The 115078-nt window shown below is 44.2% G+C and carries 118 protein-coding genes, 1 tRNA gene and 2 CRISPR repeat arrays (1 of these 121 only partly in view); of the genes, 99 read left to right on the top strand and 20 right to left on the bottom strand.

The features are described 5' to 3' along the window. Positions 1-268: 268 nt before the first annotated feature. The 6 genes from NFR88_RS04805 (at position 269) to NFR88_RS04780 (ending at position 4299) form a co-directional block, all read left to right on the top strand. Entirely contained in the window at positions 269-1618 is a 1350-nt protein-coding gene (locus tag NFR88_RS04805) for a plasmid recombination protein (RefSeq protein WP_251613890.1), read from the top strand. A gap of 30 nt (positions 1619-1648) precedes the next feature. Then, the gene (locus NFR88_RS04800) at positions 1649-1954 is read left to right on the top strand and encodes a hypothetical protein (protein ID WP_300939772.1); all 306 of its coding nucleotides are present in this window, start codon (positions 1649-1651) and stop codon (positions 1952-1954) included. Between the two features lie 102 nt (positions 1955-2056). Continuing rightward, complete coding sequence (locus NFR88_RS04795) at positions 2057-2662, top strand: class I SAM-dependent methyltransferase (RefSeq protein WP_251613883.1); 606 nt, start codon at positions 2057-2059, stop codon at positions 2660-2662. 319 nt (positions 2663-2981) lie between these two features. Continuing rightward, the gene (locus NFR88_RS04790; RefSeq protein ID WP_251613880.1) at positions 2982-3398 is read left to right on the top strand and encodes a YjdF family protein; all 417 of its coding nucleotides are present in this window, start codon (positions 2982-2984) and stop codon (positions 3396-3398) included. 286 nt (positions 3399-3684) lie between these two features. Beyond that, positions 3685-3954, top strand: a complete 270-nt coding sequence (locus tag NFR88_RS04785) for a hypothetical protein (protein ID WP_251613877.1) — start codon at positions 3685-3687, stop codon at positions 3952-3954. Positions 3955-4020: 66 nt separating this feature from the next. Next, positions 4021-4299 (top strand): hypothetical protein, encoded by a 279-nt coding sequence (locus NFR88_RS04780; RefSeq protein ID WP_251613874.1) that lies wholly within the window; start codon positions 4021-4023, stop codon positions 4297-4299. Between the two features lie 363 nt (positions 4300-4662). Here the strand turns inward: NFR88_RS04780 and NFR88_RS04775 are convergent, their stop codons facing one another. Beyond that, positions 4663-5148: a hypothetical protein gene (locus tag NFR88_RS04775; RefSeq protein ID WP_465250574.1), complete on the bottom strand. Its 486-nt coding sequence runs from the start codon at positions 5146-5148 to the stop codon at positions 4663-4665. Between the two features lie 337 nt (positions 5149-5485). Here NFR88_RS04775 and NFR88_RS04765 point away from each other — a divergent pair, with 337 nt between their 5' ends. From NFR88_RS04765 to NFR88_RS04750, 4 genes are read left to right on the top strand one after another with little or no spacing between them, the layout of a single operon-like run. Next, complete coding sequence (locus NFR88_RS04765; RefSeq protein WP_161907792.1) at positions 5486-5899, top strand: DUF3788 domain-containing protein; 414 nt, start codon at positions 5486-5488, stop codon at positions 5897-5899. A 49-nt stretch (positions 5900-5948) separates the two neighbouring features. Continuing rightward, positions 5949-6488 carry a DUF1697 domain-containing protein gene (locus NFR88_RS04760; protein ID WP_161907791.1) on the top strand — a complete coding sequence of 180 codons (540 nt, stop codon included), beginning with the start codon at positions 5949-5951 and terminating at the stop codon, positions 6486-6488. Positions 6489-6524: 36 nt separating this feature from the next. Then, complete coding sequence (locus NFR88_RS04755; protein ID WP_251613868.1) at positions 6525-6974, top strand: SufBD protein; 450 nt, start codon at positions 6525-6527, stop codon at positions 6972-6974. A gap of 39 nt (positions 6975-7013) precedes the next feature. Then, positions 7014-7211: a hypothetical protein gene (locus tag NFR88_RS04750; protein ID WP_251613865.1), complete on the top strand. Its 198-nt coding sequence runs from the start codon at positions 7014-7016 to the stop codon at positions 7209-7211. Here NFR88_RS04750 and NFR88_RS04745 read toward each other — a convergent pair. Together NFR88_RS04745 and NFR88_RS04740 are read right to left on the bottom strand one after the other, a co-directional pair. After that, the gene (locus NFR88_RS04745; RefSeq protein ID WP_251613863.1) at positions 7208-7693 is read right to left on the bottom strand and encodes a hypothetical protein; all 486 of its coding nucleotides are present in this window, start codon (positions 7691-7693) and stop codon (positions 7208-7210) included. The two genes, NFR88_RS04750 and NFR88_RS04745, sit on opposite strands and share 4 nt — an antisense overlap. Before the next feature lie 156 nt (positions 7694-7849). Then, positions 7850-8359, bottom strand: coding sequence for a TipAS antibiotic-recognition domain-containing protein (locus tag NFR88_RS04740; RefSeq protein ID WP_251613860.1), 510 nt, complete (start codon positions 8357-8359; stop codon positions 7850-7852). A gap of 389 nt (positions 8360-8748) precedes the next feature. Here NFR88_RS04740 and NFR88_RS04735 point away from each other — a divergent pair, with 389 nt between their 5' ends. From NFR88_RS04735 to NFR88_RS04660, 16 genes are all read left to right on the top strand, one after another. Then, positions 8749-12765 (top strand): Ig-like domain-containing protein, encoded by a 4017-nt coding sequence (locus NFR88_RS04735; RefSeq protein ID WP_251613857.1) that lies wholly within the window; start codon positions 8749-8751, stop codon positions 12763-12765. Between the two features lie 195 nt (positions 12766-12960). Then, positions 12961-13098, top strand: a complete 138-nt coding sequence (locus NFR88_RS04730) for a DUF3788 family protein (RefSeq protein WP_251613853.1) — start codon at positions 12961-12963, stop codon at positions 13096-13098. A 269-nt stretch (positions 13099-13367) separates the two neighbouring features. Then, positions 13368-13583: a hypothetical protein gene (locus NFR88_RS04725; protein ID WP_251613850.1), complete on the top strand. Its 216-nt coding sequence runs from the start codon at positions 13368-13370 to the stop codon at positions 13581-13583. A 77-nt stretch (positions 13584-13660) separates the two neighbouring features. Further along, entirely contained in the window at positions 13661-14167 is a 507-nt protein-coding gene (locus NFR88_RS04720) for a prolyl-tRNA synthetase associated domain-containing protein (RefSeq protein ID WP_251613847.1), read from the top strand. Between the two features lie 14 nt (positions 14168-14181). After that, on the top strand, positions 14182-14376 hold the full coding sequence (locus NFR88_RS04715; protein WP_251613844.1) for a GNAT family protein: 195 nt from the start codon (positions 14182-14184) through the stop codon (positions 14374-14376). A 118-nt stretch (positions 14377-14494) separates the two neighbouring features. Beyond that, on the top strand, positions 14495-15589 hold the full coding sequence (locus NFR88_RS04710) for a hypothetical protein (RefSeq protein ID WP_251613841.1): 1095 nt from the start codon (positions 14495-14497) through the stop codon (positions 15587-15589). A gap of 103 nt (positions 15590-15692) precedes the next feature. After that, positions 15693-16175 carry a gamma carbonic anhydrase family protein gene (locus tag NFR88_RS04705; protein ID WP_160202832.1) on the top strand — a complete coding sequence of 161 codons (483 nt, stop codon included), beginning with the start codon at positions 15693-15695 and terminating at the stop codon, positions 16173-16175. Between the two features lie 214 nt (positions 16176-16389). Continuing rightward, positions 16390-16806, top strand: a complete 417-nt coding sequence (locus NFR88_RS04700) for a YjdF family protein (protein ID WP_161907784.1) — start codon at positions 16390-16392, stop codon at positions 16804-16806. A 65-nt stretch (positions 16807-16871) separates the two neighbouring features. Continuing rightward, the gene (locus NFR88_RS04695) at positions 16872-17381 is read left to right on the top strand and encodes a DUF6933 domain-containing protein (protein WP_160202830.1); all 510 of its coding nucleotides are present in this window, start codon (positions 16872-16874) and stop codon (positions 17379-17381) included. Between the two features lie 144 nt (positions 17382-17525). Continuing rightward, positions 17526-18416, top strand: coding sequence for a GNAT family N-acetyltransferase (locus tag NFR88_RS15140; RefSeq protein WP_307726230.1), 891 nt, complete (start codon positions 17526-17528; stop codon positions 18414-18416). Positions 18417-18517: 101 nt separating this feature from the next. Beyond that, positions 18518-19441 carry a helix-turn-helix transcriptional regulator gene (locus NFR88_RS04685; RefSeq protein WP_160202828.1) on the top strand — a complete coding sequence of 308 codons (924 nt, stop codon included), beginning with the start codon at positions 18518-18520 and terminating at the stop codon, positions 19439-19441. Then, complete coding sequence (locus tag NFR88_RS04680) at positions 19419-20171, top strand: GNAT family N-acetyltransferase (RefSeq protein ID WP_160202827.1); 753 nt, start codon at positions 19419-19421, stop codon at positions 20169-20171. The genes NFR88_RS04685 and NFR88_RS04680 overlap by 23 nt, the downstream gene beginning before the upstream one ends. A 28-nt stretch (positions 20172-20199) precedes the next feature. Further along, positions 20200-20526, top strand: a complete 327-nt coding sequence (locus NFR88_RS04675) for a TfoX/Sxy family protein (protein WP_160202826.1) — start codon at positions 20200-20202, stop codon at positions 20524-20526. 2 nt (positions 20527-20528) lie between these two features. After that, the gene (locus NFR88_RS04670; RefSeq protein WP_160202825.1) at positions 20529-21185 is read left to right on the top strand and encodes a GyrI-like domain-containing protein; all 657 of its coding nucleotides are present in this window, start codon (positions 20529-20531) and stop codon (positions 21183-21185) included. A gap of 27 nt (positions 21186-21212) precedes the next feature. Continuing rightward, positions 21213-21452 carry a DUF6485 family protein gene (locus NFR88_RS04665; RefSeq protein ID WP_160202824.1) on the top strand — a complete coding sequence of 80 codons (240 nt, stop codon included), beginning with the start codon at positions 21213-21215 and terminating at the stop codon, positions 21450-21452. A gap of 85 nt (positions 21453-21537) precedes the next feature. Beyond that, positions 21538-22623 carry a YkvI family membrane protein gene (locus NFR88_RS04660; RefSeq protein ID WP_251613839.1) on the top strand — a complete coding sequence of 362 codons (1086 nt, stop codon included), beginning with the start codon at positions 21538-21540 and terminating at the stop codon, positions 22621-22623. Positions 22624-22732: 109 nt separating this feature from the next. On the opposite strand, the gene NFR88_RS04655 is transcribed toward NFR88_RS04660, so the two are convergent. Next, the gene (locus tag NFR88_RS04655; protein ID WP_160202822.1) at positions 22733-23380 is read right to left on the bottom strand and encodes a GntR family transcriptional regulator; all 648 of its coding nucleotides are present in this window, start codon (positions 23378-23380) and stop codon (positions 22733-22735) included. A 435-nt stretch (positions 23381-23815) separates the two neighbouring features. Between NFR88_RS04655 and iorA the strand changes: the two genes are divergently transcribed. Together iorA and NFR88_RS04645 are read left to right on the top strand one after the other, a co-directional pair. After that, complete coding sequence (gene iorA, locus NFR88_RS04650; protein ID WP_160202821.1) at positions 23816-25594, top strand: indolepyruvate ferredoxin oxidoreductase subunit alpha; 1779 nt, start codon at positions 23816-23818, stop codon at positions 25592-25594. A gap of 1 nt (position 25595) precedes the next feature. Further along, positions 25596-26174 (top strand): indolepyruvate oxidoreductase subunit beta, encoded by a 579-nt coding sequence (locus NFR88_RS04645; protein WP_160202820.1) that lies wholly within the window; start codon positions 25596-25598, stop codon positions 26172-26174. Between the two features lie 754 nt (positions 26175-26928). Here the strand turns inward: NFR88_RS04645 and NFR88_RS04640 are convergent. Beyond that, entirely contained in the window at positions 26929-28212 is a 1284-nt protein-coding gene (locus NFR88_RS04640; RefSeq protein ID WP_251613836.1) for a Na+/H+ antiporter NhaC family protein, read from the bottom strand. 108 nt (positions 28213-28320) lie between these two features. Next, the gene (locus NFR88_RS04635; protein ID WP_160202818.1) at positions 28321-29103 is read right to left on the bottom strand and encodes a PHP-associated domain-containing protein; all 783 of its coding nucleotides are present in this window, start codon (positions 29101-29103) and stop codon (positions 28321-28323) included. 183 nt (positions 29104-29286) lie between these two features. Between NFR88_RS04635 and NFR88_RS04630 the strand changes: the two genes are divergently transcribed. Further along, entirely contained in the window at positions 29287-29844 is a 558-nt protein-coding gene (locus tag NFR88_RS04630) for a biotin transporter BioY (RefSeq protein ID WP_251613833.1), read from the top strand. Positions 29845-29859: 15 nt separating this feature from the next. Here the strand turns inward: NFR88_RS04630 and NFR88_RS04625 are convergent, their stop codons facing one another. Beyond that, entirely contained in the window at positions 29860-30729 is an 870-nt protein-coding gene (locus NFR88_RS04625) for a LysR family transcriptional regulator (protein ID WP_160202816.1), read from the bottom strand. Between the two features lie 194 nt (positions 30730-30923). Here NFR88_RS04625 and NFR88_RS04620 point away from each other — a divergent pair, with 194 nt between their 5' ends. The 9 genes from NFR88_RS04620 to NFR88_RS04580 all read left to right on the top strand — a co-directional run bounded on the left by NFR88_RS04620 (position 30924) and on the right by NFR88_RS04580 (position 40174). Continuing rightward, positions 30924-32096, top strand: coding sequence for a CD0519/CD1768 family membrane protein (locus tag NFR88_RS04620; RefSeq protein WP_251613907.1), 1173 nt, complete (start codon positions 30924-30926; stop codon positions 32094-32096). Positions 32097-32283: 187 nt separating this feature from the next. Further along, entirely contained in the window at positions 32284-34080 is a 1797-nt protein-coding gene (locus NFR88_RS04615; RefSeq protein ID WP_251613830.1) for an ABC-F family ATP-binding cassette domain-containing protein, read from the top strand. Between the two features lie 19 nt (positions 34081-34099). Beyond that, on the top strand, positions 34100-34318 hold the full coding sequence (locus NFR88_RS04610) for a YdbC family protein (RefSeq protein ID WP_160202814.1): 219 nt from the start codon (positions 34100-34102) through the stop codon (positions 34316-34318). 10 nt (positions 34319-34328) lie between these two features. Next, a complete protein-coding gene (locus NFR88_RS04605) occupies positions 34329-34910 on the top strand; it encodes an NAD(P)H-dependent oxidoreductase (protein ID WP_160202813.1) in 582 nt (193 codons plus the stop codon). A gap of 566 nt (positions 34911-35476) precedes the next feature. Beyond that, entirely contained in the window at positions 35477-36064 is a 588-nt protein-coding gene (locus NFR88_RS04600) for a 2-oxoacid:acceptor oxidoreductase family protein (RefSeq protein WP_160202812.1), read from the top strand. Positions 36065-36087: 23 nt separating this feature from the next. Beyond that, positions 36088-36390: a 4Fe-4S binding protein gene (locus tag NFR88_RS04595; protein ID WP_160202811.1), complete on the top strand. Its 303-nt coding sequence runs from the start codon at positions 36088-36090 to the stop codon at positions 36388-36390. After that, positions 36391-37578, top strand: coding sequence for a pyruvate ferredoxin oxidoreductase (locus tag NFR88_RS04590; protein WP_160202810.1), 1188 nt, complete (start codon positions 36391-36393; stop codon positions 37576-37578). A 2-nt stretch (positions 37579-37580) separates the two neighbouring features. Next, positions 37581-38513, top strand: a complete 933-nt coding sequence (locus NFR88_RS04585) for a thiamine pyrophosphate-dependent enzyme (protein WP_160202809.1) — start codon at positions 37581-37583, stop codon at positions 38511-38513. A 359-nt stretch (positions 38514-38872) separates the two neighbouring features. Further along, positions 38873-40174, top strand: coding sequence for an MFS transporter (locus NFR88_RS04580; protein WP_251613827.1), 1302 nt, complete (start codon positions 38873-38875; stop codon positions 40172-40174). A 64-nt stretch (positions 40175-40238) separates the two neighbouring features. On the opposite strand, the gene NFR88_RS04575 is transcribed toward NFR88_RS04580, so the two are convergent. Both NFR88_RS04575 and NFR88_RS04570 read right to left on the bottom strand, forming a co-directional pair. Next, positions 40239-40712, bottom strand: coding sequence for a hypothetical protein (locus tag NFR88_RS04575; protein WP_251613824.1), 474 nt, complete (start codon positions 40710-40712; stop codon positions 40239-40241). Then, on the bottom strand, positions 40709-41161 hold the full coding sequence (locus NFR88_RS04570) for a DUF3990 domain-containing protein (RefSeq protein ID WP_251613821.1): 453 nt from the start codon (positions 41159-41161) through the stop codon (positions 40709-40711). Before NFR88_RS04570 ends, NFR88_RS04575 begins: the two co-directional genes overlap by 4 nt. A 247-nt stretch (positions 41162-41408) precedes the next feature. Between NFR88_RS04570 and cas3 the strand changes: the two genes are divergently transcribed. The 20 genes from cas3 (at position 41409) to NFR88_RS04470 (ending at position 63365) form a co-directional block, all read left to right on the top strand. Beyond that, positions 41409-43868: a CRISPR-associated helicase Cas3' gene (cas3, locus tag NFR88_RS04565; protein WP_251613818.1), complete on the top strand. Its 2460-nt coding sequence runs from the start codon at positions 41409-41411 to the stop codon at positions 43866-43868. Between the two features lie 16 nt (positions 43869-43884). After that, positions 43885-44634 (top strand): type I-C CRISPR-associated protein Cas5c, encoded by a 750-nt coding sequence (gene cas5c / locus NFR88_RS04560; protein WP_160202804.1) that lies wholly within the window; start codon positions 43885-43887, stop codon positions 44632-44634. Beyond that, positions 44618-46507 (top strand): type I-C CRISPR-associated protein Cas8c/Csd1, encoded by a 1890-nt coding sequence (gene cas8c / locus NFR88_RS04555; protein ID WP_251613905.1) that lies wholly within the window; start codon positions 44618-44620, stop codon positions 46505-46507. Before cas5c ends, cas8c begins: the two co-directional genes overlap by 17 nt. Continuing rightward, entirely contained in the window at positions 46504-47352 is an 849-nt protein-coding gene (gene cas7c, locus NFR88_RS04550) for a type I-C CRISPR-associated protein Cas7/Csd2 (RefSeq protein ID WP_160202802.1), read from the top strand. The genes cas8c and cas7c overlap by 4 nt, the downstream gene beginning before the upstream one ends. Before the next feature lies 1 nt (position 47353). Beyond that, complete coding sequence (gene cas4 / locus NFR88_RS04545) at positions 47354-48031, top strand: CRISPR-associated protein Cas4 (protein ID WP_465250573.1); 678 nt, start codon at positions 47354-47356, stop codon at positions 48029-48031. After that, entirely contained in the window at positions 48031-49062 is a 1032-nt protein-coding gene (gene cas1c, locus NFR88_RS04540) for a type I-C CRISPR-associated endonuclease Cas1c (protein ID WP_251613816.1), read from the top strand. The genes cas4 and cas1c overlap by 1 nt, the downstream gene beginning before the upstream one ends. 10 nt (positions 49063-49072) lie before the next feature. Further along, complete coding sequence (gene cas2, locus NFR88_RS04535) at positions 49073-49363, top strand: CRISPR-associated endonuclease Cas2 (RefSeq protein WP_251613813.1); 291 nt, start codon at positions 49073-49075, stop codon at positions 49361-49363. A 164-nt stretch (positions 49364-49527) separates the two neighbouring features. Then, a CRISPR array of direct repeats spans positions 49528-50100; the repeat unit is 33 nt; unit sequence GTCGCACCCCGTGAGGGGTGCGTGGATTGAAAT. A gap of 254 nt (positions 50101-50354) precedes the next feature. Further along, on the top strand, positions 50355-51335 hold the full coding sequence (locus NFR88_RS04530; protein ID WP_160202798.1) for a D-isomer specific 2-hydroxyacid dehydrogenase family protein: 981 nt from the start codon (positions 50355-50357) through the stop codon (positions 51333-51335). 218 nt (positions 51336-51553) lie between these two features. Further along, positions 51554-52181: a CRISPR direct-repeat array (repeat unit 32 nt; unit sequence GTCGCGCCTCTTGCAGGCGCGTGGATTGAAAT). Positions 52182-52408: 227 nt separating this feature from the next. Continuing rightward, positions 52409-53659 carry a D-alanyl-D-alanine carboxypeptidase family protein gene (locus NFR88_RS04525; RefSeq protein ID WP_251613810.1) on the top strand — a complete coding sequence of 417 codons (1251 nt, stop codon included), beginning with the start codon at positions 52409-52411 and terminating at the stop codon, positions 53657-53659. A gap of 28 nt (positions 53660-53687) precedes the next feature. Further along, entirely contained in the window at positions 53688-53945 is a 258-nt protein-coding gene (locus NFR88_RS04520; RefSeq protein ID WP_160201486.1) for a putative Se/S carrier protein, read from the top strand. Between the two features lie 134 nt (positions 53946-54079). Beyond that, positions 54080-54985 carry a DNA/RNA non-specific endonuclease gene (locus NFR88_RS04515; protein ID WP_160201487.1) on the top strand — a complete coding sequence of 302 codons (906 nt, stop codon included), beginning with the start codon at positions 54080-54082 and terminating at the stop codon, positions 54983-54985. A 148-nt stretch (positions 54986-55133) separates the two neighbouring features. After that, the gene (rsxC, locus tag NFR88_RS04510) at positions 55134-56456 is read left to right on the top strand and encodes an electron transport complex subunit RsxC (RefSeq protein WP_160201488.1); all 1323 of its coding nucleotides are present in this window, start codon (positions 55134-55136) and stop codon (positions 56454-56456) included. 16 nt (positions 56457-56472) lie between these two features. Beyond that, complete coding sequence (locus tag NFR88_RS04505; protein ID WP_160201489.1) at positions 56473-57417, top strand: RnfABCDGE type electron transport complex subunit D; 945 nt, start codon at positions 56473-56475, stop codon at positions 57415-57417. Beyond that, the gene (locus tag NFR88_RS04500; RefSeq protein ID WP_160201490.1) at positions 57414-58505 is read left to right on the top strand and encodes an RnfABCDGE type electron transport complex subunit G; all 1092 of its coding nucleotides are present in this window, start codon (positions 57414-57416) and stop codon (positions 58503-58505) included. The genes NFR88_RS04505 and NFR88_RS04500 overlap by 4 nt, the downstream gene beginning before the upstream one ends. A 5-nt stretch (positions 58506-58510) precedes the next feature. Continuing rightward, positions 58511-59191 (top strand): electron transport complex subunit RsxE, encoded by a 681-nt coding sequence (rsxE, locus tag NFR88_RS04495; RefSeq protein ID WP_160201491.1) that lies wholly within the window; start codon positions 58511-58513, stop codon positions 59189-59191. Next, on the top strand, positions 59184-59762 hold the full coding sequence (locus tag NFR88_RS04490; RefSeq protein ID WP_160201492.1) for an electron transport complex protein RnfA: 579 nt from the start codon (positions 59184-59186) through the stop codon (positions 59760-59762). Before rsxE ends, NFR88_RS04490 begins: the two co-directional genes overlap by 8 nt. A 14-nt stretch (positions 59763-59776) precedes the next feature. Beyond that, positions 59777-60577, top strand: coding sequence for an RnfABCDGE type electron transport complex subunit B (locus tag NFR88_RS04485; RefSeq protein WP_160201493.1), 801 nt, complete (start codon positions 59777-59779; stop codon positions 60575-60577). 110 nt (positions 60578-60687) lie between these two features. Next, complete coding sequence (locus NFR88_RS04480) at positions 60688-61662, top strand: hypothetical protein (RefSeq protein ID WP_251613807.1); 975 nt, start codon at positions 60688-60690, stop codon at positions 61660-61662. Positions 61663-61720: 58 nt separating this feature from the next. After that, positions 61721-62767 carry an FAD:protein FMN transferase gene (locus NFR88_RS04475; RefSeq protein ID WP_160201495.1) on the top strand — a complete coding sequence of 349 codons (1047 nt, stop codon included), beginning with the start codon at positions 61721-61723 and terminating at the stop codon, positions 62765-62767. A 10-nt stretch (positions 62768-62777) separates the two neighbouring features. Further along, positions 62778-63365 carry an FMN-binding protein gene (locus tag NFR88_RS04470; protein WP_251613804.1) on the top strand — a complete coding sequence of 196 codons (588 nt, stop codon included), beginning with the start codon at positions 62778-62780 and terminating at the stop codon, positions 63363-63365. A 56-nt stretch (positions 63366-63421) separates the two neighbouring features. Here the strand turns inward: NFR88_RS04470 and NFR88_RS04465 are convergent, their stop codons facing one another. Continuing rightward, complete coding sequence (locus NFR88_RS04465) at positions 63422-64099, bottom strand: GntR family transcriptional regulator (protein WP_160201497.1); 678 nt, start codon at positions 64097-64099, stop codon at positions 63422-63424. Positions 64100-64412: 313 nt separating this feature from the next. Here NFR88_RS04465 and NFR88_RS04460 point away from each other — a divergent pair, with 313 nt between their 5' ends. Further along, positions 64413-65096 carry a PhzF family phenazine biosynthesis protein gene (locus tag NFR88_RS04460; protein WP_371874433.1) on the top strand — a complete coding sequence of 228 codons (684 nt, stop codon included), beginning with the start codon at positions 64413-64415 and terminating at the stop codon, positions 65094-65096. Between the two features lie 54 nt (positions 65097-65150). Here NFR88_RS04460 and NFR88_RS04455 read toward each other — a convergent pair whose 3' ends face one another. Continuing rightward, on the bottom strand, positions 65151-65813 hold the full coding sequence (locus NFR88_RS04455) for a GntR family transcriptional regulator (protein ID WP_251613801.1): 663 nt from the start codon (positions 65811-65813) through the stop codon (positions 65151-65153). 234 nt (positions 65814-66047) lie between these two features. Here NFR88_RS04455 and NFR88_RS04450 point away from each other — a divergent pair, with 234 nt between their 5' ends. The 8 genes from NFR88_RS04450 to NFR88_RS04415 all read left to right on the top strand — a co-directional run bounded on the left by NFR88_RS04450 (position 66048) and on the right by NFR88_RS04415 (position 74985). Next, positions 66048-66953, top strand: a complete 906-nt coding sequence (locus tag NFR88_RS04450) for a glycyl-radical enzyme activating protein (RefSeq protein ID WP_161907697.1) — start codon at positions 66048-66050, stop codon at positions 66951-66953. A 4-nt stretch (positions 66954-66957) separates the two neighbouring features. Then, positions 66958-69333, top strand: coding sequence for a trans-4-hydroxy-L-proline dehydratase (hypD, locus tag NFR88_RS04445; protein ID WP_251613798.1), 2376 nt, complete (start codon positions 66958-66960; stop codon positions 69331-69333). 11 nt (positions 69334-69344) lie between these two features. Then, complete coding sequence (locus tag NFR88_RS04440) at positions 69345-70727, top strand: zinc-binding metallopeptidase family protein (RefSeq protein WP_251613795.1); 1383 nt, start codon at positions 69345-69347, stop codon at positions 70725-70727. Between the two features lie 15 nt (positions 70728-70742). Then, positions 70743-71534 (top strand): pyrroline-5-carboxylate reductase, encoded by a 792-nt coding sequence (proC, locus tag NFR88_RS04435; protein WP_251613791.1) that lies wholly within the window; start codon positions 70743-70745, stop codon positions 71532-71534. A 19-nt stretch (positions 71535-71553) separates the two neighbouring features. Further along, a complete protein-coding gene (locus NFR88_RS04430; protein WP_251613789.1) occupies positions 71554-72153 on the top strand; it encodes a TetR/AcrR family transcriptional regulator in 600 nt (199 codons plus the stop codon). After that, positions 72150-72707: a peptidylprolyl isomerase gene (locus tag NFR88_RS04425; protein ID WP_160201503.1), complete on the top strand. Its 558-nt coding sequence runs from the start codon at positions 72150-72152 to the stop codon at positions 72705-72707. Before NFR88_RS04430 ends, NFR88_RS04425 begins: the two co-directional genes overlap by 4 nt. Before the next feature lie 20 nt (positions 72708-72727). Then, positions 72728-73456, top strand: coding sequence for a MerR family transcriptional regulator (locus NFR88_RS04420; protein ID WP_251613786.1), 729 nt, complete (start codon positions 72728-72730; stop codon positions 73454-73456). Positions 73457-73884: 428 nt separating this feature from the next. Beyond that, entirely contained in the window at positions 73885-74985 is a 1101-nt protein-coding gene (locus tag NFR88_RS04415; protein WP_251613783.1) for a helix-turn-helix domain-containing protein, read from the top strand. Here the strand turns inward: NFR88_RS04415 and NFR88_RS04410 are convergent. Beyond that, positions 74977-75810 (bottom strand): MerR family transcriptional regulator, encoded by an 834-nt coding sequence (locus NFR88_RS04410; protein WP_251613780.1) that lies wholly within the window; start codon positions 75808-75810, stop codon positions 74977-74979. The genes NFR88_RS04415 and NFR88_RS04410 overlap by 9 nt on opposite strands. Positions 75811-75901: 91 nt before the next feature. On the opposite strand from NFR88_RS04410, the gene NFR88_RS04405 reads away from it, so the two are divergent. Then, positions 75902-77251 (top strand): MATE family efflux transporter, encoded by a 1350-nt coding sequence (locus NFR88_RS04405; RefSeq protein ID WP_251613777.1) that lies wholly within the window; start codon positions 75902-75904, stop codon positions 77249-77251. 124 nt (positions 77252-77375) lie between these two features. On the opposite strand, the gene NFR88_RS04400 is transcribed toward NFR88_RS04405, so the two are convergent. The 6 genes from NFR88_RS04400 to NFR88_RS04375 all read right to left on the bottom strand — a co-directional run bounded on the left by NFR88_RS04400 (position 77376) and on the right by NFR88_RS04375 (position 85139). After that, entirely contained in the window at positions 77376-79109 is a 1734-nt protein-coding gene (locus NFR88_RS04400) for an aminopeptidase P family N-terminal domain-containing protein (protein ID WP_251613774.1), read from the bottom strand. A 15-nt stretch (positions 79110-79124) separates the two neighbouring features. Continuing rightward, positions 79125-80234 carry an aminopeptidase gene (locus NFR88_RS04395; protein WP_160201509.1) on the bottom strand — a complete coding sequence of 370 codons (1110 nt, stop codon included), beginning with the start codon at positions 80232-80234 and terminating at the stop codon, positions 79125-79127. Between the two features lie 100 nt (positions 80235-80334). Further along, positions 80335-81837, bottom strand: a complete 1503-nt coding sequence (locus tag NFR88_RS04390) for an ABC transporter substrate-binding protein (RefSeq protein WP_251613771.1) — start codon at positions 81835-81837, stop codon at positions 80335-80337. Between the two features lie 49 nt (positions 81838-81886). Further along, on the bottom strand, positions 81887-82897 hold the full coding sequence (locus NFR88_RS04385) for a M42 family metallopeptidase (RefSeq protein ID WP_251613768.1): 1011 nt from the start codon (positions 82895-82897) through the stop codon (positions 81887-81889). Next, the gene (locus NFR88_RS04380) at positions 82897-83193 is read right to left on the bottom strand and encodes a 4Fe-4S dicluster domain-containing protein (protein ID WP_160201512.1); all 297 of its coding nucleotides are present in this window, start codon (positions 83191-83193) and stop codon (positions 82897-82899) included. Before NFR88_RS04380 ends, NFR88_RS04385 begins: the two co-directional genes overlap by 1 nt. Further along, a complete protein-coding gene (locus tag NFR88_RS04375; RefSeq protein ID WP_251613765.1) occupies positions 83190-85139 on the bottom strand; it encodes an FAD-dependent oxidoreductase in 1950 nt (649 codons plus the stop codon). The genes NFR88_RS04380 and NFR88_RS04375 overlap by 4 nt, the downstream gene beginning before the upstream one ends. Positions 85140-85320: 181 nt before the next feature. On the opposite strand from NFR88_RS04375, the gene NFR88_RS04370 reads away from it, so the two are divergent. From NFR88_RS04370 to NFR88_RS04340, 7 genes are all read left to right on the top strand, one after another. Next, a complete protein-coding gene (locus NFR88_RS04370; protein ID WP_160201514.1) occupies positions 85321-86253 on the top strand; it encodes an ABC transporter permease in 933 nt (310 codons plus the stop codon). A gap of 18 nt (positions 86254-86271) precedes the next feature. Further along, the gene (locus NFR88_RS04365; protein WP_160201515.1) at positions 86272-87138 is read left to right on the top strand and encodes an ABC transporter permease; all 867 of its coding nucleotides are present in this window, start codon (positions 86272-86274) and stop codon (positions 87136-87138) included. 12 nt (positions 87139-87150) lie between these two features. After that, complete coding sequence (locus NFR88_RS04360) at positions 87151-88137, top strand: ABC transporter ATP-binding protein (RefSeq protein ID WP_251613762.1); 987 nt, start codon at positions 87151-87153, stop codon at positions 88135-88137. 2 nt (positions 88138-88139) lie between these two features. Further along, positions 88140-89093: an oligopeptide/dipeptide ABC transporter ATP-binding protein gene (locus NFR88_RS04355; RefSeq protein ID WP_160201517.1), complete on the top strand. Its 954-nt coding sequence runs from the start codon at positions 88140-88142 to the stop codon at positions 89091-89093. Positions 89094-89440: 347 nt separating this feature from the next. Then, complete coding sequence (locus NFR88_RS04350) at positions 89441-90940, top strand: carboxypeptidase M32 (protein ID WP_251613759.1); 1500 nt, start codon at positions 89441-89443, stop codon at positions 90938-90940. A 483-nt stretch (positions 90941-91423) separates the two neighbouring features. Continuing rightward, positions 91424-91747: a PadR family transcriptional regulator gene (locus NFR88_RS04345; protein ID WP_160201519.1), complete on the top strand. Its 324-nt coding sequence runs from the start codon at positions 91424-91426 to the stop codon at positions 91745-91747. Positions 91748-91751: 4 nt separating this feature from the next. Further along, positions 91752-93077 carry a DUF2812 domain-containing protein gene (locus tag NFR88_RS04340; RefSeq protein ID WP_251613757.1) on the top strand — a complete coding sequence of 442 codons (1326 nt, stop codon included), beginning with the start codon at positions 91752-91754 and terminating at the stop codon, positions 93075-93077. 71 nt (positions 93078-93148) lie between these two features. Here NFR88_RS04340 and NFR88_RS04335 read toward each other — a convergent pair whose 3' ends face one another. Then, a complete protein-coding gene (locus tag NFR88_RS04335; protein ID WP_161907678.1) occupies positions 93149-94258 on the bottom strand; it encodes an aminopeptidase in 1110 nt (369 codons plus the stop codon). Positions 94259-94369: 111 nt separating this feature from the next. Between NFR88_RS04335 and NFR88_RS04330 the strand changes: the two genes are divergently transcribed. The 4 genes from NFR88_RS04330 (at position 94370) to NFR88_RS04315 (ending at position 97144) form a co-directional block, all read left to right on the top strand. Continuing rightward, positions 94370-95359, top strand: a complete 990-nt coding sequence (locus tag NFR88_RS04330) for a diacylglycerol/lipid kinase family protein (RefSeq protein WP_251613754.1) — start codon at positions 94370-94372, stop codon at positions 95357-95359. A gap of 375 nt (positions 95360-95734) precedes the next feature. Further along, positions 95735-95822 (top strand) — tRNA-Ser (locus tag NFR88_RS04325). A 55-nt stretch (positions 95823-95877) separates the two neighbouring features. Next, positions 95878-96507, top strand: a complete 630-nt coding sequence (locus NFR88_RS04320) for a DUF3990 domain-containing protein (protein ID WP_285813814.1) — start codon at positions 95878-95880, stop codon at positions 96505-96507. After that, entirely contained in the window at positions 96488-97144 is a 657-nt protein-coding gene (locus NFR88_RS04315; protein ID WP_251613750.1) for a helix-turn-helix domain-containing protein, read from the top strand. Before NFR88_RS04320 ends, NFR88_RS04315 begins: the two co-directional genes overlap by 20 nt. A 215-nt stretch (positions 97145-97359) precedes the next feature. On the opposite strand, the gene NFR88_RS04310 is transcribed toward NFR88_RS04315, so the two are convergent. Beyond that, positions 97360-98079, bottom strand: coding sequence for a GntR family transcriptional regulator (locus NFR88_RS04310; protein WP_160201524.1), 720 nt, complete (start codon positions 98077-98079; stop codon positions 97360-97362). 209 nt (positions 98080-98288) lie between these two features. Between NFR88_RS04310 and NFR88_RS04305 the strand changes: the two genes are divergently transcribed. The 20 genes from NFR88_RS04305 to NFR88_RS04210 form a co-directional block, all read left to right on the top strand. Further along, positions 98289-99521 carry a 2,5-dihydroxypyridine 5,6-dioxygenase NicX family protein gene (locus tag NFR88_RS04305; protein ID WP_160201525.1) on the top strand — a complete coding sequence of 411 codons (1233 nt, stop codon included), beginning with the start codon at positions 98289-98291 and terminating at the stop codon, positions 99519-99521. 29 nt (positions 99522-99550) lie between these two features. Next, positions 99551-100387, top strand: coding sequence for an SGNH/GDSL hydrolase family protein (locus tag NFR88_RS04300; RefSeq protein WP_160201526.1), 837 nt, complete (start codon positions 99551-99553; stop codon positions 100385-100387). 13 nt (positions 100388-100400) lie between these two features. Next, complete coding sequence (locus NFR88_RS04295) at positions 100401-101258, top strand: SGNH/GDSL hydrolase family protein (RefSeq protein ID WP_160201527.1); 858 nt, start codon at positions 100401-100403, stop codon at positions 101256-101258. A gap of 15 nt (positions 101259-101273) precedes the next feature. Continuing rightward, positions 101274-102305, top strand: a complete 1032-nt coding sequence (locus NFR88_RS04290; protein WP_251613747.1) for a TRAP transporter substrate-binding protein — start codon at positions 101274-101276, stop codon at positions 102303-102305. Positions 102306-102329: 24 nt separating this feature from the next. Then, complete coding sequence (locus NFR88_RS04285) at positions 102330-102827, top strand: TRAP transporter small permease (RefSeq protein WP_251613744.1); 498 nt, start codon at positions 102330-102332, stop codon at positions 102825-102827. A 2-nt stretch (positions 102828-102829) separates the two neighbouring features. After that, complete coding sequence (locus NFR88_RS04280; RefSeq protein ID WP_251613741.1) at positions 102830-104092, top strand: TRAP transporter large permease; 1263 nt, start codon at positions 102830-102832, stop codon at positions 104090-104092. Positions 104093-104327: 235 nt separating this feature from the next. Next, positions 104328-104846, top strand: a complete 519-nt coding sequence (gene citX, locus NFR88_RS04275; protein ID WP_251613738.1) for a citrate lyase holo-[acyl-carrier protein] synthase — start codon at positions 104328-104330, stop codon at positions 104844-104846. Between the two features lie 425 nt (positions 104847-105271). Further along, a complete protein-coding gene (locus NFR88_RS04270; protein WP_251613735.1) occupies positions 105272-106270 on the top strand; it encodes a transglutaminase-like domain-containing protein in 999 nt (332 codons plus the stop codon). 97 nt (positions 106271-106367) lie between these two features. Then, positions 106368-107402, top strand: a complete 1035-nt coding sequence (locus tag NFR88_RS04265) for a type II secretion system F family protein (protein ID WP_251613732.1) — start codon at positions 106368-106370, stop codon at positions 107400-107402. A 15-nt stretch (positions 107403-107417) separates the two neighbouring features. Next, entirely contained in the window at positions 107418-107741 is a 324-nt protein-coding gene (locus tag NFR88_RS04260; protein ID WP_160201533.1) for a hypothetical protein, read from the top strand. Next, complete coding sequence (locus NFR88_RS04255; protein WP_251613729.1) at positions 107738-108229, top strand: DUF4860 domain-containing protein; 492 nt, start codon at positions 107738-107740, stop codon at positions 108227-108229. The genes NFR88_RS04260 and NFR88_RS04255 overlap by 4 nt, the downstream gene beginning before the upstream one ends. Continuing rightward, the gene (locus tag NFR88_RS04250) at positions 108226-108654 is read left to right on the top strand and encodes a hypothetical protein (protein ID WP_251613726.1); all 429 of its coding nucleotides are present in this window, start codon (positions 108226-108228) and stop codon (positions 108652-108654) included. Before NFR88_RS04255 ends, NFR88_RS04250 begins: the two co-directional genes overlap by 4 nt. After that, positions 108654-109085: a hypothetical protein gene (locus NFR88_RS04245; protein ID WP_251613723.1), complete on the top strand. Its 432-nt coding sequence runs from the start codon at positions 108654-108656 to the stop codon at positions 109083-109085. Before NFR88_RS04250 ends, NFR88_RS04245 begins: the two co-directional genes overlap by 1 nt. A gap of 10 nt (positions 109086-109095) precedes the next feature. Further along, positions 109096-110160 carry a type IV pilus twitching motility protein PilT gene (locus NFR88_RS04240; protein ID WP_463602641.1) on the top strand — a complete coding sequence of 355 codons (1065 nt, stop codon included), beginning with the start codon at positions 109096-109098 and terminating at the stop codon, positions 110158-110160. Positions 110161-110326: 166 nt separating this feature from the next. Then, positions 110327-111688 (top strand): FAD-dependent oxidoreductase, encoded by a 1362-nt coding sequence (locus NFR88_RS04235; protein WP_251613720.1) that lies wholly within the window; start codon positions 110327-110329, stop codon positions 111686-111688. 395 nt (positions 111689-112083) lie between these two features. Beyond that, positions 112084-112443, top strand: coding sequence for a CidA/LrgA family protein (locus tag NFR88_RS04230; RefSeq protein ID WP_160201539.1), 360 nt, complete (start codon positions 112084-112086; stop codon positions 112441-112443). Beyond that, the gene (locus NFR88_RS04225) at positions 112436-113128 is read left to right on the top strand and encodes an LrgB family protein (protein ID WP_161907672.1); all 693 of its coding nucleotides are present in this window, start codon (positions 112436-112438) and stop codon (positions 113126-113128) included. Before NFR88_RS04230 ends, NFR88_RS04225 begins: the two co-directional genes overlap by 8 nt. Before the next feature lie 11 nt (positions 113129-113139). After that, entirely contained in the window at positions 113140-113451 is a 312-nt protein-coding gene (locus NFR88_RS04220; protein ID WP_251613717.1) for a hypothetical protein, read from the top strand. An 81-nt stretch (positions 113452-113532) separates the two neighbouring features. Then, positions 113533-114603 carry a CobW family GTP-binding protein gene (locus tag NFR88_RS04215; RefSeq protein WP_160201542.1) on the top strand — a complete coding sequence of 357 codons (1071 nt, stop codon included), beginning with the start codon at positions 113533-113535 and terminating at the stop codon, positions 114601-114603. Positions 114604-114617: 14 nt separating this feature from the next. Next, positions 114618-115078, top strand: partial view of a TIGR03943 family putative permease subunit gene (locus NFR88_RS04210; protein ID WP_161907670.1) — the 5' end (the start) only. It continues 481 nt past the right edge of the window; the window shows 461 of its 942 coding nt (coding positions 1-461); it begins with the start codon at positions 114618-114620; its stop codon lies beyond the right edge, outside the window.

Below are 115078 nucleotides of genomic sequence, written 5' to 3'. Positions count from 1 at the left end.
TATAGACATTGCAGTGTTGCGCTGTTGGGAGAAAGCAGGAAAGCGGCAGCAACAAGGCGGCGAAAAGCCGCCCCGTCCGTTAGGACGGTATGCTGTCCAACGGACAGCTAGCCCCCGGCAGGGCGCAAAGGCGCTTTTGATAGAGCGTAGCCTGTCGAAAGTGCTTTTGCGTTACTTTCGCAGAAAGTAACAAAGGCTATGCGCCGTTTCTGGCGCTCATTACCCAATAGGGAGAAAGGAAAAATTATTGAAGCGGACTATCAGCGTTATGACAGGGAAAGGCTCTGTCAACCATAACAGCAGAAAATTCCACGCAAAGAACACTGACCCGGAGCGGAGTTGTCTGAATGTGGAATACTGCAATGAAAATATCAAAGACGTATACCACGAATTATTTGCTGAAGCACTCGCCCGGTACAATGAGAAGCAGACAAGAAATGACCGCATAATTGATGATTATTATGAGAAAATCTGTTCCGGCAAACAGGAGAAGCCATTCCATGAGATTATTTTGCAGATAGGAAACAAGGACGATATGGGGGCAAAGACAGAGGACGGACAGCTTGCGGCGAAAATACTTGATAAATATATGCAGGACTTTCAGCAGCGCAATCCTACATTAAGGGTATTTTCAGCGCATCTTCACATGGACGAAGCTACGCCGCATCTGCATATAGATTTTATACCCTATAAGACTGGAAGCAAGAGAGGGCTTGAAACAAGAGTGTCATTAAAAAAGGCACTTGCGGAGCTTGGTTTTAAAGGTGGCACAAGGAGCGAAACAGAACGTAACCAGTGGGTAGCGGCAGAGAAAGAACGGCTTGTGGAGATTATGCTACAGCATGATATTGAATGGGAGAAAAAGGGAACGCATGAGAAGCATTTATCGGTTTTGGATTTTGAGAAGCAGGAACGGCAGAAAGAGGTTGCGGAATTGGAGCGGACAATCTCCGGCAGTAAAGAGGAATTATCCGATATTCTTCATCAGCAGATAGCAGCAGGACGGGAAACGGAGCAGATACGGAAAGAGGGCGAAGCAATCTGGCAGGAAGTATCGGAACTTACCACAACAAATCATCTGCTGAAAGAGCAGACGGAAGAACTAACAGAGGATAAAGAAAAGTTGCAATCTGAAAATGAAAAATTGGAAAAACAGCAGAAAAAGTTACAGCAGGAACTTAACAAAATGGTACAGTCAAAAGAAGTCATGGAGCGCAATATACACACCTATGATGAAGATGTGAAATGGCAGTTAGCAGAGCCGGGGGCATTGATAAGCGCAAAGAATTATCGGGATAAAAAAGCACTTTCGCTTGTGGAGAAATTGAAAGAAGTGGTAAAAAATCTGACTATCAAATGCGTACAGCTTACGGAACAAGGCAAGAAGCTGACCGCCAAAGTGGACGGGCAACAAAAGCAGATTAGCCGCTTGACGGATAAGGTTATGGAGCAGAACGATACCATAGAGCGATTGCAGGAAAAAGCGTCTGACTTGGGGTGTTTGGAACGTCATTTAGGCAGGGAACAGGTGCAGTCGATAGTAGAACATTCAAAGGCATTAGAACAGGCGGAGAGGGCAAATAAACGCCCGAAACGTCCCTTTGAAATGAGCCGATAGGAAAGTGAGGATTGATAGGATATGACGGATATGGAGAAGAAAGTTATGATACGGCTGTGTGCTAAAATCGTGGCAGATACAGACCTTTACGAAACGGATAAGGAAGTACAAAATTTGATAGACTGGGTATGTCTTTCGGAGCAGATAAAGGAAAACAATAATACAATCCGCAATCTGACCGGGGAGTATAAGAAGATAGAGCCGGATTGTCGGGAGGGAGTGCGGGCGCAGTTGGAACGCATGAAAGAACTGTGCAAAGAGCGGAATAATCTTTATGAGAAACAGAACGACTTGAAAGGTCAGAAACAGAAGATTGAGAAGTCGTTGGAGCGATAAGAAATGTGGGGCGTGGTGGTTGCTATGCCCTAAATTTTATAATGGCAAACAGAGAATGGAAGTAGTATAATCAAATGGAGAGATTAGGAGCGAGGGGATAACGTGAATAAGAAAACAGAAGAATCAAGAATTGCATACAATAAAATAGCATCTGAATATGATGCGTCAAGGGAAGGACAATATACAAGATTTCATATTATGGAACTATCTAACACTATAGATTTACATGAGGGTAATGTTGTCCTTGATGTTGCATGTGGAAATGGAACTCTGTTGCGGGAATTATCGAAAAAAGCAAAAATCCAGGCAAATGGAATAGATATATCTGAGAACATGATTTGTTCTGCAAAGATGCGATACCCTAATATGAGTTTTGAGGTCAAACCATGCTATCCGCTTGAATGGAGTAATGAAAGTATTGATATTATAACTGTATGTTGTGCGTTTCATCATTTTGACAATCCGCAAGGTTTTGTTAACGAGTGCAAAAGAGTTTTAAAGAAAAACGGTACAGTGTATATAGCTGACCCTAATTTTGGAGCAGTAGTCAGATTTATAGCAAATAAATTATGGTTTCCCTTTTCAAAAAGTGGAGATGTAAGAATATACAGCAAAAAAGAGTTAGAGGAAATCTTTTACAATTGTGGATTTAAAACAGTGCAGGTTTATAGGAAAGGAAAAGGGGTGTTTCTTAAAGCTGAAAAATGAGCATCAAATTTTCGTCTGTAAGAAAGGCAGAATATTTTTCCTTTGTAATGATTTGAACATGGTGCTAGCACCATGTAAGTTAATTCGGATAAGGAAAATGTGATAATGTGGCAGTTCACACTATTAAGCGAATTGCCACATTTTTATAGCAAAATAAGCGGTTATGTGGTAATATATAGGGGCAAAGATAAAAACACAACGCAAGGTAATCTTGCAGTACTGGTAGGTAGTCCAGTCGCACCGATTTGGTGTAAGTAGCCCTCCCTCCTTAGGGTCGTCTGTTCTTTGTTCATTACAATCATTTTAAGGAGGAATTGTCATGGACAAAGTATCGGGAAAGCTGACGGTATTTTTTGAAGAGCCCTTTTGGGTCGGAGTGTTTGAGCGGGTATCAGATGGAAAGCTATCTGTGTGTAAGGTTACGTTTGGTGCAGAACCAAAAGACTATGAAATATATGATTTCGTTCTGAAAAATTACTATCGGCTGCGATTTAGTCCGGCTGTGTCAACTGATGTAAAAGAAACTGGTCGCAATCCTAAACGGGTACAGCGTGAGGTACGAAAACAGGTACTGAATACCGGGATAGGAACAAAATCGCAACAGGCTTTGAAATTACAGCAGGAGCAGTTGAAAACTGAACGCAAAAATGTGAGCCGGGAACAACGTGAGGCAGAAAGACAGCGGCAGTTTGAACTGAAACAGCAAAAAAGGAAAGAAAAGCATAGGGGGAGGTAACTCCTCTCTTGCCGCTATAAAAAATGGGAGGAGAATAAGTGAAAATGGCTCTCAAGATTAGTGAAATGGAAGCAGGACAGATAATTTGATTTTCTAAATCTATATGTTTCAAGTTTGTTAGAGTATTAGAGGTGGTGGCATTGGAAAGATGATATTAATGCGGAATACTACTATCAACGCGTTATTTGTGATGTAAAACATGGTCTTAGAACCATGTAAGTAAAGCGATTAGGGTATCGTGCGCCATGATTCATAGGCAAACTTTTTTTATAAGGATGTAATTATAATGGGAGATGCAATTGGAAAAATCATAGAAGAATTAGTTGAATTATTTAAACGAAATTATAGAAGACCAAGGTTATGGCTTTTTATAGCGATTGTTTTATTTATTATTGTTCTTATTATTCCATATATAGATTCTAATTTCTTTTATTTTTCCAGGATGGAAAAAAGAATAAATGTGCTTGAAAAGGTAATGGCATTAGATGAGGAAAAAATAAATAGTAACCAAGCATATATAGATGAATATCAAAGAATTTTACAAGAAATGGAGTAGCAGGGTGAACGTTCTATAAATTCGTTAATGAATAAATTTATTATTCAGATGAATTATATAACTTCAATGGGAAATGGAGAAGGAAATAGAGCATTAAAATTTCTTTCGGGTGCATTTTGGTTATTATTAATTACTGTCTGTGTACCTTTTATGAATACGTTTAAAAAGAGAAGTGATAAGCTAATAGCATTTGTTTTGTTATTAATAATGTCTGGGATAATCGGTTGGGCTTTCTCAATGGTTCCAGTTATAATTTCTCCGATGGTTAATTATATTGGAGTACCACTTTTGCAAATTATTGCAGTAATAATTATTGTGGTAAAGAGTAGTAAAAAGAAAAGATAATGTGATACCCGTATGATACCTATTTGGTCTGAAACTGTAAATATGGCGTAAAATGTGTATATTATGGCTATGAAAAACCTTAAAGAGCATCAAATATTTAACAATTATGTTATGGTTATAGGGAGTTCGAATAAACAAAAATGTTTAGTTAATCCAGTGTTTATGCGGGTTTGCGGACTTTGGAAAGGTCTTTTGATAACAAATTGATAACAGTCGTTTGAGTGCGATTATTCTTACTGTCAAGTGGTTTGTTGATGGGGGAATGATTTGTAAGCGGTTTGGATGACTGAAATAAATCCATATTAGAAACGCCCTTAGCTGTGGGTAGGAACTCATGGCTAAGGGCGTTTTTTGTCGTGTTTGTCAATCAGTTTTTAGTTTGTCTTTAAATGATTCGACTAAGACATCGCTCAATTCCTTAGAGGGGACTTTCGCCCAATGCTGCGTGGTGTAAAATTTTGGGTAATTGTACCGCCACTGGTCGTAATTTTCCCTGCTGATTTCCTCGGCAGAGAGCTTGTCCGCCTGCTCTTTCCAAGCGCAGAGCATTTTCAGCAGCTCGTCGGCGTTCTTACTTTTGTCTTTGTTGACTTTCAAACAGACTTCCCCGTCTGTTTCGCTGATGGTAAGTCCGTAAATGTCTTCAAGGGCAAATAAGGTGTGCATAAGCCCGATGTAGCTGTCAATGTCGGGTATGTCCAGAGCCTGCGGCGCAACGTCAAGAGCCTGTGCCAGTGCAGCCGTCAAATCAGCCTTTGGCTTGCGTGAGCCAGTTTCGTACTGTGCCAGACGCACGTCTGCGCTCCGTTCGGGAAACCCGACAAGCATACCAAGATATTTCTGTGTCATGCCCCGCATGATGCGGAAAAAATGTATTCTTTCGCCAATCGCCATAATGTTTCACTCTTTTTATTCGTGGGGATGAGGTGGTGCAGGAGCTTTCTGTATTAAATCCTTACGCATATAAGCTCATCAAGAAATTAAATGACGAGTTGAAAGAGCAAGGATTTATCACGATTGCGGGAAATTGTGGAGAGTGAGATAATCTATTCATAAGCGGTGAGTGACATTTCTGCGGTATGTGGAAGTGTCGCTCTTAAGAAAAAGCAGTTCGAGGAATTGAAAAACCTTATAATTTCATGTATACTTAGAAAAAGAAATTAGGAGCTATATTAGGAGGGCTAAAATGCTTGATACGATACCAAATGAAGAAGAAATGACAGCTTTAGTTGGAAAATCCCTATATGATGTATGGAATAAGTTATGTGCTTTAATTGATGAAAAATATGATATGGATTGTTTGTGGAATAAGGGTGGTAAAGCATGGAAATATGAATATAAATATCGTCGGGGTGGTAAAACATTGTGTGCATTATATGCAAGAGAAAACTGTATGGGTTTTATGATTATCTTAGGGAAAGACGAACGGTTAAAATTTGAAACAGATAGAGAAAATTACGGAGAGGTAGTTCAAAAAATATATGACGAAGCTCAAACTTACCATGATGGAAAATGGATAATGTTTGAACCAGTGGATACATCTTTGTTTAATGACTTCATTAAACTGTTGAGAATTAAAAGAAAACCAAACAGAAAGTAAAGTTACCGTTGAATCAGATAACTTGGAATTTGAAAGGGTGTTAGCGAATATGAAAAGATATATTGCATTTCTGCGAGGTATCAATATAAGTGGCAAAAATAAAGTATCGATGGCCGAATTAAAGAAAGAGTTTGAAAAACTTGAGTTTGGAGAGGTTAGGACATATTTGAACAGCGGTAATGTGGCTTTTTCGAGTGAGAAAGGTGACACAGAGAAGTTCACGAAACAGATTGAGATAATGATAAAAAAACAATTCACCTTGGATATTCCTGTTTTTGTCATATTAAGAGAAGAACTTGATGACATCTTGCACAATGCGCCTGACTGGTGGGGAAACGAAAATAAGGAAATCTATGACAATTTAATTTTTATTATGCCACCCGCTACATTCGCAGAGGTATATTGTGAGATTGGAGAGCCTAAAGAGGAATTAGAAAGGATTAAAGATTATAATGAAGCAATATTCTGGTCTTTCAGCAGGAAAGATTATCAAAAAACAAATTGGTGGTCTAAGACAGCAAATGCCAATATCAGTAATAAACTAACAATAAGGACGGCAAACACTGTTAAAAAAATGGTCGGTATGTAATTATTTTTTGAATTCTCACTTGTGAAGGAGGATTTTATGCTAGTCAATATAGCGGAAATCTTTGAATTATTGTTTGATAAGAATAATAATGTTGCTTACAAGGCACTACAAGAATTACAAAGAAAAAGTGAAGAAACGGATTGCGTTTATCCTTTTATAGATAGGTTAAGTGATATGCTTGAGAGTGACAATTCTTATATTCGCACACGGGGGCTTACACTACTTGCTTATAATGCAAAATGGGATAAAGAGTATAAAATTGATGAAATCATTGATGAATATTTGAAACACATAACAGATGTTAAACCCATTACAGCGCGACAATGTATTAAATTGTTGCCTATTATTGCAAAATATAAGCCAGAATTGAGGAACGACATACTTTTTGCACTTAATAAGGCAAATATATCTATTTATGACGATAGTATGCAATCATTGGTTTGTAAGGACATTCGGAAAGCGTTGAAGGAAATAGAAAAATTATAAAAACAACAAAACGATATTTGCTAATTTGGAAGTAATATTATGGAAGAATTAAAATCTATTGTGGAGAAGTTTGTTATATCTGGTTGGGATTTAATATCTATTCTCGCACAACAATGGTTAGATGGAAAAGCTCATAAAGATACTTTAATATCAGCAATTAAACAGGCAAACGAAAAATGTGGAAGTAGTGGTTGTGATTTAGACCCACTATATAAAAGAACTTTAGAGATGATTTAACAATACAGGCAATTGTTGTTTAGAGGACTTTCGCCCTCATAATTGTCGGCTCTATCCAACAAAGGACCGGTTGCACCCATTGTAAAAGCTATATCACTGCTTCGGATAGACAATAGTTCCATTCCAATCTTTAGATTAAGGAAGTCCAATATTTGCTGATTAAGCTGAATGATACCATTCTCTGAAATATTTACCCAACAGTATGACCGCCCTTTGTATTTGATAAATTCGCCCTCTGCGGTCTGATAACTTTGTAAAGCCGGATTATCAGTAAGAATGTGTCCTAATTTTGACGGTTCTAACAATTCTTTTCTTGTTACACAAAAGCCGCCAGTGACTTTGCTTCCAGTAAAAAGATAGACTTTTTCCTCTACTGTGGCGTTGTACTCTGTAAGAGCCTGGGCTGGCAGATGGATTGTCAAATCATTTCGTATCAGTGATTTTCCGAAAATAAATTTACCGCCTTTATTCATCTGTGGCATATATCATCAACTCCTTTTCCTAAAAGTGGAAGTCCACTATACCACAAGAAAATTCAAATGTCACTAAGGCTCTCTAAAGTGTGGCAAGCTATTTTTCAGCATAGCGAGAATGATTAGTTGCCGGGATATATTTTTTAGAGAGAGTGCCTGTTGCCTCTAATTGTTTTCGGAAACGTTGTTCTCCGAGTAATAACGGAACGCTTTTACAATATAATCAGAAGCCCCTTTTCCATATTGACTGTCAGTCATGCTTTTTATATAATCGCTTGAATATGTGTCGATAAGAACATTGATATAGAGCTTATCGAGGGATACAATGGATTGTATTTTAGGGGAGGAAACATCTTCTGACAAATTAGTGGTTAGTATGCCATACAGAATATCAGATTGTTTTCCAATTTCTTTCACTTCTTCCATTAGTTGTGTTTCCATGAGTTCAGAGAAATGCTCTAAATTATGTTTCATGGCTTCGGCGTACTTTTCAATACTGCCGAATTGTTGAATGGCGAGTTTAGCTAATTCGGATTCATCATCTTTGATTTTCTGAATAAACATATCAAAATTTTCAATACTTCCCCAGTGTTTGATAACATCATCAGTGCTGTTATTTTTAAAATCTTCTAAAGCGGTGATGTAATCGGACAGGTCAAATTCTTTAAAACTCATATATTGTTCTCCTTTCTCTAAGCGGCTAAGAAGCTGTATAAGTCTGTCTGTCCGATTGCGCTTCAGCAGAAGCAGTTCTTTTTATCTTTTGAAAGCCTTAATTCTATCAAAGTCAGGTTTTGGCAGGATTTCCTTAATCTTTTTCAGCTTAAATCCCAATTCCTTAATAAATAGAAGACATCTTCAATAGACTTGACAAAAATGTATGGGGGGGGGGTATAATTTTATCGGATAAAAAGTATTTTGTTGAAAAGACACGAATGGACGAATGAAGGAAATCTGTTTTCTTGGAAGAAAAAGATATTGGAGGAAAGAGCCTCCAGGGCATATCTAGCCAGAACATGGATTTACTGCGTTTGTCGTATTTTTGTATGAGGAAGGGAGAACAAATGAGAGGCAAACCATTAGTAAAGAAGGTAGCTAGTGTTTTGCTGTGTTTTATGGTAGTGCTTGCATACGCAACTGGATTTCGTGATATTTTTAGAGCCAGTGCAGAGGAGGCTACCGTAAGAGATGGCAAGGCAGAACAACATGCTACAGATGATTCGACTTACGTTGGCAGTTTAGTTGGCGAAAATACTCTGAATGAGGTACAGTCAGGTAGTGACGGACGACTTCCGGATGGCAGTGTGGAGAACCCAGAAAGGGTTGTGATTGCTTCCTGGACGTGGGCAGATAATGACGGATTGCTGACGTACGATAAGAAGACAGAAAAATGGTATCTGGACACTGCGGCAGATGCAGAAACCCCGCTTACAGCAGAATTGCTGGAGGGATGTTTCCCGCAGTCCATCAAGGCAGTACTGGAAGACGGTACAGAAGAGGAATTAGAAATTACCTGGGACTTTAGCCCGTTAGGTGATGGCGTGACAAAAGGCGAACACACTTTGCAGGCTTCTTTACCAGAAGGTTATATATTGGCGGAAGATGCTGAAACGCTGGCTGCGACCATAATGCTGGGCGGCAGCATCATGATGGCAGCAGAAGAAACGCAGGAAGGTCAAGTAACTGCCGGTGGTTTAACCATTACAGGAAAAGGTATTAGTGAGGGAAATGGTGTCACCACTGGTACAGATCCTACATGGGGAGCCTATATTCAGATTGAAACTGATACACCAGTAACAATTTCTGGGACATCAACTACCCATAATATTTGGATTAAGGAAAACACAACAGCAAACATTACGCTGGCTGGTGTGACGATTACAGAGAGTGCAAAGAAAGACTCTCCAATCAACTTACTTCCGGGAAGTACATGTAATTTGACATTGAAAGATGGCGCTACAAATACCCTGACTATTTCCGGTAGTCAGTCAGCTGCAGCACTTCATGTTGCGCAGACTGCAACCCTTCGTGTCAATGGAAATGGCACGCTGAACGCTACTGGCGGACCAAATTCTGCTGGAATAGGTGGTGGACATTCAGAAATTGCGGGAACTATGATTTTCAATAGTGGAGTGGTTAATGCTCGCGCGTGGACAAGTGGCACCGGAGGAACCTGTGCAGGTGCAGGGATTGGTGCCGGTGTTGTTGGTGGTTCCACACATATTGAACTAAATGGTGGAGACATTAACGCTTGGGGAGCCTATCATGCCGCGGGAATTGGCGCAGGATATGGCAATTTAGATGTCGTACCTTATAGTGAGGGTAATTCTCAGCATGGCGCAGTGAAAGGCGCAAATCGTCACAAATTTTATAGAAAATGTGGCGATATAACCATTACCAATGGATTTATCAAATCTACAGGTGGCACACATGGCGGCGCATTTGGAGCGGCCTGTGTTACAACTGCGCAGGGCTGTGTCATCAGGGTTACAGGCGGAACCTTGATTGGAAAGGCAACCTCAGCAGATATGTATGCAATTGATGGTAACGGAGGGAAAATCTACATAACCGGAGGTTCCGTTCACCCGGATGGAGGCAAGGGATTCCGTATGGAGAATGGCGTTAACTATGCATATGACGCAGAGGGAGGTCATGTATTTATGACTACAATCGATCTTTCTGCAGATCTTGCTGGCAATCTTAATGCGATTATAGACCGTAGTGGTGGGGAAGTAACCATTGGCGGTAAACCGTACAACTATGGCCCTCCATATTGTATGGATAATGGAAAACTTTATTTATGGGTACCGGAATCAGCCAAAGGAGAAAGACTTTCTATCAAGTTCTCTTACTGGGATAAAGATGGGAAGTTACAAGGATTAGACCCTTTATTTGTTGAAGAAGCTGATGGAAATGGTTCTTCTCTATTAAAGAGATATGTTGAGTTCGAAATACCAGTAGATTATATAAAGGACCTCAATAAATTCTACGATGGACTTAATTTTGAGAACTTCGATTTTACAAAGAATGGAGGAATCAAGGCGTCAGACGATAGAATCTTAGACGAGAATGATGATATCACCGTTATGACGCAGAGATATGATAAAGAGAATGGCACGCCGATTGAAAAAGAAGTATCATCTGACAAGATGCCGGCAGATGCGGGCATATATAAGTTCACTTTGATTTCCAAACAGTACGCAAAACCAGGAAGTGCTTTCGAGACGTCTTATTGGGGACATCAAGCTACAAGCTGGGCAACAATCAAGAGAATCCCATCAAAGATTGACGGAGCAGAGTATTCCATTGAGACGGAAGAAAAAGACGGTGAAAAGGTTGTAAAATCGATGACCTTTAAAGCGAATATAAAACAGGGAGATAAATATAGAAAGACGACCTGTAAAGCGCCAGATGGAGAAATGCAGTTCTATGTAAATGGTGTAAAAGTAGGCGCACCGATTAAGAATCAAGTATCCAAAGCAACGTCGGGGGATATAGTAAAGAATACTGTGTTGACAGAGGACGGCGGATATGCGTATAGGGAAGTAGAACTTGTAGTTGACTTTAGTGGAACAAAGTATCCCGCCATTCCTAATTTAGATTCCGGAAAAATTGACGTAGAGGTGAAATACACTGGTGGATATAACTACGAAGAATCCAGCGCTGTAGCAAAGATACAAAAGGATAAACCGGACAACTTCCCATTTGTCAATCCACCGATTCCGATGATTCCAAATGGAGAGGTGGATCCGGATGATCCAGACAGTGAGCCGGATGGAAAGAAGCTGTTTCCAGACGAGATTGAGCGAATTGAAGATGGTACTGATCTTTTACGACTGCATGGTAAAGTGAATGATAGTATCTCTCGGAAGACAGAAAAAGATAAAACAGTTGCCTTGGACGAATTGGAAGCATTATTCGAGAAAAGATATGTATTCGTTGGCTTGGATGGACGTCTGCTGGAAGTGGATCGTTCTGAAATTTCTATCGTCGATCGAGATGGAAACCCGGTTACAGAAATCGATTTATCAAATCCAGGGAAATATATTGTAACCCAGACGGTAACCGATAAACAGGGAAATAAGACCACCATCAATTTGACCTATAATGTACGGAAACCGAGCTTGATTGATCCAGATTTGAACAAGGACACCAACGATGACGGGATTCCAGATATCAACATTGATACCGACGATGACGGATTGCCAGATATTAACATCGATACCGACGGAGATGATAAACCAGATATCAACATCGACACCGATGGAGACGGAAAGCCGGATGTAGATATCGATACGGATGGAGACGGAAAGCCAGACATCAACATCGATACAGATGATGATGGAAAACCAGATATCGACATTGATACCGACGGAGATGGAAAACCAGATATCAACATCGACACCGATGGAGATGGAAAACCAGACATTAACATTGATACCAATGACGATGGAAAACCGGATGTAGATATCGATACCGACGGAGATGGAAAACCAGATATCAATATCGATACCGATGGAGACGGCAAACCAGATATCGACATCGACACCAACGGGGACGGAAAGCCAGACATCAACATCGACACCAATGGAGATGGAAAGCCGGATATCAATATTGATACCAATGGGGACGGCAAACCAGATATCGACATTGACACCAATGGAGATGGAAAGCCGGACATCAACATTGATACCAATGGAGATGGAAAGCCAGACATTAACATCGACACTAATGGAGATGGCAAACCGGACATTAACATTGATACCGATGGAGATGGAATTCCAGACATTAACATTGATACGGACGGAGATGGGATTCCGGATCTCAACGTGGATATCGATGGAGATGGAATTCCAGATATTAACATCGATACCGATGGAGATGGCAAACCGGACAAGAATATCAAAACACCGGAAGAAGTTGAGGACATCCTCAATGAAAATCAAGAATCGGATGAACTGCCGTGGTGGATTCCAAGAACAGGCGATGCAGCGAATATGCTGGCATGGCTTGCGGTGCTGGTAGCGGCGGCAATTGGGCTGGGCGGTACAGCATATGCAGTGAAAAAGAAATATAGATAATCCATTTTTTATGATTTGGGCAGGTATCGTGATACCTGCCCTTTTAAGATGACAATTTTGAAAAAATCTATTATGCGTATACGAAACACGATCGTTATGAAAATACTAGCGGGGGAAAGATGCTTTGGACAAAGCCGGAATTCAAGTGATTTCTTGTGACAGGCGGGACGATATCGACATTACAGAGGGGATACAATGCTTGAAAATATACCATCTGAATCGACGGTGACTGAATTGCTCGGACAATCCTTGTTTGAAGTCTGGCAAAAGTTATGTACGGCGATTGACGAAAAATACGAAATGAAGTTAGACAGAGGTTTTTCCTGTTTTTAAAATATAAAAAGGAGTTACGTCATAAAAGATATGAATGGCAAGAAGATTTTTATAAATGTAGCAGATACTTTTTGTTAAACCGTGACAAAAATAAAAAAACAAGTTATACTAATTTTGAAAAAGCAAATTTGATGTATTTATTTATAGCGCATAATATAAGAAAACGGAGAGTCTTAATTCGAATAGCTATTCGCCCTTTGCATTAGATTACATTTTTATTTATCATTCTGGGGGATTTTGTTTTGAAAGGGGATTGGTTGAACTCATGAATGAAGTTGAGGCTGCGTGTAAAGAGTATAAACGTCAATTTAAGAGGTGAAGTGTTTGTGTGTAATCAAGAAGAGAAATCAGTATTATGTAAACACCTAATTGATGATGAAATTGAAGAATTAAAAAGAGAATCATTAACTTCGCTTGGACGAGCTGCAGAATATAATGAAAAAAGCAATTTTCTTAAAGAACAAAGTGATGCATTTTCAGATTGACTTTTTTCATGGAAAGTCCTTTATTGAGCCTCAATCTAAAATTTATTATGAGATAAGGAATACGGGAGTTTTGCTGTATGAAAAATAGAAATGTTATGCAGAAACAAGACATCTATGCCTATTTAAAAACGAAGAATATCCGGCATGAGATTATAGAGCACAAGGCGGTGTATAATATGGAAGAGGCTTCCAAACTACAATTGCCTTATCCGGAAGCCGATGGAAAGAATTTGTTTATTCGAGACGACAAGAAAAGAAATTACTATTTGCTCACCGTGAAGGGTGATAAAAAAGTAAACCTGAAAGCGTTTAGAGAAAAGAATCATACCCGTGCCTTGAGCTTTGCGCCGGAGCATGATTTGATGGATATGCTGGGAGTAACTGCGGGTGCTGTAACGCCCTTTGGCTTGCTGAACGATAGTGAGCGAAAGGTGCAGTTTTGTATTGATAAAGATTTTTTTGGCGGTTCCCATATGATTGGGGTGCATCCCAATGACAATACAGCAACTGTATACCTCAAGGTGGAGGACTTGATTTGCATTATAGAAGAACATGGAAATCAGATATATGTCGTAGAGTTTTAAAAAGGAGAAACCTATTGGTCATTGCACAGGATGCGCAGGCGAATCCTGTTGGATTCATGGGAGTGGAAAACCGGAAACTGGAAATGCTGTTTATCGTGCCGCAGGCGGTTGGCTTCTATACCCACATGGGATTTCGGCTTGCTCGGCGGACGGAAATCGATGAGCAGGGGCATCCGTATCCGATTTTGTATATGAAATTGGATGCATAAAGTAGCGTGCAGGAGATTTTTGATTCTGTACTATAAAGCAGATGCTGATTTTCTGTATTGCGCACTGAACTTTTGTGAAGTATAATAATGCCATATGCATGGAAAGGAGGGGAAGTGCTTGAAAGTGGAATCTTTGACAGGTTATTTGATGTCAGAAGACAGAAAAATCGCTGAGATTGAGAATGGGAAAATCCTTAAGTTTGACAGCGCTTTGCTGCCGCTGTATTTAGAGAGAACAGAGGACATAGCGGGATGGCTGGCAGGTCGTGCCATTGATACGCATCGGGTAAATTCCCGTCTGCTGAAAAAAGTGTTTCGTCTGCATACCGCTGATGATGCGGAAACTGCCTTGTCCGTCAATGGTGCAACCATTACAGATACTTACTGGATTTGCTCTGCGAATCATCTGGTGCATTACGCAGATGTTTGCTTTAAAGAAAATGATTTTGATGGTCTTGCCCTTTATGGTGACCCTGACAGCTTTTCACAGAGACCTTCCAGAACACCGGAGTTGACCAACATTGGGAGTTATGAAAAATGCTGGCGTCGAAAGGATGGCGCCTGGTGGATGTATAAGGCGGGAACACCTTGGGAGTATTTTTCGGAGTTGTTCATTTGCAGACTGGGTCTTGAGATGGGGTTTTCTATGGCATGGTATGAGATGGAAGAAGGTTATATCAGAACCAAAGATTTTACAGGCGGTGCCAAAATGAATTTTGAAACGGCAGATGGTGTGATGGGCGAAGAGGACGATTATGCCCGGAGCTATAAAAAGTTATGCGCGCTAAATCCTGCTTTGGGGTCTGATTATTTGAAAATTCTCTGGATGGATACCCTTTGCTTTAACATGGATCGACATACGAAAAATTTTGGACTGCTGCGAGATAGGACGAGTGGCAGGATTTTAAAAATGGCGCCGAACTATGATAATAATATTGCACTGGTTTCCAGAGGTTACAGCCGTGATATCAGCCGCGGTGCAGATGGATTGATTCGATTTTTTCGCGAGTTTATACAAGAACAGCCGGAAGCAAAAGATGTGCTTTGTAAATTAATCGCCTCCAGCGAAATTCCACTTGTTACAGAGGAAATGCTTTTGAGTGTTCTTGCGGAAACAGATGCCGAGCTTCCCGGCGCAGGCGTGGATCTGGATTATATAAAACAATTTGTGGAAAACGGGCAGAAGCAGCTGCTTGCAATATTAGATTTATAAAACATTGCTGGAACTTTCGCTATACCTTTTCTGATGGGAACAGATCCCCTTGTACTATAGGTGCAAATACGTTACAATAAAACACACTACAGGAGGAAAGAACATGAAACCGGTTATCAGCAAATCTGCCCATATTGCGAAAGAAAGTATTTTGATTGGAGATGTGCATGTAGGCAATGAGGCAACGGTGCTGTATTATGCTGTTTTACGGGGAGATAATGGGCGTATCAGTGTTGGAGAACGGACCAACATTCAGGAGCACTGTGTGCTGCACACTGACCCTGGACATCAGGTTCTGATTGGAAATAACGTAACAGTAGGTCACGGCTGTATTCTTCACGGCTGTCAGATTGACGATGAAACGATGATTGGCATGGGCTCCATCGTTATGAATGGTGCGAAGATTGGAAAGCACTGTCTGATTGGCGCGGGCAGCCTGGTCACAGAAAACACAGTAATTCCGGATGGATTTCTTGCTCTTGGCAGACCGGCAAAACCTATAAGACCGCTGAATCAGGATCAGCTGGCGATGCTAAAAGAGAGTGCTGCTGAGTATGTGGAAACGGGGCGGAAGCTACTGGATTAAAATAACTATTTTCATTTTAGATGATATGAGTACAAACGGGCATTTTTATGGTAATATATATATGCAAAGATAAAAACACAAACGCAGAAATTTTATTGCAAGATTCCTGCAGAACCGGTAGGTAGTCCGGTCGCACCGATTTGGTGTAAGTAACCCTCCCTCCTTAGGGTCGTCCGTTCTTTGTGCATTACAATTATTTTAAGGAGGAATTGTCATGGACAAGGTATCGGGAAAGCTGACCGTATTTTTTGAAGAACCTTTTTGGGTAGGCGTCTTTGAGCGTGTAGAAAAGGGAAAACTATCAGTGTGCAGGGTGGTTTTCGGTGCAGAGCCGAAAAGCTACGATGTATATGATTTTGTTTTAAAGAACTACAATCAGTTGCGATTCAGTCCGGCTGTGGAGGCGGCCTTTCAGAAGGCCAGTATCAATCCGAAGCGCGCCCAGCGCCAGATTCACAGGCAGGTGCAAAACCAAGGTATTGGAACCAAATCTCAGCAGGCGTTGAAACTGCAGCAGGAACAGATGAAAACGGAGCGCAAGGCAGAAAGCCGAAAGAGGAAAATGGTCGAGAAGAAGCGCCAGTTTGCGTTGAAACAGCAAAAAAAGAAAGAAAAGCATAGGGGCAGATAGCTGCCTCTATGTTTTTTATCTTAAGTATGATAAACTATAAACGAAAAATAAAGTGGAGGATTGCGATGGAACTTGGAATTACTATCCCGCTGCAGCGTTTTTTGAAACGAAAACAGCCAGCCTACGGTGGAATGACTGACCTTTTTTTCTGCTGGGATTTGCACAATGTCACTTACCAGGGCAGAGATGTCCTTTTAGTTGTAAATGCGTCTAATCGATTTACCTGTGTCACAGCGAACTTGTGCGCAGCAGATTGGACAAACCTGGAGGAAATGGTGCAAAAAACCATAACCGAAGGATTACTGGCAGAGGGATACAGCTGGGAACAGGTGTATTGCTATCTGCAAGCAGCAGGCGAGGTATGGATTACAAAGACTCATGGGCGCAGACCGGTTGCTGCATTGAATCGCGCAGTGGAGCGGCTTAGCTGGATGGCAGAGCCGATGTCAGAAGAGCGACAGTTTCAAGAAGTCCACAGTAGATGGGTCAATGAAGAACTTTGCAAAACCGCAGGTTTTGTACAGCGAGGAAAACCCAAAGACTTTTTTTCTGCTGAGCTGGAACAGATATTATAAAGAAATCTTATCATTTCTCAGGAACACCTAGATATATTTGCTGTGCTGCAGATTCTCGTAAGCCTTGAGAAGAAGAAAAAAATAGTATATAATGAACACAACTTTTCAACGGAAGAAATAATTTTAAACTGAGAGGAGAAGCAAATGGGAACAGAGACGATTAAGACGGAGAGGTTGACACTTAGAAAATTTTACATAGACGATGCGAAGGCGATGTACTGCAATTGGGCGTCTGACTGCGAAGTAACCAGGTTCTTAACATGGCCTGCCCATGATAATATAGAAGTAACCAGGACAGTGCTGAAGGATTGGGAACAGCAGTATGCTGATGAAAATTTTTATAACTGGGCTATTGTGCTAGATGAGGTTGGCGAACCAATCGGCAGTATTGGCATGGCTGCAGCGGATTCGGACACTCGTATGATTGCCATTGGATACTGTATTGGAAAAAAATATTGGCATCAGGGTATTGCGTCGGAGGCACTGCAGGCTGTCATCGATTTTCTGTTTCAGAAAACTAATTATAATCGGATTGAAGCCAGACACGATGTATTCAATCCCCATTCCGGTATGGTGATGAAAAAATGCGGTATGCAGTACGAGGGGACTTTGCGCGAAGTAGCGAGGGATAATACAGGGCTTTCAGACTGCCGATATTACTCCATTCTCAGAAAGGATTACGAAGCAAAAGCAGAAACCGGGCAGATTGCCTTTGAAGAAACGGAGAAAACCGATGTGATTGCGTCCTTTGAAGGAAAGCTGCGGGAGAAGACGGTTGGATACGCTCGTATTGCCCACTATGATGGAAGAGCAACGGAGCTTTGCGGCATTTGGCTGACCGATGAGGGAAAAGAGCTTTTGGAAATTACCGCTTTTGCGGAAGGCTTCTTCACGTTTTTAAAAGAACGTGGATATGAGGAGTTGTATCTGGAAAATGAGGATATGGATTTTGGCGATAGGTTTGGATTTACGTTGGAGTCGCGGGACGCTTCAGGCTGGTATCCGAAGTATGAGTTCCGGAGAAAACTAGTGTAGCCTTAAAAATAATTGCGACAAAATCAAAGCAAACATGACACACTGCTGTCGTGTTTGCTTTGCTATTATGAGGATACTATACAAAAGAGGAGATTTTATTTATGAAAATCGACCGGCTAATCGGCATTTTATCTGTGCTTTTGCGATGTGAACAGGTTACAGCGCCAGAACTTGCAGAACGCTTTGAAGTGTCCAGAAGAACCATCAACAGAGATATCGAAGCCCTCTGCAAGGCGGGGATTCCTATTGCGACCAGTCAGGGAAGCGGCGGAGGCATTTCTATTATGGATGGCTACAAAATTGACAGAACACTGCTTACGACAAAGGATATGCAGATGATTTTAGCAGGTCTGCGGAGCCTTGACAGTGTTAGCGGAAGCAGTTATTATGAGCAGCTGATGGAAAAGTTAAAGCCTGGCGCGTCGAGCTTTACCTGCGGCAGCGATTTTATGCTGATTGATTTGTCTTCTTGGTACAAAGAGACTCTGGCGCCGAAGATTCAGTTGATGCAGGAGGCGATTTCGGAGAAAAGGAAGCTGACATTTCGGTATTATTCGCCGAAAGGAGAAGAAATGCGAACGGTGGAGCCGTATTACCTGGTATTTCACTGGTCCAGCTGGTATCTGTGGGCGTGGTGCGAAAAGAGACAGGATTTTCGTCTGTTTAAGCTCAATCGGATGACCTACGTGGAAAAGGTGGGGGAATGCTTTGCTGGGCGTGATGTACCTTTTCCGGAACTTTCTAACGAGAAAATTTTTCCGGGAGAAATCAAGGTAAAAGCACTCTTTGAAGCCGGGGCAAAATGGCGATTGATTGAGGAGTTTGGAGTGGACTCTTTTCGAGAGCAGGAAGATGGAAGGCTGCTTTTTTGTGCGGACTATACCGACAAGGAAAATCTGCTGACATGGTTGCTTACTTTCGGAGCGCAGGCGGAACTTTTGCAGCCGGAAGAACTACGAGAAGAATTGCGCCAGATAATCCAAAAAATGGAGGAAAAATACAATGGAGTACATCAAACTGACTGAAGAAAATCTGGAAAAAGAGCACATTTGCTGTGCCATATCATCGAATAGAGACCCGCAGGTGACCAGCAAGAAAGGCTGGCTGAAAGAACGGTTTGCAGATGGTTTAGTGTTTCTGAGGGCTGATACCAGGGGAAAGTGCTTTATCGAGTATATCCCTGCGGAAAAGGCGTGGCTGCCTATTGAGGCTGAAAATTACATGCACATTAACTGCTTCTGGGTGTCGGGTGCAAGCAAGGGGCACGGCTATTCCAGCGAACTTCTGCGCACCTGTATTGCAGACGCAAAAGCACAGGGTAAATCGGGTCTTTCAATCATTTCATCTGAAAAAAAGAAAGGTTTTCTGTCTGATCCAAAGTATCTGCAGCATAAAGGCTTTCTGCTTGCTGATACGGCGGAACCGTATTTTACGCTGCTGTATCTGCCGTTTTCGGCGGACGCGGCAAAACCCGTATTTCGTCCCAATGCGAAGCAACCGGCGCTGAAAGAGGAGGGCTTTACGCTGTATTACACCAGCGGCTGTCCTTTCACCGCAAAATATGTGCCGGTGATTGAAAACCTGGCAGAGGCAAAGGGTATCGCTTTTGAGAAGAGAAAAATCGAAACCTGTGAGCAGGCGCAGAATGCGCCCATGGCATGGACCAATTACGGACTGTTTTATAATGGAACTTATATCACCCATGAAATTCTTTCAGAAAAAAAGTTTGAACGTCTCTGTGAAACTTTGCTTTGACGAAATCGGGTAAGAAAGGAGTAAAAGGATGGCATCTCATTTAGAATTCGTAGAATATGTGGCAGGACAGCTTTCGGAAGCGGGAGAAATCACATACCGGAAAATGTTCGGCGAGTACGGCATGTATCTGGACGGTAAAATTTTTGCGGTCATTTGCGATGACCAGCTGTTCATCAAGGTAACTGAGGCAGGGCGCAGGCTCGCACCCCAGCTGACCCTTGCGCCGCCTTATGAAAGTGCGAAGGATTATTTTCTTTTTGAAGATATCGACAATCGGGAATTTCTAGTCAGCTTTGTGAAAACAACGTGGGCGGATCTGCCTATGCCGAAACCGAAGAAAAAGAAGGTGAAGTAACAATGGCGTTTGATTATAAAAAGGAATACAAAGAGTTTTATCAACCGGGGAAGAAGCCGTCTTTGGTGGAAGTGCCCAAGATGCGTTATATTGCAGTTAGGGGAGAGGGAGACCCCAATGAAGAGGGAGGCGCGTACAAAGAAGCTATCGGATTACTATATGCCATTGCTTTTACGATTAAGATGAGCAAATTGGGCAGCCATCGCATTGAGGGCTATTTTGACTATGTAGTGCCTCCGCTGGAAGGATTTTGGTGGCAGGAAGGCGTGCAGGGCGTCGATTTCAGCAGGAAAGAAGATTTTCAGTGGATTTCAGCCATTCGGCTGCCGGATTTTGTGACCAGAGAAGAATTCGACTGGGCGATCTCGGAAGCAACAGCAAAGAAGAAACGGGATTTCTCCAAAGTGGAATATCTGACGATGGAGGAAGGACTTTGTGTTCAGTGCATGCACGTGGGGGCTTATGATGACGAGCCGCAAACGGTGGCGCTGATGGAGGCATACGTGGCAGAGCAGGGTTTTGTGACAGACTTTACAGAAAACCGGCGGCACCACGAAATTTATCTGTCCGATCCAAGAAGAGTCGCCGCACAGCGGTGCAAAACTGTGATTCGGCATCCTGTGAAGAAAGCTTGCGCAGCGGAGGAAAATAGAGTATGATAAGAAAAAACAAGGAGGCGCTACAACATGGGGAAAGTGAGTTTTTGTACCTGCAATGACTATGATTGTCCTTTTAACCCGGTCAATCATAATGAAGGATGCACGCCTTGTATTGCGAAGAATCTGAAAGAAAGAGAAATTCCTAGCTGCTTTTTTAATGCACAGGATCCGGATCGAGAGACTGATCGGGGCAGCTATAAATGGGAGGATTTTGCAAGAGTGGTAGCAGAGTCTTCTGGCGAGGACGGCAAGCAAGTGAACATGTAAAATGGATAGACTGAAAGCAGAGGCTTTCGGTCTATTTTTTTCTTTGTCCGCATATTCTGGTAGGAAGTACAAAGGGGGATTCGCGTTGAAAGAAAAAATTAGTATCATCCGGGTTATGAAGTATGCTGGAGCCTATATCGCCTTTGAAATCGGCTCTGGTTTTGCAACGGGACAGGAAATTTTACAGTTTTATACATCTTATGGAACTATGGGAATCGCTGGAGCCATTGTCAGTATGATTCTTTTTTCCTGGGCAGGTGGCAGCCTGATGAAGATTGGACATCGGGTAGGTGAAAAAGCTGCAGAAAAGCCATACCAGCTTTTTTGCGGAAAAATACTGGGAACTTTCTATGAATATTTTGTTCTGTTTTATTTATTTGCAGTCCTTGCTGTGATGATTTCCGGTGCAGGAGCGTCGCTTTCGGAGTATTGCGGGGTCAGTTACTATGTAGGGGGACTGATTATGGCGCTTCTGGTCTTTGGCGCTTTTGCTTTTGGACTTGATAAACTCATTGATATTGTAGGGCTTATGGGACCGCTTATCATTGGTTTTTCTGTGTTTATTGCAATCTGCACGATTACAGCGAACTTTGGTGATCTGATGGCGGGAAATGTAGATGTGGAATTTTTACAGAATGCACGCCCTGCACAGAACTGGTGGTTTAGCGGCATTTTGTATGTTGCCTATAATACAGTCAGTTCAGTTGCATTTCTGATGGCGCTGGGAAGGGATGCGAAATCTGAAAGAGAGGCAGCGGCTGGCGGCATTGCGGGTGGCGTACTGCTGATGATTACGGTGATCTTCATGAATTTGGCATTGACCTCACGGCTGGATTTGGCAGAAAGCAGTATCGTGCCTTCTCTGAAACTGGCAGAAAACGTATCATCTGCAGCGGGAACGGTGTTTGTCTGTATTATGATCTGCGGCATCTTCTCTACAGCAGCGCCGGTGCTCTGGTCCATCTGCAATGGTCTTGCAAGACCGAAGAGTAAAGCGTCTCTGATTATTGCTTTTCTGGTCAGCGCTGACAGTTTTATCCTGGGGCAGCTGCCTTTTGACAAACTGGTAGCATTTATTTATCCTTTTACGGGATATCTGGGCATTATACTGCTGTTCTGTGTGTTTCGGTGGCAAATTGGACATAGGAAGAACACTGTGCAAAGAAATTAATTTTTTCATGAAAAAAGCTCTTGCCAGAAAGGGGAGAGGCAAGAGCTTTCCTATTGCATACTTCAATTCTGAAAGAATAGGAGGGAGTATGCAGAAGGGATGGAAGAATTTAGTTTGTTTCGTTTAGTTGGAAGCGATTATAATGGGCAGACAGCAAATCCTTTGCGGTGCTGTAATCGCCGCTGATGATAGCGCTCAGAATCTGCTGGTGTTCCATGACAGTGTGATTTCTGCTTCTGTCAATATGCCAGTGATTATAGAGTACAATCATGTAAAATAAATCTTCGATTTGACCGTACTGCCGTGTGATATAAGGATTGTCACAGCAGGTGATGAAAGCGGACTCGAAACTGATGGAATAACGAACGTATTCCTGCATATTGTCTACCTCCAGATGGTCAATCTGTGCTTTCAATGTTTTCTGTAAAAGTTCTACAAGCTGATCCATTCTGCCGGTCTGCTGGCAGATCTCAAAGGCGCCAAGAAGCATGCTCAAAATTGCCTGTGCAATCTGTGCAAGTCTTCGCTCGGAAAATTTAATGACGCTGGGTCCGGAATTGGGATAAATGTCGATGATACCGTCGCGATTCAGCATGGAAAGTGCTTCTCTCACTGGAGAATTACTGACATTCAGTTCTTTGGAAAGGGCTGTAATGCTTAGGCGGCTTCCGGGTTCGTATTTTCCTTCAATGATATTTTTCTTGATGATGTCGTAAATCTGATCCCGTATAGGGGCTTTCTTAATCGGCTTGTTCATAGTCTGGTATTCCTTTGTCTAGTCTTCATATCGATAGGCATATTTTAAGGGATTTTCGCCATAATGTCAATAGTTTTCTGATTTCTTTGAAAAGGGTTTGACGAAAAATAATGAATGATTGATAATGCCTTATTTTTACGGGAAAAATATGGTGAAAATGCGGGAAACGTGTAATTATATGCACCTTTATCATTGGAAAAATCGGATTTATGGAAAAAATAGAGCATTCACGGTTTATTGTATACAATAATTACAAATAAATAAAAAATAGATATAAAAATTGTTTGCGTATACATAAAGCAGAAAAAATTGAAAAAAATATAGGTTGATTTGGTGAAATCAATTGACAACGGAAATTTCCGGTTCTAAAATGTGGTTAAGAAGTTAATCATGTAAGAGATTACTTGGTAGATAGAAGAAGGAGGATTCACCCTTATGAAAAAATTATTAACAGGCGATGAAGCTATTGCAAGAGGGGCTTATGAGGCTGGCGTAACACACGCATCTGCATATCCTGGAACGCCTAGTACAGAAATTTTGGAAAATGTTGCTAAATATAAGGAGATTTACGCTGAATGGGCACCGAACGAAAAGGTAGCCATGGAATCCGCAGCAGGGGCATCAATGGCTGGGGCAAGAAGCATGGCTTCCATGAAGCACGTAGGTGTAAACGTAGCTGCTGACCCGATGATGACCTTTGCCACCATGAGAGTAAACGGCGGTTCCGTACTGGTAACAGCTGATGAGCCGGGCATGTTCTCCTCTCAGAATGAACAGGACAACAGAAACTTTGCTAAGATGGCAAAGATGCCGATGTTTGAGCCTGCAGACTCTCAGGAATGCCTTGACATGATGAAGGAAGCTTATGAAGTTTCCGAAACCTATGGCGCATTGGTGCTGATGAGAATGGTTACTCGTGTATGTCACTCTAAATCGCTGGTAGAAGTTGGCGAAAGAGTAGAAGTTGCCAACAGACCTTGGGAAAAGGATCTGGCAAGATTCGTCTGCGTGCCTGCTAACGCAAGAGTCAACAGAGTAAACATGGAAGAAAGAACCAAGAAGTTGGAGGCGTACTCCGAACAGTCCAAGTTCAACTTTGCTGAGATGAACGGAACCAAAATCGGTGTTATCGCATCCGGTCCTTCCTATTACTATGCGAAGGAAGTATTCGGAGAAGATGCTTCTTATCTGAAATTAGGCTTCACATTCCCGCTGCCGACAGAGATGATCAAAGAGTTCTGCAGCAAGGTAGAAACGATTTATATCGTAGAAGAAGACGATCCATATATCGAAGAATTTGTACAGCGTCTCGGATTTGCATGCCACGGCAAGGACACATTCCCTGCATACGGTGAAATGACTTCCGACGTGCTGAGAAAAGCGCTTTACGGTGAAGAACTGCCGCAGATTTCTTATGACAAAGAAAAAGTCATCAAGCGTCCGCCGACACTTTGTGCAGGATGTCCGCACAGAGGACTGTTCTATAGACTGGGCAAGAGAAAAGATGTGATGATTACTGGCGACATCGGCTGCTATACTTTGGCATACGGCGCGCCTTATAATGCAATGGACGCTGCGATCTGTATGGGCGCATCTATTTCTATGGGGCACGGCGCGCAGAAAACCTTCAACAGAGAAGGCATTAAGAGAAAGGTTGTTACCGTACTGGGTGACTCTACATTCTTCCATACCGGCGTAAACTCCCTGATGAACACCGTTTACAACAACAGCAATACCATCAACGTAATTCTCGATAACAGAATTACCGGTATGACGGGTCATCAGCAGAATCCGGGTACTGGCTACACCGTAAAAGGTGAAGAAGCTAACATGATCAACATGGAAGCGTTGGTTAAAGCCATCGGTATCAAGCATGTAAAAGTAATCGATCCGAACGACCTGAAAGCAGTTGACGCCGCCTTTGATGAATTTTGGGATCTGGATGAACCATCTGTTATCATCACAAGATGGCCGTGCGTGCTGAAGAAATTCTCTCAGGCTGATCTGGAAGAATTCCCGGGTCTGTTCCAGACAAAGGATGTTGTAGATCCTGACAAGTGTATCGGATGTAAGGCATGTCAGAAGACTGGATGTCCTGCACTGATCTTTGACAAAGATACTAAGAAAGTACATATCAATAGAGCTGACTGTGTAGGCTGCGACGTTTGCGCACAGGTTTGCCCGGTAGATGCCATCGTAAAGGAGGAGAAATAAAATGACAAAGAATATTTTATTATCAGGTGTCGGCGGACAGGGCACCATCACTGCTGCAAAGATGCTGACCTTCGGTCTGATGGAAGCAGGCTACGACGTAAAGATGAGTGAAATTCACGGCATGAGCCAGAGAGGTGGCGACGTGGTTTCTCAGGTTAGATACAGCAAAGAGAAAGTATTCTCTCCTGTCATCGAAAAGGGTACTGCAGATATCATCGTTTCCTTTGAAGAAATGGAAGCGCTGAGAACTCTGGATTATCTGAAACCAGATGGCGCAGTGGTTGTCAATACAGAGAGAATTCCTTCCATGACCGTACTGACCGGCGTAGAAGAATATGCAAACGATGTCATTGAAGAAATTGAAAAGGCAGCAGACCGCGTACATACCATGGACGCATCCAAAATGGCTGCGGACCTGGGCAACGTAAAAGCGGCTAACGTCATTCTTCTAGGCGCCCTTGTAAAATTGATGGGGCTTGACGATATCGACTGGGAAGATATCATCAGAAAGAATGTAAAAGAAAAGTTCATCGATCTGAACCTGAAAGCATTCAAAGTAGGCGCAGACGCTGTAAAATAACTATAAAATTTAAAAGACAGGAATCTCTTGCATGAAAGGGATTCCTGTTTTTCTGTTTTTGGTACTACGGATTTTTTTATTAAGTAGGAAAAATAGGTAGAGAAGCTGATGATTGACAATATGTAAAAAACTATCTAAAAAGTAAGGAAATGAGACAGTTCTTTTGAAGTAAAAGTGATATTGGAGCGAAAAAGAATCCAAGACAAATGCCAGGATGAAGTTTAATCTGATTTAATGATTGGTATGCAGTATTTCATGCTGTTGAGAAACCGGTGCGCCATAATCTCAGGATTTTTTTGTATATATGGCGTTCATCTCCTGGAAAACGCCATATTTTAAGCGTTTTTTTGTATACATGGCGCCAGCCATCCGCCAACCGCCATATTTTAGCTTGATTTTCTCAAATACTGGCACGAGCCTGCCGCCCGATACTTGCTTTTTTGATATTTTACTGTAGGATACCAAAGTTTTTCCGACTATCTGTCTGCATTTCTTTCTGCAGCCGCCATTTTTTCTTAAAAAGCTTTTGTATCTGGCACTTTCTCAAAGGTCCGCGCCATGTATACAGAAATCAAGCTAAAATATGGCGCGGGGTAAATCATCGGCATATCTTGATTCTCTTTCTGCCAGGTTTGCTCCCGTACATGAACTTGCCGGACTAGCTGCTTGTAGCGGGCGCTGGCCTAAAGCCGAAAAGAAGCTGTCTCATTTTATTTTGAGACAGCTTCTTTCAACCTTATGCAAGAAGGGGTTGTTATTTTTTCTTCGAGACAGCGATGCTGATCAGACCGCATATTGCCATCAGGTAAGGATAGAACAGATACGGAATAATATCAAAGGAGGTTAGTCCTGTCAGTGTTGCAGCAGACAGCAGCTGGGCGCCGTAAGGAATAATCCCCTGAAATACGGAGGCAAACATATCCAGAAGGGAAGCGCTTCGTTCCGGTGAAATGCCGTAGTCGTCGCTGATTTCTTTTGCGATTGGGCCCGCAATTACGATAGCCACGGTGTTGTTGGCGGTCGCTGCGTCAACAACAGAAATCAGAGCAGCAATACCAACTTCCGCGCCTTTATATGTATGAATACGGCTATGGATTTTTTCGAGAATAAAAGCGAATCCTCCGTTTTCTTTGACCAGTGCGCTGATGGCAGCAACCAGCATGGAAATTACAGTGATATCATACATACCGGTGACGCCGCTGCCGATAGAAGTGAATACTTCAGATACGACAAGGGAGCCGGTGAAAAGACCAACGAGAATGGAAAGTACGGTGCCGCTGATTAAAACAACAAACACGTTGATTCCGATTACGGCAGTCACTAATACAAAGATATACGGCATAACCTGCCAGATATTATAATTGAGCTCTGCCTCTAATGTAAAAGAAGCGCCGCGAGTCAGGCAGAACAGTATGACAACGGTGATAATTGCTGCTGGAAGTACAATCAGAAAGTTCTTTCTGAATTTATCTTTCATCTCACAGCCCTGGGTTCTTACCGCTGCGATGGTGGTATCTGAAATCATGGACAGATTGTCGCCGAACATAGCACCGGACACAACTGCACCGATACAGATTGGCAGCGCAAAGCCGGTCTTGTCCGCAATGCCTACAGCGATTGGTGCAAGGGCTGCGATGGTACCCATGGAAGTACCCATGGAAATTGAGATAAAGCAGCCGATGACAAACAGACCGATTACTGCAACGCTTGGCGGCATCAGGGAAAGCCCCAGATTGACGGTACTGTCGACTCCCCCTGCTGCAGATACTGCTCCTGAAAAAGCGCCTGCGGCAAGATATATCAAGCACATTGTGATGATATTATCTTCCCCGATTCCAATAGCAGCAATGTGCAGCTTTTCGGTAAAGGTTTTGCCCTTTGTCTGGACAAATGCTACGATAAGCGCGATTAAGAAGCCTACAACAGCTGGCATGGTATAAAAGTCATTGAGTAGAATTCCGGTTCCTAGAAATAGGATTAGAAATACCAGAATTGGAAGCAGAGCCCAGCCGTTTGCCTTTGGTTTTGATTCGTTCATTTCTTCGTCTCCTTTTTGCGTAAATTAATAATAAAATCCTGAGAAAAAAAGTCGGACCTTTGTGGGGTTCGACTCAGGGACAATTGCTATTTACATTTTATCAAATTATTATTTGCGGTGCAAGGGTAATTTGCGAAGTTTTAGCTGTCTGTAAGGGGAATAAAGCAGACCCAGACTGCGATTGTAGGCGCGGAATCCAAGGGAGGCAGCTATAGAATGTCTTTTTTTGTGCTTCGGGAGCATGATTCGTTCTGTACCTCCGAAAGCAATGATTCCACCGCAGGTAATAGCGGAGATTAAATCATTGTTGCAGGTGATATTCTCATGGAAAGCAGTAAATGCCATGCCAACATAATCTTCTTTGTGAGAGTCTGAACCGCCGATACAGGGTTTGCCATATGCTTTTGCAAGGGCCTGCGCTTTCTGGTTGGCAAGGGGACTTTCACAGGTGTTAAAGCCTTCAATAAAATCAAAGTGGTTGACAAGCTGAGGATTTTTGCGCAGCTTGCGGAGAAGCAGAGCGCTGTTGTAGCGAGTGCCGAAAGGATGAGCAGGTCCTAGAATTCCGCCATACTGATGGACCAGCTTTATCAGTCGCGCAATGGACATGCCGCGGATTTTTAGCACAGGCAGAAAAATGCCATCTGGCATAATCACCAGAATGTGACCGGCGTCCCTGGTATCGTATTCCACTCCGACCAGTACTGTAAAATCGCTGGTTATGCTGTGGCAAAAATTTTTAAAATACCGATAGCCTTTGTATGTATCGTGGTCAGTTATCAGCATACCGGAGAAACCGTGAGATATTAAAAGTTCAATATAGCGTTCGATTGGAATTTTTGCATCGATGGAACCGGCTTTGGTGTGACAGTGCATATCGAATTTTATCATCAAATTCACTTCCTTTCGCGATATAGCCTTTACATATGAAATGGATTTTATACAGGTATTTTATGCAAAAATGCAGTTTGAAATGTGCTGCATCATTGTCACCTTTTATTAAAAAACAAGGTTGACATGAAGAGGCGTAGATGTTATACTCTCTTTAGTTCAAGAAAGAAGGAGTATTTAATTATGACTACAACAAGAAATAAAACCTATGATATGATTTGTGTGGCAATGTTTGCAGTTATTATGGCAGTATGTTCCTGGATATCAATTCCTACTTTGGTTCCTTTTACGATGCAGACCTTTGCGCTGTTTTTAGCCTTTGGTGTGTTAGGGGGCAAGAGGGGCACTCTGGTCGTTGTTATCTATGTTCTGCTGGGAGCTGTTGGTGTTCCAGTCTTTGCAGGATTTTCCAGTGGGCTTGGTGTGCTGATGGGTACTACCGGCGGATATGTGCTGGGATTTTTGCTCAGCGGACTTCTCTATTGGAGTTTAGAGCGGCTGCTCGGTGAGAAAATCTGGGTGCATGCTCTCTCCATGGTTTTGGGAATGGTTACCTACTACGTATTTGGGACTATTTGGTTTATGGTGGTGTATACCCAAAACACGGGAGCTATCGGTCTCAGTGCAGTGTTGGGCTGGTGTGTATTCCCATTTCTGCTGCCGGATAGCATAAAGTTGGTGTTGGCACTCATACTTAGTGACAGGCTGAAAAAAATCGTGAAAAAAAGTGGCTGGGAGTAAGCGCATCTGTGCGGGCTACTTCCGATAATCCAGATATTCCAGAAAACGCTTTACCGCAAGGGAAGCGTTTTTTTTGCTGCGCAAAATCAGCGCAAGGTCACGGTAGGCGGGCTCTTCCAAAGGCTTTGTGATGATGTTGTAGGGGGAACGCTTTAAAATCAGGCTGGGCAGAATGCTGATTCCCAGCCCACTTTCAACCATTGCCATGATAGCGTAGTCATCGAAAGTAGAACAGCGAATCTTGGGCGTTAACTGATGATAGCGAAAAATCTGTTCGGCGTCCACACGCTTTCCGGTTTTCGGGAGAATAAAGGGGTCGTCGCACAGCGCCTTTAGAGGAAATTTTTTGCAGTGTTCAAGGGGGTGACTTTTGGGAAGTGCCACCAGCAGTTCGTCCATTTCAAGATGAATGGTTTCCAGCGGGGATCGGATGGGGAGAGGCAGAAAGCCGCAATCCGCTTTGCCGCTGACGACCCAAGCTTCGATTTCTTCGTAGTCACCCATGAGCAGTTCATAGTCAATGCCGGGATAGTCCGCTTGAAAATGTTTGATGATGTTAGGAATCCAGTGAGTAGCAATACTGGAGAAGGTAGCAATTCGGATTAGTCCTGTGTGAAGACCGGAAAGCTCGTCTACCTGTTCTGTAAGGGCATCGTATTCTCTGCATAAAGACTGAATAAACGGAAGCAGCTTTTCGCCCTGAGAGGTCAAGAAGACGCCAGCTTTACCGCGCTCTAGAAGCGTTAGATTCCATTCTTTTTCTATGTCGGAAATCATGCGGCTGATTCCTGACTGGGAATAGTTCAAAAGTTCAGCGGCTTTGGTAAAGCTGCCATATTCCACAGTCTTGAGAAAGGCTTGGTATTTCTGTAAATTGGATTCCATCGTTTTCACTCCTATATATCTGATTTTGTAATGTAAAACATGAAAAAAATTCGCTTTTGTGATTTATACTTTTATGATACAGTATGAGAGAGAAAAATACAAGACAGATAAAAAAGAAAGTGAAAAGAAGGAAGGAATTTGTAATGCAGGAGAATTTATCTGTGCAGAGAGAACCGCAGCTGACAAAACCACAGATGAAAATTGTGGAAAATAGAAAGCCCCGGGTGAAAAATGCGTTTAGTCTGGAAACATTAGTATTTTTAGGAATCTTTGGCGTGATATTTGGGTACCTTGGAATTACCATGGGAACTGTCAATATGATGAATACGCTGATGAATACAGCCTATGACCTCTTACTGAACACGGTATTTTATATTATGGCAATCGCCGTACTTGCTGGTGCGGCTGCTGGATTATTAACGGAATTCGGCGTTGTAGCAGCGATTAATAAAATTTTGTCACCTTTAATGAAGCCTCTTTACGGGCTTCCAGGAGCAAGCATAGTAGGCGTAGTTACTACTTATTTGTCCGATAATCCAGCAATTTTATCTCTGGCAGAGGACGATAATTTCAGAAGATATTTCAAAAAATATCAGCTTCCGGCATTGACTAACATTGGGACGGCCTTTGGTATGGGCATGATTATTACTACCTTTATGATTGGGATTAAGGCACCGGCAGGCGAAAGCTTTGTGGTGGCGGCTCTGATTGGTAATCTGGGTGCAGTCATTGGCAGTATTGTCAGTGCAAGATTAATGCTTCGCCATACAAAGAAAATTTACGGAACAGAAGCGGAAGTCGATGTGAAATCCGGCTGCAGCCAGATTTCCCTTGACGAAAGAATGATTCGTGAGGGCAGCCTGGGTGAACGTTTCATGGGTGCTATGCTGGAAGGCGGAAAAAATGGCGTATCTATGGGATTTGCCATTATTCCTGGCGTGCTTATCATTTGTACTATCGTGATGATGCTGACTGGCGGACCTTCTGCTGATGGAACTTTTACTGGTGCAGCTTATGAAGGCGTTGGATTTTTGCCGTGGCTTGCGGAAAAAGTGGAATTTATTCTGACCCCATTGTTTGGCTTTACTGCGGCAGAAGGGATTTCTGTGCCAATTACGGCGCTGGGCGCTGCGGGTGCTGCCATTGGACTGGTGCCGAATTTAGTAGCAGATGGTCTGGCTTCTGGTAATGATATCGCAGTTTTTACAGCGATGTGCATGTGTTGGAGTGGTTATCTGAGTACGCACGTTGCGATGATGGATTCTTTGAGATTCAGAGAATTGACAGGAAAGGCAATTCTCTGCCATACAATCGGCGGTCTGATTGCTGGTGTCAGCGCACACTTATTATATATGCTTATTGGATAAAGCTTTCTTAAATTATATCGTAAAATGCGGATGCTGCATGATTAGGCATCCGTATTTTATTTCACTAATTCTGACGGGGTGTAGCGGAAGGCGCGCCATAATTGGCGTCCGCAAAGAAGGGGAAAAGATAGAAAAGAAGTGATAACAAGAGTTGATTTTCATATAGGGAAGCGTATATAATAGAACCATGATTTTACTTAATGCAGAACATATTAAAAAGAGTTATACAGAAAAGCCGCTGCTGATGGATGTGAACCTTTCCATCGATCAGGAGGATAAAATTGGACTAATCGGCGTCAACGGAAGCGGAAAATCTACTTTGCTGAAGATTCTTGCGGGTGCAGACGATGAGGAAGGCGGCACCATCACAAAATCCAGAGAGCTTCGCAGCGCATATCTGGCGCAGAATCCGCCCTACGACCCAGGGCTGTCTGTGATGGAACAGGCATCGCGGTATCTTTTGGAAACTGGCAGTCAAGTTGAGCAGTATCAGTACCAGTCCATGCTGACAAAGCTTGGCATTACCGACTTTGAACAGAAGATGGGGCAGCTTTCCGGCGGACAGAGGAAACGGGTTGCCATGGCAGCAGTTTTGACAGCGGACAGCAATTTGTTAATCCTGGATGAGCCGACCAACCATATGGACAGCGATGTCATTATTTGGCTGGAAGAATATTTGCTTCGCTACAAAGGTGCGATATTCATGATTACCCATGATAGGTATTTTTTAGATCGAGTGGCTAACCGAATTGTGGAAATCGACGGCGGAAAGCTTTACAGCTATGATGGCAATTACGATTACTATTTGGAGACCAAGGCTGCCAGAAAGGAGATGGAACTGGCATCGGAGAGAAAGCGGCAGGCCATTTATCGCAAGGAACTTGCTTGGATTCGTAGAGGTGCTAAGGCTCGTACTACAAAGGCAAAGGGCAGAATTGAGAGGTTCCATCAGCTGGAAGAAAGTAAATTGGTAATAGACGATGCCGCGCTGGAAATGACTGCCGCATCCAGCAGACTGGGTAAGAAGATTATTGAGATTGAACATCTCAGCAAAGCCTACGGCGATCTGCGGCTGATTGATGATTTTAGCTATATCCTTTTGCGAAATGACAGAGTCGGTATCATCGGACCTAACGGCTGTGGAAAATCCACTCTTTTGGGCATGATTATGGGTCGGATTCCTTGTGACGACGGTACCGTTGAGAAGGGCGATACCGTAAAAATCGGCTATTTCTCACAGGAAAATCAGGCTCTCGATGAGGAGGCGAGAGTGATTCGTTATATTTCTGATATTGCAGGCACTGTACAGACCAGCGAAGGTAGTTTTTCAGCTTCTCAAATGCTGGAGCGCTTTCTGTTTCCGCCCCATATGCACTCTGTCAAAATTGGACATCTTTCCGGTGGTGAGAAGCGAAGACTGTACCTGCTCAGTATTTTGATGACAGCACCAAATGTACTGATTTTGGACGAACCGACCAATGACCTGGATATCGAAACCCTGACGGTGCTGGAGGACTATTTGGACGATTTTAATGGTGCGGTCATCGCCGTATCCCATGACCGATATTTTCTGGATAGAGTGACCCGAAAGACCTTTGCATTTTTACCGGGTGGTGAGATACGCCAGTACAATGGAGGGTTTACAGACTATGAGGCAAAGCACAGTTTAGAGCTTTTGGAACAGCAGACAATAGCAAAACAGGAAAAGGCACCAGAGCCTAAGCGGCGAGAAACAAAGCCGCAGAAACCCCGTTTCACATATAATGAACAGAAAGAGTTTGAGACGATTGATGCGGATATTGAGGCGCTGGAAAGCCGGCTGGCAGAAGCGGAAGCAGAGATGAGCCGACATGCCACGGATTTTTCAAAGCTGGCAGAGCTGCAGATGGAGAAGGAAGAACTTGAAACACAGCTGCTTGAAAAGATAGAGCGGTGGACGTATCTGAACGAGTTAGCAGAGGAAATTGCCAATTACAAGAAATAAGAAGAGTGAGGAGAGAGTTATGGCAGATATTAAATATGAAATCATAGAGGAAATCGGCGTGTTATCAGAAGGTGCAAGAGGTTGGCGCAAGGAGCTGAATTTGGTCAGCTGGAACGGTGCTGCACCGAAGTATGATCTGCGAGACTGGGCGCCTGCGCATGAGAAAATGGGAAAAGGCGTTACCTTAACAAAAGATGAGGCAAAAGCGCTGGCAGCCTTGCTTGGCGAGATACAGTAGGAGGCGAGAAATGGAAAAACTGTTATTCATAGACGCATGTGTCAGGGATGAAAGGTCCAGAACTAAGATTTTGTGCGACGTTTATCTGGAAGAATTTCTGAAAAAAAATCCGGAGACTGAGGTTGAAACGGTAGTCCTCAGAAACGGCAGCGTGCAGCCTCACACTATGGAGAAATTGGATATTCGGGACGACCTGGTTCGCAAAAAAGACTTCACGCATCAGATGTTCAGCCTGGCGAAACAGTTTAAGGAAGCGGACTATATCGTAATCGGCACACCTTATTGGGATTTGTCCTTCGCAGCAATTCTTAAAGTCTACATCGAAAATATTATGGTAGCAGACTTGACCTTTAAAGCTACTAATACAGGATTTATCGGACTGTGCAATGGAAAAAAGCTGACATATATTACGACAGCGGGCGGCTTCATTGGAGAAAAAAATTATGGTTACGATTATATGTGTGGAGCAGCCGATATGCTTGGCATTCCTGAAACAGAATGCATCAAAGCAGAAGCGCTGGATATCGAAGGATTTGATGCAGAGAAGATTGTGGCGAAAGCCGTCGAGGAAATTCGCTGCAAATTCAAATAGACTAGGTATGCTTGGGAAATACAAACAAAGAAAAGAAAAAATGTTTGTAGAATATAAACAAAAACTGTTGACATTCTGCTGGCCAAAAGGTAGAATAGTCATGAATTAAATTTCATATGAACCAAAGACTTTGACGGAGACAGTAGATTTACGCCAAAAAGGTAAGAGCGAGCCGGGGATGGTGAAAGCCCGGTACTGAATGTAGGCATAGATTGAATATCACTCCTGAGTTGCAGGGCTGAAAGACTAACCTGTGTTAATAAATGCGGCGGTTGAGTAAGTGCTGACGGGCCTTCCCCGTAATCGGAAGAACATATGATGGTATGTTGTAGCAGGTGGTTAAGCGAAGATTTTATATCTCCGTCCTGATACAGGACGGAGTTTTTTTATAACATAGGAAATATTGGGTCTTCGATATTTCCGTATGTTTCAAGAAAAGCACCTTGCGAAGCGTCGCCTCATAGCGAGCGACATTGACAAATTTCGCGAAATAGGACATTTTTGTCAACAGGCTGCAGCAAAGCAAGTGATCTGGAACAGATCTTTAATTAATAGGAGGAAAACGAATGCAAAAGAATAACGATACGGTAGAGATCAGATGGCACGGCAGAGGCGGTCAGGGCGCCAAAACAGCATGTTTGCTATTAGCCGATGTAGCGTTTAGCTCCGGAAAACAAGTACAGGGATTTCCTGAATACGGTCCGGAGAGAATGGGCGCGCCAATTACGGCTTATAATCGGATTTCTGATCATGAGAATAAAGTTCACTCTAATATTTATAACCCTAATTATGTGGTTGTGGTAGATGAAACCCTGCTGCATACTGTAGATGTGACAGCGGGACTTTCTGAAGATGGCGCGATTATCATTAACAGCAGCAAGGAGCCTTCAGGACTGAGACCGCTGCTACGCGGCTATCGGGGAAAGGTGTGCACAGTAGATGCAGAGAAAATTTCTGTTGCTACACTGGGAAAGAACTTTCCAAATACACCGATGCTTGCTGCTGTAGTAAAGGTCAGCAATGTCGTTGACAATGAGAAATTTCTGCAGGATATGGAAACTTCCTTCAGCCATAAATTTGCGAACAAGCCCGGCGTGATTGCAGGCAATATGGAAGCGCTGAAGATGTCCATGAACGAAGTAAAAGTAGGTTAAGTTAAAAGGTAGGTTAAGTCGAGATGAAATTAGCAAAGAATATCAACGAGCAAAGTGCGTGGCAGGAGCTGACCACAGGGGCAGAGATCTATGAACCGGGCACTTCCAGATTAGTAAATACCGGAGAATGGAGAGTATTAACCCCTTTCTTCGATGCAGAAAAATGTAAGCACTGTATGCTGTGCGTGCCGTTTTGTCCAGATGTTTCGATACCGGTGAAAGACGGAAGAAGAGAGGATACAGACCTTTATCACTGCAAAGGCTGCGGCGTCTGTGCAAAAGTATGTCCCTTTGGGGCAATCACTATGGGAAAGGAGGAAAAGTAAATGGCAGTAAAAGACAGAATGAGCGGCAACGAAGCAGTTGCAGTGGCGATGAGACAGATTAACCCCGATGTGATGGGGGCGTTTCCGATTACACCATCTACAGAAATTCCACAGTATTTTTCCAAGTATATCGCTGACGGTCTGGTAGACACAGAGTTTGTAGCAGTAGAATCTGAACATTCCGCAATGTCCACCTGTATCGGAGCTTCCGCAGCAGGTGCAAGAGCAATTACGGCAACCTCTTCCGCAGGTCTTGCCTTGATGTGGGAACTGCTTTATGTAGCGTCTTCCTCCAGACTGCCGATTACCATGGCAGTGGTAAACCGTGCGCTGACCGGTCCTATTAATATCAATAACGACCACTCCGACTCCATGGGCTGCAGAGATGCAGGCTGGATTCAGATTTATGCAGAAAATAATCAGGAAGTTTACGATAACTATATTCAGGCAATGCCGATTGCAGAAAGCTGCCGCCTGCCGATTATGATCTGTCAGGACGGCTTTATTACGAGCCATGCTGTTGAAAATATCGAGCTTCTCGATGATGCAGATGTAAAAGCTTTCGTTGGAGAATACGAACCGGAAAACTATCTTTTAAAGGCTGAAAATCCTCTTGCGGTAGGTCCTTATGGCGTTTCTCCATACTATATGGAAATTAAAAAAGCGCAGGCTGAAGCAATGAAAGACGCCAAGACAAGAATCTTGGAAGTTGCAAAGGAATACGAGAAAGTTTCCGGCAGAAAATACGGGTTCTTTGAAGAGTACTATATGGATGACGCAGAAGCGGCGGTAGTAGTAATCGGCTCCTCCGCAGGAACTGGAAAAGCTGCGGTGGACATGCTTCGTGCAGAAGGCAAAAAGGTTGGTCTCATTAAGCTGAGAGTGTTCAGACCATTCCCAATGGAGGAACTGGCAGCAGCCCTTTCCAAAGTAAAAGCTGTAGCGGTAATGGATAAGAGCGAAGGTTTCTCTGCTTGCGGCGGTCCTATTTTTGCAGAGACGCGAAGTGCTTTATACGATCTTGCCAAAAGACCGATGGCAGTCAATTACGTATATGGTCTTGGTGGCAGAGATGTAACCATTTCCACTTACGAAGAAATTTACGACGCCCTCTTTAAAATGATAGAAACAGGTCAGGTCGGCCAGGTTTACAGGCATATCGGCGTTAGAGATTTGGAGGATAGATAGACATGGCTTACAGTTTAAAGACAGAATTAGAAAAGAAAAATAGATTTGTACCAGGACACAGACTCTGTGCTGGCTGCGGTGCGGGCGTTGCCGTAAACGGCGTGCTTCGTGCCCTTGACGAAGGAGATAAAGCAGTAGTATCCAATGCGACAAGCTGTTTGGAAGTTTCCACTTTTATGTATCCATATACAGCTTATGAGGACAGCTATATTCACAGCGCTTTTGAAAATGCAGCAGCCATGACCGGCGGCGTAGAGACGGCTTATCATGTGCTGAAGAAGAGAGGTAAAATTAAGGACAACTATAAGTTTATCTGCTTTGGCGGAGATGGCGGTACTTATGATATCGGTTTTCAGTCTCTATCGGGGGCGATGGAACGTGGACACGATATGGTCTATGTATGCTATGACAACGAAGCGTATATGAATACGGGGATTCAGCGTTCATCTGCAACACCTCGTTTTGCAGATGCGACGACTACACCGGTAGGAAGCAAGTCCTATGGAAAAGTACAGAACAAGAAGAATTTGACAGAAATCATCGCTGCGCACAACGTGCCTTATGCAGCGCAGACTACTTTCCTTGGAGATTTCAGAGACCTGCATAACAAAGCACACAAGGCGATTTACACTGAAGGACCGTGTTTCCTCAACATACTTTCTCCTTGTCCCAGAGGCTGGAGATACGAGATGGAAGATCTTGCGGAAATCTGTAAACTGGCTGTGGATACTTGCGTTTGGCCGCTTTATGAGATTGAGCAGGGCGTATGGAAGCTGACTTATGAGCCTGCAAAGAAACTGCCGGTGGAACGTTTCCTCGAAAAGCAGGGCAGATTTAAGCACATGTTTGCAAAGGGCAATGAGTGGATGATTGAAGATGCGCAGAATTATGTGGACGAACAGTGGGAAAAACTGAAAGAAAAATGCCAGCGATAAAATCGTTTAAAAGATGACCAGCTCCTATCACGCTGATAGGAGCTGGTCATTTTATATATAAGAAAACCACGCGTTGGATGCGTGGCGGGTGTTTATTTAGGGGCTGTGCTGTGAGTTTTTTACCTTTTTCAAAACATGTGTTAGGAACGAAAATTTTCTTTGGTGCAGTTTTCAAGGATAAGATTATATGATATACTTTTACTTAGAATTTTGCATGAAGGGAGTGAAAATGATGAAACTGGCTATTGCAGCAGCTCCATGCAAGGCTTAAGGGTGAACTTGTATGGAGTGAACGGAGATTCGCCCAAGGGCTTTGCAGTCTATTTGGAAATTATCTAAATAAAAAGGAGCAAAGTCTTATGAACAATTTAAAAATGATATGTAAGGAACTTCACAGTTTCCTAATTTTGTGGTCTACTCAGTCCTTGTCGCTGCTGGGCAGTTCGATGACCAGTTTTGCGCTGATTTTGTGGACATATGAGGAGAAGGGATCTGCTTTGACGACGGCGCTTTTGGCAGTATGCTCGTATGCGCCTTATGTTGCGATGAGCATTTTTGCAGGCGCCCTCAGCGATAAGTGGAACAAAAAGCTGACATTGCTGGTAAGCGACAGCTTTGCAGCGGTCTGCACATTCGTGGTGCTTGTGCTTTTAAAAACGGGGCAGCTGGAAATCTGGCACCTTTATGCGCTAAACGCATTGAACGGTCTCATGGGGACGGTGCAGCAGCCGGCAGTAGATGTGACGGTGACTTTGATTGTACCGAAGAAGCATTACCAACGGGTGTCAGGCTTGCGGTCGCTGTCCGGCTCTGTGGTAAATATTTTGACTCCAATAGCAGCAACGACACTATACGCAGTGTTTGGTCTATCCGCGGTGGTTTACTTTGACCTGGCAACTTTTCTATGCGCCTTTGTAACGCTGTGCCTATGGATAAAAATTCCTGAGGGCAAGTGTGCAGGAGAAGGCAAGGAGCCTCTGGTACAGTCTGCAAAGGCAGGACTTTCCTATTTGTGGAGCAATAGAGGGATTCTCGACCTAATGTTGTTTCTGGCGGCAATTAATCTGACGGCATCTATGTACAATGCAGCTTTTCCGGCAATGCTGCTGTCAAGAGCAGGCGGAGGAGAAACCGCTCTTGCGGCAGTCAATACGGCAACGGGGCTTGCTATGTTGGCAGGCAGTATTGTAGCTTCGCTGCTGCCGGAGCCGAAAAGCCGAATCCGTGTTATCTGTAATACGCTTCTATTAGCTATGAGTACGGAGAATTTTATCTTAGCCTTAGGTACTTCGATACCGGTGTGGTGTATCGGCGGAGTGCTGGGATGGATCTGGATTCCGATTATGAACGCCAATATGGATGTAGTTATGCGCAGCCATATCCCTGTTGAAATGCAGGGCAGAGTGTATGCGGCAAGAAATACGCTGCAGTTTTTCACCATTCCTATCGGTTATCTTTTAGGTGGTCTGCTGGTTGACAGGGTCTTTGAGCCGTTTATGGCAGTACAGTCTTCTGCCGGTACTGCCAGCCTGTGGTGCAGTCTGTTCGGCAGTGGAAAAGGCGCTGGTGCAGCGCTATTCTTCTTCGTGATTGGCATTTTGGGTGTGGTTACCTGTTTGATGTTTCGCAGGGATAAGCACATATGGAAACTGGAGGAGTGATAGGTTATATATAAAAAAGCAGGGTCGCTGAGCGGCCCTGTTTTAATGTGCGTTTGAAATTGAGTTAGAAGCCGCCGTTTGTATACGCGCGGGCGATAAAGTAGGAAGGCTCGTAATAGGCGCCGGTTGTATAATCATCAAGAATATTGCAGATGGGCGCATTATAGATACGAAGCATAGCATCGATATATGTTTCCTCAGGGGTAATGGTATCAAGGATGAGACGCTGGTAAACCTTTCCCATTTGCGTAGCTGTGGGCAGGTTTTCTGGCGCCAGGTCAGTGTTTATTTCCATAATGTCAAAATCCCCTTGGGTCAAATCATAATTTGCAATCCAGTCGTCTTCCACCTGCAATGGATTTTCGCAATGCAGGACTGCGGCGCTTTGGATGAGGTGCAGCCACTGGTTTTTGTTAACGGCATTTACGATGTAATGGTTGCGTCTGCGAAGCCGTCTGCTGATTCGTTCAATCATATAGCAGAGAAAATAAAGGTCATTTTCTGTTACTGGTTCATCTAAAAAATAAATCTTTTTCATAAAGAAACACTCCTGTTGAATTTTAGAGTAGAAAGAGATTTTTCTGTACAAAAGACAATCTGGTGTGTTGGATATTTGAATTTTGCAAGTGCCCAAAAGGCCTCTCTGGAAATGATACCGCGTGTAAAATCTTCTACATAATCCCAAATGGTGTCATCTGCCATAGGACCTTCTACTATATCGAAGTCATGTTCAATTCCGCGTCTGCAATTGACTACAAAATCAAGCCATGCTTCTGTTAATGCAGGAAAATGCAGCATGTGTAAATTTTTATCTTCTTCATAATCATATACATTGATGATATGCGTTGGCTGTTTTGTGAGCGCCCATCTTGCGGCTTGTTTTTCTAATTCAGTACAGTAGAATCCATAGCCGAAATCTTTGAAGTGTCCATGTGTCAGGATACGAGGTGTTTCTACAATTGTATTACTTCCGTGGTATAAAAGCATGTTTGTTTACTCCTGTTTTGGGGTTTTGGTAAAGAGTTTGATTCGATAAGAAAACCGAAACAAACTCTTTTTATTATCCATTTTAACATTTCAATCCACTGGAATTTCCAGACACGAAAATTCTAACATAGCCAAAATAGAAAATCAAGTTGGAAAATAATTTTCTATTTTAACGAAAATATAGTTGCATATATTTACGTTAGAGAGTATAATAGAGAAAAAATAAAGCAACAAGGAGGTGAAAATTATGGCTAGAAAAAAAGATGTCCATTTAGCACATCTGGTGAAAAGAGATGAGACTTTTAGAGAGCAGTCTGTGCGCGAACATGCGCGCCAGACTGCTGCATATGCAGGGGAATGTCTGAAACATGCAGGGCTTGCCAACACAGGATTTCTTGCAGGATTATTACACGATATGGGAAAGTGTAGAGCAGCCTTTACAACGTATCTTGAAGAATCTGTAGCAGAGCAACATCCTGCCAAAATCAATCATACCTTTGCAGCGGTAAAGTTTATTATGGAAAAAGCAGAGCACTTAGAGAAAAAAGATACCCTTAGTACACTTGCCTGTGAAATACTGGCATCAGCAGTGGGGATGCATCATGGACTGTGGGATATTTACAAGCCGTTAGATCCTAGTGCCAAGGACGGACTGTCGCATCGGGTTGAAACGCCGGAAGAAGAAATAGGCTATTCGGAAGTGGTGCACAATTTTTTTCAAGAAGTTGCAGATGAGCAGGAAGTTGACGCCCTGTTTCTGAAATCAATAGAGGAATTAAGGCATGTGGTGCAGAAGATTTTGCAGATTAAGGATTTTCAGAGCGAAGGAAAGAAACTTTGCTGCGGATATCTCACCAGACTGATTTCCTCTGCGGTAATAGAAGGCGATCGCAGAGATACGGCGGAATTCAATGATGAGAAGAACGATGAGAAAACCAAAGAAAAGAATGGAGCACGATACCAGGGCAGCAAGGATTTCTGGCAGGAGCAGCTTACTGTTATGGAAGAAAAGATGCGGACAGAATTTAAGTATACGACAGCTATTTCCAAGGTGAGAGGTCAAATCTCGGAGCAGTGTAAAGCCTTTGCGAAACGGGAAGGTGGTATCTATAGATTGACTGTTGATACGGGAGGCGGCAAGACTTTATCGTCCTTGCGTTATAGCCTTGCCCATGCCATGGAATACGAAAAAGACAGGATTATATTCATCATTCCACTTCTCAGCGTGCTGGATCAGAACAGCCAGGATATTAAGGATTATTTGAAAGATCCTAATGCGGTGCTGGAACATCATTCTAATGTGGTGAATACGGAGGAAGATGAGGAAGCTTGCAGTCAACGCGAGCTTCTGACGGAAAGCTGGGACGCGCCGGTTATAGTCAGCACGATGGTACAGCTTCTGCATGTTTTATTTTCGGAGAAAACCAGCGCGATCAGGCGTATGCAATCCTTGTGCAACAGTGTCATTGTGATTGACGAGATACAGATGCTTCCGCTGAAATTTATGCAGCTTTTTGCCGCACAGCTGGAATTTCTGGCTGCATGCTGCGGTACCACCATTGTACTTTGCTCTGCAACGCAGCCGGCATTTGATCGATTAAATTGGCCGGTGCATTTTGGCGAAAAAGCAGAGATGGTGCGTCTGGATCAAGAAACGAACAAAGTGTTTAAACGGGTAAACATTGTGGATCGGACAACTCCGGAGGGGATGTCTTTGGAAGAACTAGCGGATTTTGCGCAGGAGCAGATACTGCAAAAGGATTCGTTGCTTGTCATATGCAATACAAAGAATACGGCGAAAGAACTTTATCGTAAACTGGAACAGTGCAAAGAAAACGACTGGGAACTGTATTACCTTTCGACAGCGTTATGTGGAAAACATAGAGAACAGGTGCTTGCTGCCATTGGGAAAACGCCGGGACTCCGTGAAGACCGAAAAGTGATCTGTATTTCAACGCAGATGGTGGAATGCGGGATCGATTTTTCGTTCCAGTGTGTCATCCGGGTTCTTGCCGGGATTGAGAATATTGTGCAGGCAGCAGGTCGGTGTAACCGAGGCAACGAGTGGAACCACATCTGTGATATGTTTATCGTGAATTTGCAGGAAGAAAGCTTGCGATTTCTGCGGGAGATTAAAGAGGTACAGGACTGCTGCAGACAGATTCTGAATCTGCAAAGAGGTAAAGTTGATTTGTTGTCCAAAGATACAATCTCTGCATATTATAAAGCCCTTATGGATTCTACATATTTTAAAAAGCAAATTACCTACCCTGTAAAGATATCCGACCTCGGTTTTTCGATATTGGAATTGCTCAGTGTGAATCGGTGCAATGAAGATCGGAAACGCATTTTACGGCAGGCTTTTTTAACAGCAGGCAAGAACTGTGAGGTATTTGATACCAAAAAGACAGATGTGATTGTGGAATTTGACGATGATGCGAAAAAAGCGATTGACAATCTGACGTCAAAACAGGGTTTCAGCAATGGCGTAATCAGAGACTTATCTTTTGTGAAACAACAACTGACGGAGCTGCGCCCCTATACAGTCAGTCTGTTTGATTGGGAACTTGCCAAATTACGAGAAAATCAAAAGATTGACGAAAATCGGGTTCCCGGTGTTATCTTCCTTGACTCAGCAGCCTACGACAGTAGGGAAGGCGTCAGGATCGATCAATATGAAAAAAAGGGAGACTTTTTAAACGCTTAAAGAATGGAGGGATTACATGCAGTATAAAAACATCGTAGAATTTGAAGTTTCCGGTGATTATGCGCTTTTCTCAGATCCGATCAATCGGGTCGGCGGTGAAAAGTTCTCGTATCAGGTGCCGACTTATGAGGCTTTGAAGGGCATCTTACATAGTATTTACTGGAAACCGACACTGACCTGGATTGTTGACGCGGTCAGGGTGATGGAACCGATTCAGACAGAATCCAAGGGAATTCGTCCCATCAAGTATACCAGCAGCAAAAATGATTTGTCTTTTTATACGTATTTAAAAGGCTGTCGATATCAGGTTAGAGCACATTTTGTCTGGAATGAAAACAGACCGGAGCTTGCAGAAGATAGAAATGAACATAAACATTTTCAGATTGCGAAACGAATGATTGAACGCGGAGGACGGCGGGATATCTTTCTGGGCACGCGAGAGTGCCAGGGGTATGTGAAGCCTTGTGTTTTCGGCGAGGGAGACGGTGCATACGATCATACGCCGGAATTGGATTTTGGCATGATGTATCATGGCATCACCTATGCGGATGAGGCTTACTCTGAGGAAACGAAAAACAAAATGACAGTGCGGCTTTGGAGGTGCGTGATGCATAACGGGGTGATTACCTTTGATCGTCCGCAGGCATGTATCCATCGTCCGGTACGCGAAATGGAAGTCAAACCGTTTGGCGCTGTCTATGGGAATTTTGAAACAGTTGATAAAACAGGAGGTGATATTTTTGACCTGGATGAAAATGGCATGTGATACCTATGATCAAAATCCCGGAATGGTCGCTAATTTTCAAAGTGACGTGTATCTTTGTCCTATTGCGCATATGGAATCCAGCGCGCAAATTGAAGTCAGTCTGGATTTACAGGGCAATCTAACCGGTGCTCGTTCGATCGAAGACAAAGAGGCTGCTGCCTGTATTATTCCTGTGACTGAAGAATCAGCAAGCCGTTCCAGCGGTGATGCGCCTCACCCCCTTTGTGATAATCTGACCTATGTGGCGGGAGATTATGCCGGGTATGCGAGGTCAGAAAAGGAAGCGAAAACTGCAAAAGGACGGTTTGCAAAGTATATAGAAGGGCTGGCAGCATGGAAAGATTCTAATTACAGTAATGCAACAATAGAAGCAGTGTATGCGTATCTGTCTAAAGAACAGCTTATGGCAGATTTGATCCAGGCTGCAGTGGTGAAACTTGACGGAGAAGGAAAGCTAACAACAAACAAAATTGGCGGAAATACTTATGATAAGTGTATCGTCAGGTTTCAGATCGACGTGCTTTCCGGTGAAAAAAATTGCTGGCAGAATTTACAGGTAATAGAGGATTATCAGCATTACTATCTGGAGAAAAAAGCACAGGAGGCAAGAGAGGATATTTGTTATCTGACGGGAGAAACAGGTGTGATTTCTGCGAATCATCCGAAAGGCATACTGGCAGCCAGTTATGGCGCGAAGTTGATTTCTGCCAATGATGATAAAGATTTTACCTATCGGGGGAGATTTTATACGGGAGAAGAGGCGTATGCTGTCAGTTATGAAGCATCCCAAAAAGCGCATAATGCATTGCGCTGGCTGGCGAAACAGCAGGGGTTCTATGTTGGTAAAACGGATAAACGCTTTTATCTATGTTGGAATCCTGCGGGAAAGCATGTGCCGCAGGTTGGAGAGAATCTGTTTGGCTCGTCCTCTGATGAGGGTATTTTTTCGAAACCAACCACAATGCCGGAGTATAAGACGCAGCTGAAAAAGTGCATCAACGGGCATAAGAATCAATTTAAGACTTCAGATGATATTGCAATTATGGCGATGGAAGCGGCGACCACGGGACGGCTTTCTATTGTGTATTATCATGCAATGAAGGCGCCGGAGTTCTTCGCAAGAATTGAAAACTGGTATCAAGACTGCTGTTGGACGTTTCCCGTATTTGATGCGGATCGAAAACGGAAGCTTGTTGTAAAAACACCGGAAATTATACAAATCGTAAACAACGCATTTGGTGTGGAACGAGAAAACCAGCAGGGAAAATCGATGCTGTATGTCAATGACAAACTGATGATTATGCAGTATCAAAGATTGTTTCACTGTATCGTGGATGGAAAAATACTGCCGCGAGATTTTGTGGATGGGATTTTCAGACAGTGCAATAAACCGCTGTCGTTCTCAAAGAGAAACAGAGAATACATATTGTCCACAGCTTGCGCATTGATTCGAAAATATTGGAAACAGACGTATGGAAAGGAGATTGAAATGGCGCTGGATAGAAAAGAGCAAAATAGAGATTATTGTTATGGACGGCTGCTGGCGGTATATGAGAAGATAGAGCGCAGTACCTATGGGAAGGATGAAAACAGAGAAACGAATGCGATTAGGATGCAAAGTATGTATGTGCAGCGTCCAGCATCGACTTTGGCTTTACTAGAACAAAAATCGATTCCATATTTAGAGAGCTTACCGCCGCAGAAGAGGGAATTTTATCGACAGGAAATTGGCGAAATTCTAAATCTAATAGGAATTGATAAAGAAAATAAAGCGTTGGGCTATCTCTATCTTACCGGATATTATGCTGAACGGGAAGACCTAAGATGGAAGAATAAAGCGAAAAGTGAGGAAAAAGAGGAGGAAACCAAATGAGTATTTTACAGAACAAGATTGATTTTATTGCGCTGGCAGCAGTAACAGACGCCAATCCAAACGGCAACCCACTGGATGGAAATCGCCCAAGAACTACTTATGATGGGAGAGGCGAGATTTCAGACGTATGCATTAAAAGAAAACTGCGTAACCGTTTGCAGGATAATGGAGAAAAGATTTTTGTGCAGTCTGAAGAACGTTGTGATGACGGAGAAAAGAGTCTCAGTGATCGGGTCAAAACCAATCTCCCGACAGGACTTTCCTCGGAGGAATTCGCAAAACAAGCCTGTGAACTTTGGTATGATGTGAGAGCGTTTGGACAGGTGTTCGCTTTTAAAGGAGCAGCGCCGAAGGAAGGCGTTTCCGTGGGTGTACGGGGGCCGGTATCGATTCATCAGGCAAAGAGTATATCTTCCGTAGAAGTGATCAGCCAGCAGATTACAAAGAGTGTAAACAGTGAGCCTGGCAACAAAAAAGGGTCTGATACCATGGGAATGAAGCATCGGATTGGATTCGGTCTTTATGAGATCAAGGGTTCAATCAATGTACAACTGGCGGAGAAAACAGGCTTTACGGAGGAAGACGCAGAGGCGCTGAAAGAAGCGCTGCGCACACTCTTTGTCAATGACGCATCTTCGGCACGTCCAGATGGAAGCATGGAAATTGTTAAGCTATTTTGGTGGAGACATAACAATAAGATTGGACAGTATTCTTCTGCTAAGGTGCATGATTCTCTGCAGATTCAGCAGAAAGAACCAGAAAAATTGGCAACCTGTTTGGACGATTATGATATTACTCTGCTACCTTTAGAAGATTTGGAGCCTGAAATCATAGAGGGCATATAAAATGAAAATGGCTATGTATACGGAGGAAGAATACATCCAGCTTTCGGGCATTCAGCACTTTGCCTTTTGTCGCAGGCAGTGGGCGCTCATTCATGTAGAACAGCAGTGGGCGGAAAACTATCAGACTACAGCAGGGATTTTGATGCATAAGAAGGCACATGATGAGTCGTCTGTAGAAAAGCGTGGAGATTTAATCATCATGCGAGGTCTTCGCATTGCCTCACGGCGGCTGGGGCTTTCCGGGCAGTGTGATGTAGTGGAGTTTCACAGAGGGTGTGGTGGCATAACATTGTCCAATTATGACGGAACGTGGGATGTTGTACCGGTGGAATACAAGCGAGGAACAGAAAAAGATGGATGCGAAGATGCAGTACAGCTTTGTGCCCAGGCAATATGTCTGGAGGAGATGTTTCTCACGGATATTCCCAAAGGGTATCTGTTTTATGGCGAAAATAAGCGCCGGACGGAAGTTATTTTTGATATGACACTTCGAGGACAAGTTGAGAAGCTATGCGAGGAAATGCATACGCTTTACAGGAAGGGAAATACGCCAAAAGTCAAAACCAGTAAAAAATGTCGCAGCTGTTCGTTAAAGGATCTTTGTTTGCCGAAATTGAACAAGAAACTTAATGTGGAGCGGTACATCGCAGATAGACTGGGAGAAGGAGGTGCATTGTAGTGAAGAAGCTGCTCAATACATTATATGTACTTTCTGAGGATGTGTATCTGGCACTGGACGGAGAAAATGTAGTAATCCTTCGTGATGCGGAAACTGCCGGAAGATTTCCGCTTCATACGCTGGAGCAGATTGTCAGTTTCTCGTATAAAGGTGCTTCACCAGCGCTGATGGGTGCTTGTGCACGGAAAGAAATTGGGCTGAGTTTTTTCTCGCCGCAAGGCAGATTCTTGGCTCGCACTTCAGGGATACCATATGGAAATGTGCTGCTACGAAAAGAGCAATATCGAATTTCGGATGATGTAGATAGAAGTTTGTCATACGCAAAGGCAATGATTTTGGGAAAAGTTTTTAACTGCAGGTGGAGTTTGGAGCGGACTGTCAGAGATCACGGTCTGCGTGTTGATATTGAGCGTATCAAAGAAATTTCTGGACAGCTCCATCAAGGGATTTCCGGGATTCGCACATGTGATACGCTGGATTCCTTACGTGGCATTGAAGGTGAGCTAGCATCTCGATATTTTGCAGTTTTTGATGATTTGATTATCAATCAGAAAGAAGATTTTCGGTTTCGCGGTCGCAATCGCAGACCACCGCTGGATAAAGTGAATGCGCTGCTTTCCTTTGCATACACTTTGCTTGGAAATGATTGTGCAGGTGCACTGGAGGGCGTTGGACTGGATGCTTACGTAGGATTTTTACACAGTGATAGACCTGGTAGAAAGTCTTTGGCACTGGATATGATGGAAGAACTGCGTGGGATTATGGCAGATTGGTTTGTGCTTTCTTTAATCAATCGAAAGATTATGAAAGCGGCGCATTTTGAGACGCAAGCAGATGGAGCGGTATTGCTCAATGAAGACGGAAGAAAACAGTTCTTGTCGGCATGGCAGCAGCGCAAGAAAGAGATGATTACCCATCCATTTCTTGAGGAAAAGCTTTGCTGGGGGCTGGTGCCTCATATACAGGCAATGCTGTTAGCACGGACTATTCGTGGAGACCTGGAAGGCTACCCGCCGTTTTTATGGAAGTAGGAGGTTTCAGATGCTAGTATTAATTACATACGATGTGTCAACGCAGGACAAAGCTGGAAAGACCAGGCTTCGAAAGGTCGCAAGGGAATGTGTCAATTGTGGTCAGCGTGTACAAAATTCGGTATTTGAATGTATAGTGGACAGTTCGCAAATGCTGCTCTTAAAGGATAAACTTTTGTCTTTGATTGACGAAAAACAAGATAGTCTCAGGTTTTACTATTTGGGAAATAATTATCAAATAAAAGTAGAGCATTTCGGAGCCAAAGAAAGTTATGAAGCTGAAGGCGTTTTGATGGTTTAAGAAAGGTGCGAAAGGCAAGTGGACATAAAATCCTTGGGGCTTTCGCACCAGAATTATAGACATAATAGTTACTTTTCTGGAAGTATATGTATTTATACTTTTGGAAATTATAAAGAATTTACAAATAAATGGTGATTCTATTGGGAAATTGGCGTATATTTGCAGTCGCACCCCGTGAGGGGTGCGTGGATTGAAATTTGTATTGCATAACCTGCAACGCCACATAATCCTGTGTCGCACCCCGTGAGGGGTGCGTGGATTGAAATGGACAAGCTGTAGAAATTACAATCTTTTTGAACCTCGTCGCACCCCGTGAGGGGTGCGTGGATTGAAATGCTTTAGAAAATGTCGTTGTGACTGATGAGTTTGTCGCACCCCGTGAGGGGTGCGTGGATTGAAATTGTTCTCAAAGCTTTGGGCTTTGAAAAAGAGGAAGAGTCGCACCCCGTGAGGGGTGCGTGGATTGAAATAGATCCTGCAGGCGGTGCTGCCGAAGTGGTCAATTGTCGCACCCCGTGAGGGGTGCGTGGATTGAAATTACTCAACCCGATAAAAAAGGAAAGAAAGTAAAGTCGCACCCCGTGAGGGGTGCGTGGATTGAAATCAACAGTATGGTACAATAACGTCCAACGATTTTGTCGCACCCCGTGAGGGGTGCGTGGATTGAAATCTGTTCTTCCTGATGGCGTGGGGAGGCGGCTGGAGTCGCACCCCGTGAGGGGTGCGTGGATTGAAATGCGCCGGGGTTATCGTTACCGTAACCTTCTATGATCACTGGTACCAACTTGTGCCTATTTATAGTCACGAGTTGGTGGCTGTGAAAATACTAAAATATATAGAATTTCAGTTAGTTTCAATTTATATTCCTCTATATAAAATGGATGAGAGATTATTAATTTTTAATAATAGATTTTGACAATCATTCTTAAATGCTATGCATTCTTTTTTATTTGTGTTATGATAAATGCAAGTAAATGCGAGAGGTAGCGACATGAAATTATTTGTATATAGTATGAGAGACTTTGACGAAAAGCCTTTCTTTGACAAATTTTGTGAAAAGTATGATGTGGAGTATGGTTACACTGCAGAAGCGCCTTGCTTAGCAAATGCAGAGTTAGCAGCGGGTTATGATGCCGTGGATATTATTACAACTGTTATTGACAGAGAGTTAATTGATAAATTTTATCAGCTTGGAATAAAATGTATTTCGACTAGAACGATTGGATATGACCATATTGACTGGAAATATGCGAAAAAACTTGGTATGGGTATTACAAATGTAACCTATTCGCCATCCAGCGTGGCAGATTTTACTGTTATGTTGATTCTTATGGGGCTTCGTAAAATGAAGCATATCATGATGCGTGGGGATGTACAAGATTTTACACTTCGGGGAAAATTGGCGCGCGAACTACCAGGTTGCACTGTCGGCGTGATTGGAACTGGTCGGATAGGAGAAACGGTAATTCGTAATTTAACTGGATTTGGGTGTGAAATTTTAGCTTATGATCCTTATCAGAAAGAGTCTGTCAAAGCTTTGGGTGAGTATGTTGAACTTGAACAGCTGTTTTGTGAGTCAGATATTATTACACTTCACGTACCTGCAACAGATGAAAATTATCACCTGATTGATAATAATGCACTGCGCATGATGAAAAACGGAGTCGGGATTGTAAATTGTGCCAGAGGTGCTTTAATTGATAGTGATGCACTGATTGATGCGATCGAATCGGAAAAGGTTGGATTTGCGTGCCTAGATGTAGTCGAGCACGAAAGTGGTCTGTACTATTTTGACCGCATGGGTGAACCTCTGGGAAATCCGCGATTAGCAATCTTAAGGTCTTATGCCAATGTTATCGTTACATCCCATATGGCGTTTTACACGGATGAAGCAGTGGCGAATATGGCAGAGAACTCTATTTTAGGAGCAAAAAAATACTTTACAGGTGAAGAAAATCCTTTTGAGGTATAATTGCGACAGATAAAATACACTTGTCCTAAAAATATTTTGGAAAAGATGGAATTTTGTTGGTGCGAAAACGAAGTGAACATGACTTTCTGGGATGTTTCGCACCTGTAATTCAATGAAAAGAGGTGATCTTAAGAGGCTTTTGACAGTTTAGTAGTATGTAGAAATAGAAATAAAACAAAAGATTGATAAAAATTATAGAAATCTTTTACAATTTTGCAGTCGCGCCTCTTGCAGGCGCGTGGATTGAAATGGCTATACATAATGGAAGAATCTGGTCTGAAGCTGTCGCGCCTCTTGCAGGCGCGTGGATTGAAATATTTCCGCTTGCTATATCGCTATAATCTACTTGGTCGCGCCTCTTGCAGGCGCGTGGATTGAAATGACAAATATGTGCGGTATTGACTTTTCTATACACGTCGCGCCTCTTGCAGGCGCGTGGATTGAAATGGTGAGATCATGAACAAACAAGATGCAGAACTGGAGTCGCGCCTCTTGCAGGCGCGTGGATTGAAATACTTCTTGCGGGCTTTTGCCATTAACCATTTGCAGTCGCGCCTCTTGCAGGCGCGTGGATTGAAATATAGACTGTCGTTTTTAAATACTTTTTACCCATTCGTCGCGCCTCTTGCAGGCGCGTGGATTGAAATCGCAATTCTTCCAATCCAAATTCGCAGGGTCAGGTCGCGCCTCTTATAGGCGCGTGGATTGAAACTGGCGTTGGAGCGGAAGCATAATTGGAGTATATTTGTCGCGCCTCTTGTAGGCGCGTGGATTGAAACGTGGTTTGATTTTGCTGATGGTACGAATATGGGAAGTCGCGCCTCTTGTAGGCGCGTGGATTGAAATCGTGGACCGGGACAATTACCGGACGGTCTATGCATTCGTGTCCCCTTCGCGGGTGCGTGGATTGAAATCTTGTGACAAGGACAGAAACTTCTATAAATCCTGGGAAAAACGGAAATAATTTTGAAAATAGCCTATCACTACAGCAAACCTTACGGCAATCTTTTCCGGCAATTAGCATATCCGCTGCACTTTTCTCATATATTACACCAAATGAGAGAGGTGTTTTTATGATAAGGAAGAATCGAAAAAGAGCGTTATGCCTACTTTGTGCCCTTTGCCTTTGCGGAACTGGTGGAATTTTAGGTGTGAAATACTATTCTAACCCGCAGGAGCCTGTAGTGCTGGAAACAGTGTCTGATAGTTTGACGTCTGAGGGTGCCCCAACCGAAGAGCAAAAGAAAGCTAATTTGAATTTAGATGTAAAGGCAGCAGTACTCATTGATGCGGATACGGGCAAAGTCCTTTATCAGCAGGATGCTCACAAAGAGCTGCCACCAGCGTCAGTAACCAAAGTTATGACCATGCTTCTTGCAATGGAAGCAGTTGAAGATGGGAAAGTTAAATTGACCGACCCAGTAACAATTTCTGAGAGAGCAGCGTCTATGGGAGGCAGCCAGATGTATATGGAAGTTGGTGAAACCCATACACTGGAGGAACTTTTGGAGGGGATTGCCATTGTCAGTGCTAATGATGCCTGTGTTGCTACGGCGGAATACATTGCGGGCAGTGAAGAAGTTTTTGTGGAAAAAATGAATAAGCGGGCTGAAGAACTTGGCATGAGGGATACGCACTTTGTAAATACCAACGGATTACCTGTAGCAGATCATTACACCAGTGCATATGATATAGGAGTGATGTCGCAAAAGCTTTTGAAGCACGAGCACACGCAAAAATGGTTTAATACCTGGCAGACGACGATACAGGTTGGGCTTCCCGGAAAAGAAAAGGAGTTCGGACTGACCAATACCAACAAATTAATCAAACAGTATCCCGGTGCTAATGGTATAAAAACTGGCTTCACTCAGGAGGCGGGCTTCTGCCTTTCTGCTTCGGCGACAAAGGATGATACTACGCTGATAGCCGTGGTGTTAGGTGCAAAGACTTCAAAAATCCGGTTTGAAGAAGTTTCAAAGCTTTTGAATTACGGATTTGCCAACTATGCGTCGGTCACCTTGGCAGACAAGGGGCAGCGCATGAAAAAAGTGACCCTTGATAAAGGAGAACCTTATTCTTTTCAAGCATTAACTACCGAAAAAATAACAGCTTTTGTTAAAAAAGGAGAAGAAAAGCAGGCGGCATGTAAAGTTACCATAAATAAGAACATAAAACTGCCTCTGCGAAAAGGTGACAAAGTAGGCACTTTGACTGTATATATCGGAAAAGAAAAAGCAGGCACCTACGATCTGGTGTCCGACAGAGATGTAAAGAAAGTTTCCTTCCTAACCTATTACATACGGAAGATAAAAAATTTATTCTGATTTCAGAAGCACATAGAAGGAGACTACCATGGAGAATGAGTATATTCTTTCCTTTTCTTCTTTTTATAAAGCAGCCTATGCCAAAGATGTCCTGGAGGAAAATGGATTTCATGCTGCCCTGCGAAAGTTGCCTCCGCAGATAACCCATTCCTGCAGCACCGGACTCTATCTGAGGATTGACTCAATAGAACGGGTGCGGGGAGTGTTGGCAGAACGGCAGATTACAACTCGAGGAATCTATCAGGTGACTCGTATTGGCGGAACAAAGTCTTATAGAAGTGTGTAAAAAGAGATAGGATCCAAACTGTGCATTCAGTGCCACATTGAATGCACAGTTTTTCTTTTTTTGAAAATAGCTCTTGACGAACGAATGTTCTTTTGGGATAATGAAATAGAATAAATAGATAGGAGCGTGCAGGAATGGATTTATACAAATTGTTTTATAATAAGAATAGAGTTTTAATACTGATTTTAACTTTGACAGTATTATTGTCCGGGTGCAGTCAGCTTGAGCAGATGGGGATTTTAGAAACTTCAGAGACTGCGTCTTATTCTCTTTCAGAAATTCCGCCTTATGAGAACAGCCCTTATGTTGTACTGGAAGATAATATGCCAGCGTTTTCAGAAGCAGATATGTCCACAGAATCCTTTGAGACATATAGCGATCTGGACCGTCTTGGACGCTGCGGTGTTGCTTTTGCCAATGTAGGCAGGGATTTAATGCCCACCGAAAAGAGAGGCAGCATCGGCATGGTCAAGCCGTCCGGCTGGCAGCTTGCCAAATACGACATTGTAGACGGAAAATATCTTTATAATCGCTGCCATCTTCTGGGATATCAGCTAACTGGAGAGAATGCCAATGAGCAAAATCTCATTACCGGCACCAGATATATGAATGTGGACGGAATGCTTCCCTTTGAGGATATGGTGGCGGATTATGTAAAAGAAACAGGCGGACATGTGTTGTATCGTGTAACGCCAATTTATGATGGAAACGATTTAGTAGCCAGAGGAGTGCAGATGGAAGGATATTCTGTGGAGGACGATGGCGAGGGTGTTTGTTTTAATGTATTTGTTTATAATGTACAGCCAGGAATCGAAATTGATTACAGCAATGGGGCTAATCGACTCGACCTAAATAATGCAGCAGCGCAGGATGATGAAGAGGAGAAAATTGTCGAAGAGATAAGGGGTAATAAACGCTCTAAGATTTATCACTGCCCGGGTCAGCGAGCTTATGAGGAGATGGAAGATTCCAAGAATCTGATTATTTTTGATTCAGAGGAAGAAGCGATTGAGGCAGGATATCGAAAGGCAAAACAGTAGATGGAATAGACTGAATAATATATATTAAAAAATATTATACATATATTAGGAAATTTTGTCAAGAAATTAACAAAATCGTTGCTAGTACTAAAGTACTATGCTAGAATAAGATATAAAACTGCCTATTTAATAAGAGGAGCGTGATTGAATGAGTCAAAATAAGGCAAAAAAAGGAGCTCATCCGTATGAAGGGAAGGAGCTATCCAAAGATAGTCCTATCACTTCTGTCTCTGCGACAAATACCATGGTATATCCTTTGCTGCAGCATATTGGAGCGCCGGCGAAAGCAATTGTTTCACCGGGTGAACGTGTACTAAAAGGACAAATGATTGCAGAATCTGACGGGTATATTTCTGCATCAATTTACAGCGCAGTGTCAGGAACGGTAAAGTCCATTGAAAAGCGAACTGTTGTAAACGGAGAAAAAACAGACTGTATTATAATCGAAAACGATAATGTGAATGAAACCGTAGATGGTTATGGTGAGAGCCGTGATTTGGACAACGTGTCAGCAGAAGCAATTATTGATGCGATTACAGAAGCTGGTATTGTCGGTCTAGGCGGTGCAGGTTTTCCTAGCGGAGTGAAGCTTTCTCCGAAGAATCCGCAGGATATCGATACCATTATTATCAATGGTGCAGAGTGCGAGCCATATTTGACGGCAGATTATCGTTTAATGCTGGAAAGAAGTAATGAAATGATTCTGGGCATCAAAGCTATCCTGAAGCTCTTTGAGAAAGCGAGAGCAGTAATCGGAATAGAGGACAATAAGCCGCAGGCGATTGCGCTGCTTCAGGAAAAGGCTGCAGGCGAAGAGCGAATTTCTGTCGTTTCTTTGAAGACCAAATATCCGCAGGGTGGCGAAAGACAGCTGATTTATGCCGTGACAGGAAGAAAAATCAATTCTAAAATGCTGCCGGCGGACAAAGGGTGTTTGGTTGTCAATGCAGCTACTTGCTTTGCAATATATGAAGCAGTATATCAGAATATGCCGCTGATTCACAGGGTTATGACAATTACAGGTGAGGGTGTAAATACGCCTTGTAATTTAGATGTTCCGCTGGGGATGTCTTTCGGTGAAGTACTGGAAGCTGCCGGGGGTGCGAGAGAGGACGCAGTGAAATTTATTGCCGGAGGACCTATGATGGGGGCAGCACTTAGCACTTTGGATGTTCCTGTGGTGAAAACCTCCTCTGCGATTCTTGTATTCAATCAGGATGATGTAGCTGCACTTGCCCAGTCGGCATGTATCCATTGTGGCAGATGTGTAGGCGTTTGTCCGAGTGATTTGGTTCCGCAAATGCTCGCAAAAGAAATTAAGGCAGAGAATTATGAGAAGTTCGACCGTTTAGGTGGTATGGAATGTATGGAGTGCGGTTGCTGTACTTATGGCTGTCCAGCAAAGATTCCACTCACGCAGATGTTTAAGCTAGGCAAGGCAAAAGTGCGTGAAATGCGTATCATTGGTTAAGAAGTAGAGGTGTTTTATGTATAATGTTTCAGTGTCTCCTCATGTGAGGGAGCAAAGTACGACCCAGTCTATTATGCGGGATGTAATCATTGCACTTCTTCCGATTCTCGCCTTTGGCGTGTATCATTTCGGAATAGGTGCACTGCAGGTAATTATTATTTCAGTAGTGACCTGTGTAATTGGAGAGATTTTATTTGATTTAGCAGTCAAGAAACCGGTGACTGTCTTTGATGGCAGTGCAGTAGTGACAGGATTGATTCTCGCAATCAATCTGCCGGCTACAGCAATATGGTGGATGCCAGTACTGGGAGGTCTCTTTGCTATCGTTGCAGTAAAAATGCTGTTTGGCGGTCTGGGGCAGAACTTTATGAATCCTGCGTTGGCAGCAAGATGTTTTCTGTTAATTTCATTTTCAGGAAGAATGACAGATTTTACTATGGATGGTGTTTCCTCTGCAACTCCGCTTGCAGCAATGAAGGCCGGAGAACTGCCTGATTTGCTGTCATTGTTTTTAGGCTTCCACGGCGGATGTATCGGAGAGGTATCCGCGCTGGCAATTTTTGCGGGAGGTATTTATCTGATTGTAAAGAAAGTGATTTCTGTGAGAATTCCGCTTACTTATATACTGTCAACGGCAGCATTTATTCTGCTGATTAATTTGATTAACGGTGGTGACATCAGTACGAATTATCTGTTAGCACAGGTTCTTTCTGGTGGTCTTCTTGTAGGAGCATTCTTTATGGCGACAGATTATGCGACTAGCCCGATTACGCCGAAGGGACAATTACTCTATGGCATTCTTCTGGGATTGTTCACAGCTCTGTTTAGAACCGTAGGTTCTTCCGCAGAAGGTGTGTCCTATGCGATTATTATCTGCAACCTTCTTGTTCCGCTGATTGAGAATATTACAATTCCAAAGCCTTTCGGCAGTGAAAAGGCGAAAGGAGGAAGCAAAGCATGAAAAAGAAAACGGCAACGGTTGCCAATACATTAGTATTAGTAGTTGTTACTTTTATAGCGATTCTGGCATTATCGGTTGTCTATCAGGTTACCAAGGGTCCGATTGACCAGGCAGAAATCAACGCCAGAGCAGAAGTTTACAAAGTTGTGTATCCAGAGGCAAAGGGTTTTGCTCAGATTGATAACACAGATGCGCTTCTTGAAGGCTCGGCAGAAATGCTGGCTGGAGCAGGATACGACGGATGCTTTATTAACGATGTTTTAGCAGTAATCGACCCGGCAGATTCCAGTGCGACACCAAAGGGTTATGTTATCGCAGCAACTTCCCCTAGCGGATACGGCGGTAACATTCAGATTGCAGTCGGAATTACTTCTGATGGCACATTGACAGGGTTTAATGTAGTATCCCATTCGGAAACTGCAGGACTTGGCTCCAAGTGTACAGAGCCTGCTTTTACAGAGCAATTTAAAGGAAAAAAAGCAGAACAGCTCGCATATAGCAAGACTGGCGCTTCTGCTGACAATGAAATTGATGCTATTGGCGGTGCAACCATTACGACAGGTGCTGTAACCGATGCAGCCAATGCAGCCATCGCATTCTACCAAGCTAACTTCGGCGGCGGGCTTGCGCCGACAGAGGAGGCAGACCCGATGGAAAAAGCGTTCCCGGGCATTGCTCCGGAAGAATTGACAGACATTGAATTCAGTGAAGTCAGCGGTGAAGACTATACAGTCAATGAGGTCAAAGATGCAAAGGGCGAAGGCTATGTCGTTATTGTAACTGCACATAATGGTTATGATGGAGATTTACAGATTGCACTGGGAATCGGAAGCGATGGAGTCATCAAAGGCTTTTCCACGCTGATTTGTAACGAGACAAAGACCCTTGGCGGACAGTGTACCAGCGATGAGTTTGCAGCGCAGTTTATCGGTATGAAGGCAGCGACTGTTTCCCACGTTTCTTCTGGTGCAAAGCAGGAAAACAATGAAATTGACATGATTGCTGGTGCGACAATTACAACGGATGCTGTATTGACAGCGGTAAACGGTGCAATTGAGTATTACAATAATGAACTGAAAGGAGCGTGAGGTAGATGAAAGCAGTATTAGAAAGATTATATAACGGCATCATCAAGGAAAATCCAACCTTTGTGCTCATGCTCGGCATGTGTCCGACTCTTGCAGTAACTACCAGTGCCAGCAACGGTTTCGGTATGGGTATCGCTACCATGGCGGTACTGATTATGTCGAATCTCATCATTTCACTTTTACGGAAGGTGATTCCAAACGGTGTCAGAGTACCGGTTTATATCATCATTATTGCATCATTTGTAACAATTGTGGAACTTTTGATGCATGCATATATGACATTCCTTTATGAAAGTCTAGGAATCTTTATTCCTCTGATTGTAGTAAACTGTATCATTTTAGGAAGAGCAGAGACTTATGCGTCCAAATATGGACCATTCCTATCCATCTTTGATGGTGTAGGCATAGGCCTTGGATTTACCCTAGGGCTTACCGTTATCGGTATGGTGAGAGAACTGATTGGTAATGGGACCATTTTCAACATACAGATTATGCCGGAAAGCTATGAACCGATTTCTATTTTCGTCATGGCACCAGGTGCGTTTTTCGTACTGTCCATACTCTGTATGATTCAGAACAAGCTAAAATTGAAAGGGGCTAACCGTCATGTCAAAGGTGAAGGTGGCTGCAGCGGCAACTGCAAGCAGTGCCCGGCTGTATGTGAGGAGGTAGAGGCAAATGAGTAACAGCTTATTTTTAGTACTTCTTACAACAGCGCTGATTAACAATGTTGTATTGAGTCAGTTTTTAGGAATCTGTCCATTTCTAGGTGTATCTAAGAATGTAAAAACAGCTGCTGGTATGAGTGGTGCAGTAATCTTCGTTATTACTATTGCTTCCGCAGTGTCCAGCTTGCTCTATGATTACTTGCTGGTAAGGTTTGATTTGACTTACCTGAGAACTATCGTGTTCATTATGGTAATCGCTTTTCTGGTACAGCTTGTAGAGCTATTCCTGAAGAAAGCTATTCCGCCGCTTTATCAGAGCTTAGGTGTATTCCTGCCGTTGATTACGACCAACTGTGCGGTGCTTGGTACAGCGCTGACCAACGTGCAGTCAGGAAATGACTTCATCACAAGTGTTGTATCCGGAATTGGAACTGCTGTCGGCTTTGGTATTGCCATCATTATCATGGCGGGTGTGAGAGAAAAGAGCGAGACTAATGATTTCCCTGATTCCTTCAGGGGAACACCGGCTGTATTAATGACAGCTTGTTTGATGTCTATCGCATTTTATGGATTCGGTATGTTAGCATAGAGGAGGGACCAGATATGAATATGAGTGAAATTGTAATCGCAGTCGTTTCTCTGTGTGCGATTAGTGCAATCATCGGTATTGCGCTCAGTATTGCTGAAAAAGTGTTCCACGTAGAAGTCAATGAGCTTGAAGTGGCAGTTCGTGAAGTGTTGCCCGGCAGTAACTGTGGTGGCTGTGGCTACGCAGGCTGTGACGCCCTTGCAAAAGCCATTGCAGAAGGCAGCACTCCAGTAACTGCATGTCCTGTAGGTGGTAAGCCTGTTGCAGAGGAAATCGCAAAGATTATGGGACAGGAAGTAGGCGACATGGAGAAAATGGTTGCTTATGTCAGATGTAACGGAACCAGCGACATGAAACAGGTGGATTATCAGTACATCGGTATCGAAAGCTGTGCTTATGCGGCTAAAATGCCGGGTTCCAGCCCGTATGCCTGCAAATATGGCTGTTTGGGCTATGGTTCCTGCGCAAAGGTTTGTCCGGAGAGAGCAATCCGTATCATCGATAAGAAAGCCGTTGTAGACGAAGCGCTTTGTATTGCCTGCGGAAAGTGTATCAAAGTTTGTCCGCACGACTTAATTGAATTGGTACCGGCTGCTTCAACTCACAGAGTGCAGTGCATATCTCTTGCTAAGGGCAAAGAGGTAATGAACGCCTGCAAAGCAGGATGTATCGGCTGTGGGCTTTGCGCAAAGAACTGCCCATCAGATGCAATTGTAATGGAAAATAACATTGCAAGAATCGATTACAGCAAATGTACGCATTGCGGTGCATGTGCGGAGAAGTGTCCGAGAAAGATTATTAAAGTGTTTGAGTAATCATGAATCTTTGATAAAATATTGACAATTGAGAGATTGTTCGATATAATATAACTATACGCTAATACTAAAATATGAAAAGAAAATTAGGAGAGAAAACTATGCTGAAGATGAAAAAATTATTAATTTCCGCATTGGCGCTCGCTATGGTATTTTCCTTTGCTGCTTGTGGCAGCTCTGATGATGGTGGTGACAATGCTGGCGGCGACGCAAATGCGGCTGGAGCAAAGACTGGTTATGCAGTAGTAAGCTCTATCGCAGATGTTGAAGATGAAACCTTGACTATTGATTCTGTAGTTGCTGCTGTTCTGGTTGATGCTGACGGCAAAATCGTTAGCCTGAAAGTTGACGAAATGCAGATTAAGCCGGACCTTGGAACTGATGACGGCTCTGTTGCTGATCTGAGATCCAAGCTGGAAAAGAAAGAAGACTACAACATGAAGGGCGCTTCCCCAATCGAAAAAGAGTGGTATGAACAGATTGCTGCATTAGAAGAATGGGCAGTAGGTAAATCTGCTGACGAAGTAGCTGCTGGTATCGGTGAAGACGGTTATCCGACTGACGAAGATTTGACTGCCGGCTGCACTATCTTCTTAAACGACATCGTAACAGCAATCACTAACGCAGTTAACAATGCACAGGATTTAGGCGCTTCTGCAGATGATACTCTGAAGCTGGCTGTAACAGCTGAAAAATCTTATCAGAGCAGCGATGAAAATCTGCAGTATGACGCAGCTTATGCAGCTGTAACTGTAGATGCTGAAGGCAAAATTACTTCTTGCCTCATCGACGCTTCTCAGGCAAAATGCGCATTAGACGGCGGAAAATTCAAGGTTGAAGCCGGAAGCTACATGACTAAAAAAGAATTGAAGGAAGACTATAACATGAAGGGTGCTTCCCCAATCGAAAAAGAATGGTACGAACAGGCTGCTGCTTATGAAAAGTGGGCAGTAGGCAAAACTGTAGACGAAATTACTGGAGCTGTTGATGGCGATGGATATCCTACAGATGAAGACCTTCTGGCTGGCTGTACAATTGTAATTTCCGCTATCGCTGCTACTATTGAAGCTGCAATGGCAAAATAATTACTGACGGAGTTTGAAAGAGAGCAAGGGCTTCTTTGCTCTCTTTTCCATAGTAAACATGAAGAAAAAAATTATCCTGTTATTCATCGCATTTGTGATGGTATGCACTGGGTGTGGGAATTCCGAAGGCGGTAAGACGGAGAGGTTTTCCTCAAGTTTTATCGACGTCTTTGATACGGCCTCGACGGTAATTGCTTACGATAATAGCCAGGAGGACTTTGATGCCCATTTAGAAACCTTTCATCAAATGCTGGAAGAATATAATAAGCTGTATGATATTTACAATACTTACGATGGTATGGTGAATCTTGCTGTCATCAATCAGCGTGCAAAAGACGAACCGGTAGAGGTCGATCAAAGGATTATTGATCTTCTGGAATATTGCCGGGAAGTTTACGATATGAGCAATGGACAGACCAACATTTGCTTTGGCACAGTACTTTCTCTCTGGCATGACAGCAGAACCTATTCTGTAAACAACCCCGAAAAAGCGTATCTTCCGGATATGCAGGAGTTGAAGCAGGCGGCAGAACATACAGACTTTGACGACTTAATCATTGATAAAGAAAAACGTACTGTTTATTTTAAGGATCCAAATCTGCGTTTAGATGTAGGTGCTGTAGCAAAGGGATTTGCGGTCAGAGAGGCCTCAGCTTACGCAAAAGAAAATCTCTGGTCCTCGGCGGCAATCAGTATCGGAGGAAATGTAGTAACCTTCGGTTACAAGAATGACGATGGGAAGACACTTTGGAACATCGGGATAGAAAGTCCTGACCCTGACAGCAAGGAAAACCTTGAGAGTCTTGCAATCACAGAGCTTTCAGTAGTAACTAGCGGAGATTATCAGAGATATTATATCGTTGATGGAAAGAAATACTGCCACATTATCAATCCGAAGACTCTAATGCCGGCGGAATATATGGCAAGCGTTTCGGTGCTTTGCAAGGATTCTGCGCTGGGCGATGCCTTGTCCACAACTCTTTTCAATATGTCAATTGAGGAGGGACGCAGTCTTGTGGATTCCATGGACGATGTGGAAGCCGTTTGGGTGGATAAAGACTATAAAAAGACCTATAGCGCAGGTTTTGAGCAATATATAAAATAGGAGGAATAGTATGAAACAGAGTGCACATTTTAATCCGAAATCTACCAGCTGGGTGATTTCGCTGGTTGTCATGATTGCAGTTTCTGCGGCAGTGATTTTTGGTTCAGAGGCGATTTATGGCAGTGCAAATAAGAAATATACAGAACCTGTGGAAGTGGACTTTACCATTGCCTCCACACAGGATATTGATATCGCAGGCACCAATGCAGCAGACTATAACGTAACTGCAGTGGAAGAAGCGTACGATACAGCTGGTGCTTTGGTAGGCTATGTTGTAAAGGGAACTACAGTAGGCTACAATGCTGAAGAGCCGATTGAACTGGCTGTCACTATTTCTGCAGATGGCACGTTAGTGCTTGGTGTTGATGTACTACGCCAGAAAGAAACTGAATATCTGGGCGAAAAAATCGCAACAGATGCTTTTAAAGGTCAGTTTACAGGAAGATATCTGCCGGTTGTGATTGCAGGCGAAACTGCACAGGGCTCTCCAATTGATGCAATTTCCAAGGCAACCATTTCTTCTAAGGCGGTGGTGGACGGTGTAAACCGCGCACAGGAATTTGTATTGGCAAACTATACAGTATCTGCTGCTGAATAAATATCGAGTATAAAAGACCTGGCAAATCATTGTCAGGTCTTTTAATATGCGTGCGGTTATTTAAATGTATCCTTTGCTTTTGGAGCTTCTTTGTAGGCGTTGAGTGCGTATACCATGTTGTATTGCAGGTGCAGCCGCATGATATTAGCAGCTTCATCAAAATCTCCTAGCTTGATATTCTCTAAAATCTCGCGGTGCCCCATATGAATGTTTTCTACATGAACAGGATCGTCATAATAGTACATATTAGAGAAGAAGTAAATCTTAGCACGTACTTTTTTAGCGGCTTCATCTAGGTAATGATTTTGGGCATGGCGGTAAAATACGAGATGAACGTCATCAGAATAGTATCGCCATTTATCGATATTACCCTCAGACAGATATTTATCCCCGGCTTCCATGATTTTTTCAAGTTCGTAAATAAGCGGCGCTGTAGTGAAGGAATTTTTGCAGAAAAGGATGGCAAGTGCGTCAAGTTCGCTGATACATTGATAAAGTTTCTGGATATCCGATTCAGTGAATTCTGTTACTGCAACACCTAAATTGGAATAGTAGTTAACTAGACCATCGTCGATCAGTCTGGTTAAGGCCTCTCGAACCGGTGTCTGACTGACCTGAAAACGGTTCTTCAAATCGTGCAGGGTCAGTTTCTGCCCAAATATGAGTTTCTGTGTTGTGATATCGTGGAAAAGTTCCTGATAAATCTGTTCGGATAAAGTAGTTTTATTGCTCATTGAAGTCCTCTCAAAATCAATAAAAGAATATCTGTATTTTACCATATTATATAGAAAAATGCAAATTGTTTATAATATAAAGATAAATTTTGCAAAATAGTAAAGAAAAATTTGTGCAGAAATAAGAACGCAATAAACCGTCTTATGAAGAATTGATTTTAAAATCAGTGCTTTTATGCTATAATGATGACAACTTTGGCAAGGAGGAGTTCAACATGATAAAGCAATATGTGGTTGACGCTTTTACGGATCGCGTATTTGGGGTAATCCTGCCGCGATCTGTATTTTAGAACAGTGGATATCAGATGAACTGATGATGGATATTACAATAGAAAATAATTTGTTCGAAACGGCTTTTGCAGTGAAGGAGGGAGACGGATACCATTTGCGGTGGTTTACACCGGGTGGAGAAATTGACCTTTGTGGACATGCTACCCTGGCGACAGCTTTTGTTTTAATGCAGGAATATGAAAGGGGTGCAGAGCAGATTATATTTCATACCTTGAGCGGCAAGCTGACAGTGGTGAAAGCCGGCGATCTTTACGAGATGGATTTTCCCGCTTATAATCTGCAGCCGGTAGCGGTGACAGAAGAAATGATAGCGGCAATCGGCGCAAGACCGAAGGCGGCCTATATGGGACGCGACCTTCTTTGTGTATTTGATGATGTTGGGATTATAGAAAGCCTTGCGCCGAATCAGGAAAAGCTAAAAGCTCTGGATGGTTTACTGTTGCAGGTAACTGCACCGGGAAACGATGTGGACTGCGTGTCTCGCACCTTTGCGCCGAAACTAAATGTGTCGGAAGACCCAGTTTGTGGTTCTGGGCACTGCCATATCATACCATACTGGGCAGAGGTCTTGGGGAAAAAAGAACTAATCGCATATCAAGCGTCTAAAAGAGGAGGTACCTTGTATTGCAGACTTGACGCAGATCGCGTAAAGCTGGCAGGAAAAGCAGCGCTTTATTCTGTCGCAGAACTTAACGTAGACAGATAATCTCATCAATTTAAAAAGCTGTCTTGCATTTTATAGGCAAGACAGCTTTTGCTTTTAATTATTCTTTTTTTGATATTCCTGATAAGCATTCAGAGCATAGACCATATCGAACTGGAGATGCTTGCGCATGAGGTTTGCTGCGCTGTCAAAATCACCTTTGCTGATATACTGGAAAATTTCACCGTGGCGGAGGTTGATTTCGTCCACATTGACTGGCTGATAATATAAGCAGGACAGTACCTCGACCTGGGAGCGCAGTCTCTTGGCTGCATCGTTAAGATACTCATTCTGTGCATGCCGGTAAAAGGCAATGTGGAACTCCTCAGAGTAATCTTTCCATTCATTTATCTTGTTATCAGCAAGAAGGGCATTGCCTTTCTTGATAATCTGCTCCAGCTCAAAGACAAGGGGAGCTTCGGAAAAGGAATTTTTACAAAACTGGATTGCCAGTGCATCAAGTTCCCCAATCAGCTGGAAAATTTGGCGAATATCACTTTCGGTAAATTGCCTTACGGTAACGCCGCAGTTGGAGTAGTAGGTAACCAGCCCATTTTCAGAAAGCCGGGTCAGCGCTTCTCTAATCGGGGTATGACTTACATTGAATCGCTCTTTTAGCATTTTTAGCGTAAGCTTTTGACCGCAGACCAGTCTCTGGTCAGTAATATCATGATAAAGTTCATCGTAAATATGCTCGGATAATGTAGTACTGTTTGCCATGATGAATCCTCCTAAAACAATCTATTTATATTTTAGCAAAATTTTGAAGAAAATTCAAGAGATAAATAAAAAGAGATAATATATTGCAAAATATTACAATTTTAATCAAAAATATTTGAGTACAGTACAAAATATTGCGAACAATTTGCAAGAACTGTTGACAGAAAAATAGAACTAGTGATATAATTAGACTATAGTACAAACCGAAGTTCAATAAAATAAAGGAAATGATTGATGACATACATAACCAATATTCAGAAATATTGCATTCATGACGGAGCGGGCATCAGAACCACAGTATTTTTCAAGGGGTGTCCATTGAAATGCAAGTGGTGTCACAACCCGGAAACGCAGAATCCGGACAGACAGATTCGCATCTTTCAAGAGCGGTGTGTCTCTTGCGGCGGCTGTATCAAGACCTGCGGAATTGGTGCGATTCAAATGCAGGAAGATGGGATATCTGTAGATATGAATCTTTGCAGAAAATGCGGCAAATGTGTAGACTCTTGCAAGCATCAGGCGCTTGAAAGAGTAGGGCGCAGCTATGAAGCTGCGAAGCTGGTAAAAATGCTGGAAGCAGATCAGATTTTTTATGAGGAATCTGACGGAGGCGTAACCCTTTCCGGCGGTGAAGTTATGGGGGTTGAGACGGGCTATTTGAAGAACCTGGTGCAGGCGCTTTACGATAGGGGCATTTCAGTCAATATTGACACCTGTGGTTTTTGTTCATGGGAGAAATTTGAAGAAATTTTACCTTATATAGATACTTTTTTATATGATTTAAAAGCGTTAGATTTGGAAAAACACCAGCATTATACAGGCGTGGACAATAATCTGATTTTAGAAAATCTGCAGAAGCTGTCAAAAACAGGTGCTAAGATCTGGCTCAGGCTGCCTCTGGCAAAGCCGGTCAACAGTTCGTCAGAAGATATAGAATCTGTTGGACGCTGGCTCAGAGAGAATCACATAGCGCCGGCACAAATCAATTTAATTCCGTATCATGATCACGGCAAAGATAAATACCGGCAGCTGGGTGAAACCTACGAAGATGTATTTGCGCCGCCGACAGATGGCGAATTGTCGGATTATCAGAACATATTACAGCAAATGGGATTTCAGAACGTAAAGATTGGAGGATAAGAAGATGGAACAAAGAGGCATGAATGAGAGAGTGCAGAAGCTGCGGGAAAAGAGCGTAACCACTCAGCCTTACATCGACATGGAGCGCGCGAAGATTATGACGGAAACCTATAAGCAGTTTGAGGGAGTGCTTTCCGTACCGGAGCTGCGGGGACAGGCGCTGAAGGATTACTGTGAGAAAAAGACCCTTTACATCGGCGAAGGGGAATTGATTGTGGGAGAAAAAGGTGCGTCGCCCCAAGGTGCGCCGACCTTTCCAGAACTTTGCTGTCACAGTATGGAAGACATGCACGTGATGAACGACAGGGATTTAATCAATTTTTCTGTCGATGAGGCGGGATTTGCACTGCAGGAAGCGGAGATTATCCCTTACTGGCAGAATCGCACCATCAGGAAGAAAATTTTAGACCATATGAGCCAGGAATGGAAAGATGCTTATGAAGCAGGGATTTTTACAGAGTTCATGGAGCAGAGAGGTCCGGGACATACCGTTTGTGGCAATCGGATTTACGTGGAAGGATTTGCAGAGCGTATTGAAAGAATTGAAACAGAGCTAAAAAACATCGATTATTATAACGACCCGCAGGCACTGGCAAAGGAACACGAACTGAAAGGTATGAAGCTGGCGTGCGAGGGCATTATCGCACTGGGCGCAAGATATGCAAGCTATGCAGGCGAGCTTGCGGAACAGGAAACTGACGAAAAACGCAAGGCGGAGCTTCAGCAGATTTCCGAAAACTGCAGGGTAGTACCGGAGCATGCGCCGAAAACCTTTTGGCAGGCGATTCAGATGTACTGGTTTGTACATATCTGCGTGACTGGCGAACTGAACAACTGGGATGCGTTTTCACCGGGCAGACTGGATCAACATTTGATTCCATTTTATAGAAAAGACACCGAAGACGGCGTCCTGGACAGAGAAAAAGCGCTGGAACTTTTGGAGTGCCTGTGGGTAAAATTCAACAACCAGCCGGCGCCGCCGAAGGTAGGCATCACCTTGAAAGAAAGCAGCACCTATACGGACTTTGTAAACATCAATACCGGCGGGATCACGCCGGACGGGGAAAACGGCGTCAACGAGGTCAGCTATCTGATCTTAGACTGTATGGACGACATGCGTCTGCTACAGCCTAGCTCCAACGTGCAGATCAGCAGAAAAACGCCGAAAAAATTCCTGAAAAGAGCCTGTGAGATTTCCAGACAGGGATGGGGACAGCCGGCATTTTATAATACAGAAGCCATCGTCATGGAACTGGTCAATGCAGGAAAATCCATTGCGGATGCTCGCCTTGGCGGCACCAGCGGCTGCGTAGAAACCGGCGCGTTCGGAAACGAAGCATATATTTTGAACGGGTACTTCAACCTGCCGAAGATTTTGGAAATCACTCTGCACAATGGCTTTGACCCGGTAGGCGGAAAGCGGCTGGGACTGAAGACCGGCGAGGCTACAGATTATCACAGCTATGAGGAGTTAGAAAAAGCATACTTCGCGCAGGTGGAATACTTCCTGGACATCAAGGTGAGAGGCACCAATGTGATAGAGCAGATTTACGCGAAGAACATGCCGGTACCCCTTCTTTCCTCCATTACCAACGACTGTATCGCAAAAGGCATGGATTACAATGCAGGAGGCGCCAGATACAATACCAGCTATATTCAGGGGGTCGGCATCGGCACCATTACCGACTGTCTGTCCGCGATTAAATACAACGTTTACGATGAAAAGCGTTTTGATATGAAGCAGCTGATGGAAGCGCTGGCAGACGACTTTGCAGGCCACGATGATATCTATCACTGGGTACACGACGCTAGCCCGAAATACGGCAATGACGACGATTACGCGGACGACATCATGAAAAAAGTTTTCGCCTATTTCAGAGATTCCGTAACGGGAAGACCGAATACTAAGGGCGGACATTTCCGCATCGATATGCTGCCGACTACCTGTCACGTTTATTTCGGCGAGGTGATGCTGGCAAGCGCCAACGGCAGACACGCCCACATGCCGGTATCCGAGGGGATTTCACCGGAAAAAGGGGCGGACATTTACGGACCGACCAGCGTCATCAAATCGGCGGCAAAGATGGATCATCTGACCACAGGCGGCACCCTGCTCAACCAGAAATTTACGCCGAAAACCGTGGAAGGAGATACGGGTCTGGAACAGATGGCAAACCTGATTCGATCCTATTTTGCCATGGATGGTCACCACATCCAGTTTAACGTGGTGGGCAGAGATACGTTGATTGAGGCGCAGAAACATCCGGAGGAAAACAAGGATTTGATCGTGCGCGTGGCGGGTTACAGCGACTATTTCCGCAACCTGTCCAAAGCGCTGCAGGATGAAATCATCATGAGAACCGAACAGGATTTTAACTAGGAGGAAAAAAGATGGAACTGAACTATAAGCGTACCAATATTTGGAAGAATGCTTCCGCAGAAAAGAAAAACAGTATTATGGAAACGGCAGCAGATTTTAAGGCGTTTAACGACGCGTCCAAGACAGAACGCCTCTGTGTGGCGGAGGCGGTCAGACGGGCAGAGGCGAAAGGCTTTGTTGATATCACGAGAAAGGACAGCGTGAACGCCGGCGACAAGGTGTACTATAACGATAACGGAAAGCTGCTCTATTTGACTGTGGTCGGAAAGAAGCCGCTAACGGAGGGCGCAAACATTGTGGCAGCTCATACTGACTGTACACGTCTTGACTTTAAGATTCTGCCAATCTTTGAAAAAGATGGTTTTGCTTACGGAAAGACCTGCATGTACAGCCTTTCCAAGCTGGAGAAATGGACCAGCACGCCTCTGTCCATGTACGGCACCGTGGTGCGCAAAGACGGTTCTGTCATAGAAATTGCAGAGGGTGCGTCGGAAGACGAACCGGCTCTCTTTATCACCGATATGTCGCTGCACTATTCTGTGGAGCAGGGGCAGAGAAAGCAGGAAGAAGCCTATAACCATGAGCAGATGAATGTGTTCCTGGGCGCAACCCCTGCGGAAGGAGATATGGCAAACGCCGTAAAAGAAAATATTTTGCAGTATCTTTACGAAAAGTATGGTATGATAGAAGAAGACTTTATCAGTGCGGAAATCGAAATCGTACCGGCAGGCAGGACCAGAGATATTGGTCTTGACAGCAGCGCGCTGTGCGGCTACGGTTTTGACGATCGGGCGGCGGTCTATGCGCAGCTTCATGGCATTTTGGCGTGCCAGGCGCCGGAACGAACCGCAATTGCCATCTTTGCGGATAAAGAAGAAATTGGTTTTGAAGGACGTTCCGGTTCCCATTCCAGAGTAACGGACTATTTCCTCCGTTTGCTGGCGGAAAAGAGCGGATGCGGCGGAGATGGAATTGCACTGAACAAAATTCAGCTGGGCAGCAAAGTGATGTCGCTGGAAGCGGTCTGCGGTAATGACCCTAACTATCCGGAACTCTGTGAACCGTACAGCGGGTCACTCTTGGGACACGGGCTGCAGGTGATTAAGTATGCCAGCCGTTACGGCAAGATGAGCACCAGCGAAGCCAGCGCGGAATTCTTGGGACAGGTGCGCAAAGTCTTTAACGATAACGGCGTGATCTGGCAGCCTTTTGCGGGGATTGAGAAGTTCGGCGGCTTTGGCACCATGTCAATGGATTATTCCAATATGGGCATGGAAAGCTTTGACGCTGCAATCTGTGTGCTGGGCGCCCATTCGCCATATGAGTTTATGTTAAAGAGCGATTTGTACGAGGCATGCGCTGCCTGCCGCGTATTCTTTGAAAAATTACAATAAGAGAGGTTGAGACTTATGAAAATTGGATTTATCGGCTGCGGCAATATGGCTTCCGCTATCATGGGCGGTATCATTAAGGAAAAGGTGTTCGCGCCTTCTGACATCTACGGAACGGACGCGCTGGCTTTAGCGGCGGAAAAAGCGGCGGAGAAGTTTGGCATCCAAAAAGCCGCGGGCAATGTGGATTTAGTAAAAGCAGTGGATATCGTGGTGCTGGCGGTAAAACCGCAGTATTATCAGACGGTTATCGAGGAAATTCGGGACGCGGTAGAACATCAGCTTGTGATTACCATCGCGCCGGGTAAAACCCTTGCATGGCTTTCCGAACAGTTCGGAAAGGATGTGCGCATTATCAGAACTATGCCGAACACGCCAGCTATGGTGGGCTGCGGCATGACGGCAATGTGCTGCAATACATTTGTTACAGAAGAAGACAAGGAAACTGCCAGCAGAATTTTAGGCGGTTTTGGAGACTATGAGATTATTGCTGAGAACGTGATGGATGCTGTAGTTGCAGTTAGCGGCAGTTCTCCTGCCTACGTATTTATGATGATCGAAGCCATGGCGGACGCGGCAGTCATGGGCGGCATGCCGAGACCGCAAGCATATAAATTTGCAGCGAAAGCGGTGGAAGGCAGTGCAGCAATGGTCTCCCAGCTGGGCAAGCACCCAGGCGAACTGAAGGATATGGTGTGTTCGCCGGCAGGTACGACGATAGAGGCGGTGCGTGTGCTGGAAGAAAGAGGATTCCGCAGCGCTTTGATCGAGTGTATGCAGGCATGTATGGATAAAGCAGCGAGCATGTAAGGCTGTCATGAGGGAAACGATGGGTAAAGAAACTCGCAGGGACATGAAAAGCCGAATTATCGATGCCGCGTGGAAGCTGTTTCGGGAGAAAGGATATGAAGATACAACACTGGACAATATTCTGGAGGAAGCAGGGATTGCCAAGGGTTCTTTTTACTATTATTTCCGGAGCAAAGGCGACTTGCTTGCGACCTGGTCTGATATTCTGGATGAGAAATACGCGGAGCTGGAGAAAGAACTGAAACCGGAAATGGATAGCTTTCAGAAGCTGCTTTTTCTCAACGGTGAAGTCCACGCTATGATAGAAGATATGACCTCGCCAAATCTAATCGCTTCGATGTATGCGGAGCAGCTGCAGGGCAAGGGATATCGTCATCTGCTGGATACGAATCGTGTGTACTTTCGCTTGATTACCAGAATCATCGAGGAAGGACAGCTCAGAGGGGAACTTACCAGAGATAAAACGGTCAGCCAGCTGGTGCGTGCTTATGTGATGACGGAGCGAGCCATTGTAACAGACTGGTGTCTCACGGGCGGCGCGTATTCCCTTTCGGAATACAGCAGGGAAATGATGCCGCTGCTGCTTGGATTTTTTCAGAGAAAGGAAAACAAGGCATGAATGATTCCACTGCAGTGATAGAATTTGCAATGGATAATACGCAGCTGGGCAGTGTAGTAATCCGATTATATGAAAGGGAAGCGCCGGAGACGGTCGCTTCCTTTATTCGCATGGCAAAGGCAGGGCTTTATGACGGCAGGCAGATTCGCCGCATTGTGCCGGACTTTGTTTTGCAGCCCAGCTATACCCATTTTGATGATTCACGCTGCGATGTGGAACTAGTCGCAGAGTGCGCGCTGAATGGATTTGTCAACCGCGTGCCCTTTGAAAAGGGAACAGTTGCCATGAGCGGCGATGGAAAAATCGCATCAGGCAGTGAGTTTTACATTGTACTGTCCGATGAGGCAGGCAAGCGGCTTTCCGGAAATTTTGCCGCTTTTGGCAAAGTGATTTCCGGCTGGGACGTTGTGGAACGCATTACGAATCTGCCACTCATTCCTGTGCCTAATGATGACGGCGTGGAGATCAACGTGCCCAAGACGCCGGTTTATATGCAACGAGTGAATATAGAAAAATCCCTTGACTCTAACGTTACGTCATCGTTTATACTGTAGTTACACGGGAGGAAATCAGTATGAAAACAGTAAAAGAGGTCAGTGCATTTACCGGCGTCAGTGTGCGCACACTGCATCATTATGATGCCATCGGGCTTTTGAAACCGGACGCTGTGACGGAGGCAGGCTACCGGCTGTACGGTGATACAGCACTGGCACGGCTGCAGCAGATTTTGCTGTTTCGAGAACTGGAATTTCCCTTAAAGGAGATCAAAGAGATTCTGGGAAGTCCGGACTTTGACAGAGACAAGGCGCTTACGCAGCAGATTACTTTGCTGACGATGAAAAAGCAGCACCTTGAAAATCTCATTGAACTTGCCCGTGAAATCAAAACGACAGGAGTGAGCAATATGGATTTTACACCATTTGATACAAGTAAAATGGACGAATACGCGGCGCGCGCAAAAGCGGCATACGGGAAAACCTCTGCGTACAAGGAATTTACCGAAAAGACGAAAAACTGCACCGGAGAGGAGATGCAGCATATGGGCATGCAGATGATGGACATTTTCGCGGAATTCGGCGCTATGCGGGAAAGCGCGCCGGAATCTGATAAGGTGCAGGCACAGGTGCGCAGGCTGCAGGATTTTATTACGGAACACTACTATACCTGTACCGATGAGATCTTAGCAGGGCTTGGCGCGATGTATATCGCAGACGCGGAATTTTCGGCAAACATCGATAAAGCTGGGGGCGCCGGTACGGCGGCCTTTGTCAGCCGGGCGATAGAGGTATATTGCAGGCGGTAAAAGGATGTAAGCTGCAGAGTTGTGCATATGAATGTGATAAAACCGTTTCTGCACAACTTTTAGCCTAGTTGATTGTGCAAGGAAGGATTGAAATGCGAAATTTGCACAACTTTTAGTGAAGAAGGGCAAACTGGCATGCAGTATGTTGTGCAAAACAGGATGAAATCATCTCGTTTTGCACAACTTTTTTGATGGAAAAAATGTTTTTCGTGTTACAAAGCGCAAAAGTTGTGCAAGAGGCAGCATGGTCAGCAGGATTTGCACACCTTGCATCGTGAAAGTTGTGCGGATTGGAGATAAATTGACAGCATATGCACAACTGACGAAGTATAAGAAAGATGTGGGTTAGTGTGCACTTGTTGCATTTTATTAAAAAGTACCATAATTCCGTCGTATAATCCATCGCTTTCCTGCAGAAGGGACTGTGCGTGGAATGGCATTATCCAAATCAAAACTGGGAACTCTATTATGTGGCGGACGGCAAAATTCGTTTTGATGTGGAAGGTGAAACCTACATTGCAGAGAAGGATTGTCTGGTACATATTCCGCCGTACCATACCCACGAACTTGAGGTGCTGGAAGACGCGCAGATGTTTGACTATGGTGGAGAGACTTATACCCTTGAACTTTTGGAAGACTACAAATCACTTCAGACTCATCAGCCGGAAAAGCTGAAAGACCCGGAATTCGGGTTCTGCATTTATGACAATATTGACGACAGCGCTTTTGGAGATTCGGCAGCTTTTGCACATCGGCATCCGTTTTATGAGATTGTGTTCCTTGAAGAGACAGATGGAGCGCATATCATCGATTACACGGCGTACGATGACCTGAAAAATGTGGTTTTTCTTATCAGTCCCGGTCAGGTACACTACTGGAAAAATGTCACCAGGGCGAAAGGCATTCTTATTTATTTCCAGGAGGAGTTTCTGTTTCAGTCCAGCATCAGTGTCAGTTCTGTTTGGGAAATTCAACTTTTTAAGGAAATGGTAGAAATGCCTGCCATCTATATGGACGAGGATTTTGCACAGACCATGCGGGCAGTCTGCAGGATGATGCTGAGAGAATATGAAAGCAAGTCGCCCGACTATGCGCAGGTGCTGCGGGCATGTCTCAATATTTTGTTGATTTATTTTCACAGGCGGCATCGAGAAATTGCACATCAGGGCATAGAACGAACGCCTGGCATGGCAGGGGAACTGCATCTGCGGCTTCAAAATCTAATCGATCAGCGTGTTTGTGAAAACTTATCAGTATCGGAATATGCGGAAATTTGGGGGGTTAGCCAGAGTCATCTTAATGAGCAAATTAAAAAAATCACCGGCAAAACAGTAGGTACTTTGATCCGTGAGGCACAGTTTTCGGAGGCGAAGCGACTATTAGTAAATACAGAACTTAATGTAACTGAAATTGCAGAAACTATGCGCTTTCAGGATACCGCATATTTCTGCAGGGCATTTAAGCGGCAGGTCGGCATGTCCCCAAGTCAGTATCGGGCGAAATGCCGGGAAAATAAAGTCTCACAATAATATACGGTCGGAACAAACAGGAATTTCAATCTGCACGATGTACTCCTTCATAGACTCTGTTACGTTGTCGTTAATTATCATTTCATAGGAGTATCCTGAAAGCTGCAGATTATGGTCTGTGGCATAAGAAAAAATTTCCTCGTATTTGGAGGACATTTGACTCCAATCACCCTGGTAAAATGCTTGCAGATAGTCGCCCGCAGGCTGCATATGCAGTCCCTCGCTTTGAATGGGGAAAGGAACTTCGATGAACAGACTGCTGTAATCTTCAAATTGTTTTTCCAGCAGACTTTTGACAGAAATCATCGTGCCGTAGGAAGCGTCGTGAAGGCGGCGCAGTTGATATTTTTGTGTTTCTTCCAGAATCATTTCTACTTGTTCATCATAGGATGTCTGTTTGTCGATAGGAACTGTGACCAGACAGGAGGCATCTTTTTTGATGCGGCGGATTTCTGATAAATCCATGTGCAGCAGATGCTCTATGTGCTGACGGCGCGTAGAAAGGTTTTTGCGCATCGCCTGCATATGAGCGATTTTTTTATCGAGCAGAAGTATGTTCTTGTCCAGCAGCTTTTGCAGCGTTTCTGCGGATCGATGTGCGATAAAGGTTTGTATTTCGCTGACAGGAACATCTAATTCTCTGAGCATTAAAATGGTTTCGAGCAGCGCGCTTTGATGATAATTGTAGTAGCGATAGCCATTTTCAGGGTGGATGAGAGCGGGTTTGAATAGTCCGATTTCGTCATACCACATGAGTGTTTTTTTATTGATTCCGTGGAGGGCGGCAAATTGACCAATCGTGAGAAGTTTTGCGTTCGTATCCATAAAAATTCTCCTTTTTCTCTTGACTGTACAGTTACTGTATGGTTTATGATACTACATACAGTAGAGAAAAACAAGTGCGAGGAGAAGAAAAATGGAAAAACAAAATGCATATGCACAGCCTGTAACACTAGGAAATATCTTGAAGTTCGCGGTACCGACCATTGCAATGAGCGTATTTATGTCTTTTTATACCATGGTGGACGGTCTGTTTGTTTCTAATTTGATTGGCACCAAAGCGCTGTCTGCCATCAATTTGACAGCGCCGTTCATTCAGCTGGTTACGGCAATATCAACCATGCTTGCTACAGGCGGCAGCGCGGTGATTATGCGCAAAATGGGCGAACAAAAGACAGAGGAAGCCAGAGAAGATTTCACTTTTCTCATTCTAGTGAATGTTGTTGTGGGGATTTTTATGTGCGGGCTTGGCTATGGGGTGATGAAGCCAATTCTCACGAATATGGGATTATCTGCGGATGTTATGGGTTATTGCACGGCTTATCTAAGTCGCTATCTATTGTTTACGGTTCCCATTTTGCTGATGAACAATTTTACCCTGTATATGATTGCCAGTGAGAAGGCAAGCCTTTCACTGATTTGCTCCGTCAGCGGCGGCATTTTGAATATGGTGCTTGATTATGTGCTGATTGCCTGGTTTGACATGGGAATCAGCGGTGCGGCTTTGGCAACGGGGCTTGGTTATTCTGTGACGGCGGTCGTAGGTTTGGTTGTCTTCAGCAAGAAAAAAAGCTTACTGCATTTCAGAAAGCCAGTATTTCGTTTGCGCGTTCTTCGCAGTGCCGCATCCAATGGCTGCTCTGAGATGGCAACTGCGCTTGTTACCGGGATTGTCACCATGCTGTTTAACTGGACCATGCTGCGTTATGCAGGAGAAGACGGTGTTGCAGCTGTCACGATTATTATGTACGTACTGATGTTTGCAAGCTCTCTGTATACCGGCTATTCTTATGGCGTCGCACCGATAATCAGTTTTTATGACGGAGAAAAAAATCGTGAAAAATTACAGAAGCTGATTAAGATTAGTCTAAAAGTCATTGGCTGCATTTCCGCAGCAACAGTTGCGCTGTCGCTGCTTCTTACAAAACCGTTAGTTTCTGTTTTCGCGCGGCCAGATAACCCGGTGTTTGATTTAGCGGCAGGCGGAAATCGTATTTGTACGATTGCGTTGTTATTTATTGGCTTTAATATTTTTGTCAGCGGCATGTTTACCGCGTTGTCAAATGGTATTGTATCAGCAGTACTGGCTTTTATGCGATCCTTTGTGTTCATGGTGGTTGCGATGATTGTGCTGCCGTCACTCTTTGGCATTACAGGAATTTGGGTGGCGACACCGGCTGCAGAATTTGGTGCTGTTTTCCTGTCTGCGTTTATGTTCCTGAAATACCGTCGCCGGTACGGATACAGTGCGGAACGTGAGGTTTAGGCTTTCTCAAAATCGTCTAATAGCTTTATATGAGACGGGCAAAGTATTGCGAAAAAGCAAGGCTGCGAAGCGCAGGCGAAATGATTTCGTCTGCGCTTCGCAGCCTTTTGTATGATGAGAACAACTATCTGGTAATTTCTTTTGTTTCCTCTGCTAGCCACCTTTTTATATCTTCTTCCAGCAGCGGCGCCAGCTTCTGGTAAACTTCTCTGTGATAAGCGTTGACCCATGTCAGTTCTTCCTCTGTGAGAAGCTCCGGCAGGATGGCGGCTCTGTCCAGTGGGCACATGGTGATGCATTCAAAGCTGCGGCTGCCGTCCGGATTTTCCACGCAGAGTAGTTCGCTTTCGATGCGTACACCGTGGCTACCTTCGATGTAGATTCCCGGTTCATTGCTGGTAATCATGCCCGGCAGCATGTGGTTGTCGGTCGGTCCAATCATACGAGGACCTTCGTGAACGCTGAGAATGTGTCCTACGCCGTGACCGGTATCGTACTGATAGCTAGGACCCGCTGCCTTTACCTTTTCGCGCGGAAGCTGATCTAGCTCACGTCCTGTGGTTTCCGCGGTAAACTGGGCGTGTTCCAGCGCCAGATAGGCCTGCAGTACCATGGTGTAGTGTGTCTGCATTTCCCGGGTTAGAGCACCCAGAGAAATGGTTCTGGTGATATCCGTCGTACCGCCATCGATATACTGTCCGCCAGAATCTACCAGCAGAAGCCCTTCATCCTTCAGATAGCAGGGATGACCAAGCTTTGTATCGTAGTGGATGCTGGCGGCGTTGACGCCGTAGCCTGCCATGGTTTCAAAGCTTAGTTCGATTAGCCCATCCTGCGCGTAGCGGCACTGCTTCAGATATTCGCTGGCGGAAACCTCGGTGATTTCTATTTTGCCGGCGTTTTTCTTTAACCAGTAAATGAAATTTGCCATGGCGGCGCCGTCTTGAATATGGGCGAATTTGGTCGCCGCGATTTCAGACGGATTCTTGACGGCTTTCATCAATTCAATAGGCCCTGCGCCGTGGATTACTTCTACGGTTTCCGGAATGGACAACATCAGCGCATAGCTGACAAGCCGCTTGTTCAATAGACACTTGCCCCTGGAAAGGGTCTTTAAATCTTCAAATATTTGCAAGTAAGGAAGAACGGTGACGCCAACCGGCACCAGCGCAGTATCGAAGCTCTCATCCAGAATGTAAAGACGGGCGTCTTTTGGCGTAAGCAGGGCGAATGCGAAAAATACTGGCGTATCTGCTACATCATTGCCTCGCAGGTTAAAAAGCCATGCGATATCCTCCAGACTGGTAAGCAGGTGGTAATCTATCCCTTCTTCAGTTAGTGCAGCCTGCACGCGAGCAAGCTTGGACTCTGCGGTTTCTCCAGTGACAGCATCGGGCAGGGCGTAGATTTTTGACGCTTTGATGGCAGGACGATTCTCCCAGATTTCGTCTACCAAGTCCAAATCGTAGACCACTTCGCAGCTGGCAGCGTACTTTTCGCCGTTTTGGAAGCTGACAATGCGCCCGTCAAAGCCTAGTTTAAAACCTTCTCCCGCGATGGTAGGCAGATAGTCTTCGATTTCCGGAACGCCCGGCTGCTGGCATTGCATCATGGAGATACCGGTGCCGTCAAGCTGTTTTGCCGCCTGGATAAAATAGCGGCTGTCAGTCCAGAGTCTGGCGTCATCTTCGGTTACCAGCAGGGTGCCGTTGGAGCCAGTGAAGCCGGACAGGTACTGCCGGCATTTAAAATAATAGTTGACGTATTCGGAGCCGTGAAAATCGGTGGTCGGCACCAGATAGCCGTCCAGTCCATGTTCCTTCATGACGGTGCGAAGACGTGTAATTTCCTGTTTCATTTGAAGGACTCCTCTTTATTTCAGATTTTCCGGGTTCAGCGGTAACAGTTCCGGCAGAACAAATAGTCCGTCTTTTCTGACCAGCACGTCATCAAACCACATTTCTCCGCCGCCGTATTCTGGACGCTGAATCAGGGTTAAATCCCAGTGTACAGCGGAATTATTGCCGTTATAGGCGTTTTCGTAAGCTCTGCCCGGCGTCAGGTGGAAGCTGCCGCAGATTTTCTCGTCGAAGAGGGTATCTTTCATCGGATGGAGAATGTACGGATGTACGCCGATGGCGAATTCGCCGAAGTAGCGAGCGCCTTCGTCGGTATCTAACAGTTCGTTGATTCGTTTGTTATCGTTGCAGGTCGCATCGATAATTTTTCCGTCTTTGACTTCGAAACGAATGTTTTCATAGGTATATCCCTGTTCTTGGGAAGGGGTATTATAGGTAATCACGCCGTTAACAGAATCTCTGACAGGGGAGGTGTAGATTTCACCGTCTGGAATATTGATTTTGCCGTCGCATTTGATGACTGGAATGTCCTTGATAGAAAAGGTAAGGTCAGTACCTGGACCTACGATATGTACCTGATCAGTCTTTTCCATCAGCTTCACCAGCGGATCCATGGCTTTGCTCATTTTTGCGTAATCCATGGTGCAGACATCGTAGTAAAAGTCTGTGAACGCGTCTTCGCTCATAGAGGCAAGCTGCGCCATCGCTGCGTTGGGATATTTCATCACCGACCATTTGGTATCGTTGACCAGCTGTTCTCTGGTCGGGCTGTTGACGCGGAAATACAGGTTCATTTTATCTGCTGGCACGTCAGCCATTTCGGATACGTTGTTGAAGGCTCTAACGCCGATATATACATCCATTTCCCGTCCCTGATAGAGCAGGTAGTCAGTCTGGTATGCAAGTTGTTCTTCTGTGCATCCCATGCAGAGGGCGCGGATAATCGCGGACTCACGGATATTGACGTAAGGCAGACCGCCTGCTTTGTACACATCGGCAATCAGTTGTTTCACAAGCGGGATGCAGACTTCGTTTTCGTATTCGATGAGTACTTTTTCACCTTTTTGCACGTTGGTAGAATAATTTACAATCATTTCGGATAATTTTTGATTTCTGGGATCCATGTCAGTACCTCCTTTAGGGTTGATAAAAGAAAAGGGTATGGAGACGATGCTCCATATCCTCTTTAGAATTTTGGTTCATTGGGAAACAGGATATCATCCTTTACCATGAGAAGTCATAGAAGAAATACTCACCCTCAAGCGGCAGGGTATGTACATTCAGATTTGCATTGGCAGCATACAGCATGCCAGGGTTATACAGAATTGCATAGACTGCTTCTTCCTGTACTTTTGTGAAGAGCTTTACATACAGTGCTTCTCTGTCTTTATCATCGATGATGGTAGTTGCTTCTTTGAACATATCTTCGATTTCTTTGTTGGAGTAGCGGGCGTTATTTGCCATACCGATGTAATCTTTGGTCAGTGCCATGGACAGCATCTGTGTATCGCCTTCCAGTCCCATCTGCAGCGCAGTAATGCCGAAGTCTCCCTGTCTCAGTTTATCCAGATAAGCGTTGAATTCCAGAATTTCGATCTGTACTTTCAAACCAACGGCCTCTAAGTTTGCTTGTACCATCTGGGCTAACAGCTTGTATTGTTCTGCGACATACATTTTTCCAAGGTCAGTACCTTCTTTTACGCCGGCTTCTTTCAGCAGGGCTTTTGCTTTTTCTACATCATAAGTGTACTGGATCTGTTCTTCGCTATAGCCCATTCTGCCTGGTGTTAGCAGGTTGGAGTTTGGTTCACCAAGGCCTTCACATACGCTTGCTACGATGGATTCACGGTCGATCGCATAGTTGATTGCTTGACGGAATTTTACGTTGTTGTACGGTTCTTTTTCGGTGTTCATGGCAACGAATCCGAATGTAGTCTGGTCTGCATCAAGAAGCCGCACGCTGTCAACGCCTTCCAGCGTGCTCTTTACGGAAGCATCGATTTCAGCAAAGTCAATTTCGCCGGTCTGGATTGCCATACCCATGGAAGCAACGTCACTGATGACTTTCCAGGTTACCTTTTTAATAGGTGCTTCGCCCTGATAGTATCCGTCGTATGCTTCAAAGACTGCTTTGTCGCCGATATCGTGGCTGACAAATTTGTAAGGACCGCATCCAATCGGTTCCTGTGCAAACGTATTTTCATCTACGGATTCGTAGTATTTTTTACTTGCAATGTAAAGGTCTGACATGCTGGTCAGGAATGGGGCGTATACGTGGGTGGTATAGATTTTGATGGTGTGTGCATCTACGATGTCGTAGTGATCCAGTCCATCTACGACAGCACCCTGATACTGAGATTTTTTGAATAAATCCAGGGAGAAACCAACGTCTTCTGCTGTAACAGGATCTCCGTTGTGGAATGTCACATCATCTCTGAGATAGAAAGTGTAACATTTTCCATCTTCGCTGACTTCCCATTTTTCCGCCACTCTTGATTCCAGCTTGGTCTGGTCTTCATAATTTCTGAAAATCAGTGGATCGTAGATCTGCGCAGTCATACGTGCTTCTGCTGCGGACATGGTGTCGGCAGGGTGCAGGGTTGCATAGTCAGAGTCGATTGCTACGGTCAAATCAGTTTTTGCTTCTCCGCCGCAGCTTGCAAACAGACCCATCACAAGGGTCAGGGACAGCATCAGGGCAAGTCCCTTCATCAATTTCTTTTTCATAATTCTTCTCCTTTCGGTTCTATCACGACTTACAGAATGGACAACGTGCCTATTCTGTAAATTGGAAGACTTGTTTGGTGTATAAGTCAGTCAGTTTGATGGCGCCTCTGACATCTTCCTTGGAGATGATGGAGCTCTGACTGTGTGGAAATCTGTCAACAACGGAAATGCCGCAGACACGAACACCCATGCCACTCATGTTGATGCTGCTGGCGTCTGTGCCGCCTCTGTCCATGACGTCGCGCTGATATTTGATATCGTTTTCTTCGCAGCATGCGATCATAGAGTCGACCAGATATTCGTCCAGCATCGCTGATGGATTGCCCACACTGACGCCGATTCCTTCGCCTACAGCGTTTGCGCCGGTTAGGTCAGTTGGGTAGAAGTGATCCGGCGTTACATCGACAGAAATACCGATGTCCGGCTTGATTCTTTCAGCAGAAACGATCGCACCGCGGCAGCCGACTTCTTCCTGTACCGTAAAGACATAGTAAATATCATTGGGACCGGTGCCGTCGTTTTTCTTTAAAGCCTCAATCAGAATGTAACAGCCGACCCGGTTGTCGAAGGATTTGGCCGTAATTCGTTCGTTTTTCAACTCGTAGTAGTTCCCGATAAAGCCGCAGTAGTCACCGACCTTGACATATTTTTCGGTTTCTTCTTTGGACGTGCAGCCGATGTCTATGTATAGTTTATCTAAATCATTTTTGGCATCCCAGATCATGCCTTCGCAGCCAACTACACCGACAGTGCCGTTCTGGAAGACCACTTTGTCGTTGAAGAGGGCGCCTGCCCAGACAAAACCGACATGGCATACTTTGATGCGACCGTCGCCTTCGATCTTTTTCACCTGCAGACCGATTTCGTCCATATGGGCAGCCAGCATGATTTTTTTCTTGTCAGGATGTTCTTTTCCGTATTTGACAGCGATTAAATTACCTACCGCATCTGTCAACATTTCATCACAGTGACCTTCAATTTCTCTCTTGATGATGGCGCGGATATTTTTTTCGCGGCCTGCTACGCCCCAGGCCTGGGTCAGTTCTTTTAACAGTTCCATTATTTTTCAGTTCCTTTCGCAAGTAAGCTTGCCTTTTCTACCCAGCGGGTCTGATTCATCAGCGGATGGTGCAGTTTGATGGCGTCCTTCGGACATTCCATGACGCAGCAGCCGCAGTACCAGCACTCGTCGGCGTAAGCAACTTCAGGATGTGCGCCTTTTTCTGCCGCCGGGATTAAAACGTCCATCTGGCATGCTTCCATGCAAAGACCGCAGCCGATGCACTTTTCTGTATCAAAGGTGAGAGGTACAGCAGGAGGCGTCTTTCTAATGGTAAATTCTTTCATCGGTTTCATTCGCAGCAGCCTCCTTTCTTTTCCTCAATATAATCTTGATTGTGTTTTTCGTAGTTTTCCTTGATGTTGCCTGCATAATCCAGCGGTACTTCTCTGCGAACTACTTTTTCGCCGTCCTGACTGATTACGATGAACGGTGCTTTTTCTTTGCCGTCATCGTCGGAGCGGAAGAATTCCAGCTTTTCGCAGGTTTGATGTCTTGCCAGACAAGCCTGCAGAATCATCTGAGATACAGTGAGGATATCGAATACTTCCAGCAGTCTCGTCAGTTCATGCGGGTTTGCAGCGTAAGCATTTGGAACGAATTCCTTTTCGTATCTTGCAAGAAGTTCCACACCAGACTCAAGGAGTTCATCACGCTTGATTTCACCGCAGTAATTCTGCATCGCTTTTGCGGTGGCCTCGTTGAGTTCTTTCCAGCTGATGCCTGTTTCCGGATCTGCGTAAAGGGGAGCGTAAACTCGTTCGATTTCTGCGTCAATCTGCGGCTGGTAAGGGGATACCTGTTCTTTGCCCTCTGCAAAGGCGGCAGCCTTTCTGCCTGCATAGCTTCCTGTAGAAGCGGCGTGACCGAAGCAGTTGGAAGAGTACAGGCTGTCGCCTGCCACAAAGAGTCCTTCGATGTTAGTCATCAGATTCCAGTCGTTCATGAAACCACCAGGCATACCGAAGAGCTGCCGTTCCTGCGGCAGGAACTCTGCACTGGTCCAGCCTACGCCGTAGCACTGCAGCACGTGCTTCTCAGGATCGAATCCAGCTTCTGTGAAATTTTTATAGACCGGTACGTTGGTCTTGCCTTCCTGCCCGACCATCATGCCCCAGATGACTTTTCTCTCAAGTTCCGGCATGGAGGAAAGATCTGCATAGAAAGGAAGCTTATAGCCCATTTCTTTCAATTTATCATATGGAAGGGTTTCCGGTCCGTCATATTCATATTTCGCCTGCTCGATATTGCCGCCCTTCATAAAGTAGTGCTGTCCTTCGGCAGGGTAGAATCTGGATTTGACATCCTTTAAGATATTGCCGTCTCTGTCTGCGTATGGGATTTCTTTTCCCTCTGCATCGATGAGAGAAGCCGGATACCAGGTGTTGTGGTTGTTGCCTGCGCTGTACGGCGGGAAGGAACGTCCTGCGGAGGAAAACTCTGCGCGAACGGATTTTTCCATCATATTGAATTCCGCACCTGCGCGCCAGCCCATGGCGTGACCGTCACCGATGGTTGTCATCGGGCGGAATTCACAAAGACCTGGATGGGCTGATGAAAACAGCCAGACTCTTGCCGGTCTTGACATGGTGATGATGCTGGCCTTGCCGGAGAAAACATAGAATTCGCCGGTTCTGGTGTGAATGCCGGTAGCGCCGATACATTTTGCACCGACTTTGCCGCCTTCTGTCAAAAGGGAAGTGACCATGACGCGATCCACAATTTTGACGCCCAGTCTCTTCAACTCTTTTTCCATAGCTGGTTTAAAAGTAGTACCCCAGATACGGATGGTAAATTTATTCTTATAATCGTAGGCAAACATCAGCTTGGTCTTCTCATCGCGGAAGTCGGCTCCTGCGAATTCGTCCTCTGTGTCTCTGATTTTGCCTCCCATTTCTTCAATTTCCTGCAGATGGTCCCAGCCTTCTCTACATTCTATGTAATGGGAAATAGCGTTGTTGTAGCCGTCATTATCGTCCAGCATAGCTTCAACCAGTTCTTCCGGTGTAACTCCGGAGCACGGATTGGTTGCTGCGGACTCCCAATGGTCACAGCCGCTGCCGCCTGCACCGCTGCGCTTTGTTGCGCCTTTTTCTACGAGAATGACGCTTTTGCCTTTTCTCGCCGCCGAAATCGCTGCCATACAGCCTGCGATACCGCCGCCCAGCACCAGCACATCAGCTTCCATATGGGTGGTTTTGCCGACCTGTGATGGATAGGGCCACCTTTGATTGGTAGTCATTGGCGTTCCTCCTTTATTTTTGATTGATTCTTTGTTTGCAACACCATATTATCAAATTTTAAAAAAATTTGCAATATAAATTTTGCAAATTTATTGACGAATTTTACAAAATGAGTTAAAATGTCGATAAAAGAAAATTGGTATTATACAAAACCTAAATGAAAAAGACGGAGGAAACAGTATGTATAAGTACGTAATCAAAAGGCTATTACTCACCATCCCCGTTCTGTTTGGTGCCACGTTCCTGGTGTTTACTATTATGTATTTGACACCGGGCGATCCGGGATCGCTGATTCTGGGGATGACCGCCAAACAGGCAGACATTGACGCGCTTAATCATGCCCTCGGTGCAGATCAGCCATTCTTTACACAGTTTTTTAACTATATAAAGGATATTGTTACCGAGTTTGATTTCGGCATTTCTTACAGAACCCGCATGCCGGTGTTCAATGAGATTTTGGCAAGATTTCCTGCGACCTTCTGGCTCACTTTGTGGTCCTGCCTTCTGGGCGCGGTCATCGGCATTATCCTCGGTGTGATTTCTGCCGTAAAGCAGTATTCGGTACTGGACAATGTGCTGACGACGACTTCCATGGTGCTTTCCGCAGTTCCGGGATTTTGGCTGGCGCTGATGCTGATGCTGATCTTTTCCTTAAAGTTGGGGCTTTTGCCATCCAACGGACTGGATTCCTGGCAGGGCTATATTCTGCCGGTGATTACCCTGAGTTTGTCCAACATCGCAGCGGATATTCGTTTGACGCGTTCCACCATGCTGGAAACCATTCGCATGGATTATATCAGAACGGCAAAATCCAAAGGGGCACCGTCTAAAATCGTCATTTTCCGTCATGCACTGAAAAATGCACTGCTGCCGGTTTTGACCTCGATTGGTATGGGTTTTGGTGCAAGCCTTGGCGGCGCAGTCATCATCGAAACCGTATTTGGTGTACCGGGTGTTGGTCAGCTGATGGTGACGGCAATTCGTCAAAAGGATACGCCGACTGTCATGGCAGCGACACTGTTTTTGGCAGTTCTGTTCTGTCTGATTATGCTGATCGTCGATTTGCTCTACGCATATATAGATCCAAGGCTAAAGGCTAAGTATAAGAGTTAATCAGGAGGGAACTTACATATGAACAAGAAAACATCGAAAAAGAACAGCCAGGTGAAAGAAATCTGGCGTAGATTCAAAAAAAGTAAGACTGCTATGCTGGGCCTTGTACTTCTGGTTTTTATTTTGCTGATTGCAATCTTTGCAGATTTGATTGTTCCGTATCAGGAAGCAATTACCCAAGATCCTGCCAACAGACTGCAGGGACCAAGCGCTGAACACTGGTTTGGCACCGATGAAATTGGTAGAGATCTCTTTGCCCGTATTGTCCACGGTTCCAGATATTCTCTGCTCATCGGCATTTCTACCAGTATCTTTGCCCTGCTCATCGGTGGACTGCTTGGTGCAGCAGCAGGCTATTACGGCAAAACGGTCGATAATGTGATTATGCGTCTTGTGGACGTAGTGATGACGGTTCCGCCGATTCTGCTGTCGCTGGCTGTTGTAGCGGCGCTGGGTGCGAATCTTAGAAATCTGCTCATTGCCATTACCATATCCTGTGTGCCGAGCATGGTACGTATGGTGCGTTCTGTGGTGCTGACTGTCATTGACAACGATTATATTGAAGCAGCAAGGTCTTATGGCGGTTCTGACCTGCGTATTATTTTAAAATATGTGATTCCAAATGCGCTGGGACCAATCATTGTAACGACGACCATGAACGTTTCCAGCATGATTTTATCCGCTTCCGGACTTTCTTTCCTGGGCATGGGCGTACAGCCGCCTGCGCCAGAGTGGGGGGCACTGCTCTCTGATGCGAGACAGTATATGTTTAACGCGCCGTATCTTTTGTATATTCCGGGTATCTTCATCGTCCTGGCAGCACTGTGCTTTAACCTTGCCGGTGACGGGCTGAGAGATGCGCTGGATCCAAAGCTGAAAGACTAGGAGGAATAAAAGATGAAAGAAAAATTCTTACAGGTGCAGGACCTGGAAGTGATCTATAAGACGGATTTGGAAACAGTTTATGCAGTCAACAACATCTCCTTTGATTTGGATAAAGGAGAAACCCTGGGGTTGGTGGGAGAAACCGGCGCAGGAAAAACGACGACGGCACTTTCCATTCTCCGCCTGCTGCCGGAGCGTACGGCGCAGATTACAAATGGCAGCATTGAACTAGAGGGTAGAAACGTACTGGAACTTTCCGAGAAGGAAATGCAGAAAATCCGCGGCGAGAAGGTATCTATGATTTTCCAGGATCCAATGACGGCGCTGAATCCGGTTTTGACTGTAGGGGATCAGATTGCAGAGTCTCTGCAGCTCCATGATGATCAGGGCAGAAGTAAGGAAGTGATTGATGCTCGAGTGGAAGAAGTACTGGAGCTGGTTGGCATTCCAGCTGCCAGAAAAAAAGATTATCCGCACCAGTTCTCCGGTGGGATGAAACAACGTGTTGTCATCGCGATTGCCCTTGCCTGCAATCCGGGACTGCTCATCGCAGACGAGCCGACTACAGCCCTGGATGTAACCATTCAGGCGCAGGTACTGGCTATGATGCAGGAACTGAAGGAAAAGCTGGATACGGCGATGATAATGATCACCCATGACCTTGGGATTGTCGCACAGACCTGTGATAAGGTGGCTGTTATGTATGCTGGTGAAATCATCGAGTATGGTACAGTGGAAGACATTTTTACAGGAGACGCACATCATCCGTATACGGTAGGGTTGTTCGGATCAATTCCAAGCCTGGAAGGAGACGAAGAAAGACTGCACCCAATCGACGGTATGATGCCTGATCCGACCGACTTGCCAAGCGGCTGCTATTTCTCACCGAGATGTCCAAAGTGCACGGAACAGTGCAGAGAAGTTCATCCAGAAGAAGCTGTTTCCGGCACGCACAAAATTAGATGCCATCTTTTTGAGAACCTAGCGAAGGAGGTATAACCGTGGGAAAACCGTTAATAGAATTACAAAACCTCAAGAAGTATTTTGATATATCCAAAGGGGTACAGCTTCATGCGGTGGACGGCGTTACGCTGTCTATCAACGAAGGGGAAACCTTGGGCGTTGTAGGCGAATCCGGATGCGGAAAGTCCACGCTGGGAAGAACTGTTCTGAAGCTCCATGCGCCGACCGACGGTAAAATTATCTTTGATGGAAACGATATTACGGATTATAAGCATAAACAGATTCATAAAATCAGGCAGGATATGCAGATGATTTTCCAGGATCCGTATTCTAGTCTGAATCCACGTATGAGTGTGCAGGAGTTGATTGCAGAACCACTGATTATTAACAAAGCCTGCGGAAGCAGAGCGGAAGTTTTTGATAAGGTTTCTGAGCTGATGGAAACCGTAGGCCTTGCGGAACGTCTTTCCGGCGCATATCCGCATGAACTGGACGGCGGTCGCCGCCAGAGAATCGGTGTGGCAAGAGCCCTAGCGCTAAATCCGAAGTTTATCGTCTGTGATGAACCGGTTTCCGCGTTGGACGTATCCATTCAGGCACAGATTTTGAACCTTTTGATGGATCTGCAGGACGAACGAAACTTGACCTATATGTTCATTACCCATGACCTTTCTGTTGTACGTCACATCTCCGACCAGATTGCTGTTATGTATCTGGGTCAGTGCGTGGAGTTGGCTCCGTCTAAGGAACTGTTCAAAAACCCGATTCATCCGTACACAAAGGCGTTGCTGTCTGCGATTCCGGTGCCTAGCATCGAGATGAAGGGGAAGAAAATCGAAGTTATCAAGGGTGAAGTTTCCAATCCGATTAATCCGAAACCGGGCTGTCGTTTTGCGAACAGATGCCCGTTTGCAAGTGATGAATGCCGCGCTGCTGATATTCCGTTTGAGGAAAGAGAGCCGGGACATTTTGTTGCATGCTGTAAAGCGTAAAGTACTTGCCGTATTTGACAAAGGTTGTGCAGAATTTGGAATTATTTCTGGTTTTGCACAGCTCTTTGTTGGTTATGTTGTGTAAAACCAATGGAAAAATATGAAATTGCACAACTTCCACGTTATTAAGCCCAATGTTAGTAAAGATTTCTGAAGATAGTTGTGCAACGGATATTCTTTTTCTATAGATTGCACAACTTTTTCTTTGAAAAGAGAACTGTTGTAGTTCAAGTTGTGTAAAATTGGGATAAATCTAGGGATTCTACACAACCTTGTCGATGATGAGTTGTGCAATTAACCAGAGAAAGAAGGGTTTTACACAACCGATGAAAGAGGAGGAAACAGCAATGAATTTAGATGATAAAGTAAAAGCCTTGAAGGAACATCAAAAAAAGCTGAAGGCATACAATCATGCTGCCAGCCTTCTGTTCTATGATGCTTCTACATCCATGCCGGCGGGTGCGGCAGAGTCTATGAGTGCAACGACAGGTGTGCTCAGCGGGGAAATTTACAGTCTGACTGTGAATCCGGAGTTTAAGACTTTATTAGAGGATTTGTATGGACAGCGGCAGGAACTGGATTTTCAGACGCGCCGTGAAGTTGAGGAGCTTAACGAGGAGCAGGTGAAGATGGCGAAGGTTCCAAAGGAAGAGGTTGTCGCCATGGAGGAAGCGCAGACCAAAGCGAATCACTACTGGGAAGTGGCGAAGAAGAACAATGACTTTTCGATTTTCGCGCCGCATCTTGAGAAGCTGATTGCAATGAAAAAACGCTACGCGGGGTATATCAACCCGGACGGTGGTGTATATGATACGTTGCTTAACGAGTTTGAAAAAGGCATGACCAAAGCACAGATGGATTCTTTCTTTGACGCACTGCGGGAAAAATTGGTGCCGCTGATTCAGGCGGTAGGCGCGGTGCAGCAGCCGGACACCTCATTCCTGACAGGACCTTTTGATCTAGAAGCACAGAAGGAACTGTCAGAATATGTGATGGATGTGATGGGAATTGACAAAGAACGCTGCATCCTGCGGGAGACTGAACATCCTTTTACGATTGAGTTTTCTAAGAATGATGTGCGTATTACGACCAAATATCTGGAAGAGGATTTGACTAGTAATTTGTACAGCGTCATTCATGAAAGCGGTCATGGTATGTATGAATTGTCGATAGACGATGCACTGCAGTTTTCAGTACTGGGAGCAGGAGCTACCACGGCAATCCATGAGTCGCAGTCCCGCCTTTGGGAAAACTACATCGGGCGCAGTTTGCCGTTTTGTCAGTTGATTTTTCCAAAGGTGAAGGAATTGTTTCCTGCGCAGATGAAGGATGTGACAGCTGAAGCGTTTTATCGGGCTGTCAATGTGGCAAAACCATCTTTGATACGTACTGACGCAGATGAACTGACCTATGCGCTCCACGTTATGGTGCGTTATGAAATTGAAAAGCGGATGTTCGACGGCACGCTTTCCGTCAGCGAACTGCCTGCAGAATGGAATCGTTTATATAAGGAATATCTGGGCATCGATGTGCCGGATGATACTCGCGGCGTGTTGCAAGATGCGCACTGGGCAGGCGGCGCCTTTGGATACTTCCCGAGCTACGCTTTGGGAACAGCCTATTCCGCACAGATTTACGCGGTGCTGCGTGAGGCTGTCGATGTGGATGCTTGTTGCGAAAAAGGCGACTTCGTACCGGTGCGTCAGTGGCTGACTGAAAAAATCTATCGTCACGGCATGCTGTACACAGCGGATGAACTGATTCAGATGACCTGCGGAAAGCCATTTAATCCGGCTTATTATATAGATTATCTGGAAAAGAAGTTTAAAAATTTATATGCGTTATAGGATTGTTGTCCTGTAAAATAACTGGTTCATGCGCTCCGGGGGAATCCTTGGGGCGTATGGGCTTTTTTGAGGTTTTTTTCTATGGTTTCCTGTCTTTGATGATGCACTGCTTTTTTAACTTAAACCTCGATTTTTCTAAAAAAATGTATAAGAAGATAACTCGTCTAAGGGGGCTGCCTTGCGTAGAATGTAAGACATTAGGAAAATTTCTTTGAAACTTGCGCCAGATGCAAGTTTTGAGAATGAATTTGGTTGAAACCGCAGCTAAACTATTGCTAAAGTGCGATGAAAACCGAGTTGACAGATGCGGCATGGAATCTTCTTATACATTTTTTAAAAGAAATTCTATTTTAGGTTAAGGATACGGTGCCAATATCAGTTGACATACTTTCATCGCTGGTGTATACTGTAGCTACAATCATATCGAATATCGATACGATATTCGATATGATGAGATGGGACTGAGAAAGGAATTATGAAATCATGCCGCGGGAAAAATTTAAAACCTTAACGGAACAGATGTATTATGTACTCCTTGCGCTCCAGCAGGAACTTTGCGGCGTTGACGTAATGGAGGCTGTCAGAGTGATGACTGACGGACGCGTTCGCCTGGGACCGGGCACATTGTACGCGCTTCTTGGTGATTTTCAAAAAGAAGGTCTGATTGAAGAGACCACAGGCAAAGTGGCAGGGGGAAAGCGAAGCTATCGTATGACAGAGGAAGGAAAGAAGCGGCTCTTGCAGGAGCATCAGCGGCATCAGCTGCTGGTTTCGGATTTTGAAAAGTATTACGAGGAGGAGAGGTGAGAAGATGAAACTGAAAGACATGAACACCATGACAGTACGTTTTGCCTGTGAATATAATGAACTGGACGCACTGGCAGAATTTCTTGAGAAAAAAGCGGCTGAGGGCTGGCAGCTGACTAGCAAGACGGGCGTAAGTTTGGGCTTTCGCAGGAGTGCGCTGCGGAAAGTCAGAGTCAGTGTAGAACTGGTTTATTCCGATGACAATGACTACGACAACGCAAGATTTATCGAGTACTGTGAATCAGCTGGCTGGCGGCATATGTTCAGCGATGGGAAGATTCAGATTTTTGAAACTGATGATTTAGATGCAACGCCTATTCATACAGATTCGGCATTGAAGCTTGCGGCAGTTCACCGCAAAGCAAAGAAGATGAATCTCTGGCTTCCGGTTATCGCTTTATTTTTTTCTTGCCTTTGGATGAAGCATTTCAGATTGAACTTTGATTATGGTACTTTAATGAGCAGCAGAGAAATTCTTGCTGTATTCGGTATGCCGTTTCTTATGCTGGTGCTTGTGCTGTTGGCAGGCAGTTATCTGCATTGGTATTTAAAGGCTAAAAAAGCTGTCGCGGACGGTCAGTCTCCGGATTATAGGAAGAAACGGCTGAATCGAATCTTGGATAAGGTTATACTGCTGTATATTTTCGGCGGCATTTGGGGCGCACAGCTTTTGGACGCCTATTTCAGCGGAAAGCGAACGGAGATGATAACAACGTTGGCGCTGTTTGCGGTGATTCTGCTATTTATCATACTGTTTCCTTTTTTTAGCGCTAGATTTGGCAAAGCGAGGAAGGGGAATTACGGAACTTATTTATTGATTGGAATTGGATTGGCGGTGCTGACTTCGGCAGTGACTGGTGTAATTATAGAAACCGCAGAGAGTGGCGAATATGTGCAGGTTGACGGTAGTTACCAAATGGTTTCCCTGGATGAATTGCCGCTTACGATGGAAGATTTGGGCATCGAAACGGCAGCCTATGCGGACCGGTACTGCGACAGAGGTGGAACGCCATTTATTCGGTATATGGAATGCGACGATTTTTCGAACAATGAAGAAAATTACTTTCTTTCATATAGAGTCTATGTTGGAAATGCCAGGAAGCTTGTGCAGTGGATGATAGAATCGCGGAAGGAATTCATGGAATTTTCCGAGATAGAAGATGAGGGATTTCATGGGGGAAAGACTTATATTTCCGTTGGTGAAGGCGGCAGCAAAGAGAATAAGTGGATTCTTCAATATGGTGACAGAGCGATTTGGATAAATACGAATATACCGCTCAGCGACAGTCAGAAAAAAATAATCCGCGAGAAGCTGCTGGCAGTAAAATGATAAAATACGGGGCGTCTGTTTTTCGGCAATGGTTTGCCTTTGCAGACGCCCTGCGGCTTTTAAAACTTTGGCTATTTCAGGTTTTCAGGGTTGAGACCTTTCAGTTCCGGAAGAACAAAGAGCCCGTCTTTGCGCACGAGGACGTCGTCCAGCCAGATTTCGCCGCCGCCGTATTCCGGACGCTGAATCATGACTAAATCCCAGTGAACGGAGGAGTCGTTGCCGTTTGGAGCGTCTTCGTAGCACATACCCGGCGTCAGATGGAAGCTGCCGGCGATTTTTTCATCGAACAGGGTATCTTTCATCGGATGCAGCACGTAAGGGTTGACGCCAAAGGCAAATTCTCCGAAATATCTTGCACCTTCATCGGTGTCCAAAAGCTGATTGATTCGCTCGGTGTTGTTGGCGGACGCATTGACGATGCGACCTTTTTCGATGTCGAAACGAATGTTTTCGAAGGTAAAGCCCTGCTCCTGACTGACGGTATTGTAAGTGATATAGCCGTTCATGGAGTCCTTGACAGGCGCAGTATAGACTTCGCCGTCAGGAATATTGGCTTTGCCGTCGCATTTGACCGCGCCGATGCCCTTGATAGAAAATTCCAAATCTGTATCAGGTCCTTTGATGTGGACTTTGTCGGTTTTGTTTAGCAGTTCTACCAGCGGATTCATGGCTTTACTCATCTTTGCATAGTCCAGCGTGCAGACATTGTAGAAAAACTCCGAAAAAGCTTCCTGGCTGGTGCCCGCAAGCTGTGCCATCGCGGCGTTTGGATATCTGAGAATACACCATTTAGTTTTGTTGACTCGGTAGTCCTGCAAAGGCTGCATAAGTTTGCTGTGCAGATTCAGTTTTTCGGAAGGTACATCCGCCATTTCGGAGGCGTTATCACCGCCGCGCACCGCGATAAAAGCGTCCATGCCTTTCATCTGGTGAAGCAGATAGTCGTTTTTAAATTTGACCTGTTCTTCGCTGCATTCCAACAGAAGTTCACGGTTGATTTCGCTATCGGTAATTGCGATAAAGGGTCTGCCGCCGGCTTTGTAGGTGCTGCGAATCAGCTCCTTGATCAAAGGCTTGCAAGCAGCGCCTTCATAGTCGATTAAAATATTTTCGTCTGGTTTTATATCGCAGGAATAATTGATCAGCAAATCTGCCAATTTTTTGTCTCTTGGATCCATCGGGATACCTCCTTGTTTTTTTGTTTCTTCGATATATTATAGCCGAAACCCCTTGTAATTAAAAGGAGATTAGCGTAAAATAAAACTACTTATGACATAAAGGAGCATATAATGATCAGCTATTTCTTTGTGAACCCGGTTGCGGGTCAGGGGAAAGGGATTGAACGATTTATTGCGGATATTAAAGCCTCAGCGGAGGCTTTGTCTATGCAGTATGAGATATATATTACAAAGGCAGAGGGTGACGGTGAGACTGCTGCTCGCCGAATTTCGCAGGAATTGCAGGGGAAAGAAGCTAGATTTTACGCTTGTGGCGGAGACGGCACTTTGAATGAGGTAATCAACGGCAGTTTTGGATTTGACAATATTGCAGTAGGTTGTGTGCCTATCGGAACGGGCAATGATTTTGTGCGTAATTTTCCTGAAGCGGGAAGCTTTCTCGACCTCAAGGCACAGTTTGAGGGGGCGGATACACAGGTGGATTTGATGCGATATAGCGGCGTGATTGCCGGAAAAGCGCAAACGCGGTACTGCGCTAACATGTTTAATATCGGTTTTGACTGCAACGTGGCAGAACTGGCTGGACGGCTGAAGAAGAAACCGATGATTTCGGGCAGTCTTGCGTATCTTTTGGCAGTGCTTGGCATGTTCATCAAAAAGAAGGGGATTTGTCTGCATCTAACAGAACGCGATGCCGTGCATATCGATGGTGAAGTGCTGCTTTGCGCAATTGCCAACGGAAGTTTTTGCGGTGGCGGTTTGAAAACATCGCCGCAGTCAGCATTGACGGATGGCGTCTTTGATTTGAATATCATTCACGATGTATCTCGACTGAATTTTCTAAAACTGTTTCCTAGCTATATGAAGGGTAATCATTTAGAAATTCCAGGGATTGAAGAGGTTATAACGGTGAAACAGTGTACTGCCTTAAAGATTTCGCCTATGGCGCAAAATTTTATTCTTTGTGCAGATGGAGAGATTCAGGTTGCGGGAGAAGTGGAATTTTCTATCGTGCCTAATGGACTGCGGTTCATTGTGCCGAAGGCTGCAATGGTTTTTGCATCGTCACGACAAACGCACGAAAAAGCTTTCAGAAATTGAACATTGACAAATTCTTGGATATTTTGTATTTTTGTCAATAAATGCGCGTTAAAATACCGATTTGTTCATATTTTACGCTCTAATATTGACAAGATTGACAAACTCTTGATTTTTTGTCAATTTAGTCAATGTTTTTGCCCTAAAACCTTGACAAAATTGACAGATTTTCTGGATTTTGTCAATTCTGACAAAGTTGAAGGGATTTAAGAGCGCTTTTGACCTGCTGCACTGATGGTTTATTGACAAAAATACACGGGGTGAAAGAAATTTGTCAATGTTAGCTGGCATAGAACGTTTTTGTGCGTTTGCCGTGTTTGCATCGTAGAATTTAGTTGAAACTTAAATGGATTTATGATAGAATAAATAAGCTGTTTTGGAGAGTTGTCAGAGTGGTCGATCGTGCAGCACTCGAAATGCTGTGTCCTTAACCGGACCCAGGGTTCGAATCCCTGACTCTCCGCCAAGTGTTATAAAAGCGCGCCGCAGGCGCGCTTTTTTCGTGGAAATCAGAGTCAGGGATTCGAAGCCGAAAGGTCGAAATTGTAAAGGATGATGGGAAAGGCTTCTACTGCACAGAGCATATTGAGCTTGCTAAAGAATGGGCTTGTAGCGAGAATGTAGACGGCTTTGCTAATCGGTATGAAATCGATCTTTCTGATTTAGCGATTCTGAACCTTTCTTCGAATGATTTCACAATACTAAACTGGCTTGCCATTTTGATGCTTCATCGGAAAGCAAGACTATCAACCCCTCTTGCAAGACGAGAAAAAGACTATTTGATTCAAAATTTTCTTCCGGAGTTCCAATCCTATGATGTCATTATAGGATATCGTGCAGATGACTCTTACTTTTCGTTTGCCCGCTCTTTTGTGAGCAATGAGATATCGCTGAAGCAGTTAGGTTATGCCATGAAACTCGGAAAGCTCGGTGAGCAGTTTGTTTTAAAATCTCAAAAAGCATTTGAAAGCATCCGTTTTCTTAATTATGAGATTGCGGATAATACTCTTTATTATGCAAGGCGTAAAGTGAGAGATAATAAGGCGAGAGACGCCTACAACAAAGAATTGGAAAATGAGGATTTGGATGGGATTTTCATGCGAGATATTATACGAAAGGAGATAAAGCCAAATGATCCACGCTTACACTGAACAGTATTTGCATGACGCTATGATCAATTTAGGCGAAGCCTTTGACTATGCCGTAAATGCCTGCAAAATGAAAGCTGATGCTTTTATGGAACTGTTCATTGCCAGCGGTTATGCAGATAAGTTTGGCAAAGGTAATCCAAAGGTTATATCAGGATTTTCAGGAACCGAACTTGTTATGGAGGTCTGTTTAAAATCTGGGATTGCTATAAACTTCCCGGAGGCGCAAATTGAATACGCCGCATCGGCTGAATACTGGAGTGGTTGGATACTTGCTTTTTACCAGTGGTACACGGATCAGTCGTTTAAAGACATACACGCAAATATCTCAATGATTGAGGTGCTGAAGATGTACTCCACGCACCATGAAGCGGCAGAAGAAAAGTTTTTATATACCGTAAACGCTATATTACGGCGAAAAAAGCAAACAACAAAGCTACAGGCTCAGAGGAAAACATGCGGGTACTCACAAAGAGAACTTGCCGAAAAGTCAGGTGTTAATCTGCGCACACTGCAACAGTATGAACTTGGCACGAAGGAGATTGGGAAAGCGTCTGTACGGGCGGTTGCCTCCCTTGCTAATGCGTTGGGCTGCAGAGTGGAGAATCTACTGGAAACTGTTGCTATATCAGAAGAGTAACGGTGTAACATAAATTGAGATAAAAGCAAATGACAGGCTGGCTTATTTCAAATTGGATTAACAAATTGAAATAAAGGAGTTTAAAGCGAGGGCCCTTCGCAGTTTACCTTTAAAACATCTAATTCCCTAAAAAAATTCGAATGTTATGGGAATGAAAACACAGCATAAGAAAGCACCTATCGTAGTCAATAGGTGCTTTTTTCGTGAAATGAAATTTATTTATAAACCGTATAGTTATAGTCAATCGCGTTGGTATAGAGGGAAATCGCATAGCGGACAACCCTATTGTCGGAAAGACACAGTGAATCGGTCGCCTCCAAAAGATTATCAAGGGGAGATACGCAGAGCCATTCGGCTTGTTCCTCTGTAGGTACGGAGATAGACATGGTTACATTGAGATGGCTGATGTTAAGTCCGTAGTCTTTTTCTATGATTTCGTAAAGAGGCCTGTCTTTTAAAGCAAAAATGTCAAGATCCGTAAGCAGCTCTTTGTTCAGATAAACAGACTGAATTGTAAACGGCTTGCCGTTATAGTATCGTAAAATATTGATATAGTATGTTTTTTCTTCCTGTTCGTACTGGAAAATCTGTTGCAGCTTATCAGAAGCAGATAGTGTATCAAAAGAGATGATTTTTGACGTAATATTAGGGTCATCGTCGGAAAGTCCGAAAGAATAAATTGGAGAATCGGAATGCATTTGCATTTCCTTTTGAGATACATAAAGTCCCTGATAAGGACGACGTTCTATGACGCCTTCTGCTATGAGATGGTCGATAGCCTTTCTGACTGTGACACGACTAACGTTAAAATGTTCTATAAACCAACTCTCAAAGGGCAGACGGTCACCTGCCATGAGCTCTTCATCTTCGATATGTTTCTTAATCCTAGCTGCGATTTGCAGATATAGGGGTAAAGTAGTACGCCCTTTAGCCATAAATTTTCCTCCTGAGTATGTCCTATTATAGTCGATTATAATACAAATAAGAGAAAAATGCAAGAGACAATTCTTTTGAAGTGTATTATAAATGTATTAAAAAATGATTAAAAATGTATTGACAAGAATTCGGAAGTGGTATATACTTTGTATTACAAATTCTTTGAAAATTGTAACACATAAACTGAGAAGCGAAGAAGGAGATCATTATGACAATTAGACTTTCAGACATGATGAAAGGCACGCTGAACTGTGCAAGAAATGCGTGCCCTATTACCGAAGGCGAATCTGTGCTGCTGATTGCAGATACCACAACGGATTCTTTAATCGTAGATGCATATAGAATTGCTTACGAATCGGAGGGAGGGTATGTAACAGCAATTACGATTCCGGCGGCAGGAGTCGGCTGCTGCTCCAGTGAAATCACCAACAATACCCTTTGCGGTCCGTATCCGGAGGTGCTGATAGAGGCAATGAAAGCTGCTGATTTGTGTATTAATCTAAGTGGATATGCCGATATGCACGGAATTTACGGCACAGGATTCAGTAAATACGGACTGCATCCGACAGATTTTTGGTGCAAATATCATACGAGAATGCTCAGCGTGGCTATTTCTAATAAAGAAGCGCTGACAAGCGATTGGGCAACCTATCCGAACGATTTGCTTAAATATTTGAATTTCAAGGCTCATGAGCATCTTTTAAATGCCATCGGCGGTGACCCGGATCATGCAGTTATGCACATTACTGATTTGCAGGGAACAGATATTACCATAAAAGGTTTTAAAATGTGTACAAAGGGAGAAATCAAGAACGAAAACGGAAAGGATCCGATTAATACCTTTGGAACGGAGCAGGTAGGCATGATTCCTTACGAACCAAAGCCTAATGGCGCCAATGCAGAAGGTGTAATCGTAGCGACATCTATTCATACCGGTTATGTGCCTGAAATGAAAGCCTTCGTGAAAGGCGGACGCATTGTAGCAATGGAGGGCGGCGGCGCAGTCGCAAAAGAATGGATGAGAGATTTTGAGAAAGGAAAAAATGCCAGTGCAGAGGGCAGATGCACGACCTTTGGGGTATCTCCGGGACCTGGAATTAACTGGATAGAAGAAATTATGTACGGTGTACATCCTCGTGCGTTCAGATTGGGTTATAAATATCGATATCAGGGTTCTGAAACTTTCCAGGCATGGGTTGGCGGTACCAGACGTTCCGGCGTACTGCACTTTGGAATCGGCGGCGGTAAAGATGAGTGGTATAGACACAGAGATATGGAAGTGTTCTTCCCAACACTGACTGTAAATGGGGAAGTTTTAATTAAAGACGGACGCTTAATGATTTTGGACGATCCGGAGGTAATTAAAGAGGCAGCAAAGTACGGAGATCCGGATGTACTGCTGCAGGAAAAATGGATACCGGAAATGCCACCCCTTGACTAAAATTTCAAAGAAAAAGGAGGTCCAAGAATATGGCAAAAGAAGATGCCAGATATACGGGGAGCTTTTTTAACAGCTATACCAATACGAGAATGAAGCTATACAGGCACTGCGTGCCGCTGGACAATGACGCCGAAAAGATTGCAGAAATCTATGGGTATTCTTTGGAAGAAGTGGAAAGGATTTTTTCGGAAATGGATCGGATATTACAAGACGAAGTCGAGTTGTTGAAAGAGGAGTTTGGCGAGAAGCTTTATGAAAAACTTAAAAATCGTCCAGCCAGCTTTGTTTTTATTGGAGATCAGATGACTAGCGAATGTTTGAGCTACTATAATATTCTGAAGCGGCTTTTCGCAGAGTTTCCGGAAATAAAGCTTTCTATTGCAGGAAATACGGGGGATACCTCTAATCAGTCGCTGCAATACATTTACGGTCTTGCAGTGTCTCAGGAACCTACGGTTACTTCTATTTTGATTGGAACCAATGACGCCTTTTGCGGTAAAGATGCTTTCGTGAAGACGATTTCCTCCAGAGAAGAGTTTAGAGATAACGTGGACTACCTCACTAAGGTTATGCTTCACACTGGGAGCAAGGTGATTTTAAACACTTTGCCTCCAGTGGAGCAAAAAGCGGCGGAACATGCATATGCGCATATGAACTGGACAATCAGTAATGACGAAATTGAGATTAGGAACAGACTGATTTATCAGATTGCAGAAAAAAATCAGTGTGCACTCAATGATATTGCAGCTGTTTTGCGTGAGATAGAAAAACCTGTAGTTTTAGATGGGAATGGAGTTTTACTGACAGAAAAAGCGCAATTTGCCATTGCAAGAGGCTTTATAAAGGTGCTGCTGGCACAGCTTTGAAGGAGGTGAAAGTGTGAAACAGATTGGAAATGTCAGCGACTATTATGACGCATATACCAATATCCGATTTAAAAGCTACGACCAGGGGGTTATGTGGATGGAAGATAATATTCCACTTCTGGCCAAGGGCTTTGATTATACCGAAAAAGAAATTGAGGATATTATCAGCGCGCTTAAATTCCAGGTAGATGAAATGGCGGAAACTGTAAGGTCAGAATATGGAGAGAGAATGGAGAAGGTTCTGACTGAAAAAAATTTTCGCTTTGCGATTATCGGCTGCTCCTTTTCATCGGAATATTTGAGCTATGTCAATGTAGTGACAGATTTACTGCGCCGGTATTATCCGCAAATTGAGGTTATCGACGCAGCAGTAACTGCCGAGACTGTGCCGCAAACCATGGCACACCTTTATAACCGGGTGCTGAGGTATAAGCCGGATTTGTGCTCGATTTATATGGGCATTAACGATATGCGAAGAAACCGGGACGTCTATACAAAGAATAATGTGAGTCCGAGAGAATTTGCAAGAGATATGAATTACATTATCGATATGGTGAAACAATACGACAGTCAGGTGATTCTCCACACCCTAACTCCGTGTAACATTCCTGCGCAGGAAAGAGGAGTGCGTGATAAAAGATGGACCTACAGAATTGATGACTGGGATGTTTTTAACGGCGTTATCAGAGAAATTGCAGAAGTGAAAAACTGTGTATTGAACGACCAAACGGAGAATTTAAAAGCTTTTGAGGGCGATGTGAATATTCCAGAAAACGGATTGCATTTGACAAAAGAGGCGCAGGAATTTCTTGCAAAGCATTTTATGAAAGTTCTACTGGACACAGTGGAAACCATGTTTGGAGAAAGATAAAAAGAGGAAAGAATCATGAAGAAAATATTAGCGGCAATATTGACCCTTACTTTGATTTTAGGACTTTCTGCGTGCAGCGGCGGTTCTGATGAACCGGCTGGCTCAGATGGTGAAGCAAAAGCGATGGAAATTACTATTGCAACTCCGCATCCGAATAACGAAAAAGATCCTGTCTACATATACTGCAAAACATTTGCGGATTTAGTGACAGAAAAGACAGAAGGAAGAATCACATTTGATATTCAAGGTGACAGTGTTTTGGGTGATGATGTGGAAATTGCAGAAGGACTGACCCTGGGCACTTTAGATATGGGAATTACTTCAAACGCGGCAATCAGTGGGTACGATCCTGCCCACCAGCTGTATGCACTGCCGTTCCTCTTTGACGATGATGAACAGGCAAATGCTTTCATTGACAGTGATATTGCAGCAGAAATGAATCAGGGTCTGGAGAGCAAAGGAATGAAGGTGATGAGTATATTGGACGGAGGATTCCGCCAGTCTCTGAACACGAAGAAGACGATTAAGGCAATGGCTGATTTCAAGGGAATGAAGTGGAGAGTTCCGCCGATGGATTTGTTTACAGATACTTTTAATGCCCTTGGTGCCAATGCAACACCGATGGGTGGGGCTGAGGTGTTTACAGGTCTGCAGCAGGGTACCATAGACGGCTGTGAGTTTCCGGTTTCTTCCATCTATTCCATGCAGCTTTATACCGCAGCGAAGTACATCGATATGACCAATCACATGTTTGCAGCATGGTATATGTGTACCAGTGATGACTTGTGGAATAAATTGTCTGCTGAAGAGCAAGAAATTTTTTCTGAAGCAGCAAAAGCGGCTAATGAGGCTTCAAGAAAAGCACAGATGGAATCTGTGGAATCTCAGCTTGCTGAAATTGAAAAAGCTGGCGCAGTAGTAAACCGTGATGTAAATACAGAGGAAATGCGTAAAGCAGTGCAGCCGATTTTGGACAGCTATCGCGATAAAATTGGCGCTGAGCTCTATGACAAGGCTATGGACTATGTCGATTCACTGAGAAAGTAGGCGCTGCCGGAAAGGACGGAGACTATGTTAAAGGGATTAAATAAAATCAGTAACGTAGTAAATGAGGCGTGCAAAGCAGTTTGTGCAGTAATGATGGCATATCTTGCCATCGTTTGCACCCTGCAGGTGATATTCCGCCGATTCTTAAATAATTCCCTCACATGGAGTGAGGAAACCATGCGATATGTATTTGTGTGGATGATTCTTCTTGCCACGGCTGTGACAGTAAAAGAGGGCAGTGGAGCGGCTATTGACCTTCTAAAAAAGAGGCTGAAAAGTGAAAAGCAGATTGCGCTGCAGGAGACAATTATTTTCATATTAACAGGAGTGACTGCAGCTATTTTGACAAAGTATGGCATTACTTATGCGGCATCTGCCGCAGGATTAACCAGTACGGCGGTACATCTTCCTATGAGTCTGGTTTATGGGGCGATTCCAGTAGGAAGCATTTTGACACTGCTTCACTGTGTTGATGGGGCAGCCACTGGCATCGCAAAGCTTTGCGGAAAGGCGGGTGCATAAATATGGGCGCAATTTTAATTATTTCTCTATTAGTTTTGATGTTAATCGGTATGCCGATTGCCTATGCCCTTGTGCTTTGCAGTGGAATTACACTGGTGAGTACCGACTTTGCTGATTTAATCATTATGGTACAGAGAATGTTTGGAGGTCTTGACAGTTTCCCGATTCTTGCCTGTCCATTGTTCATTTTGGCAGGATATATTATGGAGGGCAGCAGTATGTCGCAGCGCCTTGTAGACTGGGCGTCCTGTGTATGCGGACGTACCAGAGGCGGTGTAGGTACCGTTACAATTGTAGCGTGTGCGATTTTTGCGGCACTAACAGGTTCCGGACCTGCAACTGTTGCGGCTATCGGAACGATTATGTATCCGGCGCTAATTGACGCAGGATATCCGAAAAATTCTTCTGCGGCGCTGGTTGCTGCCGGAGGGGCTTTAGGACCGGTTATTCCGCCGAGTATTGTGATGATTATTTACGGGACAACCATGGGAGTCAGTGTGCCGGATATGTTTACAGGAGCAATTGTTCCAGGCGTACTCATGGCTGTTGCACTGATTGCAGCAAACAATTTAATGGCGAGAAGATGGGGAATAGAGGTCAGCGATAAAAAGTATACGGCAAGGGAAGTGCTTGGCTATACATGGAAGGCTGCAGGAACTTTGTTTATGCCTGTGCTGGTACTTGGCGGTATTTATAAAGGCATTTTTACTGCAACGGAAGCGGCGGCGATTGCATGTGCGTACAGTCTTTTGATTTCAATTTGTTATAAAAGCATGACCTTTAAAAAGCTCTTTGAGATTTTGAAAAAATCCGCTACAGTTTCGGCGATGGGACTACTGATCGTAGGCTCAGCTAACGTATTTGGCTGGCTTCTTGCAGCAGGAAAAATTCCGGCAACTATTACGACATTTTTGGTGCCGTTGCTACATACCAAAGTACTATACATGGCAGTGCTTCTAATTCTGCTTTTTATCATCGGTACTTTGATGGAAACCAGCGCTTCTGTTGTTATTTTGGCACCGATTATCGTGCCGACAGGACTTGCTCTCGGATTTGATCCGCTCCATTTGGGATTGGTCTTTGTAATTGCGCTGGTAGTTGGTTATATTACGCCTCCTTTTGGGGTCAACTTGTTTACTGTTTGCTCGACGACGGGAGAAAGTTATGTAGACGTGGTAAAAGGGCTGGTTCCGTATATTTTGACGGTAATTGCGGCGGTGATTTTGATTGCTGCATTTCCAGTACTGACCACAGTGCTGCTATAATATAGTTTGTTGAGATAAAACCCGGTTTGCGAGAAGCAGACCGGGTTTTCTTATGGAATTAAAGTGTCAGTATTATTTGGGTTGTGCTGAAAAAACATGATATAATAAAAGTGTTTCTATTTTTCGAAAAAGCATGAGGGCCTCCAAAATGACTTTTCAATAAAAAGAAATGTTGAATTACTGGGGTATTTGATTTATCATAGGAAATACAGTAATAGCAGAAAGAAGGACGGACATGACAGAACATCCGATTACTTTGCAGGAACTTTTAGACTCCCGAGAAAAGCGGGCGCAGAAGCAAAGAATGCTGCTTGACCAGCATGATGGCGTTTTGGTTTCGGTGACTTTGAACATTCCGGGGCCTGTAAAAGATAAGCCTGCTTATAGAAAAGCTTTGAAGGTGGGAATGGAACTTCTTGCGGAAAAAATTTCGGCAGAACAGATTTTATATAGAGAAGAAAAATTTCTTTCGACCGGCGCAGAAGGCTATCTAATGATAACAGGTATGCAGCCTGAAGAGGTGAAAAGGGTGACTGTGGAAATCGAAGATACGACGCCTTTGGGAAGAATTTTTGATATGGATGTTTTATCTGAAAAAGGGAGTATTTCACGGTCAAACCTTGGAATGCCAGGCAGGCGGTGTCTTCTTTGTGGTGAAGCTGCGAAGGTCTGTGCTCGCAGTCAAAGCCATCCGATGGAGCTGCTCCTTGCGGAAATTAATCGGATTTTAAAGGAAGTTTTTTTAGTAGAATAGAAAGGCTAAAAATGTCAATTCAGTCTGTGAATTTGCTGGCTGAATTGTTTTTTTTGTTTACACGCATAAAGATAGTATGACATAAAATGGTATGGGATAATTTCATACAAATCGGTTAGATTTTGCACGAATATGAAAGGCATTGCTGCGGAATCTAACCAGGGGAATTTAATGGAAAACGGTATAAAATTTCCATTTTTGAACATGATATTTCGGATTCTTTACCAAAAAAACGAATTGATATCCGAACTTGAATTGAGAATAAATGGCTAAAAATAAACGTTTAATTAAAGTGTGGTGTTTTCTTGGGAAGAAAGTTCGGAAAGATTATATTTTTTTTCAAAAAAGGGGTTTTCATTCCGCAAATTCTGTGGTATACTTCTAACCGTAGAAGAAAAGATACAAATTTTAATGGAGGTGATTTTGTGTATATAAAGAAAACCCTATCCTTGCTTTTGGCGCTGATATTGGTTCTGACATCACTCACGGCTTGCGGGCAGGATTCTGAGGACAGTGTAGCTATGGATGACATTCCTTATATCGAGCAGGTTGCACTTGTTGATGCGGAAGATGTAGAGATTCCGGATGAACCGGCAATCTTAGCGAAAGCGCCTTCCATCCCTAATATATTAACTCCGGAACCGTCTGGAACCAGCGTGAAGCAGGATGACCGTGCAATCATTGACTATTCTAATGTTGAAGACGGGTATGTTATGGTCAAGTTTATCGGTTCCACCAAAAAACGCCTTAAGACACAGGTTGCAGGTCCGACTACAACTTATACGTATAACATTAACGTAGACGAGTGGACTACATTTCCGCTGTCAGATGGCAACGGAAGTTACAAGGTTACGGTATTCGAGAATGTAACGGACAATAAGTACTCCACAGTGCTTTCTGTAAGCTTCAAGGCAACTCTTGATGATGAATTTGCACCGTTCATTCGTCCGAATCAGTATGTAAACTATGAGGATGCGCCTAATACAGTCAAGAAGGCGAAGAGCGTCGTAGGCAAAACCAAAGATCCACTGAAGAAAGTGGAAAAAGTTTATAAATATGTCATAAAGAATTTATCCTATGATACCAAGCTTGCAAAGACTGTGCAGTCCGGTTATCTTCCTGATTTAGATAAAGTTCTGAAAAAGAAAAAGGGAATCTGCTTCGACTATGCAGCGTTGATGACTGGTATGCTGAGAAGCCAGGGCGTTCCGTGCAAACTGGTTGTAGGATATGCAGGCAGTGCATATCATGCCTGGATTAGTGTATGGAGTGAAGATACAGGCTGGGTTGATGGTGCTATCTACTTCGACGGTGTTAAATGGCAGCGTATGGATCCGACATTCGTTTCCTCTGCTAAGAATAGTAAGTCTATCAAGAAATACGTCGGTGACGGAAGCAACTATGCACCAAAACTTTTCTATTAAAAAACTGCGAAATAAATCGTTAGGGAGCTGTTAAAGCAACCTAACGATTTGTTGCGCATTTTAAACTTTTTAGAATGAAGACGAGGACGGAATAATTATGAATCAAATACTTTCAAATGAGATGATAGCAGCTTTATGCCTTGAACTTTCTTTGCTGTTTCATGCAGGAATTCCTGTGGGGGATGCGTTGGCGCTGCTGTCAGAAGAAGCAGGCTACAAAGAAATTTTGGAGGGTATGGCGCAAAAGGCAGACGATGGAGTATCTCTTTCAGAGTGTTTTCGTGAAAGCGGCAGGTTTCCGGCATATGTATGCGGGCTGATTGATGTGGGCGAGCATGCAGGTCGTACAGAGGAAGCGCTGACGGCCTTGGCTACATATTATGAGCGCCGCGTCAGACTGAATAAGCGTATTAAGAGCGCGCTTCTTTATCCTGCAGTTATGCTGGTTTTAATGCTGATTGTAATAGGCATTTTATTGGTAAAGGTGCTCCCAATTTTTGATGATGTATATGCGTCTTTAGGCGGACAACTCACCGGTGTTGGCGGCGGACTTTTGATGCTGGGACGCTGGCTTGATAAGGCAATGCCGGTTTTATGGATTCTTTTAGCCGCTGTGATGATTTTCCTGGTGGCTTTTGCAGCGATTGGAAGCTTTCGTGAGAAGCTTCTCGGCGCATGGAGAAACAGCCGCGGCGATAAGGGCATCTTTCGTCAGTTAAATACTTCCAGGCTGATTCAGGCCTTTGCTATGGGTGTATCCAGCGGACTTCAGACAGAGGAAGCGCTGGAACTTTCTGCGGAACTGCTTTGTGATGTTCCAGGGGCGAAAATGCGCTGCGAAGCTTGCAGAAATCTAATCGATGAGGGAAAGAGCCTGAATGCTGCCATGCAGGAAAGCGGAATGCTTCCGGCGGCTTCCTGCAGACTGATGGAACTGGGTCAGAAAAGCGGCACCATGGACGCAACCGTAGAAAAAATTGCTGCAGATTTATCTGAAGAGAGCGAGTTTGCGATTGAAGCGATGGTCGGCAAGGTAGAACCTGCACTGGTGCTGGTTTGTGCACTTCTGGTAGGGCTGATTCTCCTTTCTGTAATGCTTCCGCTTATGCATATTATGTCAGCAATTGGTTAATAGGCGGTGCAAAAGATGAAAAGAAAATTTTCCAAATGGAGTGGACTGATAAAGGGACTGCTGCTTCCGGCCGTTGCAGTTTGCGTGCTTTTGTGCTTTGCGACAGCGTTTAATAGCCTGGATAGCGGTAGAAATCAAGAAAGTTTAGAGCAGCTGCAAGAGGCCATCAGACGAAACTGTGTGGCGTGCTATGCTGCCGAAGGAGCATACCCTCCAAGTCTTGAATACCTGAAGGAACATTATGGCGTTCAAATTGACGAGGAGCGCTACACGGTGCACTATATGGTGATTGCCGATAACCTGATGCCGGATATTACAGTACTGGAGAATGATCAATGAAGATACAGAAGAATCATTTAGAAGGTCTAATCGCCTTATTGCTGTTTGGTGTATTTGCAGTATGCCTGCTGATTGTTTTGCTTGCAGGCGCTGATGCATACAACGGTTTGACAACCAAGGACAGGGTTGCGTATGACAGCCGAGTTTGCGGACAGTACATTGCGACTCAGGTGCGTCAAAATGATGATATGAACAGTGTTTCTGTAACCGATTTTGGGGATGGAAATGCGCTTTCCCTTGCGAAAGAAATCGAAGGAAATACTTATGTAACTTTAATTTATAGTTATGACGGCTATCTGATGGAACTTTTTTGTGCCGAAGGAGCACAGCTGGCGCCAGAAGATGGAGAGAAAATTATGCCGATTTCCAAGTTTTCCCTCTCTATGAAGGGTAGCAGACTGGAAATTTCCTACGGAAATGAAGGAACGCAGGAGTCTGAGACTGTTATGTTTTTGACTCTGCGAAGCGGAGAGGAGGCAGCGTCATGAGAAGCAAAGCACCTCTAGTGATGATAGAGCAGATGATTATGCTGCTGGTATTTGCCCTTGCGGCAGTTTTGTGCTTGCAGGCTTTTACAACTTCCAAAGAGATTTCTGAGGAAAGCATTTGCCGTGACCGGGCAGTCGTGGAAGTGCAGAATGCAGCGGAGTCCATGAAAGCTGGCGATGGAGAGACCTATTTTCGTGAAATGGGCGCAAACTTAGGAGAGGAAGGCGGCCAGATATTTTACAATGAAAAATGGAAACCGTTCGAAGATAGTAAGGGTGAGATGGAGGCAGCATTCCGCTTGCAGCTCAGTTATAAGGATACGGGCATAGCATATTTGCAGAGTGCGGAGATTGCAGTATATGATGCTGAGGGAGAGCTTCTGTTCAGCATGCCGGTATCGTGGCAGAATCGGGAGGTGGAGTAATGAGAAAAATCAGCAAAGAATCATTTTCGCCGCCTGCAGTAGGGGGAACATCCCTTTTGGTCATCTTTGCAGTATTGTGCCTGACTGTGTTTTCGCTGCTCAGTCTTTCCACGGTGCGGGCAGATGAGAGACTCAGTAAGGCTTCGGCAAAGGCTGTGTCAGACTACTATGAAGCGGATTCTCGTGCGGAAGAAATACTGGCGCAGATTCGTCAGGGCAAAGTGCCGGAGCATGTAACAATTAGGGGAAACAGATATACTTATACCTGTCCGATTTCGGAGAAGCAAAACCTAAAAGTTTCGATTCGGTTTAACGGAGCCGATTATACGATAGAACATTGGCGAGTGGAAACCAGTAGAGATGAGGAGATTGATGAAAACCTTCCTGTTTGGGACGGCACGGAACCTGAAGACAGCATAGAAAACGAGTGACCAGGAGGATTTGATTATGGCAGATTTGATGAATTATTTAGGTAAAGCAGTCGAATGCGGAGCTTCGGATATTTTTATTGTGGCAGGCGGTCCAGTTTGCGTGAAACTGGACAAAAGCGTGACACCTATTGGTGAAGAGCGAGTTCTTCCGGATACCAGCGCAAAACTGGTCACAGAGATTTACGAAAAAGCGGGAAGACCCATGGAGCATTTTTTGAGTTGCGGTGATGATGACTTTTCCTTCTCTGTGCCGGGACTGGCGCGATTTCGTGTAAATACCTATCAGCAGCGCGGCTCGATGGCGGCTGTCGTGCGTGTGGTTGCTTTTGGGATTCCTGATTGGAAAGAAATGGGGATTCCGGCTCAGGTGATGGAACTGTCGGAGGCAAGTCACGGGCTGATTCTGGTGACAGGTACTGCAGGAAGCGGGAAATCTACGACTCAGGCATGTATCATTGACCGAATCAATCACACCAGAGAATGCCACATCATTACCATGGAAAATCCCATCGAGTACCTGCACAGAAATGACAGGAGCATTGTAAGCCAGAGAGAAATTTCTATTGATACGGAGGACTATCTTTCCGGACTTCGTGCTTGCCTGCGCCAGGCACCGGATGTGATTTTGCTGGGAGAAATGCGTGACCACGAGACGATTCGTACAGCCATGACCGCAGCGGAAACAGGGCATTTGATTATTGCAACGCTGCACACGAAAGGAACTGTAAATACCATCGACAGAATTGTGGATTCTTTCCCAAGTGAGCAGCAGGCACAGGTGAGAACCCAGTTGAGCATGGTGCTTCGCACAGTCGTATCACAGCAGCTGCTGCCAGGCACTTCTGGAAATCTGGTGCCGGCTTTTGAAATCATGCATATGAATAATGCAATCAAGAGTTTGATTCGAGATAACAAGAGCCACCAGATTAACAACGCAATTGCCGCAGGGGCAAATGAGGGTATGTTATCCATGGATCAGTCTATCTTGACTCTTTGTAAAAATGGTGAGATTAGTAAGGATACGGCACTTATCTATGCGGACAATGCAGAACAGATGCAGAGACGGTTGGGATAAGGAAGGACCACTTTGGACTGCGTATTAAAATAAAAGCTGTATAACAGTCTCAAACAAGTGAGGTTAGATTGTTGTACAGCTTTTTTATTGAGATTCTGTTAATTTTTAGATATTGTTATAAAAAAGCACACTGGTGGCACAATAGGGGTATTTGGAGGTTATTGCAATGGAATCAATCTGGACAAAAGATATCAAGATGCCGGAATTTCCCACGGCAGAGCATGATATGAAAGTAGATGTGCTGGTGGTTGGCGGCGGTATGTGCGGTCTTTTAATTGGTCATTTTTTGAATGAGCAAGGGGCGAACTACGCGGTGGTGGAGAAGGATACTATCGCAGGCGGTGTGACGAAAAATACGACGGCAAAGATTACCGCCTTTCATGGACTTTCCTACAGAAAACGCCTTGCTCGTTTTGGCAGGGAAAAGACCGCAGCATATCTATCGGCAAATGAGAAAGCGATAGAGATGTACAGGCGTTTAGCTGTGCGTATCCCATGTGATTTTGAAGAGAAGGATAACTACGTTTACACGATGAACGATGTGGGTGCGGTACTTTCTGAGATTGAGGCTATCACAGAGGTTGGCGGAAAAGTATCCTACACGGAGCATGTGGATATACCGCTGCCGGCAGCCTGTGCAGTTAAGGTGAAGGGGCAGGCCCAGTTTCACCCGCTGAAATTTGCGTCAGAGATTGCCAAGGGGCAGGCAATTTACGAGCACAGTTTTGTAAGCGACGTAAAGAAGCAGCGTTTTGGCTGGCAGGCTTTTGTTATAAATGGCTGGGGTCGGGATATAAGGATTCATGCGGATAAGGTAATTATCGCAACCCACTTTCCGTTTATTGACCGCAGAGGCATGTATTTTATGAAGATGTACCAGGGCCGGTCCTATGTGTTAGCGCTTTCAGCACAGAATGACGAGGGAAAGGCAGAAATGCAGCAGGTCTGCGGCATGTATATCGGAAATGGCGGTGAAAAGGGTAATCCTCTGGATCTATCCTTTAGAACCTATGACGACTATTTACTTTTAGGCGGAGGAGGTGGCAGAACCGGAACCAGCCATGCGGCTTTTGAACAGCTGAGACAGCAGGCAAAGCGCCTTTATCCGGGCAGCCGGGAAGTGGCAGCATGGGCGGCGCAGGACTGCATGACGTTAGATGAAGTTCCTTACGTTGGCAGCTATAGTCGAAAAAAGGACGGGCTGCTGGTGGCGACGGGTTTTAACAAGTGGGGGATGACCGGCGCGATGACAGCGGCAATGGCCCTGACCGGAGAACTGGATCGGGAGATTGGAAGGGTGTTTTCACCTCAGCGGACGATACTGAGACCGCAGCTCTTGGTAAACGGTTTTGAGACGACAAAAAATTTTATGCGGCCAACTGCACCTCGCTGTACCCATCTTGGCTGTGCGCTGAAATGGAATGCGGCGGAGAAAACCTGGGATTGCCCTTGCCACGGTTCAAGATTTGCAGGGGATGGAAAATTGATTGATAATCCGGCGCAAATGGATATGAAAAAAAGGATTTAGAAGGAACAAGAGTTTAACCTAAAATAGAAATTTTAAAAAAAAGTGTATAAGAGAACACCAAAATTTTAACCGAGAATTTAAAAAAGCTAAAAAAGTGTATAAAGCACTTGCATTCCTTTGGCAAATGTTTCGTTTACAAGGATGTTTCGACCATGTTTCAAGTTTCTCTTATACACTTTTTTAATACTTTTTCATTTTAGGTTAAGATTTGCCGTTAGACTTATACATTTTTGGTATAAAAACAAAATTTAGGTTAAGCTTCCCATTGATAAACTTGTCGAGATCCCTTCTTCATGTGAAGAGGGAAAGACGGTTGCTTTTTTTCGGCAAGGTGATATACTATTAAATTGCGGCAGAGGGACAAGCTGCAATTTTAGATAGAAACGAGGAAATCAATGAAATATATACGACAGGTTTTAATTGTAATGATAGTTTCTTTTGCAGGAGAGATGCTTAACTTTTTACTTCCGCTTCCGGTACCTGCCAGCATTTATGGACTGGTAATTATGCTGATATGTCTTTTGAGTGGGATTATTCCTCTGGAAGCGGTCAGAGAGACCGGAACGTTTATGGTAGAGATTATGCCGCTGATGTTTGTGCCTGCGGCAGTAGGGCTTCTGGAATCCTGGGGCGTACTGAAGCCGGTGTGGATTCCAGTTATTTGCATCACCGTCATTTCAACTGTAGTAGTGATGGCGGTCTCCGGCAGAGTGACCCAGTTTGTGATTCGAAAAGGCGGTGAAGCTGATGAATGATATTCTGATTGAGTCTGTATTCTTCGGCGTGGGGCTTACGCTGCTCTGCTTTGAAATTGGACAAATTGCAAAGAAAAAGCTGAAAATTCCCCTGTTTAACCCCATTTTGATCGCAACGGTGCTGATTATCGGTGCGCTTCTGCTTTTAGATATGGACTACGATACATATTACGAAGGTGCAAAGTATATTAGTTATCTGCTGACGCCGGCTACAGTATGTCTTGCCATTCCTATGTACGAACAGATGAGTCTTTTGAAAAAGAACTGGAAAGCAGTTATGGCTGGAATTATTGCAGGCTGTTTGACAAGCCTTGTCTCCATACTTGCTATGGCAGTCCTCTTTGGCCTCAGCCACGAAACTTATGTGACTCTACTGCCAAAATCTATTACGACAGCTATTGGCATGGGTGTTTCGGAAACGCTGGGCGGCTATGTCACGATTACGGTAGCCGTCATAATCATTACGGGGATTTTAGGAAATATGTTCGGCGAAGCGGTTTGCAGACTGTTCCGCATAGAAGAGCCTATCGCAAAGGGTGTGGGCTTTGGCACAGCGTCCCACGCTGTCGGCACGGCAAAAGCGATAGAAATAGGAGAAATTGAAGGTGCTATGAGCAGCCTTTCCATTGCGGTGGCGGGTCTTGTCACAGTGGTAGGTGCCAGTGTATTTGCTTGTTTTTGGTAAAGGAGAATCAAATGAAAGAAATTCAGTTGAGGATGGACCCTCCCTTTTTTAATAGTGTAGATGTAGCAGTGCTGGACTTTCCAAAGGGGTTAAAAGAAGCGCCGCGGCAGCGCTGTAAAATTACGGTAGAGTTTGCTGCCTTTGATGTTAAGCAGCTGCAGAAACAGGGACTGAACTTTGAGGCGGCGATAGAACACTATAAGACATGGCTTTATGAGGTAGTAAAGGTGCATCTTGCGCAGGACTGGTTTTGTATCGGCGGCTGGGATCAGGTTATGGCACTTGTAGAAAGCAGAGTCAAAGCGTATTATGACGCAGAATAGAAAATTTCTATATTTCCGGTGAGAATTATGGGAATTTGTGGTATACTATAATGTAGAACTTTACAGGAGAGAGATGATAATATGACAAAGGTAGATATTTTTTCCGGATTTTTAGGTGCCGGAAAGACAACGCTAATTAAGAAACTCATTGAAGAAGCGTATCAGAATGAGAAAGTAGTTCTCATCGAAAATGAATTTGGAGAAATCGGGATTGACGGTGGATTTCTCAAAGATGCAGGAATTGAAATTAATGAAATGACTTCTGGCTGTATCTGCTGCAGTCTCGTTGGTGATTTTGGAAAGGCACTAGAAAAGGTACTGGCAGAGTTTGCGCCTGACAGAATTCTCATTGAGCCGTCCGGCGTAGGAAAACTTAGCGATGTGATAACTGCTGTGACAAATCTGCATAACGAAGCATTGTGCTTAAATGCTGCGGTTGCGGTTGTGGACGCAAAGAAGGCGAAGATGTACATGCAGAACTTTGGGGAGTTTTATAATAATCAGATTGAACATGCGGCAGCAGTTATTCTCAGCCATACGGCGGGGCTTGCGCAGAAGAAACTGGACGACTGTGTAGCGCTTGTTCGTAAATATAACGAGAAAGCGCCTGTAGTAACAACAGACTGGGAAGAACTTACAGGACAGCAGCTTCTGGAAACGATCGAGCAGAAGAATACACTGGCAGCGCAGCTGGCAACTCTTGAGAAAGAAGCGCATGAACATCACGACCATGGTCATCATCATCACGATGAGGATTGCGGCTGCCACGACCACGCACACGAGCATGAACATCATGACCATCATCACCACGATGAAGATTGTGACTGCGGCTGTCACGAACATGAACATCATCATGACCACCATCATCACCACGCCGATGAAGTATTCCAGAGTTTTGGACTGGAAACATCTCATAAGTTTACAAAAGAGCAGATTGAAGAAGCGCTGAGCGCTTTGACAAATTTTGCAATGTATGGACAGGTGCTTCGTGCGAAAGGAATTGTAGAGGGAGAAGACGGTAAGTGGTTACATTTTGACTATGTGCCGGGTGAACCTGATGTTAGATATGGCACTGCGGCAGTAACAGGTATGCTGTGTGTCATTGGTGCAGGCATCGAAGAGGACAGCATTAAAGAGTTGTTTGGACTGTAAAGAGGTAGTAGCATATGGAAATACCAGTATATTTGTTTACCGGATTTTTAGAAAGCGGTAAAACCACGTTTATTCAGGAGGCGCTGGAGGGCGATGACTTCAATGCCGGAGAAAGAACCTTGCTGCTTCTGTGTGAAGAGGGTGAGGAAGAATATCATCCGGTCAAGTTTTTCGGAACCAACGTGTTTATTGAACGGGTTGAAGAGGAAGAAGATTTAACGGAAGAGACGCTTAGCGCTTTGCAGAAAAAGCATAAGGTCGAACGGGTAATCATCGAGTATAACGGCATGTGGAGTTTGGACACGATCTACAGAAATATGCCGAAGGAGTGGATTACCTATCAGGAAATGTTTTTTGCAGATGCGCAGACTTTTTCTGTGTATAATCAGAATATGCGGCAGCTGGTCTTTGATAAACTGAAAAGCGCTGAGATGGTTGTGTTCAACCGCTGCGAAAAAGGCTTTGACAAGATGGA

The sequence above is a fragment of the Senimuribacter intestinalis genome, from assembly GCF_943192965.1.
GTDB classification, from domain to species: domain Bacteria; phylum Bacillota; class Clostridia; order Peptostreptococcales; family Anaerovoracaceae; genus Senimuribacter; species Senimuribacter intestinalis.
The sequence above is the reverse complement of the archived record's forward strand: the minus strand, read 5'-3'. Positions and strand labels throughout refer to the sequence as shown.

What these genes read in the sequence shown, in the direction of transcription:
- NFR88_RS04805 (WP_251613890.1), top strand. Translation starts at nt 269, where the DNA reads ATGACAGGGAAAGGCTCTGTCAACCATAACAGCAGAAAATTCCACGCA.
- NFR88_RS04800 (WP_300939772.1), top strand. Translation starts at nt 1,649, where the DNA reads ATGGAGAAGAAAGTTATGATACGGCTGTGTGCTAAAATCGTGGCAGAT.
- NFR88_RS04790 (WP_251613880.1), top strand. Translation starts at nt 2,982, where the DNA reads ATGGACAAAGTATCGGGAAAGCTGACGGTATTTTTTGAAGAGCCCTTT.
- NFR88_RS04785 (WP_251613877.1), top strand. Translation starts at nt 3,685, where the DNA reads ATGGGAGATGCAATTGGAAAAATCATAGAAGAATTAGTTGAATTATTT.
- NFR88_RS04780 (WP_251613874.1), top strand. Translation starts at nt 4,021, where the DNA reads ATGGGAAATGGAGAAGGAAATAGAGCATTAAAATTTCTTTCGGGTGCA.
- NFR88_RS04775 (WP_465250574.1), bottom strand. Translation starts at nt 5,148, where the DNA reads ATGACACAGAAATATCTTGGTATGCTTGTCGGGTTTCCCGAACGGAGC.
- NFR88_RS04765 (WP_161907792.1), top strand. Translation starts at nt 5,486, where the DNA reads ATGCTTGATACGATACCAAATGAAGAAGAAATGACAGCTTTAGTTGGA.
- NFR88_RS04760 (WP_161907791.1), top strand. Translation starts at nt 5,949, where the DNA reads ATGAAAAGATATATTGCATTTCTGCGAGGTATCAATATAAGTGGCAAA.
- NFR88_RS04755 (WP_251613868.1), top strand. Translation starts at nt 6,525, where the DNA reads ATGCTAGTCAATATAGCGGAAATCTTTGAATTATTGTTTGATAAGAAT.
- NFR88_RS04750 (WP_251613865.1), top strand. Translation starts at nt 7,014, where the DNA reads ATGGAAGAATTAAAATCTATTGTGGAGAAGTTTGTTATATCTGGTTGG.
- NFR88_RS04745 (WP_251613863.1), bottom strand. Translation starts at nt 7,693, where the DNA reads ATGCCACAGATGAATAAAGGCGGTAAATTTATTTTCGGAAAATCACTG.
- NFR88_RS04740 (WP_251613860.1), bottom strand. Translation starts at nt 8,359, where the DNA reads ATGAGTTTTAAAGAATTTGACCTGTCCGATTACATCACCGCTTTAGAA.
- NFR88_RS04735 (WP_251613857.1), top strand. Translation starts at nt 8,749, where the DNA reads ATGAGAGGCAAACCATTAGTAAAGAAGGTAGCTAGTGTTTTGCTGTGT.
- NFR88_RS04730 (WP_251613853.1), top strand. Translation starts at nt 12,961, where the DNA reads ATGCTTGAAAATATACCATCTGAATCGACGGTGACTGAATTGCTCGGA.
- NFR88_RS04725 (WP_251613850.1), top strand. Translation starts at nt 13,368, where the DNA reads ATGAAGTTGAGGCTGCGTGTAAAGAGTATAAACGTCAATTTAAGAGGT.
- NFR88_RS04720 (WP_251613847.1), top strand. Translation starts at nt 13,661, where the DNA reads ATGAAAAATAGAAATGTTATGCAGAAACAAGACATCTATGCCTATTTA.
- NFR88_RS04705 (WP_160202832.1), top strand. Translation starts at nt 15,693, where the DNA reads ATGAAACCGGTTATCAGCAAATCTGCCCATATTGCGAAAGAAAGTATT.
- NFR88_RS04700 (WP_161907784.1), top strand. Translation starts at nt 16,390, where the DNA reads ATGGACAAGGTATCGGGAAAGCTGACCGTATTTTTTGAAGAACCTTTT.
- NFR88_RS04695 (WP_160202830.1), top strand. Translation starts at nt 16,872, where the DNA reads ATGGAACTTGGAATTACTATCCCGCTGCAGCGTTTTTTGAAACGAAAA.
- NFR88_RS15140 (WP_307726230.1), top strand. Translation starts at nt 17,526, where the DNA reads ATGGGAACAGAGACGATTAAGACGGAGAGGTTGACACTTAGAAAATTT.
- NFR88_RS04685 (WP_160202828.1), top strand. Translation starts at nt 18,518, where the DNA reads ATGAAAATCGACCGGCTAATCGGCATTTTATCTGTGCTTTTGCGATGT.
- NFR88_RS04680 (WP_160202827.1), top strand. Translation starts at nt 19,419, where the DNA reads ATGGAGTACATCAAACTGACTGAAGAAAATCTGGAAAAAGAGCACATT.
- NFR88_RS04675 (WP_160202826.1), top strand. Translation starts at nt 20,200, where the DNA reads ATGGCATCTCATTTAGAATTCGTAGAATATGTGGCAGGACAGCTTTCG.
- NFR88_RS04670 (WP_160202825.1), top strand. Translation starts at nt 20,529, where the DNA reads ATGGCGTTTGATTATAAAAAGGAATACAAAGAGTTTTATCAACCGGGG.
- NFR88_RS04665 (WP_160202824.1), top strand. Translation starts at nt 21,213, where the DNA reads ATGGGGAAAGTGAGTTTTTGTACCTGCAATGACTATGATTGTCCTTTT.
- NFR88_RS04655 (WP_160202822.1), bottom strand. Translation starts at nt 23,380, where the DNA reads ATGAACAAGCCGATTAAGAAAGCCCCTATACGGGATCAGATTTACGAC.
- iorA (WP_160202821.1), top strand. Translation starts at nt 23,816, where the DNA reads ATGAAAAAATTATTAACAGGCGATGAAGCTATTGCAAGAGGGGCTTAT.
- NFR88_RS04645 (WP_160202820.1), top strand. Translation starts at nt 25,596, where the DNA reads ATGACAAAGAATATTTTATTATCAGGTGTCGGCGGACAGGGCACCATC.
- NFR88_RS04640 (WP_251613836.1), bottom strand. Translation starts at nt 28,212, where the DNA reads ATGAACGAATCAAAACCAAAGGCAAACGGCTGGGCTCTGCTTCCAATT.
- NFR88_RS04635 (WP_160202818.1), bottom strand. Translation starts at nt 29,103, where the DNA reads ATGATAAAATTCGATATGCACTGTCACACCAAAGCCGGTTCCATCGAT.
- NFR88_RS04630 (WP_251613833.1), top strand. Translation starts at nt 29,287, where the DNA reads ATGACTACAACAAGAAATAAAACCTATGATATGATTTGTGTGGCAATG.
- NFR88_RS04625 (WP_160202816.1), bottom strand. Translation starts at nt 30,729, where the DNA reads ATGGAATCCAATTTACAGAAATACCAAGCCTTTCTCAAGACTGTGGAA.
- NFR88_RS04620 (WP_251613907.1), top strand. Translation starts at nt 30,924, where the DNA reads ATGAAAATTGTGGAAAATAGAAAGCCCCGGGTGAAAAATGCGTTTAGT.
- NFR88_RS04615 (WP_251613830.1), top strand. Translation starts at nt 32,284, where the DNA reads ATGATTTTACTTAATGCAGAACATATTAAAAAGAGTTATACAGAAAAG.
- NFR88_RS04610 (WP_160202814.1), top strand. Translation starts at nt 34,100, where the DNA reads ATGGCAGATATTAAATATGAAATCATAGAGGAAATCGGCGTGTTATCA.
- NFR88_RS04605 (WP_160202813.1), top strand. Translation starts at nt 34,329, where the DNA reads ATGGAAAAACTGTTATTCATAGACGCATGTGTCAGGGATGAAAGGTCC.
- NFR88_RS04600 (WP_160202812.1), top strand. Translation starts at nt 35,477, where the DNA reads ATGCAAAAGAATAACGATACGGTAGAGATCAGATGGCACGGCAGAGGC.
- NFR88_RS04595 (WP_160202811.1), top strand. Translation starts at nt 36,088, where the DNA reads ATGAAATTAGCAAAGAATATCAACGAGCAAAGTGCGTGGCAGGAGCTG.
- NFR88_RS04590 (WP_160202810.1), top strand. Translation starts at nt 36,391, where the DNA reads ATGGCAGTAAAAGACAGAATGAGCGGCAACGAAGCAGTTGCAGTGGCG.
- NFR88_RS04585 (WP_160202809.1), top strand. Translation starts at nt 37,581, where the DNA reads ATGGCTTACAGTTTAAAGACAGAATTAGAAAAGAAAAATAGATTTGTA.
- NFR88_RS04580 (WP_251613827.1), top strand. Translation starts at nt 38,873, where the DNA reads ATGAACAATTTAAAAATGATATGTAAGGAACTTCACAGTTTCCTAATT.
- NFR88_RS04575 (WP_251613824.1), bottom strand. Translation starts at nt 40,712, where the DNA reads ATGAAAAAGATTTATTTTTTAGATGAACCAGTAACAGAAAATGACCTT.
- NFR88_RS04570 (WP_251613821.1), bottom strand. Translation starts at nt 41,161, where the DNA reads ATGCTTTTATACCACGGAAGTAATACAATTGTAGAAACACCTCGTATC.
- cas3 (WP_251613818.1), top strand. Translation starts at nt 41,409, where the DNA reads ATGGCTAGAAAAAAAGATGTCCATTTAGCACATCTGGTGAAAAGAGAT.
- cas5c (WP_160202804.1), top strand. Translation starts at nt 43,885, where the DNA reads ATGCAGTATAAAAACATCGTAGAATTTGAAGTTTCCGGTGATTATGCG.
- cas8c (WP_251613905.1), top strand. Translation starts at nt 44,618, where the DNA reads ATGAAAATGGCATGTGATACCTATGATCAAAATCCCGGAATGGTCGCT.
- cas7c (WP_160202802.1), top strand. Translation starts at nt 46,504, where the DNA reads ATGAGTATTTTACAGAACAAGATTGATTTTATTGCGCTGGCAGCAGTA.
- cas4 (WP_465250573.1), top strand. Translation starts at nt 47,354, where the DNA reads ATGAAAATGGCTATGTATACGGAGGAAGAATACATCCAGCTTTCGGGC.
- cas2 (WP_251613813.1), top strand. Translation starts at nt 49,073, where the DNA reads ATGCTAGTATTAATTACATACGATGTGTCAACGCAGGACAAAGCTGGA.
- NFR88_RS04530 (WP_160202798.1), top strand. Translation starts at nt 50,355, where the DNA reads ATGAAATTATTTGTATATAGTATGAGAGACTTTGACGAAAAGCCTTTC.
- NFR88_RS04525 (WP_251613810.1), top strand. Translation starts at nt 52,409, where the DNA reads ATGATAAGGAAGAATCGAAAAAGAGCGTTATGCCTACTTTGTGCCCTT.
- NFR88_RS04520 (WP_160201486.1), top strand. Translation starts at nt 53,688, where the DNA reads ATGGAGAATGAGTATATTCTTTCCTTTTCTTCTTTTTATAAAGCAGCC.
- NFR88_RS04515 (WP_160201487.1), top strand. Translation starts at nt 54,080, where the DNA reads ATGGATTTATACAAATTGTTTTATAATAAGAATAGAGTTTTAATACTG.
- rsxC (WP_160201488.1), top strand. Translation starts at nt 55,134, where the DNA reads ATGAGTCAAAATAAGGCAAAAAAAGGAGCTCATCCGTATGAAGGGAAG.
- NFR88_RS04505 (WP_160201489.1), top strand. Translation starts at nt 56,473, where the DNA reads ATGTATAATGTTTCAGTGTCTCCTCATGTGAGGGAGCAAAGTACGACC.
- NFR88_RS04500 (WP_160201490.1), top strand. Translation starts at nt 57,414, where the DNA reads ATGAAAAAGAAAACGGCAACGGTTGCCAATACATTAGTATTAGTAGTT.
- rsxE (WP_160201491.1), top strand. Translation starts at nt 58,511, where the DNA reads ATGAAAGCAGTATTAGAAAGATTATATAACGGCATCATCAAGGAAAAT.
- NFR88_RS04490 (WP_160201492.1), top strand. Translation starts at nt 59,184, where the DNA reads ATGAGTAACAGCTTATTTTTAGTACTTCTTACAACAGCGCTGATTAAC.
- NFR88_RS04485 (WP_160201493.1), top strand. Translation starts at nt 59,777, where the DNA reads ATGAATATGAGTGAAATTGTAATCGCAGTCGTTTCTCTGTGTGCGATT.
- NFR88_RS04480 (WP_251613807.1), top strand. Translation starts at nt 60,688, where the DNA reads ATGAAAAAATTATTAATTTCCGCATTGGCGCTCGCTATGGTATTTTCC.
- NFR88_RS04475 (WP_160201495.1), top strand. Translation starts at nt 61,721, where the DNA reads ATGAAGAAAAAAATTATCCTGTTATTCATCGCATTTGTGATGGTATGC.
- NFR88_RS04470 (WP_251613804.1), top strand. Translation starts at nt 62,778, where the DNA reads ATGAAACAGAGTGCACATTTTAATCCGAAATCTACCAGCTGGGTGATT.
- NFR88_RS04465 (WP_160201497.1), bottom strand. Translation starts at nt 64,099, where the DNA reads ATGAGCAATAAAACTACTTTATCCGAACAGATTTATCAGGAACTTTTC.
- NFR88_RS04460 (WP_371874433.1), top strand. Translation starts at nt 64,413, where the DNA reads ATGATGGATATTACAATAGAAAATAATTTGTTCGAAACGGCTTTTGCA.
- NFR88_RS04455 (WP_251613801.1), bottom strand. Translation starts at nt 65,813, where the DNA reads ATGGCAAACAGTACTACATTATCCGAGCATATTTACGATGAACTTTAT.
- NFR88_RS04450 (WP_161907697.1), top strand. Translation starts at nt 66,048, where the DNA reads ATGACATACATAACCAATATTCAGAAATATTGCATTCATGACGGAGCG.
- hypD (WP_251613798.1), top strand. Translation starts at nt 66,958, where the DNA reads ATGGAACAAAGAGGCATGAATGAGAGAGTGCAGAAGCTGCGGGAAAAG.
- NFR88_RS04440 (WP_251613795.1), top strand. Translation starts at nt 69,345, where the DNA reads ATGGAACTGAACTATAAGCGTACCAATATTTGGAAGAATGCTTCCGCA.
- proC (WP_251613791.1), top strand. Translation starts at nt 70,743, where the DNA reads ATGAAAATTGGATTTATCGGCTGCGGCAATATGGCTTCCGCTATCATG.
- NFR88_RS04430 (WP_251613789.1), top strand. Translation starts at nt 71,554, where the DNA reads ATGGGTAAAGAAACTCGCAGGGACATGAAAAGCCGAATTATCGATGCC.
- NFR88_RS04425 (WP_160201503.1), top strand. Translation starts at nt 72,150, where the DNA reads ATGAATGATTCCACTGCAGTGATAGAATTTGCAATGGATAATACGCAG.
- NFR88_RS04420 (WP_251613786.1), top strand. Translation starts at nt 72,728, where the DNA reads ATGAAAACAGTAAAAGAGGTCAGTGCATTTACCGGCGTCAGTGTGCGC.
- NFR88_RS04410 (WP_251613780.1), bottom strand. Translation starts at nt 75,810, where the DNA reads ATGGATACGAACGCAAAACTTCTCACGATTGGTCAATTTGCCGCCCTC.
- NFR88_RS04405 (WP_251613777.1), top strand. Translation starts at nt 75,902, where the DNA reads ATGGAAAAACAAAATGCATATGCACAGCCTGTAACACTAGGAAATATC.
- NFR88_RS04400 (WP_251613774.1), bottom strand. Translation starts at nt 79,109, where the DNA reads ATGAAACAGGAAATTACACGTCTTCGCACCGTCATGAAGGAACATGGA.
- NFR88_RS04395 (WP_160201509.1), bottom strand. Translation starts at nt 80,234, where the DNA reads ATGGATCCCAGAAATCAAAAATTATCCGAAATGATTGTAAATTATTCT.
- NFR88_RS04390 (WP_251613771.1), bottom strand. Translation starts at nt 81,837, where the DNA reads ATGAAAAAGAAATTGATGAAGGGACTTGCCCTGATGCTGTCCCTGACC.
- NFR88_RS04385 (WP_251613768.1), bottom strand. Translation starts at nt 82,897, where the DNA reads ATGGAACTGTTAAAAGAACTGACCCAGGCCTGGGGCGTAGCAGGCCGC.
- NFR88_RS04380 (WP_160201512.1), bottom strand. Translation starts at nt 83,193, where the DNA reads ATGAAACCGATGAAAGAATTTACCATTAGAAAGACGCCTCCTGCTGTA.
- NFR88_RS04375 (WP_251613765.1), bottom strand. Translation starts at nt 85,139, where the DNA reads ATGACTACCAATCAAAGGTGGCCCTATCCATCACAGGTCGGCAAAACC.
- NFR88_RS04370 (WP_160201514.1), top strand. Translation starts at nt 85,321, where the DNA reads ATGTATAAGTACGTAATCAAAAGGCTATTACTCACCATCCCCGTTCTG.
- NFR88_RS04365 (WP_160201515.1), top strand. Translation starts at nt 86,272, where the DNA reads ATGAACAAGAAAACATCGAAAAAGAACAGCCAGGTGAAAGAAATCTGG.
- NFR88_RS04360 (WP_251613762.1), top strand. Translation starts at nt 87,151, where the DNA reads ATGAAAGAAAAATTCTTACAGGTGCAGGACCTGGAAGTGATCTATAAG.
- NFR88_RS04350 (WP_251613759.1), top strand. Translation starts at nt 89,441, where the DNA reads ATGAATTTAGATGATAAAGTAAAAGCCTTGAAGGAACATCAAAAAAAG.
- NFR88_RS04345 (WP_160201519.1), top strand. Translation starts at nt 91,424, where the DNA reads ATGCCGCGGGAAAAATTTAAAACCTTAACGGAACAGATGTATTATGTA.
- NFR88_RS04340 (WP_251613757.1), top strand. Translation starts at nt 91,752, where the DNA reads ATGAAACTGAAAGACATGAACACCATGACAGTACGTTTTGCCTGTGAA.
- NFR88_RS04335 (WP_161907678.1), bottom strand. Translation starts at nt 94,258, where the DNA reads ATGGATCCAAGAGACAAAAAATTGGCAGATTTGCTGATCAATTATTCC.
- NFR88_RS04330 (WP_251613754.1), top strand. Translation starts at nt 94,370, where the DNA reads ATGATCAGCTATTTCTTTGTGAACCCGGTTGCGGGTCAGGGGAAAGGG.
- NFR88_RS04315 (WP_251613750.1), top strand. Translation starts at nt 96,488, where the DNA reads ATGATCCACGCTTACACTGAACAGTATTTGCATGACGCTATGATCAAT.
- NFR88_RS04310 (WP_160201524.1), bottom strand. Translation starts at nt 98,079, where the DNA reads ATGGCTAAAGGGCGTACTACTTTACCCCTATATCTGCAAATCGCAGCT.
- NFR88_RS04305 (WP_160201525.1), top strand. Translation starts at nt 98,289, where the DNA reads ATGACAATTAGACTTTCAGACATGATGAAAGGCACGCTGAACTGTGCA.
- NFR88_RS04300 (WP_160201526.1), top strand. Translation starts at nt 99,551, where the DNA reads ATGGCAAAAGAAGATGCCAGATATACGGGGAGCTTTTTTAACAGCTAT.
- NFR88_RS04290 (WP_251613747.1), top strand. Translation starts at nt 101,274, where the DNA reads ATGAAGAAAATATTAGCGGCAATATTGACCCTTACTTTGATTTTAGGA.
- NFR88_RS04285 (WP_251613744.1), top strand. Translation starts at nt 102,330, where the DNA reads ATGTTAAAGGGATTAAATAAAATCAGTAACGTAGTAAATGAGGCGTGC.
- NFR88_RS04280 (WP_251613741.1), top strand. Translation starts at nt 102,830, where the DNA reads ATGGGCGCAATTTTAATTATTTCTCTATTAGTTTTGATGTTAATCGGT.
- citX (WP_251613738.1), top strand. Translation starts at nt 104,328, where the DNA reads ATGACAGAACATCCGATTACTTTGCAGGAACTTTTAGACTCCCGAGAA.
- NFR88_RS04265 (WP_251613732.1), top strand. Translation starts at nt 106,368, where the DNA reads ATGAATCAAATACTTTCAAATGAGATGATAGCAGCTTTATGCCTTGAA.
- NFR88_RS04260 (WP_160201533.1), top strand. Translation starts at nt 107,418, where the DNA reads ATGAAAAGAAAATTTTCCAAATGGAGTGGACTGATAAAGGGACTGCTG.
- NFR88_RS04255 (WP_251613729.1), top strand. Translation starts at nt 107,738, where the DNA reads ATGAAGATACAGAAGAATCATTTAGAAGGTCTAATCGCCTTATTGCTG.
- NFR88_RS04250 (WP_251613726.1), top strand. Translation starts at nt 108,226, where the DNA reads ATGAGAAGCAAAGCACCTCTAGTGATGATAGAGCAGATGATTATGCTG.
- NFR88_RS04245 (WP_251613723.1), top strand. Translation starts at nt 108,654, where the DNA reads ATGAGAAAAATCAGCAAAGAATCATTTTCGCCGCCTGCAGTAGGGGGA.
- NFR88_RS04235 (WP_251613720.1), top strand. Translation starts at nt 110,327, where the DNA reads ATGGAATCAATCTGGACAAAAGATATCAAGATGCCGGAATTTCCCACG.
- NFR88_RS04230 (WP_160201539.1), top strand. Translation starts at nt 112,084, where the DNA reads ATGAAATATATACGACAGGTTTTAATTGTAATGATAGTTTCTTTTGCA.
- NFR88_RS04225 (WP_161907672.1), top strand. Translation starts at nt 112,436, where the DNA reads ATGAATGATATTCTGATTGAGTCTGTATTCTTCGGCGTGGGGCTTACG.
- NFR88_RS04220 (WP_251613717.1), top strand. Translation starts at nt 113,140, where the DNA reads ATGAAAGAAATTCAGTTGAGGATGGACCCTCCCTTTTTTAATAGTGTA.
- NFR88_RS04215 (WP_160201542.1), top strand. Translation starts at nt 113,533, where the DNA reads ATGACAAAGGTAGATATTTTTTCCGGATTTTTAGGTGCCGGAAAGACA.